Origin of the sequence: Butyrivibrio sp. FCS006 (assembly GCF_000424525.1) — a bacterium.
In the GTDB taxonomy this organism is placed as follows: domain Bacteria; phylum Bacillota; class Clostridia; order Lachnospirales; family Lachnospiraceae; genus Butyrivibrio.
Genome location: NZ_KE384204.1, coordinates 230,685 through 346,027, shown reverse-complemented (window position 1 = coordinate 346,027; position 115,343 = coordinate 230,685). Strand labels below are relative to the sequence as shown.

98 protein-coding genes (2 of these 98 cut by a window edge) are annotated in these 115,343 nt (G+C 43.3%); 6 read left to right on the top strand and 92 right to left on the bottom strand.

Translation table 11 applies throughout. From position 1 onward, the window contains the following. From G633_RS19425 to G633_RS0112800, 11 genes are all read right to left on the bottom strand, one after another. A protein-coding gene (locus tag G633_RS19425) for a DUF4422 domain-containing protein (protein ID WP_051200194.1) crosses the window boundary here: on the bottom strand, positions 1–1,011 show its 5' portion. 123 nt of this gene lie to the left of the window's left edge; only the first 1,011 of its 1,134 coding nucleotides appear in the window; the start codon lies at positions 1,009–1,011; its stop codon lies beyond the left edge, outside the window. Then, positions 995–2,380 (bottom strand): glycosyltransferase, encoded by a 1,386-nt coding sequence (locus G633_RS18390; protein WP_051200192.1) that lies wholly within the window; start codon positions 2,378–2,380, stop codon positions 995–997. The genes G633_RS19425 and G633_RS18390 overlap by 17 nt, the downstream gene beginning before the upstream one ends. A gap of 11 nt (positions 2,381–2,391) precedes the next feature. Beyond that, positions 2,392–3,747: a glycosyltransferase family 2 protein gene (locus G633_RS19420; protein ID WP_051200190.1), complete on the bottom strand. Its 1,356-nt coding sequence runs from the start codon at positions 3,745–3,747 to the stop codon at positions 2,392–2,394. After that, the gene (locus tag G633_RS0112835; protein ID WP_026520141.1) at positions 3,747–4,916 is read right to left on the bottom strand and encodes a radical SAM protein; all 1,170 of its coding nucleotides are present in this window, start codon (positions 4,914–4,916) and stop codon (positions 3,747–3,749) included. The genes G633_RS19420 and G633_RS0112835 overlap by 1 nt, the downstream gene beginning before the upstream one ends. Before the next feature lie 70 nt (positions 4,917–4,986). Continuing rightward, entirely contained in the window at positions 4,987–6,525 is a 1,539-nt protein-coding gene (locus G633_RS18380; protein WP_051200187.1) for a glycosyltransferase WbsX family protein, read from the bottom strand. 148 nt (positions 6,526–6,673) lie between these two features. Further along, positions 6,674–7,897, bottom strand: a complete 1,224-nt coding sequence (locus tag G633_RS19415) for a glycosyltransferase (RefSeq protein WP_026520140.1) — start codon at positions 7,895–7,897, stop codon at positions 6,674–6,676. Between the two features lie 29 nt (positions 7,898–7,926). Beyond that, a complete protein-coding gene (locus tag G633_RS0112820; RefSeq protein WP_207638113.1) occupies positions 7,927–8,946 on the bottom strand; it encodes a radical SAM protein in 1,020 nt (339 codons plus the stop codon). A 51-nt stretch (positions 8,947–8,997) separates the two neighbouring features. Continuing rightward, positions 8,998–9,993, bottom strand: coding sequence for a polysaccharide pyruvyl transferase family protein (locus G633_RS0112815; RefSeq protein ID WP_026520138.1), 996 nt, complete (start codon positions 9,991–9,993; stop codon positions 8,998–9,000). Between the two features lie 3 nt (positions 9,994–9,996). After that, positions 9,997–11,067 (bottom strand): hypothetical protein, encoded by a 1,071-nt coding sequence (locus G633_RS0112810; protein ID WP_026520137.1) that lies wholly within the window; start codon positions 11,065–11,067, stop codon positions 9,997–9,999. A gap of 79 nt (positions 11,068–11,146) precedes the next feature. Next, positions 11,147–12,142 carry a hypothetical protein gene (locus tag G633_RS0112805; RefSeq protein WP_026520136.1) on the bottom strand — a complete coding sequence of 332 codons (996 nt, stop codon included), beginning with the start codon at positions 12,140–12,142 and terminating at the stop codon, positions 11,147–11,149. A gap of 72 nt (positions 12,143–12,214) precedes the next feature. Beyond that, entirely contained in the window at positions 12,215–12,745 is a 531-nt protein-coding gene (locus G633_RS0112800; RefSeq protein ID WP_026520135.1) for a hypothetical protein, read from the bottom strand. Positions 12,746–13,407: 662 nt separating this feature from the next. Here G633_RS0112800 and G633_RS0112795 point away from each other — a divergent pair. Further along, on the top strand, positions 13,408–15,933 hold the full coding sequence (locus G633_RS0112795) for a LicD family protein (RefSeq protein ID WP_026520134.1): 2,526 nt from the start codon (positions 13,408–13,410) through the stop codon (positions 15,931–15,933). A 749-nt stretch (positions 15,934–16,682) separates the two neighbouring features. On the opposite strand, the gene G633_RS0112780 is transcribed toward G633_RS0112795, so the two are convergent. The 4 genes from G633_RS0112780 to G633_RS0112765 form a co-directional block, all read right to left on the bottom strand. Beyond that, positions 16,683–17,648, bottom strand: coding sequence for a LicD family protein (locus tag G633_RS0112780; RefSeq protein WP_026512627.1), 966 nt, complete (start codon positions 17,646–17,648; stop codon positions 16,683–16,685). A 74-nt stretch (positions 17,649–17,722) separates the two neighbouring features. Further along, on the bottom strand, positions 17,723–19,651 hold the full coding sequence (locus tag G633_RS0112775) for a LicD family protein (protein WP_022770324.1): 1,929 nt from the start codon (positions 19,649–19,651) through the stop codon (positions 17,723–17,725). Further along, positions 19,641–20,327, bottom strand: a complete 687-nt coding sequence (locus G633_RS18370; protein WP_051154965.1) for a ribulose-phosphate 3-epimerase — start codon at positions 20,325–20,327, stop codon at positions 19,641–19,643. The genes G633_RS0112775 and G633_RS18370 overlap by 11 nt, the downstream gene beginning before the upstream one ends. 47 nt (positions 20,328–20,374) lie before the next feature. Continuing rightward, complete coding sequence (locus G633_RS0112765; RefSeq protein ID WP_022770327.1) at positions 20,375–20,743, bottom strand: hypothetical protein; 369 nt, start codon at positions 20,741–20,743, stop codon at positions 20,375–20,377. A 183-nt stretch (positions 20,744–20,926) separates the two neighbouring features. On the opposite strand from G633_RS0112765, the gene G633_RS0112760 reads away from it, so the two are divergent. Both G633_RS0112760 and G633_RS0112755 read left to right on the top strand, forming a co-directional pair. Then, positions 20,927–21,805: a LicD family protein gene (locus G633_RS0112760; protein WP_207638112.1), complete on the top strand. Its 879-nt coding sequence runs from the start codon at positions 20,927–20,929 to the stop codon at positions 21,803–21,805. Beyond that, complete coding sequence (locus tag G633_RS0112755; RefSeq protein ID WP_022770330.1) at positions 21,806–22,810, top strand: hypothetical protein; 1,005 nt, start codon at positions 21,806–21,808, stop codon at positions 22,808–22,810. Here G633_RS0112755 and G633_RS19410 read toward each other — a convergent pair. The 16 genes from G633_RS19410 to G633_RS0112675 form a co-directional block, all read right to left on the bottom strand. Continuing rightward, positions 22,787–24,832, bottom strand: a complete 2,046-nt coding sequence (locus G633_RS19410; protein ID WP_022770331.1) for a DUF6492 family protein — start codon at positions 24,830–24,832, stop codon at positions 22,787–22,789. The two genes, G633_RS0112755 and G633_RS19410, sit on opposite strands and share 24 nt — an antisense overlap. Positions 24,833–24,997: 165 nt before the next feature. After that, positions 24,998–25,822, bottom strand: a complete 825-nt coding sequence (locus G633_RS0112745) for a flagellin N-terminal helical domain-containing protein (protein ID WP_022770332.1) — start codon at positions 25,820–25,822, stop codon at positions 24,998–25,000. 248 nt (positions 25,823–26,070) lie between these two features. Beyond that, entirely contained in the window at positions 26,071–26,901 is an 831-nt protein-coding gene (locus G633_RS0112740; protein WP_022770334.1) for a flagellin N-terminal helical domain-containing protein, read from the bottom strand. Positions 26,902–27,179: 278 nt separating this feature from the next. Then, a complete protein-coding gene (locus tag G633_RS0112735; protein WP_022770335.1) occupies positions 27,180–27,659 on the bottom strand; it encodes a hypothetical protein in 480 nt (159 codons plus the stop codon). A gap of 10 nt (positions 27,660–27,669) precedes the next feature. Continuing rightward, the gene (gene fliS / locus G633_RS0112730) at positions 27,670–28,074 is read right to left on the bottom strand and encodes a flagellar export chaperone FliS (RefSeq protein ID WP_022770336.1); all 405 of its coding nucleotides are present in this window, start codon (positions 28,072–28,074) and stop codon (positions 27,670–27,672) included. A gap of 43 nt (positions 28,075–28,117) precedes the next feature. After that, on the bottom strand, positions 28,118–29,650 hold the full coding sequence (fliD, locus tag G633_RS0112725) for a flagellar filament capping protein FliD (RefSeq protein ID WP_022770338.1): 1,533 nt from the start codon (positions 29,648–29,650) through the stop codon (positions 28,118–28,120). 61 nt (positions 29,651–29,711) lie between these two features. Continuing rightward, on the bottom strand, positions 29,712–30,182 hold the full coding sequence (locus G633_RS19785) for a flagellar protein FlaG (protein WP_022770339.1): 471 nt from the start codon (positions 30,180–30,182) through the stop codon (positions 29,712–29,714). A gap of 176 nt (positions 30,183–30,358) precedes the next feature. After that, positions 30,359–31,495 (bottom strand): CgeB family protein, encoded by a 1,137-nt coding sequence (locus tag G633_RS0112715; RefSeq protein ID WP_026520133.1) that lies wholly within the window; start codon positions 31,493–31,495, stop codon positions 30,359–30,361. A 47-nt stretch (positions 31,496–31,542) separates the two neighbouring features. Continuing rightward, entirely contained in the window at positions 31,543–31,758 is a 216-nt protein-coding gene (gene csrA / locus G633_RS0112710; protein ID WP_022770342.1) for a carbon storage regulator CsrA, read from the bottom strand. 18 nt (positions 31,759–31,776) lie between these two features. Then, on the bottom strand, positions 31,777–32,244 hold the full coding sequence (fliW, locus tag G633_RS0112705; protein ID WP_026520132.1) for a flagellar assembly protein FliW: 468 nt from the start codon (positions 32,242–32,244) through the stop codon (positions 31,777–31,779). 86 nt (positions 32,245–32,330) lie between these two features. Beyond that, a complete protein-coding gene (locus G633_RS19400; RefSeq protein ID WP_051200186.1) occupies positions 32,331–34,412 on the bottom strand; it encodes a flagellin N-terminal helical domain-containing protein in 2,082 nt (693 codons plus the stop codon). Positions 34,413–34,741: 329 nt separating this feature from the next. Continuing rightward, positions 34,742–36,598 carry a flagellar hook-associated protein FlgK gene (locus G633_RS0112695; protein WP_026520131.1) on the bottom strand — a complete coding sequence of 619 codons (1,857 nt, stop codon included), beginning with the start codon at positions 36,596–36,598 and terminating at the stop codon, positions 34,742–34,744. Between the two features lie 44 nt (positions 36,599–36,642). Further along, the gene (gene flgK, locus G633_RS0112690) at positions 36,643–38,292 is read right to left on the bottom strand and encodes a flagellar hook-associated protein FlgK (RefSeq protein WP_207638111.1); all 1,650 of its coding nucleotides are present in this window, start codon (positions 38,290–38,292) and stop codon (positions 36,643–36,645) included. 125 nt (positions 38,293–38,417) lie between these two features. Continuing rightward, positions 38,418–38,945 carry a flagellar protein FlgN gene (locus tag G633_RS0112685; RefSeq protein WP_242838871.1) on the bottom strand — a complete coding sequence of 176 codons (528 nt, stop codon included), beginning with the start codon at positions 38,943–38,945 and terminating at the stop codon, positions 38,418–38,420. 30 nt (positions 38,946–38,975) lie between these two features. Next, the gene (flgM, locus tag G633_RS0112680; RefSeq protein WP_022765804.1) at positions 38,976–39,254 is read right to left on the bottom strand and encodes a flagellar biosynthesis anti-sigma factor FlgM; all 279 of its coding nucleotides are present in this window, start codon (positions 39,252–39,254) and stop codon (positions 38,976–38,978) included. Between the two features lie 285 nt (positions 39,255–39,539). After that, positions 39,540–40,079, bottom strand: coding sequence for a CYTH domain-containing protein (locus tag G633_RS0112675; RefSeq protein ID WP_035771389.1), 540 nt, complete (start codon positions 40,077–40,079; stop codon positions 39,540–39,542). Positions 40,080–40,399: 320 nt separating this feature from the next. Here G633_RS0112675 and G633_RS0112670 point away from each other — a divergent pair, with 320 nt between their 5' ends. Next, complete coding sequence (locus tag G633_RS0112670; RefSeq protein WP_022770351.1) at positions 40,400–40,951, top strand: DJ-1 family glyoxalase III; 552 nt, start codon at positions 40,400–40,402, stop codon at positions 40,949–40,951. Between the two features lie 249 nt (positions 40,952–41,200). Beyond that, positions 41,201–41,665: an Hsp20/alpha crystallin family protein gene (locus G633_RS0112665; protein ID WP_022770353.1), complete on the top strand. Its 465-nt coding sequence runs from the start codon at positions 41,201–41,203 to the stop codon at positions 41,663–41,665. Positions 41,666–41,738: 73 nt separating this feature from the next. Here the strand turns inward: G633_RS0112665 and G633_RS0112660 are convergent, their stop codons facing one another. The 61 genes from G633_RS0112660 to G633_RS0112350 all read right to left on the bottom strand — a co-directional run bounded on the left by G633_RS0112660 (position 41,739) and on the right by G633_RS0112350 (position 114,383). Continuing rightward, positions 41,739–42,962: a 6-phosphofructokinase gene (locus G633_RS0112660; RefSeq protein WP_022770354.1), complete on the bottom strand. Its 1,224-nt coding sequence runs from the start codon at positions 42,960–42,962 to the stop codon at positions 41,739–41,741. Between the two features lie 227 nt (positions 42,963–43,189). Beyond that, positions 43,190–43,747: a rubrerythrin gene (gene rbr, locus G633_RS0112655; protein WP_022770355.1), complete on the bottom strand. Its 558-nt coding sequence runs from the start codon at positions 43,745–43,747 to the stop codon at positions 43,190–43,192. Between the two features lie 705 nt (positions 43,748–44,452). Beyond that, positions 44,453–44,710 carry a hypothetical protein gene (locus tag G633_RS18355; protein ID WP_035771383.1) on the bottom strand — a complete coding sequence of 86 codons (258 nt, stop codon included), beginning with the start codon at positions 44,708–44,710 and terminating at the stop codon, positions 44,453–44,455. 129 nt (positions 44,711–44,839) lie between these two features. Next, positions 44,840–45,928: a glycoside hydrolase family 88 protein gene (locus tag G633_RS0112640; protein WP_026520128.1), complete on the bottom strand. Its 1,089-nt coding sequence runs from the start codon at positions 45,926–45,928 to the stop codon at positions 44,840–44,842. Positions 45,929–45,937: 9 nt separating this feature from the next. Then, complete coding sequence (locus G633_RS0112635; protein WP_026520127.1) at positions 45,938–47,464, bottom strand: lipopolysaccharide biosynthesis protein; 1,527 nt, start codon at positions 47,462–47,464, stop codon at positions 45,938–45,940. Positions 47,465–47,469: 5 nt separating this feature from the next. After that, on the bottom strand, positions 47,470–48,399 hold the full coding sequence (locus G633_RS0112630; RefSeq protein ID WP_026520126.1) for an alpha-1,2-fucosyltransferase: 930 nt from the start codon (positions 48,397–48,399) through the stop codon (positions 47,470–47,472). Positions 48,400–48,420: 21 nt separating this feature from the next. Next, positions 48,421–49,608: a polysaccharide pyruvyl transferase family protein gene (locus G633_RS18350; RefSeq protein WP_035771381.1), complete on the bottom strand. Its 1,188-nt coding sequence runs from the start codon at positions 49,606–49,608 to the stop codon at positions 48,421–48,423. 1 nt (position 49,609) lies between these two features. Next, positions 49,610–50,605 carry a glycosyltransferase family 2 protein gene (locus tag G633_RS19395; RefSeq protein ID WP_051200184.1) on the bottom strand — a complete coding sequence of 332 codons (996 nt, stop codon included), beginning with the start codon at positions 50,603–50,605 and terminating at the stop codon, positions 49,610–49,612. An 18-nt stretch (positions 50,606–50,623) separates the two neighbouring features. Beyond that, positions 50,624–51,985 (bottom strand): DUF3329 domain-containing protein, encoded by a 1,362-nt coding sequence (locus tag G633_RS0112615; RefSeq protein WP_026520125.1) that lies wholly within the window; start codon positions 51,983–51,985, stop codon positions 50,624–50,626. Next, on the bottom strand, positions 51,969–53,153 hold the full coding sequence (locus G633_RS0112610; RefSeq protein ID WP_026520124.1) for a hypothetical protein: 1,185 nt from the start codon (positions 53,151–53,153) through the stop codon (positions 51,969–51,971). Before G633_RS0112610 ends, G633_RS0112615 begins: the two co-directional genes overlap by 17 nt. Before the next feature lie 13 nt (positions 53,154–53,166). Then, on the bottom strand, positions 53,167–54,120 hold the full coding sequence (locus G633_RS0112605) for a glycosyl transferase GT17 family protein (protein WP_026520123.1): 954 nt from the start codon (positions 54,118–54,120) through the stop codon (positions 53,167–53,169). Positions 54,121–54,122: 2 nt separating this feature from the next. Beyond that, on the bottom strand, positions 54,123–55,178 hold the full coding sequence (locus G633_RS19390) for a glycosyltransferase family 2 protein (RefSeq protein ID WP_051200183.1): 1,056 nt from the start codon (positions 55,176–55,178) through the stop codon (positions 54,123–54,125). Beyond that, positions 55,175–55,942, bottom strand: a complete 768-nt coding sequence (locus G633_RS18335) for a DUF5672 family protein (protein ID WP_242838870.1) — start codon at positions 55,940–55,942, stop codon at positions 55,175–55,177. Before G633_RS18335 ends, G633_RS19390 begins: the two co-directional genes overlap by 4 nt. Before the next feature lie 9 nt (positions 55,943–55,951). Continuing rightward, positions 55,952–56,995, bottom strand: a complete 1,044-nt coding sequence (locus G633_RS0112590; protein WP_026520122.1) for a glycosyl transferase — start codon at positions 56,993–56,995, stop codon at positions 55,952–55,954. After that, entirely contained in the window at positions 56,995–58,788 is a 1,794-nt protein-coding gene (locus G633_RS0112585; RefSeq protein ID WP_026520121.1) for an ABC transporter ATP-binding protein, read from the bottom strand. The genes G633_RS0112590 and G633_RS0112585 overlap by 1 nt, the downstream gene beginning before the upstream one ends. Further along, complete coding sequence (locus tag G633_RS20300; RefSeq protein ID WP_026520120.1) at positions 58,788–59,660, bottom strand: alpha-1,2-fucosyltransferase; 873 nt, start codon at positions 59,658–59,660, stop codon at positions 58,788–58,790. The genes G633_RS0112585 and G633_RS20300 overlap by 1 nt, the downstream gene beginning before the upstream one ends. A gap of 64 nt (positions 59,661–59,724) precedes the next feature. Continuing rightward, a complete protein-coding gene (locus tag G633_RS0112575; protein WP_026520119.1) occupies positions 59,725–60,816 on the bottom strand; it encodes a hypothetical protein in 1,092 nt (363 codons plus the stop codon). Between the two features lie 6 nt (positions 60,817–60,822). Then, positions 60,823–62,340, bottom strand: coding sequence for an MBOAT family O-acyltransferase (locus G633_RS0112570; protein WP_026520118.1), 1,518 nt, complete (start codon positions 62,338–62,340; stop codon positions 60,823–60,825). Further along, positions 62,337–64,202, bottom strand: coding sequence for an asparagine synthase (glutamine-hydrolyzing) (gene asnB, locus G633_RS0112565; protein ID WP_026520117.1), 1,866 nt, complete (start codon positions 64,200–64,202; stop codon positions 62,337–62,339). Before asnB (G633_RS0112565) ends, G633_RS0112570 begins: the two co-directional genes overlap by 4 nt. Positions 64,203–64,212: 10 nt before the next feature. Then, positions 64,213–66,015 carry an HAD-IIIC family phosphatase gene (locus G633_RS0112560; RefSeq protein WP_026520116.1) on the bottom strand — a complete coding sequence of 601 codons (1,803 nt, stop codon included), beginning with the start codon at positions 66,013–66,015 and terminating at the stop codon, positions 64,213–64,215. 25 nt (positions 66,016–66,040) lie between these two features. Further along, positions 66,041–67,255, bottom strand: coding sequence for a glycosyltransferase (locus G633_RS0112555; protein WP_022768134.1), 1,215 nt, complete (start codon positions 67,253–67,255; stop codon positions 66,041–66,043). A gap of 13 nt (positions 67,256–67,268) precedes the next feature. Further along, entirely contained in the window at positions 67,269–68,018 is a 750-nt protein-coding gene (locus tag G633_RS0112550; RefSeq protein WP_022768133.1) for an SDR family NAD(P)-dependent oxidoreductase, read from the bottom strand. Continuing rightward, the gene (locus tag G633_RS0112545; protein ID WP_022768132.1) at positions 68,011–68,451 is read right to left on the bottom strand and encodes a MaoC family dehydratase; all 441 of its coding nucleotides are present in this window, start codon (positions 68,449–68,451) and stop codon (positions 68,011–68,013) included. Before G633_RS0112545 ends, G633_RS0112550 begins: the two co-directional genes overlap by 8 nt. A 21-nt stretch (positions 68,452–68,472) precedes the next feature. Next, on the bottom strand, positions 68,473–68,712 hold the full coding sequence (locus G633_RS0112540; protein WP_022768131.1) for an acyl carrier protein: 240 nt from the start codon (positions 68,710–68,712) through the stop codon (positions 68,473–68,475). A gap of 18 nt (positions 68,713–68,730) precedes the next feature. Continuing rightward, positions 68,731–70,617 (bottom strand): asparagine synthase (glutamine-hydrolyzing), encoded by a 1,887-nt coding sequence (asnB, locus tag G633_RS0112535; protein ID WP_026520115.1) that lies wholly within the window; start codon positions 70,615–70,617, stop codon positions 68,731–68,733. Positions 70,618–70,640: 23 nt separating this feature from the next. Continuing rightward, positions 70,641–71,402: a hypothetical protein gene (locus G633_RS0112530; RefSeq protein WP_022768129.1), complete on the bottom strand. Its 762-nt coding sequence runs from the start codon at positions 71,400–71,402 to the stop codon at positions 70,641–70,643. A gap of 1 nt (position 71,403) precedes the next feature. After that, positions 71,404–72,516, bottom strand: coding sequence for a glycosyltransferase (locus G633_RS0112525; protein ID WP_022768128.1), 1,113 nt, complete (start codon positions 72,514–72,516; stop codon positions 71,404–71,406). 3 nt (positions 72,517–72,519) lie between these two features. Further along, on the bottom strand, positions 72,520–73,455 hold the full coding sequence (locus G633_RS0112520) for a methionyl-tRNA formyltransferase (protein ID WP_022768127.1): 936 nt from the start codon (positions 73,453–73,455) through the stop codon (positions 72,520–72,522). Further along, complete coding sequence (locus G633_RS0112515; RefSeq protein ID WP_026520114.1) at positions 73,455–74,654, bottom strand: glycosyltransferase; 1,200 nt, start codon at positions 74,652–74,654, stop codon at positions 73,455–73,457. Before G633_RS0112515 ends, G633_RS0112520 begins: the two co-directional genes overlap by 1 nt. Next, positions 74,654–76,102 carry a glycosyltransferase gene (locus tag G633_RS18330; RefSeq protein WP_051200181.1) on the bottom strand — a complete coding sequence of 483 codons (1,449 nt, stop codon included), beginning with the start codon at positions 76,100–76,102 and terminating at the stop codon, positions 74,654–74,656. The genes G633_RS0112515 and G633_RS18330 overlap by 1 nt, the downstream gene beginning before the upstream one ends. Before the next feature lie 40 nt (positions 76,103–76,142). Continuing rightward, the gene (locus tag G633_RS0112505) at positions 76,143–76,886 is read right to left on the bottom strand and encodes a DUF2334 domain-containing protein (RefSeq protein ID WP_026520113.1); all 744 of its coding nucleotides are present in this window, start codon (positions 76,884–76,886) and stop codon (positions 76,143–76,145) included. 191 nt (positions 76,887–77,077) lie between these two features. Continuing rightward, the gene (locus G633_RS0112500; protein ID WP_022768123.1) at positions 77,078–78,052 is read right to left on the bottom strand and encodes an SDR family oxidoreductase; all 975 of its coding nucleotides are present in this window, start codon (positions 78,050–78,052) and stop codon (positions 77,078–77,080) included. 16 nt (positions 78,053–78,068) lie between these two features. Further along, positions 78,069–79,385, bottom strand: coding sequence for a nucleotide sugar dehydrogenase (locus tag G633_RS0112495; RefSeq protein ID WP_022768122.1), 1,317 nt, complete (start codon positions 79,383–79,385; stop codon positions 78,069–78,071). A 25-nt stretch (positions 79,386–79,410) separates the two neighbouring features. Further along, positions 79,411–80,511 carry a glycosyltransferase family 4 protein gene (locus G633_RS0112490; protein ID WP_026520112.1) on the bottom strand — a complete coding sequence of 367 codons (1,101 nt, stop codon included), beginning with the start codon at positions 80,509–80,511 and terminating at the stop codon, positions 79,411–79,413. A gap of 24 nt (positions 80,512–80,535) precedes the next feature. Next, positions 80,536–81,519 (bottom strand): ATP-grasp domain-containing protein, encoded by a 984-nt coding sequence (locus G633_RS0112485; protein ID WP_026520111.1) that lies wholly within the window; start codon positions 81,517–81,519, stop codon positions 80,536–80,538. A gap of 15 nt (positions 81,520–81,534) precedes the next feature. After that, positions 81,535–82,191: a sugar transferase gene (locus G633_RS18325; RefSeq protein WP_035771377.1), complete on the bottom strand. Its 657-nt coding sequence runs from the start codon at positions 82,189–82,191 to the stop codon at positions 81,535–81,537. 721 nt (positions 82,192–82,912) lie between these two features. Beyond that, on the bottom strand, positions 82,913–84,184 hold the full coding sequence (locus G633_RS0112470; protein WP_026520110.1) for a DegT/DnrJ/EryC1/StrS family aminotransferase: 1,272 nt from the start codon (positions 84,182–84,184) through the stop codon (positions 82,913–82,915). Beyond that, positions 84,174–86,111 carry a polysaccharide biosynthesis protein gene (locus tag G633_RS18320; RefSeq protein ID WP_035771375.1) on the bottom strand — a complete coding sequence of 646 codons (1,938 nt, stop codon included), beginning with the start codon at positions 86,109–86,111 and terminating at the stop codon, positions 84,174–84,176. The genes G633_RS0112470 and G633_RS18320 overlap by 11 nt, the downstream gene beginning before the upstream one ends. Continuing rightward, the gene (locus G633_RS0112460; RefSeq protein ID WP_026520109.1) at positions 86,108–88,741 is read right to left on the bottom strand and encodes an O-antigen ligase family protein; all 2,634 of its coding nucleotides are present in this window, start codon (positions 88,739–88,741) and stop codon (positions 86,108–86,110) included. The genes G633_RS18320 and G633_RS0112460 overlap by 4 nt, the downstream gene beginning before the upstream one ends. Positions 88,742–88,813: 72 nt before the next feature. Further along, complete coding sequence (locus tag G633_RS0112455; protein WP_026520108.1) at positions 88,814–90,457, bottom strand: DUF6020 family protein; 1,644 nt, start codon at positions 90,455–90,457, stop codon at positions 88,814–88,816. Then, positions 90,444–91,391 (bottom strand): glycosyltransferase family 2 protein, encoded by a 948-nt coding sequence (locus tag G633_RS0112450; protein ID WP_026520107.1) that lies wholly within the window; start codon positions 91,389–91,391, stop codon positions 90,444–90,446. Before G633_RS0112450 ends, G633_RS0112455 begins: the two co-directional genes overlap by 14 nt. Positions 91,392–91,412: 21 nt before the next feature. Continuing rightward, the gene (locus tag G633_RS19385) at positions 91,413–91,952 is read right to left on the bottom strand and encodes a GNAT family N-acetyltransferase (RefSeq protein WP_022768112.1); all 540 of its coding nucleotides are present in this window, start codon (positions 91,950–91,952) and stop codon (positions 91,413–91,415) included. Between the two features lie 12 nt (positions 91,953–91,964). Next, complete coding sequence (locus G633_RS0112440; protein ID WP_026520106.1) at positions 91,965–93,713, bottom strand: hypothetical protein; 1,749 nt, start codon at positions 93,711–93,713, stop codon at positions 91,965–91,967. A 15-nt stretch (positions 93,714–93,728) separates the two neighbouring features. Beyond that, positions 93,729–94,865, bottom strand: coding sequence for a dTDP-4-amino-4,6-dideoxygalactose transaminase (gene rffA, locus G633_RS0112435; RefSeq protein ID WP_026520105.1), 1,137 nt, complete (start codon positions 94,863–94,865; stop codon positions 93,729–93,731). 3 nt (positions 94,866–94,868) lie between these two features. Further along, positions 94,869–95,372 carry a GtrA family protein gene (locus tag G633_RS0112430; RefSeq protein ID WP_022768109.1) on the bottom strand — a complete coding sequence of 168 codons (504 nt, stop codon included), beginning with the start codon at positions 95,370–95,372 and terminating at the stop codon, positions 94,869–94,871. An 11-nt stretch (positions 95,373–95,383) separates the two neighbouring features. Beyond that, complete coding sequence (locus tag G633_RS0112425) at positions 95,384–97,120, bottom strand: hypothetical protein (RefSeq protein WP_026520104.1); 1,737 nt, start codon at positions 97,118–97,120, stop codon at positions 95,384–95,386. Then, entirely contained in the window at positions 97,117–98,250 is a 1,134-nt protein-coding gene (locus G633_RS0112420) for an acyltransferase (RefSeq protein ID WP_026520103.1), read from the bottom strand. Before G633_RS0112420 ends, G633_RS0112425 begins: the two co-directional genes overlap by 4 nt. A gap of 15 nt (positions 98,251–98,265) precedes the next feature. Continuing rightward, positions 98,266–100,014, bottom strand: a complete 1,749-nt coding sequence (locus G633_RS0112415) for an ABC transporter ATP-binding protein (protein ID WP_022768106.1) — start codon at positions 100,012–100,014, stop codon at positions 98,266–98,268. A 6-nt stretch (positions 100,015–100,020) separates the two neighbouring features. Beyond that, positions 100,021–101,094: a glycosyltransferase family 2 protein gene (locus tag G633_RS0112410; protein ID WP_242838868.1), complete on the bottom strand. Its 1,074-nt coding sequence runs from the start codon at positions 101,092–101,094 to the stop codon at positions 100,021–100,023. Between the two features lie 92 nt (positions 101,095–101,186). Beyond that, a complete protein-coding gene (pseB, locus tag G633_RS0112405) occupies positions 101,187–102,197 on the bottom strand; it encodes a UDP-N-acetylglucosamine 4,6-dehydratase (inverting) (protein WP_022768104.1) in 1,011 nt (336 codons plus the stop codon). A gap of 96 nt (positions 102,198–102,293) precedes the next feature. Further along, entirely contained in the window at positions 102,294–103,865 is a 1,572-nt protein-coding gene (locus tag G633_RS0112400) for a hypothetical protein (RefSeq protein WP_026520101.1), read from the bottom strand. A 2-nt stretch (positions 103,866–103,867) separates the two neighbouring features. Further along, positions 103,868–104,875, bottom strand: a complete 1,008-nt coding sequence (locus tag G633_RS0112395) for a glycosyltransferase family 2 protein (protein ID WP_026520100.1) — start codon at positions 104,873–104,875, stop codon at positions 103,868–103,870. Further along, complete coding sequence (locus G633_RS0112390; protein ID WP_026520099.1) at positions 104,868–106,085, bottom strand: hypothetical protein; 1,218 nt, start codon at positions 106,083–106,085, stop codon at positions 104,868–104,870. The genes G633_RS0112395 and G633_RS0112390 overlap by 8 nt, the downstream gene beginning before the upstream one ends. An 8-nt stretch (positions 106,086–106,093) precedes the next feature. Next, a complete protein-coding gene (locus tag G633_RS0112385; RefSeq protein WP_026520098.1) occupies positions 106,094–107,284 on the bottom strand; it encodes a glycosyltransferase family 4 protein in 1,191 nt (396 codons plus the stop codon). 6 nt (positions 107,285–107,290) lie between these two features. Beyond that, on the bottom strand, positions 107,291–108,580 hold the full coding sequence (locus G633_RS0112380; RefSeq protein ID WP_026520097.1) for a glycosyltransferase family 4 protein: 1,290 nt from the start codon (positions 108,578–108,580) through the stop codon (positions 107,291–107,293). 16 nt (positions 108,581–108,596) lie between these two features. Next, positions 108,597–109,475 carry a glycosyltransferase gene (locus G633_RS0112375; protein ID WP_026520096.1) on the bottom strand — a complete coding sequence of 293 codons (879 nt, stop codon included), beginning with the start codon at positions 109,473–109,475 and terminating at the stop codon, positions 108,597–108,599. Then, complete coding sequence (locus tag G633_RS0112370; RefSeq protein WP_242838867.1) at positions 109,472–110,296, bottom strand: glycosyltransferase; 825 nt, start codon at positions 110,294–110,296, stop codon at positions 109,472–109,474. The genes G633_RS0112375 and G633_RS0112370 overlap by 4 nt, the downstream gene beginning before the upstream one ends. 11 nt (positions 110,297–110,307) lie before the next feature. Further along, entirely contained in the window at positions 110,308–111,714 is a 1,407-nt protein-coding gene (locus tag G633_RS0112365; RefSeq protein ID WP_026520094.1) for an exopolysaccharide biosynthesis polyprenyl glycosylphosphotransferase, read from the bottom strand. 16 nt (positions 111,715–111,730) lie between these two features. After that, complete coding sequence (locus tag G633_RS0112360) at positions 111,731–112,477, bottom strand: glycosyltransferase family 2 protein (protein ID WP_022768095.1); 747 nt, start codon at positions 112,475–112,477, stop codon at positions 111,731–111,733. Continuing rightward, on the bottom strand, positions 112,477–113,415 hold the full coding sequence (locus G633_RS0112355) for a glycosyltransferase family 2 protein (protein WP_026520093.1): 939 nt from the start codon (positions 113,413–113,415) through the stop codon (positions 112,477–112,479). The genes G633_RS0112360 and G633_RS0112355 overlap by 1 nt, the downstream gene beginning before the upstream one ends. A gap of 107 nt (positions 113,416–113,522) precedes the next feature. Then, entirely contained in the window at positions 113,523–114,383 is an 861-nt protein-coding gene (locus G633_RS0112350) for an AraC family transcriptional regulator (protein ID WP_026520092.1), read from the bottom strand. A 137-nt stretch (positions 114,384–114,520) separates the two neighbouring features. Between G633_RS0112350 and gmd the strand changes: the two genes are divergently transcribed. Beyond that, on the top strand, positions 114,521–115,343 hold the 5' portion of the coding sequence (gene gmd, locus G633_RS18310; RefSeq protein ID WP_051200179.1) for a GDP-mannose 4,6-dehydratase. It continues 269 nt past the right edge of the window; 823 of the gene's 1,092 nt are visible here — the first part of the coding sequence; its start codon is at positions 114,521–114,523; its stop codon lies beyond the right edge, outside the window.

Genomic DNA, 115,343 nt, shown 5'->3' with positions numbered 1-115,343 from the left:
AACTCCTATCCTCTTATTGCACGCAAACAGGATAGGAAACATCCAATCGCAAAAGCTCCTCAGGATGTCTTTCCGCATAATAAACATATTATAGGCATGGAAATATATCTGCTTTTCAACTGTGCTAAAACTGTCATCATACTCCGGACAACTTTGGTGTATTTCATCTCGCAAGATTTCCCAGTCTTTAGCTGAATGTGTTATGCCATATTGATTCCCTATGCCGGCAGTATTTATCACAGGTACGGTCACTATCACGTCTGTATTCAGTTCATGAAGTCTTCGGACAACATCTTCAGAAATATCAAATCGCCTTCTGTAATGACTGATTCCGATATAATCGCTATCACAGTGCTTCCAAATCCAGTAAAGCGCTGTGAGCTCACAATACTGCTGATTTTTTTCCGATATATTTTCCCCAGAAAAATCTGTTAAATCACATATTCTTTTATCCGTTAACGCCGCTCCTACATGTATCTCTTGCTCATAGGACCGAATAGGAAGACTATCACCTAATACCTTGTCAAATATGCTTTTTACAACATAGACTGTTACACTGCCACCGCAATCATCAGTACTTGTTATCCCCGGTAACATTTTAAACGGGATGTAGCATTTGTCCTGGTTATGCAGAAAAAAGAATGCTTTTATATCCATCCAGACATCCCCTGCAGCATTCAACATAATCAGTTTTTGAAACCCTCTTTTATTAAGAGTCTCTACCGCTACCGGCATGTGCGATTCATTTAGCGCCACTATAATCAACCTGTCTTTGTACTCATCAGCTTTGTCAAGAGCTATGACAGGCACATTCCCAATCATCTTGGGATTCCTATTTATATCATTAACTATAAACCTGCAAACCCTTTTGTTATATGGCTCTGATTCAAGGCATAGTTTTAGAGCCCTACCCATGACACCGGCACCATATATGATGATTTCATCCAGCGCACTTATCCTTGCGATAGTCTCATCATTTATGCAAATCCCGTTTTCATACAAAACGTCCATATTTCTTAATCTCTTCTGTATTCATCCTCACAATAAAATCAACGAGTCTATCCATAAAACATAGTTCAAACACTTTATAGCTACTTGCAAACCCTCTACACAGCTCTGCGTCTTTTTCATTTGTAATTACATTGGTCCACCCATCAACCCAGATTTTATCCATATGCTCAGGTGCTACGTAGAATACATGCTTGCAGGCATTAATTACAAGGTCATATTCATCATCTTTAATATCAACTGTATTTTTTACCGCAATGCCAAGAATTGACGCTTCTCCTTCTCCGGCAAGATCAATCTGATAGGAAGTTCCCTCTAATGATTCGTGATATCGTATCTCACTGATGATTCTCTTTGTATCGTCATAGTCTCCATTCACATAAACCAGTATTGTTTTCTTTCCGCTCAGTAGCTTGTATAGCCTTTCTCTGGACTTTTCTTTTTGCCTTATTCTTCCATCGACTGCACGACCGCTTACACCGTTTAACGCATCCAGAAAAGCATCAAACCTTGTCTTAGCAATATTACTCAAATCATTATAGGCACAGGCATAAATACCTTCATAAACTTCCCTAAGTATATTTTTGGCAAGAATCTCATCTCCCTCGCTTCCATTTGGAAGTGATGATGCATCTCTATTCAGGGCAAAAAACCTTGTCTTATTCCTGATAAGATAATAGTTGGGAAAAGTCGTTGGATTTGCTCCACCTCCACCTTTATGCCAAGCCACCGCTCTTGAATCAGCCGCAACCTTATACCCTGCTCTTTTGCATCTCATGCCCCACAAAATATCATCGTAATAAATGAAGTTCTCCTCAGGCATAAAACCAACCTTTTCAATAAGTTCCTTTCTTACAACAAGAGCACATGCCGGCACATAATCACATTCATTAATGTGTGGGAGTTCTTCAGGATCCTTCTCGTTCTCATAAGCAAGCTTAAATCTCATCTCATTAAAGTCAACAAAAGAGCCAAATTCCTGTATTACATCAGGCTTGTCCATTTTCAGAATCTTTGCTCCCATGATCCCAATATCAGAGTATTCTTCCATGTCATTATAAAAAGATTCTATGCAGTCCTCCCGAACTACCACATCATTATCAAGCAATACAATGTACTTGTATCCTGCATCATATGCGACTCTCATTCCAGTATTAAAGCCACCACTACCGCCAAGGTTTTTGTCATTACAGATAAGCGTAACCTCATCCCCATAAGTCTTTTGTATCTCATCTGCACTTCCATCATTGGAAGCATTATCCACTACATAAATATCAAAATTATCAATATTCTGACTTTTCAAAGATGCCACGCATTTTATAACATATTCTTTTTTGTTATAGTTACAGATAACAACAGCTATGTCTTTCATCTCAGCGCCTCCTAAAAAAGTTTGTTTTGACATCGTATAATTTTATCTGCCAAGTCCTGTATTCCAATGATGTTATATATGCCTTGCTTTCGGTAACTATCGATAACCGAAGAAGCATTCCTTAATGCAACAATTATCAAATCACTGTCTGGTACTCCGTCATCCGGATGCTTGACCTCCATTCCTTCTACACTTCCGTCATTGTTTCTGTCTATCACGGCTTTGATTTGTATCCCATGAAGCAGAAACTCCTGCACGAGAAGCCTGCCATATAATCCCGCCCCATATATACATACATTCTCTATACCGTTATCTGCCAGAGCCTTGCTGAAGCCCCCATTTTTTTTCATACATTCAGTAACATCGTTAAAAATTCGATAATCTCTGATAATATCCTGTTCTCTGGTATAATTTCGTTCAGATATCATCTTGCCCGCTAAACCGTGATAGATATCACTAAGAACCCTGATTTCTCTCTTATGCTCGAACCGGCTGTTTATTTCACTTATTTCAAGCAGTACCTTCATTGTTTCATCTGCAAGCCCTCTGTATATTGGTTCATAAAACTCATCATCAATTCTCTCTAGCAGGGTCTCTCTTAGCATCTCAAACCCCGAGTCATACGAAGCTGATAAGTTATCTCTTATACCTCTTAAAACATCAATAATAGTTTTATCAATTTCAGAAGAATTTTTGTATCCTACTCTGCATACATATATGGATACAGGAAAAAGCCTAAAGCTATCTACGCCCTTCAAAGCCTTAAGCAAAAACACCGGATCTTCATATCGCATATACGGCGGAAACATAATATTATTCTCTCTTATGAACCGTCTATTAAACACGAAATTAGTATATCCGTAGTCGCACTGCCACTCCGATACACATATTTTCTTTCCGTTTGCTGGGATGATTAGGTCTTCTGAAAAATCGACTATCTTCTCGTCTCTAATATCATGATTATCAAGAATCTTCCAATGAGCAAATCCGATCACGTCCTCTTCTGAATTTACACAAGATTCATATATTTTACTAATGGCATCTACTTCGTAATAATCATCGGCATCCAGGAAAGATATGTATTTCTTTGTCGCTACGGATATTCCAAGATTTCTTGCAGCCCATGCGCCTTCATGGTTTTTGGAAAGAAATCTTATGTTTTTGTACTTAGCTCCATATCTTTCTAATAATTCAGTAGTTCCATCTTCAGAGCCGTCATCAATGCAAATAATCTCTACGCTATCATCTGAGACTTGTTTTAATATACTCTCCAGGCATTCCGCGAGATATGCTTCAGCATTGTATGTCGGAATTATGATTGATAAACCATATTCAGTTGAAGTCTTAAAATCGTTTTTGCCTGTCATCACATATCTCTTTTTTGAATAGCTCTAGGTATTACCCTTTCAGCAGCCTCTGCTCCATAGCAATACTTGCACATATCCAGATATCCTTTTTTTGAATATCCCATCCCAAATTCCATCAAAGTTTTCTTATCTTCCTTGTTCTTAATGACACTTAAATCCAAATAATCGTCCTCCACATCAAATGCCATATTTTCACCTACCGCTCTTGCCTGTACACAGAAATAGTACTTATTACCTCTAACTTCACGGCATGGTGTTTTACATTTATCAAATACACTCTCCAAATTCTCTTCTTCGGATCTCACAAGCGAATCAAATCCATAATCCACCCATTTATCATCCTCATTGGACAGCTCATAGGATATATCATTTTTTTCAAGAATCCTGCAAAGCATTTTGTACCGCTCTCTCAAAGCGGGAAGAGTTTTAACATAATTTGAAATATGTATATGAACATCATATTTCTTGCATGCATCAAGAACTTCCTGCGTTGGAAGAATGGTTCCATTCGTTGTGATGGCAAATGTTATTATCTGGTTTCTATAATTATCACCAATATACGCTATGCTTTCAGCAATATGTTTATATAAAAACGGTTCTCCTCCAATAAGAACAAACTCAACAACAAAATCAAAGGCATTGAAATAGTTATCAGCGCTTTCTTTTACTACATCCAGGCTGAGGTCTTCATTGGCCATTGGAACATTCCAGCATCCATGGGCACATTTTTCGCACTTAAGCGTGCAACGTTCAGTTACTGATATCTGGCAAAGGTTATCATACACTCTGTTAATCGCATACGCAGCAAGTACTGGGTATATCTCCTGAAAGAATACATCGAATTCATAAATATAAAACTTATTGCTAAATCTATAATCTGACTCTAGTTGCAACCTCATCTCGCTCATATTGGCTGCTTCAGCGCACAAAACAATCCATCCGTTTTTCTTTGTAGTCAGAAATTGATCAACATCGTAAATAACGCCATCATCTGAAACGACTCTGTTGTCAATGAACCCCGAAAACACACCTGATTTCTCAAGGATATTGCGATAAAACTTACCCTTTTCTCCTGCACCAAACAGGTATATATCATGCGTGCCTTCCCATTTCTTAAGAAGATCGTCTCCTAATTCATCGTACTCATGTCCCCTTTTTTTCCACTTCAATTCTTCCTGCCACCTCCATCATTTTATATGTTCATTAAATCATTTGATCGTACCCTAAAATACCCTGACATCATAAAACAATATCCTTGGCACTAATAATACTGCCAGAAAACCCACCTTCAAGTAATCGGTCTTTTATCCCTTCATAGTCTGAAACTGCAGTAACTATTATTCCATCAACATTTTCCAATGCCTCACTATGGCTAACAATTCTAATTTCGTCATCCATTGCTTGTACTGTAGTATTCTCAATTATATACGCCGGTTTATATCCCGAATTCATCAGATTAGTACATAAAAGTTTGCCAAGCACTCCATAGCCATATATGGCAAAGTCTTTCCATCCACGAGATTCTATAAATATAGATAAACTTTCACCATTTGATATGTGCTCCATCCATTTAAATAAAATCTGAATATTTTTATTTGCACGCTGATAATTATCAAAGAGTTTTCGATATTCGTTATATGCGTCTTTCAATAATTTTGAGCCGTCAGCCTGAGTCGCTTTCTCTTTTTGGCTGTTTTGAAAAGCCTTCTTACTTTGTGAAAGTTCTTCAAGATACCTATATTTGTGCTTAGTGTCCGGCTCAAGATACATACCCTCTCCCCATTCATTCCAAGCATTTACAAACACAATATCGCTTCCATAAGAAGCACTCTTTTCCATAAGTCTATACATCATCTCCCCAAATATTTCAGGAGAGTTTTTTTCTAACACAACACCATTTTTTCCCTTTCTTGGAGTGCTATCAAATCCTGTTATGCCACAAAAGTATGGCATAATATCATATTCGCTTTGAACTCTCAGCAAATCATCACAAAACATCTCATAGTCATATCGTTTGGGAGCACTATTTCCATTAGCTTTATTTCCGCCTAGCCTTACCATCGTCCTAGCCGGTTGTCTGTATAATTGTCCGTCAATTATTCCTTTAAGATTGCTACGGCATTCTCCGCCAATCACATAAATATCCGGAAAGCCATTTTCTTTAGCCAGTTTCCTCCATAAACAGATCATGTCAGAAATACAATCAATGTCATCTACTCGATAAATGACAATAACAGGTTTTGCATCAATCTTTATATATCTATCATCACAAAAAAACTTCAAAAGATATGCAAAATGCTTCTCCCACTCAGCACTTCCTCCATAATCCTGAAGAAGAAGTACCCCGTTATCATCAAGTTTACTACCTTGTTCAAAGTTATCCGCCCAAGCATTTACCGTACCACTAATATTGCTCCATGACCTTGCCCATGTCTCATTTGCCCAGCAAAAACAGAAGGGCATATCAATGTCCTTCCACTTCAAAAGATTCTCCACCGGTTTTTCAAGAATTTGTCTACCATCCTTAAACCAATAGTGATAGATGCACATCCCATCAATGCCATACTCATGCATCAATTCTGCCTGCCACTGCATAGTATGTTTGTCCATCAGATCATAATAGTTTTCATCAAATGGTATTTTGGGTTGTTCATGGCCAGGAAACAAAGGACTAGCACCTTTTACCGCTACCCAATCCGTAAAGCCTTCCCCCCACCATTCGTCGTTTTCAGGTGTTCTATGGTATTGTGGCAGATACATTGCGATTGTTTTTATCATGCAACTTCCTTAGCTGTACATTAATCACTAGTGAATAATTAATCTATTTCAATCTGTACTTTACAGAAATACTAATTATTCGCATTTTATAACAATGACTAAAAACTATATTGGTACCTTTATCACACATAATCTAATTCATTAAATATCACTCATGACAATGCCATATATATATATCGTTCATATCAATTTCGCACTCTATCAGCCTTGGCAATACCTCATGTGCATTTTTTATAGCAACTATTACGCCACTTCCATTTGGAATAGATCCTTTATTCATCTCTATAACTTTTATTCCGTTTATTCTATCCCCATCTATATGTCCTGGAGAAACAATAAAACCCACAACAAGGCATCGCAAACCATGTAAATAATCCCATGCTTGCATTCCAAAATGCCCCGCACCATAGATATAAACATATTTATGCCGCGAGCAGAATAATTCTAATTCTTCTTTCTCTTTAAGCAGCGCTCTATCCAAATCATCATCTGTTTCAAGCCCATATTCACGCAACAATTTTCTTCTTTTTGCCTTATCAATTTCATTTTGTAGTTTAGACCTCATACTTGCATTAGTTTCTATGGTAAGCTGGTCGATTTCATATATAGCCATAGACAGTATTGTTTCATTAACAGCCTGATATAAAAGGGATTTAGAGTCTCCAACCTCCTCAAGGATTCTATTCATCCGTTCAAAGTAAAATAGTGAGTCGTCACTCAGATTACGCATCATACTATCTCTATTAATACAATAATGATACCCAGTAGTTGGGACCAGGAATGCTCTGTTATTATATGAAAAATATTTCCAATTTAGTTCCGTGTCTTCTCCATAAGGCGAAGCATACCACCAATTTGGAAGCTCTTCTAAGATACTCTTTCGGTATATTTTCCCGCATGCAGACCAATCATATCCTTTTCTATTGAACATATCCAATAACACATTCTGAACCCAGCCTCTTTCTGCTTTGAAATCAAATGCTTCCTTTATCTCATATCCATAATCGTAAACATATGAACCTATACATGTTGCAACATTTTCATCAGCGTTAATTGGTTCCATCAGCATCGAAAAAAAAGTATTATCTACCCAATCATCACCATCAACAAACGTAATCCACTGAGTAGTAATACTTTTTACCCCATTCATTCTAGAATTAATGAGTCCCTGGTTTGACTGATGTAATACAGATATATTGGAGAATCTAGAAGCATACTCATCGCATATTTGGGCTGAGTCATCTACAGATCCATCATCTACCAATACAATTTCAATTGGACGATATGTCTGATCTAACAAAGAATCAACAGTCCGTCTTAAATACTCTTGCTTGTTATATATTGGCACAATAATCCCAAGTGTATATTGCATAAGGGCATCCTCAATTATTCAAATATTATTTATTCGTCAAAAACATGCTCATAAATCTTCACACCTAAAAATCTCCTAACATCGCTCTTCAACCAATGTTTATTATCAGTTGTTGTCCTATCTCTAATTTCAGTTAGTGTTGGCGCTTCAAAATCAGGCAAAATTCCAATCGTAACATACGCATGGCAATTGAAACAGTACTCCAACGGGCATGAATCGCCCACCCTATCAAAATTCAAATCAGCGTTTTCATCATAGAAGTTTCCTTGTTTATCAGGGAACAAACATCTCCGCATTGCTCCAGAATCAAGATCAATAAAAAACGAATCTCTGCCAGCATTACAATTGGTCCCATGCATCATATAATACTTCATCTTTAAATCAAACATTTCGGACTTAAAAACACTCCAAACATCGATATACTCATCAATTGACAACGCCGTCAACAGCTTTCTACTATCCGCCTCATCTCTCCCTACTGTAAGCTGCGGAAGTGCCCCAAAAGATTTATAACTATAATCCATGATTTCCGGAATAAACTCCATTAACTCATCATGAGGCATAAGCTCAATCGTATAAGACGCATCACTATTATCAATAAGCCGAATATTATCTCGATATATTTTAAGCAAATTTCTTTTTTTAAGCTCCAAGTAATGAAAAGACATTTTAAAAATCAAGTGTCTAGAGTATTTACCTGCTCTTTTAATCAGGCGCTCAATTCTTTCTGTATATATACCATTCGTCACTATTATTAAATAATGCCCCTCTTTGAGTAGCTCTACGCACAGATCATCAAACTTGTCAGCCAACAGTGTTTCGCCACAAGCACACATACCTATAAGCGCACTTCCTCCTATCGCTTCTCTCCTCAGCTTGTAACGAACATACTGCACTGAGTGAGTTAACGGCGGAAATGCTCCCTCCCCAGTACTTTTGTTATTCAAATAGCAGTAAGAGCAATTTAGATTGCATCCATAAGCTGGTATATCTAATCCTATATATTTCCGCATTATGCTCTCAGCATACGGATCTACATCAATCAACATATTAGCATAACTGTTTTCCGCGTTTTTTATCTCCATCATTTCTCTCCATGATTACTCGATAATCTCTTTTATTCTACATGCCAACTCCGTAAATGCTTCCTGTGGTTTAATGTACACCCCAGCCATTTCTTTTTTCTCAATTGCCATATCTACATATTTTATAAAGCTATCATCATACGTGTCCTCTAACAGCACATATGTTGATACATAATTACCATTTTCATATACATACTTTAGCTTGTGCGTATAATTGTCTATCGCAACACAAGGCACATTGCTAATTGCAGAAATAATCATCCCGTGAAGCCGATCGGTGATTATGCAATCACACTCTTGAAAACTCTCTATAGTCGTTTGAAAGATTTCTCGTCCTTCAGCTTGTGAAATCCTACGATCTTTGAACAAATCACATTCGTAATATGTATATCCTCCTGCACGCAACTCCTCTTTTATTCTTGAATCATAATCAAATAGCTTTTCACGATCAGATCTCATACATAGCATTACGTTCCTGTTTTGCTCATGCTTTTCCCTAGCAAATGACATATATAAGGCCATGTCTATAAAAGCATCACTTGTTCCTCCAGCATTCGCGAAAATAGCATTAGAATGCTTTTCTCTAAAGAAAAGGTATAAATCTCTTTGCTTTGAAAACCATTCCACATCCTTTTTTAATGCAATATCAAATGTGTTATTTTTGTAGGTAAGTGTATTGGGAAACATTATTTTTGTATTATCAGCAAATACCTCAATTATGTTTTCATATAAATAGCTTTCTTCCCACAAGTCTCCAAAATAGCCGCCTCCATTCAAGAACACAATATCATCTTTGTAAACCTTCTCTATTATTTCTTCTTGATGTGCTAGCCATTGTGGAGTTGTTATTCCCACCACATTCAACTCTCCAAAATAATCTGATAGAAATTGCTGCTCTGCAAATCCAATCGCATAATCTCCAATATTTCCATGCTCAGGCAACATGAAAATATATGCATTTCTAGCACTATGCTGTTTTTTAATGTTTTTTAAATAGGATATGTCACTCATACCTCATTCAACCAAAAATCCCACAAAATCGCTAACTGTAGTAATTATGTTTTCTTGTGTAATTCTATTTCCAAATGGATTATATCCTTTAGGATAGGAATATGTTTCCACTTGTAATGTTCTAGTCAATAAATCAATTCGTATTTTTTCTTTATATTTTAACGGAAATAGTTCTAGAAAATTATTTTCCAAATAAACCATCTTAAAGTCACGCCAATCCCAGCGTTCATCGATTGCAGAATGCAATTCCAGTTCATTTAGAGAAATCTGAGATATATCATAATTATTTATATTATACATCAATATATTATCACGCCAACGTGGAACACAGATGAGAGTATCATTATTAACCCCCATCCATTCAATTACATTATGTGATGGTAATTGAATCTTATCAAGCTGAATATAGTTTTTTCCTTTAATATCCCATATAGACACACCTTCGTCTGTACTGATCCAGAGTTTGTTCCTATAAAAAGTAATAGCTCCGGTTATAGATTTAATACCATCTAATTTATGTATAGATATTGTCCGTAAGAAACTATCAAATAAGACAATGGTATTTGTACCATTTATTGCAAATGCAATACCACTGTCTGTTTTACACGAATAAAGGATTTCATAAACCTTACCTTGTTCTCCATCAGATAAATCATTCAAACTAATCTCTTCAATAATCGCATTCTTTTTAACTGATAACGCCAATATAGGCATATCTGTATATCTTGGAACCAACCAATAAACTTCATCATTAAAATTATATGCCCCAACAATAGTTGCATAGCCATGCTTTCTATCTCCTATGGCAATAGAAGAAAATTCATTCTTCTGCATATCATATAAGCTGATGCAATCCGAATGTTGGGGTAGAAAGTACAATGTGGTTCCTGCGCAAAAACTCTCATAATGCAACTCTTTTGGATTGTCACTTCCAACAGGAAATTCGCCCACAAACACTACTTCTTTCGACATTTTGTCTATTCTAAACAATGCATTATACTTATAATCCGAAACCCACAATTCCTTATCATTCACCCTTATTCCTGTATACCAAGTAAGGCTCCTATCGCACATAAGATTATCCTCTCAAAAATAGTGGGGGACTGCCGTAACAATCCCCCGCTAAAACTAGCAGCTCATATACCAATTATTTTTATTCCTTTGTATAGCTTGCTTTATATGTGGTTCCGTCATACGTAATCAGAATGTTATAAATACCTGCATCTGTTACTACTCCCTTCAACCACACATTGCCGCTGCCGGAAACAGCTATGTTTTCTTCATCAACATCTGTTCCATTAACCTTTACAGCAGAAATCTTGCTTGCATCTGCATTAACTCCAGATACGAGTCTAATAAGCAAATCATTTTCGCCGGAAGCTGCTACAGCAGAAACCTCTGTTCCCTCTGGCTCTTCAGCAGGATCTTCATACTTCCAGGTAACCTTAAGTGTAGGAGCAGTCAACCCCTCTGCTGATGCCTTACTTACAACACCGGACATCTGAATAGTTGCTGCGTTCCAAGTAATATCATCACCGGTTTTTGCCTTGTAAACATAATTACCGCTTTCAACTTCTGTCTGGAAGTTAGCATCCTTTCCTGCGATAGTTGTTTCAATTGTTACCTTTTCATCAGACTTTACTGCCTTGGTTGTATCATCCACTTTAAGAGCAAGATAAAGCTGAGGATCAGTTACAACATTGTCGCCTGAAAGAGCAGGAGCCTCATCAACAAGCGGGATATCATTAGTTGAAGCTTCTGTCTCAACTTCAACAATAAGCTTGACATCAGCGCTGCTCTGACTTACTGCCTTAAGTTCATTGCTCTTGTCATCATACTTGTTTGTGTCAGTTGTGAAATAAACTCCATTTGCCTTAGCATCATCTGTGAAATTTGAACCTGCAGCATATTTAGCAGCATTTGTTTCATTAACAAGACGCTCGGGATCCATAGTATAAGCAAAAGGCGTAGCACCCTCAACTATTGTAGGTAATGTAACACTTATTATGTGTTTATTTACATGACCTTCAGATGTACCTTCACCCTCTGTTCCACCACTAGTCACTGGTCCCTCTGCGAAAGCGGTAAGTGAGCTTCCAATTACCATAGTTGCTACAAGAAAAGCTGCTAAAATTCTTTTGTTTTGCATAACATATTCCTCCTTGATTATTGTTATGTTTATAATCACCACGCCATCCTGGCGTAGCCAGTTACCATATATTTAGTTTTCTACAACAATTGTAAATCCCACCCTAAGCGTACTTATACTATTCTGATTCTCATCAACAAGGTGATAAACCATAACGCAATCATACGTACCTGCATCTAGCGACTTGTCCAAAGAAATATCTTTCAACTCAGCGCCTCTGGGTATAATTGGGGATTCAAGAATAGTTTCCGTTTCGTCGTCAGCAAGAAACACATCGAAATAAACATCATTGGTGTTCCCTTCATTATTCCTTACGTACGCGTCATTCGAAACCGAATCACCGGAAGCAAAATGCCAAGTAGTACTCATTTCAGTAGTGTAATACCCGGGTTCTACGTATGGTGTACTGATCAATTCTTCTGCGACTTGCTCCGCATTACTCTGTGTAACAACCACATTTCGTTTCACTTCCTGCTTAGAGACCTTTCCTCTTACCAAAAGTAAAGCTACAACTACTATCAGCACAAGGATGATTGCAATACAAATTCCTATTACAATTTTTATCCTTCCATTGTTTGTGGGTATTGCATCCTCTTTTGCCACTTTAAACCTCCGTATTTAGCATCAATGATCAGCATTAAGGTGGAGGTTCTCTCACCTCCCTGGCAAGCCTCTTTTTAGATGACTTACATTCTTTTTTATTTCCACGTACTCTCTTGTACATTGGTATCACCCCTCATCCATATTAAGCAGCTCCACCAGTGTCTAAAAGATATATCGGTTACTCTTCCAGATTACTTTAGGTGTTTTGTGAGTTTTTTTTAGCAGCCATAAATAGCCTGATACTCTCAAACCAGTGGAGTTATTTTATCACCATATTCTAAAGAAACAATAAACAAACACTAAAAAAACACTATATTTTGCATGATTTTGAAGCGCTATTTCATTCCACAAAACCAACTTTGAAATTAATATACCTTCCCTATATTTCTCTACCGGTTCCGGACAGCAATGCGCCCTCTTTTTGCAAAAAACTCCCGGTATAAAGCATCTTAGTCAAATGCTCTATCCTGGGAGTCCATCTCTTCCATTTTATACCTTGCTCTTCCACTCCTCGTATATCTGATCCACGTCGTAGTCAGGCATATACTTCTCCGCGATGGCACAAATTTCTCTAACGAAATCTTCGTTATCCTCTTCTATTTCCATGTGTGGGGACGGCGTTAACATCGTCTTTGTGGTACTATATTAATGAGGTAAAAAGCATGAAGCACAGCATAGATTTCTTCAGAGACGAGATCAGATATGGTTTTTATGTACCCACCCAGGTCAAAATTGCTTGGGCGACTGCACTTGACGTTCTCAAGGTCATTGATGATATCTGCGTTCGGCACGGTATCACCTACTTTGCCGACTGGGGCACGATCCTTGGGGCGGTGCGGCACGGCGGCTTTGTGCCCTGGGATGACGACCTGGATATATGCATGCTTCGCGGAGACTATGACAGATTTCTTGCGGTGGCGGACGATGAGCTCCCGGATGGGTACTGCATACACAACTACGAAAGGCAGGAAGATCACTGGCTGTTCCTTGCAAGAGTCGTAAACCGCAGGAGAATTTCTTTTGACGAAGACGTCCTAAGGGACAACTACAATTTCCCCTGGCTCACAGGAGTTGATATATTCATCAAGGACTATCTGTATCCCGATCCCGCCGAGGAAAAGAAGCGGGACAACGAGGTTCTTCGGCTGATCGCAGTCGCAGACGGGATAACAGACAATTCCCTCAGTCCCTCCACCATCGAAACAGAACTTTCTTCTATTCAAAAGAAATATAACATCGCCCTCCCTTCTTCCAGAGACAAAAGGGCTGTTTCTGTTGCCCTCTATGCCCTTGCAGAGAAGCAGATGGGCAGGGTCAAACGGGATGAAGCAAAAGAGATCGGTCAGATCTTCCCTTTTATCCTAAGGGGCGGAAAGGGCGAAGCAAAAGAGCTGTATGAATCTTTTGTGCGCATTCCCTTCGAGGATACAACTATCCCCGTTCCGGCTAAGTACAACAGAGTGCTCTCAAGCCGCTACGGCAACTATAATGAGATAAGAAAGGTCTGGAGCGGACATACATATCCGGCCTTTGAGGCGCAGAAAGACCTCTTTGAAAAGAGTTCGAACGTAACTCTACCGCATTTTGCATATGATCCCGAGATGATGGAAAGACCGCAGCCTGACACATCCGGCAGCCTGAAGGCAATAGCCGGAGAGTGCCTTGATGGCCTTAAGTCCCTTTATGCAGATGCCTGTGCTCTTTTTAGTAATGTTTCACTTGATGAATTCACATCCAGGCTCGGCGAGCTTCAGCAGCTGGCGATGGATCTTGGTACCCTTATAGAGAACGTTAAGGGAGAAAATAATCCTCACACCGTGGCCATTGTTTCTGTACTTGAGACCTTCTGCGAGGATATCTACAATTGCAGTCAGTCAGCTTTTGAACTCTTGTCCTGCAACGAAGCCTCCGTTTTCAGCCATGAAGCATCTGCTCAACGTAAAAGCGAATCCACAACCTCTGAAGGCAGCATCTGTTCTCAGGATTCATCAGTACTGTTATCTCTTGACAGTACACTTGCCGCCCTTGAAAGCGCTCTTTTCGAGCACCTTTTTAACCGTAAGGAGATCCTCTTTCTCCCCATCGGACCAAAAGAATGGAACACCTTATCCGGAGTATACGACCGCATTTCCAATGATCCGGACATAGATCCCGTTGTTGTGCCCCTGCCTCTTTTCACCAGGGACTACTACGGACAGCCGACCATGTCCATGGACGAAATAAGAAAGAGTGCCAATATCGGCAATTACCCTAAGGGTCTTCCAATACAGAACTGGGAAACCTATGACCTTGCCCTTCACTGCCCGGATTCAATATACATTCAGTTTCCCTACGACGGTGAGAATCCATATCTTACTATCCCACGGAATTTCTTTGCCGACAGTCTCCGCTCGTATACCCCGCAGCTGGTATATATACCCATAGGTAAGACCTCTGAGTTTGGCGAAAAAGACATAACGGACCTGATCGTCCTAAGATACTATGTCACCGCTCCTGCCCTTATCTATGCCGACAGGATCGCAGTTCAGTCAGAGAACATCAAGACCCGCTACGTGACTGCACTCACCGCATTCGCAGACACGGACACAGAGCACATCTGGGAGGAGAAAATATACTCTGCCCCCGAGATTTTTGACGAATGCTCCGATATCTTCAGTGAAAACGCTAACTGGAAGAACACTATCACAGAAAAAAACACCACAGAAATGGCCGCTCGACAGATTACGACAACAGAAATTCCAACCAAAGAGATTACGACCGCAGGAATTACTACCACAGGAATCACTACCTCAAAAATATCTGCCTCAACAACTGCTTCAATTAAAAAGAATCTTCTCTACTGCATCAGTCTCTACGAATTTACCGAGCACGCGGATCACCTTTTGGGCAGCATAGAAGAAAGACTTGACGTGCTCTCATCGGCAAGCAGCAAAATAAATGCATCTCTTTGCTTCTATCCCGATAGCTTTGTCTGCAGTGACCCTCTACTGCATGACAGAATAGTCAGTCTCAAAGAATCCATTATCATAAGCGCAAAAGAAAGAGGAATTGAAACAATCCCTCTTCCCTCAGATGACGTTTATTCATTTGTCAGCTCTTTTGATGCCTACTACGGCAGCTCCAGCCCTCTTGTCCACATCTTTACCGGCCAGCACAAGCCGGTGATGATAGCCGACAACGGCATATGAATGGGCCGCGTTGACTCGTGCCAACATCGACACGCTTATCCCCCGCTCAGATAACGACACTTTTCCCAGCGAAAAAGGCTAGGCTTTTAACAACCGTACTTAACTGAACAGCTTAAACAGAAATTCCGGACGTGCGGCTTTCCCGCATCCGGCTCTTTACGAGACTAATTATTCGTATTACTGCGCATAGATACTTACGTATGTTCTAGGAAGAGCAACTTTATGATGTGAACTAATCATTGCCCAGAATTCGTTCCTATTGTAGCTCTTCTTTTGACTTCGTCTATTCAGCCAAAATAATAGACTTTTAAGGACTTCATATCTAAATGTCTTCAAACTTCGCAAGTTATCTGTAATCCCATAGTAATGGTACGGCTTTGTCTCCATCCATCTTGTTATGACATTCTCTCAAAAGCTCCACATTTATCATGTGGGATATGGATGTAAAGACCATGTTTGGATTCTGCGCGGATAAATCTGCTATTCTCGCCAATTTCGTTGTCATTTGTTTGTTCTTCTTTCTCTGTCTCTGAGTACAGTGAAGACTATCTCTGTGTATAGCAAATGTTTCCTCTTTGATATTGTCTCGCAGACCCAAGCTGTGAGGAACAGCTTGTTCTCGACTTCCCTCCAGCATTTATGTGTTCATGCCTTCATCGGTACTATTTGGGTCTCCGACTACCTGCAAACCATTCAACTCGCCATAAACAATTTTGGTGCATTGAAATGGCAATATTCCAGATTGCTTATTATTGTTTTGCATCCATTTTTCTTTTTACATCCTCAGGATCTACGATCAGTTTACCGTTTTCATCATACTCAAGATAAATCTCAGGAATATCCCATCCTCTTTTTATATGCTCCTCATAGAGTCTGATTCTCTGATACTTGTAGATGGGATATTCATGCTGTGAGGTATGTTTCCTGGGCATCTTATAATCTCCAAATATCCTGGTCAGCACCGTGTCGTAATCTCTGGGAATCGGTACGTCCATAACGCCTTCAAAGGGCATCCAGATTCTGTCTGTAAAATACCTGTCCTTAAAACCAACCATACCGTAATATATGACCTGCTCACGATTTTCAACATCCTCAGAGCCGCAGTCTTCGCATAATCCACAGGCCAGATCAAGGAGCCGCAGTATCTGAAGTTCCAGTGGCTCAGCATTGTTAAATGTGTAGGACAGCTCATTTTCCATTGTAGCCTTGATATTGCAGTATTCTGAATACTCCGCCTCGCCGATGCTCTTGCCATTTACGGCCCATTGCAGCATCAACAGCCTGTCAAGCAGCCTTATCAGTCTGTCCTGATATGCAAACTCTTCCAGGTCAGCCGGCACTCTGTCAAACACAAAAATGTCCACTCCAGTTGAATAGGGACATCCATGAAACCTTCCGAGAAATTCCGGAGTGGTATCAATTCTGGTTCCGTTGCAAATGTTGAAGCACATTTCCTTTGGCGCTATTGCTCCCGGCAAAAGAGACTTTGTCTTTAAATAAGGCGGAAGCTCTGCTGCCACGGCATCCATGAATCTCTCATAATCTGCTCTCAGCATTGCTATATCTATATCATCATCCCAGGGAATAAATCCCCTGTGTCTGACTGTTCCAAGTAGAGACCCGTAGCACATGATCCAGTTTATATCATGTTTTTTACAGATCTCACCTATCCATGAGAGAATCTCCATCTGAGCTCCCCACATTCTCTTCATCATGGCGGTCACATGAAACCCCAGCCGTATTTCATTTTTAAAGTATTCATCGGGAAAAGAGAGCATAAACAGCCTTTCTATATTTCAAGGTTCTGAATCATAACCGGTTTCTTGTTTATAACAAACTTCCTTGCTATCACTCCGGGATCGCCATAGAACGCATCGCACCTGCCAATGTAATTTTCAGTCAATCCACAAGAGTCATAAATACAGTTTTTCCAAACTGTACCTATTCCACTTACAATTTTTTTATACTTCTCCCACAGCGCATCATCCAGTTCTTTCAGACAATCTGTCAGAGCCTTCTGCGGCAGAACCACAGCCACCAGATTGTCAGCATTTTCAGCAAACAGATGAAGCGACCTTTTCATTTTCTCTATTGCCTTGTCTCCTCCAATGAGCAACATACTGATAGAAATATAATAAAGTACGACTTTCTTACCTCCAATATTTCCTACAAATTTATCCCACTCCTCAGAAGAAATCTCCACTGGTTTAGTTTTGTCAAAAATCCCAAAATCCTCCGGGAGTACTATCTTTTGATTCCAGTATTCTCTCGTTGGTTCACCCGTAAGCTCCACAAGTTTCTTAATATAAACCTGCTTCATCTTGTCCGAGCCCAACAGTATCCTGTCGGAATTGACTACAGCAGGCTGTTCAATAAGCACCGATATACTTTTTTCAGCTTTATCTCCTTCAACAGCCGGATCATCAGGATCAAAACAGGGAATGTATAGCAATTCATCAGTATATTGTTGAAGATTATGAGAGTAATAGAATTCCGGAACTGCCATCACTGTGCTGAAATCGTCATATGGAACCTGTATCACTATCATATCCGGATGTTCATTTGCAAAGTCATATTGTTCATGATCCTCGACGCTAACATGATTCGGGAAAAGGTCTTTTTCATCATGATCATCTAAATACTCGCCTTTGTAGTTCCTTTCATTGTAAGGAATAGGAAGTACATGAACCTCCACGTCAGGATCAGATGAAAAATGCTCCCAAAGTGGCTCCATACTACTCCACCACCTTGCTCTGCAGGGCAGAAAAACCACTTTTCTAATAGTTCTGTCTGCAGAAGGATTACTAGCCTTTAGAATATATCTGCTGACCGCCTTCAGCAGCGCCTGATTATTCATGCTATATCTATATGGCTGTCTTCCAAAATGCTCAAAAAGTATCTGTTCCTGTTCACCATATACAGGATAGTCATGAGCCCCACCGACCTTAACTACATTCCAGTAGTCACCATAGTCAGCTCTCAATTTCTCATCATATCTTGCCGGCACTCTTATATATGTATCTTCAAACGGAAGTTCTACAAAGGATTCGTATAGTTTGCGGCTATATATATGATTCCTATCAGTAATCCAAAAGCGCATAAGAGCTACTTTTTCAGCATCAGAAATAGGACATTCACTATAGATTTTTTCAAGACGTTTTAATGACTCCTGTTTATGGTCCTTGGTATATTCTGCAATGACTTTTTCAGCCCGTACTTTACGCTCGGCTTCCTTCTCAGGATCGTTGTACACCCCATCTAGCGGAAAAATATCTACTCCAGCAGTATATGGACACCCATAAAACTCATTCATATGTCCGTCAGAATAGTCAATAGCATGGCTATTCACAACTCTCCCAACAAGTTCTCTATATTCAGGTTGCTCATCAATGTTCATGATCACATAGCCTTCAGGAAGTTCCTTTTTAGCCACCTCGAAAAACCTGACATAATCACTTCTTAGCATGCATATATCAAGATCATCATCCCATGGTATATAGCCCCCATGTCTTACAGCGCCCATGAGAGTTCCATAATCTGCAAACCATTTAATCTCATGCCTGTCACATATTCCGGCAATCACAGACAGAACCTTCAACTGAGCCGCCCAATAGCGCTTCATCATGGTCGGAACAAAAAAGCCTTCTCTGACTTCATCTTCAAAGAAGGCCTCTGCAAAAGAAATATCCAAAATATCTACTCTTCCGTTATGATCCATATACCCAACTGTCCTGCTTTTTTTCGCCACTTAAGTAGCCAAAATCTATCTTCCTGATAGCCTTAATTATATCCTTGTAAGGAGTATTTTTTCCAAACAGAAGTGTTGTGCCAAGAACAAAGCCGTCGACTCCATGGGGAGCATACTTCTGTATGCGCTCAGCACTGCATGCGCCATCCCATATAAGCTTAAATCCCATTTTCTCCCTGAGTCTTATGAGCTGTTCAACCTTTTCTCCTACATAAGGCAGGAACATCTGACTAGCATTTCCAGGATTTACGGCCATAACCAGAACATGGTCTACGATCCTTAGCATCTCTCTTACTGTTTCAACGCTGGTTCCGGGATTGATAGCGATACCGGGATGCATCCCGGCATCTATGATTTTTTGAAGTGTTGCAGAAGGGTGATACTCAGCCTCCGGATGAATGTATACAGTATCTCCGGGACGCAGGTTATCCAAAAACATGTCAATATTATTTCTGGGATGTTCAATCATAAGGTGAACATCAAGCGGAAGGTCGGTTATCCTCGCAATGGCAGCCATGTCATACAAAGACATGGCAAAGTTGTGGACATAACGTCCATCCATTATATCTACGTGGAAAGAATCTATACCGGCATCCTCAAGATTATGTATCTCCCTCTCAAGGTTTCCAAAGTCTGCACACATCATCGATGCACATAAGGTAAACTCTTTATTCACAGCCTTTACCCCCGTCTTTATATTTCAATGTTTTGAAACATTACCGGCATTTTGGCATTTTGCGCTTCATAAGCAAGATCGGACGGATCTCCGTAATAAGCATCACAACCAAAAAGCACTTCCTTAGCAGACTGGTAAGTATCAGATTTGTCCAGATCGCCCCATCCTGCACCGGTAAACTCATCAACTATACTTCTGTATTCTTCTGTCACTCCTGATCTGTTGATCTTCAGGTACTCTTCAGTTCCAGACCAAGGATGCCACACAAGATGTACATCGGCAGATGATTCCTTAAACGTCTCAAGATTTCTCCTGAGTTTTTTAATGGCTTCATCTCCCCTCGAAAGAAATGGCAGTACATCAGTGTAATAAAAGATTTTTTTCATGACTTTTATTCTCCGGTGAATTGTCTGAATCTATAATAATATTGTATCACATAAATACGCTAAATCGTGATAAAATATATGTAATAATGCCGTTAAACCATCTTTTAAGGAGTCATGATGCTCTCTTTTCCAGACGAATTTTTCAAAGAAGAATGCAGAGGTGGCTTTTACATCTCCGAGATTATGAAAAAGAGTTGGGCTGTACAGCTCAACCTTCTAAACGAGATATTCGAAATTGCCGAAAGACACGGCATAAAAGCATGGCTCGACTATGGAACTCTCCTGGGAGCAGTCAGGCACCATGGTTATGTGCCCTGGGATGATGATATAGACATATCAGTCATGCGAAAAGACTATGCTCTTTTCATCAAATATCTAAAAGACGAACTTCCTCCCTATCGCTTTGTTGCAAGCTATTATACAGTGGACAATTACGACAAGCCCCATGCTGTTATATCAAACAGAGCAAACCTTGATCTAGGCAATGACCCTATAGAAACCAAAATCACCCAAGCTGAATATGATTTTCCTTGTACCAGCTGGGTTGACATCTTCCCTATGGATTATGTTCCTCACGATCCGAAACAATGGTCTCTCATGAAGGATCTGTATAATGCTGCATTTGGCCTTGCCACTGAAATGGATGCCTTTATAGCCGATGGTAGTTTTGAAAGTACTCTTTCCACTTTGGAAGAAGTTACTGGAACAAAAATAAAAAGAGACGACAAAATAAGGGGATCTCTGTGGATGTTAGCAGATAGGGTGGCGTCAATCACTCGTAAAAAAGAAGCTCAGAAACTTGCCTGGTATTATGATGGCGTTCATGCAGACGAAGCAAATATGCGCCCCGTATCAGCCTATGACAAGACTCTTTACATAAAATTTGAGACCATTACAGCGCCAATACCTGCCGGTTATGACGAAGTTTTAACTTCTATATACGGCAGCAATTACATGATTCCTGTTAGAGGAACTACAGCACACGATTATCCTCATTTCAAAAAGCAGGAAAGAGCCATTATTGCATGTGACAAAATAGCCCAGTTAGGAGATATCTTCTAAATGAAAAAAACTGTTTTTCTTCCCTGTCACCCAAATATGTGGGAGGGTTTTCAGACAATATGGGAAAAAGAAATAAATGATCCGGATAATCAGGTTGTAGTCATCCCTCTGCCCACATATCAGATAGGGCCAAATGAAAAACTCTACGATGCAGAATATATAACCACGGGATATCCTGAAAGCGTGAAGATATATGATGTAAATGATTATGACCTCGAAGCTGAGCATCCGGACACTATATATATTCAGAACATCTCAGATAATAACAATCCGGTATTTGCAGTCCACCCTCACTTTCATACTTCCAATCTGCGCAAATTTACAGACAATCTTATCTATATACCCTACAGCACCTTAAGCGACATGGACCAGGACACAACCTACCTAAAAAGAGTCTATAGCAAGATAATAACTCCCCCGGGTATTCACAATGCAGATAAGATTATCGTCAGCTCAGAATCAATAAAATCCATGTATCTTAATCTTATTAGTGATGGAGACATAGAAACTTACAAAAAATGGTATCCCAAAATCACCTGTGAAGATTACCCCAGGATAGCCATTTTAAAGAAGTATGACAAAAGCACAGTACCGTATCCAGCCAGCTGGAACAGACATCTTTTTGATTCTACGGGAAAGCGAAAAGAAGCAGTGCTCTTTACAACTTCTGTTTTCGGAGTACTCCAAAACAACAGGTCTCACTTTCGAGCTGCACAAAAAGTTTTTGAAGAATATGAGCAGAAGAAGGATACTGTTGCTTTTATCTGGCGTCCAAACAAGTACTTACCTGACATGATAATGAAATACCGACCTGAGCTTTTTGATGACTTCAGAGTTTTGCTGGAGTATTATATCACTCACGATATCGGTATTTTTGATGAAACTCTGACTCCAACTCCCGCTATAATACTATCCGACAGCTTCATTGGAGATGAATGCGTGGTAAAAGAGCTTTTCGAATCCACCGGAAAGCCTGTATATTCAAATGACGCCGATACTCTTTAAGGCCTCAATAACCTCAGGATATGCAAACTGTCCCAGGTGAACCTTATCAGGCGAAAGATACTTTTCATCTGTCTGCATATCTTCAGTGATCATATCAGAAAACAATGAAATAAAGCCTATACCATTTTCGCCACATCTGCGACAGAGTTCTTCGTTAAAATACTCTGTCGCTTTATTACGTTCAGCAGTAGTCCCTATTCTTGGATACTCTTCAGTTACAGGGCAGGTATCGTTTTGTGAAGCAATAGGTCCCCAGCACAATACTTCATGCCCGAGGTCACTCAGCCACAAAAGAAATTCCATATAGTTATCAAGGATTTCATCTATTATTGTCTTATAGTCTTTTCCCTGCCTCGCTGTCTGCTTAAAAACATGTGCACGCAGGTCAACCTCTCCAAGCACACACAGTATCTTTGCATCGGGAAGAATAAAGTTTTTAAGAGCCCAGTCCAGTTTCTCCCTGAAGCGATTCGAGGATCCATACTGATTGCTCTTATAGGCAAGACATGGTCCGAAATGCAGTGTAGTAATCGGATCATCAGATTTACGAGTACAGGTATTCACCTCATTCCCTATTGGTATAAACGATAGATTCTCATTCCCACTAAAGAAGTTGACATGAGAATCCCCTATTACAACCAGCGTATTATCTCGTATATGTCGTAAGAACGCATCGTCATAATTTGCCTTTTCTATAAACGATGCAGCCAAGTCATTGTCAGGAAGCATGTCCTCATAGGAAATCAGCGTATCGATGATATGTAATGCCTGTTCAGCATCTTTCTTTGCTTTTGCTCCCTCAAGTTCATTAGAAATCTGTCCCAGCTCTTCTTCCAGTCTGTCGAAATGCTCCTTGTCATATAACTGCCGAAGTCCATACAGTTCCACATAAACACAAGATATCAGATCATCTATAGGAAGATTCTCAATAAATCCCGGATTCTTTTGCAAAATATCTCTCAATTTCTTCATAAGTTCTCTATTCTTAACCGGCTCACTTTGACCTTCATCGGAATTGTTAAATTGTCCGCTAGACTCATTGGCATGATCTATAGACTCATCATCATCCCAGACCTCCTTGTAGCCATCCTTGAATTCCATCTGAGCCGCCTGTAGCATCTGCTTTGGTGTAAGCTTTTCCTGATAATATGGATTATCAAAGAGGTTTGCATTGTCCTCTCTCACTGAGTGCCCTTTTTCAAAAGAAATGGCATCAAAATCCTTTGAAAGCCACAAAAAGTCCCTATCCGAAATGGTGTCTATATTAAAAAATTCTCCTCCAAGCCTGAAGGAATGCCACTCCCTCAGAGCATATGCATCGCTATGCCTTTTTGCCACAAAGGTTCCATAAGTCTCAAACTCACTAAAAGAAGAACTCTGTATCTTATCTTCAGGAATTGCATTTAAGATCTTTTCCCAAAAATGAGCACCGGGAATTACAGCATTACTCTCAATTTCTTGAATAAGCTCCTTCATATATTCAACATTAAAGAGCATATGCTCGGATATAAAGGATCTTTCTATTGTTTTTGAAAGTCCCGGAAGTATAATTCCCAAGGTGTCAAAGTATTCCTCGTGAAACTCATGCTTAAGGTCAAAATAGGGTTTCGTGGTACCTTCCGTGAACATGTTTAATTTCCTACAGGGAATGGTGTCCCCATCCCATGTCATATAATATTCATCTTCACACAAAAAAGCATACTGCATCTTGAGAAACTGCTGGTAATACCAGCCTGTTATCCCTCTTGGAAGCTCTCTGCCATTGAGAATATGCTTCATCCTATCGGCAACAACTTTGTGAACACTGTCAAAAGGGATAATGCTATCCTCATCTATAAACCCTACTTTTCCTTTAATCTCCGGGTTTGCGTTTAGTATATCTCCTACTTCGACTTTTCCAACAAAGCAGATATCCCCATAGGTTATATTATCAATAATTCTTGGGTATAGTCCGATTAGTCTCTGACAATCAGCAGGAGTTATTACCACAAGTGTTTTAAAGTTGGTTTTAGAACTCTCCATTTACATTCTCCCTGTTTAGATCAATGTATTTCTATATGTTTTATTGTATCACCAATTAGTGTTATATTGTGTATTAGCACTGAAAAAGAGCCCCGGAAAACCGGAGCTCTTTTTGGTAGTCGCAATGATCTAAACAGACGTTCAAATACATTTAGCCTACAGTTATTAGCCAAGAAGAGACAGAACACCCTGATTTGACTGATTAGCCTGAGCCAGCATTGACTGTCCAGCCTGTGCAAGGATGTTGTTGTTAGAATACTTAACCATCTCTTTAGCCATATCTGTGTCACGGATCTGTGACTCAGCTGCCTGAGTATTCTCAGTTACGTTATCAAGGTTCTTGATTGTGTGCTCAAGTCTGTTCTGAATAGCACCAAGGTCTGATCTCTGCTTTGAAACACTCTGAAGAGCATTCTTAACAGCGTCCATTGCAGTACGAGCATTAGCGCCATCAGTGCCTGAAACGTCGACGTTACCAACACCGATGTTTGAAGCAGTCATCTTTGTGATGCTGATAGAAATCTGGTTTGTAGAACCAGTCTCTGTTCCAACCTGAAGCTTCTTGTCTGTAAAGGTTCCATCAAGAAGTGCCTGGTTGTTGAACTCTGTAGCAGAAGCTGTACGTGTGATCTCAGATGTAAGAGCCTTCATCTCAGACTGAATGTACTGACGGTCTGTTGACTGAAGAGTATCATTAGCAGCCTTTGTTGCCAGCTCGTTCATTCTCTGAAGCATATCATGTACTTCATTAAGAGCACCTTCAGCTGTCTGTACTGCAGAAATACCATCCTGAGCGTTTGCAGAAGCCTGTGTAAGACCTCTTACCTGACGTCTCATCTTTTCGGAAATTGCAAGACCTGCTGCATCATCTGCTGCTCTGTTGATCTTGTAGCCGGATGATAACTTCTCACTTGACTTAGCCTGAATACCAGTTGTGATACCAAGCTGTCTGTTTGCGTTCATTGCTGTGACGTTGTGTTGTACTACCATAATATAATTCCTCCTTGAATTTGTACGGCAGCATCCTTGCTGCTCGTGTGCTTTGTTTTGAAATTACCTTTGTGCTGGCCAAAGATAATCTCTGTTCTTTTTTACACTTTTATTATCGTCTATAAATGTAAAAACTTAATATGTAAAATTATAAACAAATTATAAACTTTTTAAGAATTCTAATTCTATGAAAAAGAGCTCCGGAAGTTTCCGGAGCCCTTTGAATAATTCTAAACCGGTTTACTGTTTTACTGAAGAAGTGAAAGTACACCCTGGTTGGTCTGATTGGCCTGTGCAAGCATTGACTGACCTGCCTGTGCAAGGATGTTGTTATTGGAGTACTTAACCATCTCTTTAGCCATATCTGTATCACGGATCTGAGATTCAGCTGCCTGAGTATTCTCAGTTACATTGTCGAGGTTCTTGATTGTATGCTCAAGTCTGTTCTGTACAGCACCAAGATCGGACCTCTGCTTTGAAACGCTTTGAAGCGCGTTCTTAACAGCATCCATTGCATTTCTGGCATTCACTCCACTTGACCCTGAGACATTGATCGCCGATCCGCTAATACCAATTGCCGAAGCAGACATCTTAACAATATTGATTGCTATCTGGTTAGTAGATCCTGACTCAGTTCCAACCTGAAGTTTCTTGTCCATGAAGGTTCCATCAAGAAGAGGCTGATTATTGAATTCCGTTGCAGCTGATGTACGGGAAATCTCAGATGCAAGAGCGTTCATCTCAGACTGGATATATTCACGATCTGTTGACTGTAAAGTATCATTAGCAGCTTTTGTTGCCAGCTCGTTCATTCTCTGGAGCATATCATGAACTTCATTGAGAGCTCCTTCTGCGATCTGCACTGCAGAAATACCATCCTGAGCATTCTCTGAAGCCTGTGTAAGACCTCTTACCTGACGTCTCATTTTTTCAGAAATCGCAAGACCTGCTGCATCATCTGCTGCTCTGTTGATCTTGTAACCTGATGATAACTTCTCACTTGACTTAGCCTGAACACCTGTTGTAATGCCAAGCTGTCTGTTTGCATTCATCGCTGTGACGTTGTGTTGTACTACCATATTTAATCCTCCATGAACGGGGCTCGCTTCCTTGCTGCCTTTCCATTTTTATTTGTGCAGTCCTACGCGGAGTCCCTTCCATGGCTGCTTTTGTTTTGTTTTACACTAAAGATATCGGCATGTTTTCCCCCTTCTTAACCCCTCATGAATGATTTTTTCATATTTTTTTGCAATATTGAAACTTTTTTATTTTTTTTGCATTTTACCCTAAAGTAAAAAGGACTTGTAGCCGATAAATAGGCTCAAGTCCTTTTGTGTGTTATTTAAATACAATTCAATCAATTCTTCTTGTCCATGAACTGAGGTGGGATATTCTTGAAGTTGTTCATAGTCTGATAGTAGTTGAATGCGGCAGATGATGAGTTTCTGCTCTGATTCATATTCTCTCTTGCTGTACTGAAATATTTCTCTGCCAGTCTTTTATTTCGATGCTCAGAGGCCTCTATTGATGCGCTCTTACCGGTAATCTCCTGGATAAGCTTTTGCATTCTTTTTATTTGGTCCGCATACTGCTCTTTATGCTCGCCGATTTCCTCTTTTACCCGATCAAAGAGACTTTGAAAACCATCATCCAGTGAATTAATCTCATCGATCAGTTTGCTCTTGGCATCCACTGTTGCATCGAAAGCTGCTTCATCCACCTTCCCGGAATCACTTAAAATATCTGCTTGTTTTGTATTCTGCTCTTCTATCCTGGTAAGTATCTCTACCTTCTTCTGAAGGCTCTCCTCTAGCATATCCAGACTGGCTGATATCATGTTATCCCCCTTATGCGTCCTTCACCATGATGTTATTAGCCTTCATTACCTGAACCCAATTGTCCCTGATAGCATGCATATGAGAGTTGACCTCGCCAACAATCTCTCTGTCTTTTGTAATGTTTGCTTCAACCAAACGTCTTGCTATGTAGGAATACATGTTCTCAAAATCCTGAGCAACGGGATATTTCATGTCCAGCGTATTTCGAAGGTAATCTATTATCTTCTCAGTCTTAATTATATTTGTGTGGGCTTTTTGAATATCTTTGTTTTCAATCGCAAAATCGGCGATATTCAAAAATTTGATAGCTCCGTCATAGAGCATCAATGTGAGTTCCGGCCCACTGGCAGCATTTACTTTATTGTTCTTGTACTGTGCATATGCAGCTCTCTGTTGTGCTGTAAGTACCGGCATATTCTCTACCTCTCATCATTTATTCTGGTATATTTAATGACTATCAGCCACCACCAAAGAAACTTGACAGTGATCCACTTGCAGAGTTTATCTTAGACAGGGCACTCTCCATAGAAGAAAACTGTTTGTAATATTTATCCTGAGCGGCTTCCAAGGCCTTCTGAGCGTCTGATATCTTTGTGTTATAAGCGCTATACTGAGAGGCCATAAGCTTATCTTCATAAATCGTAAATGAGCTACTGTACTGTGTACCTTTCATCAGATCACCCATTTTTGAATACAGTGATCTTGAAAGTTCTGTAAAGAAACTCTGTACCATCTCCGGGTCAGTTGAAATTGCACTTCTTAAGAGATCTGTATTGCCACTTGAAACACTATCATCCGCATCGCCATCGATATGGAGCAGGTCTCTTTCATTCTCTTCAGTACCGAAATAACTTCCCGTAGATATTCCAAAGCTTGCCAGTGATAATCTGCTGGCAGATCCATCCTTCATGGTGATATCAATTCCGGTTGTCATAACGCTTTTCATAGCATTTCGGATAGAAGAAATGGTCTCATCACCGCTAAGCAGTCCTGTTTTGATTTTGTTTTCCCACTCCTCGACTTCCTTATCAGACATTTCTTCTTTCTGTTCGTCGGTGAGCATACTGTATTTCTTAGCCGGGTCAGCATTATAAAGAGTAGCGAACTCTTTCATAAGATCATTATACTCTTTTATAAGCTTCTTTACATTATCATAAATACCGCTGGTATCCTGCTGAGTAGTAAGTGTTATTCCTGTCGCCTTTTCCTTTGCGGTAATTGTAAGGCCGTTGATTTCAAACACATTATTCTCTGATGTATATTCAACACCATTGAGTTTAATCTTAGCGCTTGATCCTGCAATGTAGTTAGAACTGTTCTCCTCAGAATCACCACTGAGAGTAAGGCCTAACTTCTGCATTGCATCTGTTGCGTCTTTAATATGGAATGCAGACTTTGCTCCTTCCTTCTGGGAAGCCACAAAAAATCTGCCATTCTTTTCATCATAGTTAAAATCAAGTTTTGTGCCACTTACTGATGAAGCACCTTTTAACTTATTTAGAATGCTGGAAATTGTATCTCCCTCAGCAATATCAACTGCAAGGATATCATTCTCATCATCACCGATCTGGAACTTGATCTGGTCACCGGGATTAATGCGAAGATCTGAAATTGATGTAGAAGCTTTGGCATTCTCTCCGTTAACCTTAACCTCATTTCCGGTAAGGTATGCAGACTTTGCAAGATCTGTTATATCGAGGGTCTGCGAAGAATTCATAGCAGATCCGGAAGTAACTATTGATACTGCATTTGAGTTGCTGGCCGATGTTGTCTTCTTGGTATACGCCGTTGAAAAACGCATATTTGACAACGCGCCGTTATAGAAGGAAACAACCTTCTTGTTGAGTTCTTTAAACTTATCCTGCTTCCAAGAGAGTTTTTTCTGATCTCCCTGAAAGTTCTGTAACTTGGTTTTCTTAGTACTGGTAAGAGCTGTTATGATACTCTCAGTATCCAGGCCCGAGTTCATTCCCGTAATTCGTATAGGCATAGTGTTTCTCCTTTCTCAATCCGTGAGCTTGTTACATGGAATTCCTTTTCCATACAAGGGGTTATCGCTTCTCGTCAACCATGATCCCGGCAATTTCCCAAACCTTGGCTATCATATCCAGAGTCTCTTCCGGAGGAAATTCCTTGATAACCTTCTTTGTCTCCTTGTCAACCATCTTGATGGTCACACGGTTTGTCTTATCATGGATTCCAAAAACAGCTTCAGCGTTGGACTTAACGTTCTTGGTCATCTCAGATATTGCCTTTCTGACCTTCTCGTTATCCTCCTGGATCTGTTCCTCAGTTTCAGCATACCTTTCTCTGGCCTGTGTATAAGCCTGAGTGCCACTCTGAGCGTCATGACCTGAATCCGCAGAATTATCGGCAGCTTCAACCTTAAGTTCAATTGTTGGCGCTGCTTCCTGATTTACAATCTCTGACTGCGACTGATTCTGTTCCTGTACCTGTGTCCTTACCTGTGGCTGTGTCTGCTGAATCAGCGGACTAAAGCCGTTAATTGCATCCATTCCCATAATCTTATACCTCCATGACCTCCATGTCTTAACCGGGTATCAACGTGTTCTATCGCAACATTTATGCACAAAAACAAAAGGTTTGTACACGATTTCTTATCCTTTATATCGGTAATGAAGATTATAACTTTATGTTTTCAGGTGTTAAAGATGAAGAATTAATAAAAATTTTAGAATTACAGGGTTAAAACTTCGGGAAGTAATTTGGTATAGGCAAACTTTTCGAATACTTTTTCCTGTCCGCTTTGTGCAATTTCTTTTCTCTCATCATCATGTTCAAGGTAATATGCTGCTTTCTCAATAAACTCTTCCGGCGAGCGGACAATAACAAGGTCTTTATCTTCTTCGAAGTACTCTGCTATTTCATCCTGATATGTTGTAATAAGGAACCCTCCCGATCCAAGCACGTCCATAACACGAAGAGGGATTCCTGATGGAATACATCTGAAAGTCATGTTGATGTTGATCTTGCTGTTATGAAAGATATAAGGCATCTGAGAGTTGTAATCCGCGAGGCCAAGGCAATTTACACCGGGGATAGGCTTGGCATCAGGCGTTGTATAAAGCGTTGTGTCAAAGCAATCTCCCAGAGCTTCAAGTATTTTACGTCGCTCGGTTACTGTTACTTTTTTCCTGATGATATCAAGGATTACGCGGTCATAATTAACGCTGTATTTGCCTGTATCCTCAAACCTGATGAAGCTCCTAAGCGTCTCCATCAGGGAGTCATCAATAACTCTGTTGTCAGAGATAATGTCTTTTCCATAGACCAGTTGTTGCGCTTTGATCACGTCTTCCAGATAACCCTTAAGTTCATCCGGAAATGATGCCTGATCAAAGAAATTGAATTCGTTATCATAAAGATTTCCAAGAAAAGTTACATCATGCATGTAAGACTCAGGCGTCGTCGTGAGGTCTAGGCTCCTCAGCCTCTCTTCATTCACCCCGAGAGGCGTATGATAAACATGCTTCGCGCCAAGAGTTTTCAGCTCTTCACAAAGTCTTTTATCAAAAATATGTATACGGTTTTCTTCATAAGAAATGGTATTTGAGTAAAGCGGATAATGCGGACAATCAAAGACCCATGACACATAGATACTATGATGATCATGACAGGCTTCTGACACTTCAGGGAAATAGTCAAAACTAAAAACGCAGTCGTAATCTCTTTTCCCTATATCGTCATAATCACGGAATGTCTCCACTTCATGCCCGAGTCTCTTCATGGCATCCCGGCAATCCTCGCCGTTAAATTCATCCCAGTCGTAGTAAAGTATCCGCATTGCATCTCCCACATACACATTTACTGCCAAAAAACGCCCTGCACAGGTTGTGCAGAGCGCTTGTAATCACACAAAAATCAAAGCAGGTTCTTCAGAGCCTCAAGTCCTGCTACATCTGTAGCTTCCTTGTTCTCATTCTGAATCTGGATATAAACTTCTTTTCTGTAGATTGGGATCTCCTTGGGCGCGGAAATGCCGAGCTTGATCTGGTCTCCCCTGATGTCCAGAACAGTGATCTCGATATTGTTATTTATGATGATCGCCTCGTTCTTTTTTCTTGATAATGCTAACATAGTTTGTCCCTCCGTGGTTTATGAATTAGCTTCTTTGTTCTTCTTGAGGATATCATAGATGGGGAACTTAACAGGATAGTTGTCGTTCTCTACGATAGCCTGTGTGCCCTTCATTTCCTTAACGTTGATGACAAACGGTCCCATAAGGTTTACGGTCATCTTGGTAAGGTCATGAGGAACAGTAACTGTTACAAGAACAAGAATATCATCATCACTAAGATCGCCAACATCCTCGATCTTGGTTCTGTCGATTTCAGGGCTATAGTCCGGGCATACTACAAGAGGATCCATTACAGGCATTGCAAAGCCGGGCTCCTCAATAGACTGAAGCCATTTGATGGTGTTTGTAGCGCCATTGTCGTCGCTCTCATCATGCATCAATGTGAATTTCTTTAAATCAGGAAAGCCGATTATACCGTTTGGGAAACTGATAATCTTGCTATCTTCAATCTCTACTTCGCCGAAAATTCTTGTTGTGAGTTTCATGTTGTAACCTCCATAGTCTTTAGTGACTTTGCTACACATTAATTATATACGCAATTTCGTACAATTGCCATATTAATTCAAACAATTTAAATGTAATTCATAAGACTTGTCTGGCTGATCTTACCTGTTGCCATCAGGCTCGCTTCATAAGTAACCTGTGCTGTAGTAAGCTTGGTTGCTGCCTCTGCGAGATCAACGTCCTCATTCTCAGACTGTAGAGTCTTAAATGTAGTTGTCTGATCCATAAGTCTCGTGCTTACCAGGTCAAGTCTCTTTGATCTGGTGCCGTTGTCTGTAACAGCGATGTTTGCTGTATCGAGAGCCTTCTGCATAGATGTGATCTTATGCTCGAATTCCTTCTGGAGATTCTCTCTCATGTAATCATAAGCCTTGGTTGCGGAGTCTATTTCATTCTGAATCTTATCCCTTTTATCTGCATCACTGGTCACAGAGAGCTTACTTTTTAGGGTCTTCAGTGTGGTATCAAGCTGTTTCAGCTCATTGAGCATATTCTTAAGATCGCTTACATCTCTTCTTACATCTGTTGTGAATACCGCATCAGCAGTGGTATTAACGACTACCGACTGAGCAAATCCTACATCATAAGCAATGTCATGTCCTGCTGTTCCCTTATTATAGAGAATAGATTTTCCGTTCTCATCGGTATAAGTGCAGGCAAAGAGGTTCTGTGGTCTGATGTCTCCGTTCTCCCACTCCTTCTTGTCATAAACAACATCGATGCTGTTGGCATTGATGATATCCGGAAGTGTAGCGAACTTATTTCTGAGCTCCTCATTAAGGAGAACCTCACCGGTTGCAGCGTTCAGATAAGCATAGGCACCCTTTTTCTGGGTGAAAAGAGTCTCATACGCCTCATCAATCTGCTCCTCTGTGCTGGTTGAGTAGATGATGCTGGCAGGACCGATCTCAAGGCTTGTCTCTAGGTAAGATGAATATACGCTTCCATTGGCTGTTATCTGAACAACCTCGTTGCTTGTTGTTCCGTCGCCGTTGTCTCTGCCGATGTCATTTCTAAGAGTAATTGTTCCGTCACTGTTTACTGTAGCGGAGTAGCCATTCTCGTCGAGCTTGATTGTGTAGCTCTGGTCAATTGCCGGAAGAAGCGGAACATTTAAGCTTACTCTTCCTGCTGTGGAAGTGTAGGTTATTGTCGTTACGTCTTTTGACTGAATCTCAGCGATTGCGGAATCAACAGTTGAAGTGCTTGGATTGAAGGTTCCGTCAGCCTTCAAGTTGATCATGTAAGTCTTTCCGGTGTCCTGATCGTATCCTTCAATATAATATGTTCCGTCATTCTTAAGGCTTGCGTTATATACGATATTGTCGCTCTCAATCTCATAAGTTGAGCCGTCTTTGTTGATCGGAATGGATGCGTAGTGAGTGATTCCTTCTTCGGTCTTGTAAGTCACGCTGATGGTGTCCATGGTGCTGGCAACTGTGCTTGTAGCCGGCTGCTGGAGCGCCTCCCTGAACTTAAGGGTTGCAGACTTACCATCGCCTTCAACGTAGTTAAGGTTATCATAAGAGAGTCTGAGTCTTCCGACATTTCTTTCAACTATCTCATGCTCTAAAGTAGCGGTAGTATCATCATTCAGGATTGTTGTTGAATTGAGGTTATGCTTGCCAACGATCCTGTTGGAATCTCCGATACTTCCTGCATTGAACTCATCATTAATATCTGTATAGGCTGCAGTTGTGGTCTTATCAAAGGTAAGAGGAGTATCTGTCCTGTAGCCTGTAAATACGTATCTTCCCGCATAATCAACGTTGCCGGTCGCATAATACTCTTTTGACAGAGCATCCATCTGTGTAACGATGGTGGAAAGATCGTCCAGAGTCAGATCCTTATTGGCGCCTTTGGTTGCCTGCTTTACGCAGTCTGTCAGAACGTTTGTAACCGTTGAAAGCGCATCTGCAGTTACCTGAAGCCAGCTCTCAGCGTCTTTTGCATTCTTCTCATAGTACTGGGAGAGCTGCGTCACGTTGCTTCTAAGGCGAAGTGCGCGAATAGCGATGACCGGATCGTCAGAGGGCCTCGTTATCTTCTTTCCCGTACTCATCATGGTGTTGAGCTGATCCTCAGACACCTTGTTGTTATTTATATTGTAAAGGGAATTGTTCTGCATGATTTTGTTAGTGATGCGCATAGTAATCCTCCAGGGTAAAAGACATTCCATTGTCCTGAAAAAGTGTGCATCCATGCAGAGTATATGATTTTCACTACGTATATCGACAGTTAAAGTCAATTACTTAAGGATTTGATGAAAAAAAATGAGCCTTGGTGGGCTGGGTGAGCCTAGGGGACGGAGTCAGGGGTCCAATTTCGGATGAGCCTAGGGGACGGAGTCAGGAGCTCATTTTCAGAAAATTCTGAAAATGAGCTCCTGACTCCGTCCCCTAGGCTCATCCGAAATTGGACCCCTGACTCCGTCCCCTAGGCTCACCCAGCCCACCAAGGCTCATTTAGCTTCTCAAATTAAACTCCGGTCTGGAGAATCAGTCTGTCATAGATCTCGGTCAGAGTAGAGATCATCTTGGATGAAAGTGTATATGCATTCTGGAATTTAACCAGGTTTGCAGCTTCCTCATCCTCATCAACACCGGTATCTGAAAGTCTCTGGTTGCTGATGGTGTTTTCCAGTGATGTGTATGTATCTTCAAGAGTCTGTGAGTTCGCCTTGTTAAGCGCTATGTCCGCAAGGACCTTTGTAAGGAACTCGCCTGAAGTTGCGCCTCTGAAGACCTTCTCGGTCTTGAACATGTCTTTTAACTTAGTGAGGTTTCCAAACTCGGACTCACCCTCGGTGATATCTGCCTTGGTAGCCAGTCTGTCGGAGTTCTCCAAAAGAACTGAGCTCACCGTAAAGTTACCGCCCCGGAGGTTGTAGTATCCCTTGTTCTCAGAAAGAGTTGTGAGCTGCTCGAAGCTATACTCAGCGCCTGTGCCGGTGTCCATGGATCCCGAAAGAGCAAACACGCCGTTGAGGGAATCTGATGTATAACCGGTGGTCATGATATTGTTGACCTCGCTTGAGAACTGTCTGATCCACTCGTTCATCTGAGCCATGTAGTAAGGAATTCCCTGGTAGCTGTTGGAGTAGCCGATGCTTACATTCTTACCGCCATCGGGAATACTGCTCAGTGTTGTGGAATCTATTTCAAATGTATAAGTAGAATCTCCGTCGTAATCCCAGCTGTCGTACTTATAAGTCTTGGCACCGATCTTGATGGTTCCGTCTGCAGGGATTGTGCACTTATTCATGTCTTTTAAGTAATCGCTGTCAACGTTTACCTTGACCAGCACACTTCCGTCAGGTCTCTGGATAACGCCGCCCTCAGGAGCCTTACCATGGAAGTAGTGCGCATTGTTTCCATCTCGCATTGCTAAAAGACCTTGAAGCTCTCCGCCGATCAGCTGTGAATCCAGCGCAAAATCCGAAAGCTCATTTACATTGTCGCCATCCTTATAATTGGCTGTGCCCCACTTGATATCAAAGAGGCCCTTCACATCGTTCTGGCCTGTTGCGCCGTCATCAGAGCGTGATACGCAGATCATCTGCCTGTATTCATAGGTATCAACCAGCTCGTAAGATCCGCCAACCCAGATCTGATATCTTGTTGCGCCTGTATCTCTGTCGGGCTGTGACTCATCGACGATGGGGCTCTCCTTAACCTCAACTGAGATTATCTTGGAAAGGTCATCGACCAGCATATCTCTTTTATCTCTGAGCTCGTTTGCCTTGCTGCCGGTCATCTCGATGATGTTGATCTGCTTATTTATAGAAGCAACCTCCTGAGCAATGGCACTTACTCTGTCAGCGCAGAGCTTGATCTCTGCATTGACGTCGGCCTGCTCGTTCTGAAGGCTGGTATAAACGTTGTTAAAGTACTCGGTGATACTCTTTAAACTGGACACATAAGCTGACTTAGTCTCGGTGGTTCCTGCTGCTGTTCTTACTGACTCAAGCGCTGCTTCCATCTTGTTGAAAAGAGTTGAGAAACCGGTGGAGCCATCGTCGTTTAAGTACTGCTCAATAAGGCCGTTGTAATAGTTCTTTTGCTGAACGTTACCAAGAAGTGTCTCGTTCTGTCTGAACTTATTGTCGTAGAAGCTGTCCCTGACTCTCTCGATGGCGATCGTGTCAACTCCGGCACCTGCGCATCCATATGTAGCAAAAACTCTCAGAGCATCAGTTGCTTCCTGTGAGACTTTCTGCCTGCTATAGCCGTCTGTATTGGCATTTGATATGTTGTTTGCTGTGGTGTTTAACGCTGCATTGGCTGCTCTAAGGCCTGAAGCTGCAATGTTAAGTCCAAAGAATTGAGATGTCATAGCCTATCTCCTTCGAAAAAAGTTGACGCCTTTAGTTAGCTCTTTTACGAACCAAGTGTAGTAACAAGGTGTTCAAGCATCTCGCTTACTACGTTGATATATCGGCTTGATGCGTTGTATGCATTCTGGAACATGATCATGAATTCCAGCTCTTCGTCGCTTGATACGCCAAGGATCTGCTCTCTTGCTGCCTCTACTGAAGAAACTGTCTGCTCTTGAGCTTCTTTGATGCTGTTGTAGACATCACCTGAGTTTGCTACCTGTGATACAAGGCTGTTGTAATAAGTAACGAAGCTGTTTCTGGTGGTCACGTTCGGATTCAGTGTGTACTGCTCCTTGGTGAAAGCCTCTTTTAACAGAGTAGTTGTAGTGTTGTCCTCGTTTCCATCTATGGTTCTGAATGTGAAAAGAGTGGGCTCCTGTATGAGCTTTGGATTGATCTGTGAGTTCTTTATTGTAAAGCCTGTAAGAACTGTTCCTGCCGGCATGTTCTTGTTGATGTCATAGGTGAGCTTGTCCTCTTCATTTGCACAGATGAAAAGTGTGAAGTCCTTGGCATCGCCCATGGACTTGTCGAGGAATGCGGGATTACTCTCGGCCTGCTCCATGATGTCGTTGATGGAAGTCATGATGTGGTGCACCATCTGGTCGAACTCAGCCTGAACGTTCATAATGACTGACTGTGCAATGTTGCTGTTGTAGAACTCCTGATCTTCCTGTATGTCATGGTAAGTTGCGTTGTGATCGCCTCTTGCAAGAAGGATTGATCTGAGCTTACCTATATCTGTATTGGTTACGGTTGAAATGTTCTGTGTCAGGTCGTAAACATGTGCTCCTTCGATAGAAACTACTGTCTTGGAGCCGTCCCTGTTGTCGACGGTCTTAGCTGCGTATTCCCAGTAAGGAGTTGCATATCCGACACTGCTCTCTAAGGTGGTGTCAATTGCCAGGTGGTTTACGTGATCGCTGGTTACAAATGTGGATCCTTCGAAAAGAACTGTCACATTCCCGAAAACGTCTTCATTATATTCAATCTTTCCGTACTCGGAGAGCTGATCTAAAAGAAGATTTCTCTCATCTCTAAGGTCGTTGGCACTCTCCTGCTTACCTGACTCTATATAAACGATCTCTTCGTTAAGTTCTCTGATCCTGTCGCCGTACTTGTTGATGGTGTCGCACATTCCCTTTACTGTGGAATCCATGTTTTCCTGATATGCAACAAGTCCGTCGTATACGCTTTTTGCTCTTGTTAAAAACTCATTCGCTCTTGTTATGAAAGAGGACTGCGTAACGGCTGAGCAAGGGTCTTTTGCCATCTCCTGAACTGAAACCCAGAGGTTGTTTAAAGAGTCTGCGAATTCCGATCCGTTCATCTCCTGAAGCTGGTCTTCTATCTCTTCAAGGGCCTTTAAGGAAACATCATAAAAAGCCGCCCTTCCTGTCTCTCTTCTAAATGAAAGATCAAGAAAGTCGCTTCTTACCTGTTTACAATTATTGTAATTTACGCCGGTACCAATCTGTTTCCAGGAAATCTGCTCATATTTTCTCTCGAGCGTCTGATATGCTCTTGTTCCCTGAGAAACCTGCTGTCTGGTGTACCCTTCAGTATCCACGTTCGACATGTTATGCGCTGTGGTGTTGAGCGCATTCTGTGAAGTTTGGAGTCCCGATGTACCTACATACAAGTTGGCCATGAGAGACATAATGTATAACCTCCGTGCCCTATTTTAGGCAAAATTTAAGACACTACCGCGAAAAACGGTATTCACCCGGGTGGATTATCTACATGCATCCGTCTCACTTTATGCGTAGTGAGACGTTACTGCTTTGCATCAAACCCGCCCGATGTGTAACCTAAACATTCGCCTGTAGTGTCTGCAGCTCTTGAGTAATTCGCCGTCTGTGGAGCCTGTTTCGCCGCCTGAATGATGTTCATTTCGAACTGAACCATTTCGAGGGAACTTTTGAGCAGTTCCTGGTTCTGTCCGTTTACACGTCTGACATGATCTGCAACCTGAGCGAGTCTGTCGCGTTGCATTGCCAGATTCTTCTGTTCCGTGGGCCTTTTTTCAAGTACCTGGATCAGATCGGTCAGTTTCAATGAATTAACATCCATGTTAAGTACATTTGCTATATCCGTCATGGCTTCTACTCTTTGTTTTTCGAGGCCCTGGATACTTCCTATTATGTACTGCTCCTCATCCGTGATTTCTGCAAGTGCCTCCAGATCACCTTTGATAATGACTGTGGTCTTTTGGCTAGATAATCCCAGTAATTTTTCGTATGCTGATCCCTCTTTGTCGAGGACATCAACAAGATTCTCCATAAGGCTTGCCACTGGAATCATCCTCCTGATATGAAATTGATGCGTGGGCTGTTATGCCAGCTCTTCGAACTTTGCCAGTAACTTATCAGCAAAAGCCTCTCCACTCACATCATAAGTACCATTTTTAATAGCAGCTTTGAGCGATGCAACCTTATCTTCCCTGATATCGGGGGCAGCGCTTACAGCCTGTTTTGCAACCTGGATATCTTTTCCAATCGAAGAAAATGATACAGTATCTCTGATATCATTGGTCTTCTTAGCTGCCTGTGGTTTACCTACTTTGCTGTTTGAGTAAATCTGCTGAACCTGACTGTATGCTTCTATTCGCATATCTTTTCCTCCTTCCCTGGAGTATTTTTTACATTTCTACTACATTTATCGGTAGAAGTTTCCATTACTTTAGTTCTTTTCCCAAAATATTTCCCCCGAAAATTTTAGGAAATTTCATGGTAAAAATACGCTCAGGGTCTTTATTAAAATGTTGTTAGTTTCCCATGTTTCCTTACATTTCGCGGGTTTTGGGTTTGCCTACCCGGTCGTTCCTTCAGTAATTATATCGGAGGGTATGGGAAAAACTTTAGAGTTTTTTAAGAAATTTTTGAAAAAAATATTTGGTCACTGCCTAAGGCTCATCTGGGCGTTGCTGTAACGCTTGTCACCAGTGACGTCCTGATCGAACCAGTCTGCAGGCTTGTAGGCGCTTGCTGCCTCTTCTGATGGGAACTCTACTTCCGCTATTATTGTGCCGTCGTATGGGGCGTCGAAGACGTCGAGTTCTATCTTCAGGGCGCTTTTATCGATTTGCAGGTCTTGGGCATCTGTTTCTGTGAACGCATCTGTATTAAGCGGAATCAGATATCTCTTTTTCCTGATCACATTGCCGTCGGCCTTGGTGAGCATGTGCTCGTAGGAGTCCTTGTCCAGGGGTAGGTTGTATTCTGTGGCACCGATTGGGGCTTCCTGCTGTGGTGATGAGTCTTGCTGCGCGTACATATCCCTGTTCTTGTAGGTCATGTAATATGTGTCATCTTCTCTGCGGACCCTTATGGCAGGTTTCACATTCAGGTACCCCTGCTCAATGACATGGAACGGGTACTTGTCCAGGTCCTTGGGGAGCTCTTTTACAGTGTACTTTCTTTCTATTTCTACGCCCATGTGGATTGTGGCCTCCTTCTTGGATGTATTCAATCCTCTACCTATTGTAATACGAAGGAGCTGTATTGAAAACGTAAATATGCGAAGGCATTACGGTAGGAAGAAAGATCCTGCCTCTATACAGTAAGGCTTTTTGTTTCCATGCAGTAGCATCACGCGAATCATAGCCCTATGTGCAACTGTAGGGAACAAATTATAGTCCTGCAACTCTTCTTGTGCTAGAATTGTTCTTGTGAATGCTATCGCAGGCAAGACATCCATGGCAGAATTACGAAACCAACAAGTTGAAAAATAAAGCAACATTGAGGGAGGAACACGATATGGCAAAGACAGCGATATTCTTAGCAGAAGGATTTGAAGAAATAGAAGCTCTGACCGTTGTTGACCTGCTTCGCAGAGCAGGAATCGAGATAACGACAGCCTCAATCACTGGAAGCAAGCAGGTAACCGGCTCTCACAACATAACTGTAGAGGCCGACGTTCTGCTTTCAGACATTAAATTTGATGAAACAGACATGATAATTCTTCCGGGCGGAATGCCGGGAACCAACAATCTGGATGCCTGCGAACCTCTGAAGACTCAGATCAAGGCCTTCGCCGATGCAGGCAAGAAACTTTCTGCAATCTGCGCAGCACCGAGAGTATTTGGCAAGATGGGTATCTTAAACGGCAAAAAGGCTACCTGCTATCCTGGAAATGAAGAATTCCTCCAAGGCGCTGATCCTCAGACTGACGAAGTTGTAAAAGACGGCAACTTCATCACCAGCCGCGGAATGGGAACTGCAATCCCCTTCGGACTTGCAATCATTGAAGAGTTCCAGGGCAAAGAAGCTGCCGATGACATGGCTAAAAAGATCATTTTCAGACAGTAAAAGGTGTAAATACGATCATCTCCGCAAAAAAATACATAGAAATATATTTGATAAAAATCCCGCAAGCCCAGTGTTTGCAGGATTTTTTGCAGTTTATAATTTCTTTAGAAAAAAACTTGTTGACAATTTGTTCTAGTTGTTCTATAACATACTTGTAACAAGAAATTAGCAGCCGCTACTTGAGAGTGCTAATAAAAAGGATTAAACACTACAACAGAACAAAATAAATATAGAAAAGGAGTGATAATTATGTTGATGCCTATGCTTTGGAGTAACAATGATATTTTTGATGAGATGGATAATTTCTTTAACGATGGATTCTTTGGCGGAAGTGGCCTGATGCCAAGAGAAGCTAAGCCTTTCGATTCCACATCAGGACCTATGAGAACAGACGTTATTGAAAAAGACAACTGCTACCAGCTTGAGGCTGAGCTTCCCGGATTCAACAAGGAAGACATCAAGATTGATCTCAAGAATGACACCTTGACCATCAGCGCTTCTCACAATGAGAACAAGGATGAGAAGGACGAGAACGGCAAGTACATCCGCCGCGAGAGAAGAAGCTCTTCATATCAGAGATCATTCCATGTAGAAGGCCTTAAGCCTGAGGATATCATCGCTCAGTACAGAAACGGTGTTCTTACCGTTAACCTTCCTAAAAAGGAAGCCATCCCTGAGAAGGAAGAAGCTATCCAGATTGAAGTTAAAGATTGATCGCAGTGACCTAAACATAAACATAAGAAAGGCTGTCATACTAAGAACTAGTGTGACAGCCTTTTTCATGTCATTAAAGGGAAATATGCTGTGGCAGACCACCTACAAACATCGGTGTCAGTTCTGCCTGAATAAGAGGATATGCGTAATCAATAAACTCCTGCTTCATCTGAGTGTGGTCCTCGCTGATCCATTCAAGCGGAACCTTTTTCTCGAGGTTTGCAATCTCTGAAATAGGATGAAGTTCTGTGGTGCACTGGTATGGTGCGTTGGAAATTCGCTTTAGTGCCACCATTTCGCCGGTACAGCCTTCGAAAGCGGCCTTCACAGCTGCTCCGCCTACCTGATATGCCTCGGTGATATCTGTTCTGCTGGTAAGGTGACCAGCGCATCTTTGAAGTGTGGACAACTCTATGCAGCGGGTCTTGGTATCAAGCTGCTTGGCAATAGTGTTTGCCAGGAATCGCGCTGTACCCGTCAGGCTCTTGTGTCCGAAAGCATCAACAGCATGAACGTCATCTGAAAGCTCACAAACATAGCGTCCGTCTTCAAGCTTAACACCTTCTGAAACTGCGATCACGATGCTGCTCTTTTTCTCCTGCATCTTTCTGACCTTTTCAACAAATCTCTCCACATTAAAGGGAACTTCGGGAAGGCAGATCATATCAACGCCCTCGCAGTCCCAGCCCTTGGCAAGTGCAGCAGCGGCTGTGAGCCATCCGGCATTTCTTCCCATTATTTCAACTACAGTCACATACTTAGTGCCGTAAACAGTAGCATCCCTGATGATCTCTTTCATCACAACTCCGATATACTTGGCCGCGGAACCATAGCCGGGAGTATGGTCGGTTACTGTAAGGTCGTTATCAATAGTTTTGGGAACGCCAATGAAGCGTATATCACTTCCCTTTCCTGCGCCGTAAGCAGCAAGTTTGTTGATGGTATCCATGCTGTCATTACCACCTATGTAAAAGAAATATCCAATATTCATGGAATCGAGCTTAGCGAAAATTTTCTCATAAAGCTCTTTTGCCCCATCATCATTAATATCGGGAAGCTTGTACCTGCAGCTGCCAAGATAACTTGATGGAGTGCGCTTCAAAAGCTCTATGTCTATCGGCTTTGTGAAGATCTCCACCAGGTCAACATATCTATCTTCCAGAAATCCCTGTATACCGTTGCACATGCCGTAAACATGCTCAGATCCGCGACTCTTTGCCGCCTCAAAAACCCCTGCAAGACTGGAATTGATGACTGACGTCGGTCCGCCGGACTGTCCGACTATTGTATTCTTCATTACCCGTCCCTCCATTTGATTGTTCACTTGATATATAGTTAATTGCTTTATAATAAAATGATAACGTTAAATATATTCTCATGTAAGAGCTTACATTTAAATAAAAATGGTGTTTTTTGAACTATTTGTGTTCTCATCCCAAAGCGGTCCGGATTTCAAAAAACATCAAAAAAGCTGCCACACCATATCGGTGCGACAGCTCTTTTCTATTATCTATTCATATCAAATTAGTAGTTCTGAGCCTTCTTCATGAAGTAAGCCTGAGGGTGATTGCATACAGGGCAAACCTCCGGAGCCTTAGGTCCAACTACGATATGTCCGCAGTTTGAGCACTCCCAGATTGTATCACCGTCAGCAGAGAATACGATTCCGTCCTCGATATTCTTAAGGAGCTTTCTGTATCTCTCCTCATGCTCTTTCTCAATAGCTGCTACCTGCTCGAAGAGATCAGCGATGTCATCAAATCCCTCTTCTCTTGCCTTCTTGGCAAATGAAGGATACATCTCTTTCCACTCGTAAGCCTCTCCGTCAGCTGCTGCATTGAGGTTATCAACTGTTGTACCAATGCCGGAAAGGATCTTGTACCAAAGCTTAGCATGCTCCTTCTCATTAGCTGCTGTAGCCTCGAAGATCTGTCCAATCTGTACATAGCCGTCCTTCTTAGCCTTTGAAGCAAAGTAAGTATACTTGTTGCGAGCCTCAGATTCCCCCGCAAAAGCTGCCATCAAATTCTTCTCAGTCTCAGTTCCCTTAAGTTCATTAGTTCTTGTCTCAAGATTAGCCATAAAATCCCCTTTCTATGCGAGAAACGCATTTACGTTGCCATAGAATCATTCTACCATATTCTCCCATGAAAAAGATATATCATAATTACTACTATGTATCATAATACTACTGTCCTCATCTTATTTTTTATTTGGGACAGTAGTGCAACTTGTTCCTTTTAGCGAAAGGCTACTGTCCTTATGACATTTCTCTTCTGAGACAGTTACTTTTCTGTGCTTTTCAGCCATTTCCCGCACTCTATCAGCAAAATATACAAACATTTTAACTGTCCCGTGGTCATTATTCTTGCAGGACAGTAGTCTATCCCAATATCTTTCCGTTTTTGCTACTGTCTGCAAAAAGATTTCTTCCAGAGACAGTAGTGTCTCACTGAAAAAACTTTATAGATAACTGTCCCATGTATAAAAGCAGTTTTAGACAGTAAATTTTTGATACCTTCCGCATAGTGATGTTAATTTTGAGTCAAAAAAGGTCCACGCGACTCATTGTATGCAATGAGTCAAACTGAAACGTCCCCAGTGTCTCATTTTGAGTCAAACTGAAACGTCCCCGGTGACTCACAATAAAAAAGAGACGTCTGCGAGTGAGGGATTTATCATTTATCAGGCGTCTCCGTAACGGTCTATTCTGTTGTTAGAAATATGCAAATCAAATGGTTACAAGCCAAGGCTCAGGCACCGGTCTTATCTGCTCAGGCACCGGCATTACCTTGCTCCGGCCCAGGTCAGTCCATAGAGCTGTTCCATGAGCTTTCTGAGCTCGTCCTTCATACGGTTGCAGGCTGAAGCCTCATCGACGAAGTTCAGGACTCCGATCTTCTCCTTCTGATCCTGGAAGTAAACTGCCCATCCGCTTTCTGTCTTATCAAGGCAGATTCTGTTCTTGTGTGATCCACCAATCTTGTAGAGCTTACTCGGTACAAGATGTTCCTCAAAATAAGCTTTCAATTCCTTAGTATTCATAGTGCTCCTCCAAAAACCTTTATCAATCAAGTAGTTATCGGCTAACTCACATGTAGTTTTGATTACTACATATAATGTACCACATTACTACTTTTTTGACAAGGCTTGGAAGCGCCCAAAATATCCCTTTTATTCCTCAACATTTCCCAAAGAAAGTGCTGCCAGAGCAGCACCCTGTCCCCAAGGATATGCACCGTAATTCTGATAGTGAACGCCAAAGTCATCGCAGGAACTCAAGGCATTCGTGACCTTTCCGCCATCAGCATTTGTCAAAAGAGCTTGTAGTGACGCCTCCACGTCAGCCCCCTCAGCCCCGGCGCCGTTCAACAGCCCATAAACTATCATTCCCGTAGCCGATGTATCCAGATGCCCGTCAACGGCCTGTACCTGCCATCCGTAGCCGCCCCCTGGTTTCTGATAGGTTAAAAGAACTTTCGACAGCTCCCTATACCATTGAACCAGTGTACTTCCCTGATTCTCCAGTCTGCTCTCGGACCCCTTTACATACTCGGAAAGTCCCATGATAAGCCATCCGGCAGCTCTACCCCAGGACAGGACCCCTCTCTTTTCGCAGATTGCTCCGTCGTCCAAGAGAGCATAGCCATGATACGGAAGTCCGCTCCGCTCGTCCATTCCGTGCTTTAAAAAGTTCTTAAGCTGGAGCCTTGCCAGCTTTCTTGCATCATCCACGCCAAAGGCCTTTGCGTAGGCTGAAAGGAACATTGATGTCTGTCCGATGCCGTCAGCAAAGACATTACAAGCGCTCCTGTCAGCGTTATAGACTATAGTCTCCTCACCATCTCTGGCAGCGCCAAGCAGGTACTTATAAATCCCGTCCGCAATGCTCCTGCACTCAGTTCTGAGCCTTCCTTCCTCAAGCTGCTCATAGAGCCTGATAAAAGCAACACCAGCAAGAGCATCATCTATATAAGAAATCTTCTTATCGTACTTTTCCTTCCAGAGCCTGATATGCCCCAGAAACGCCTCGTCAATCTTACCGACAAGTCCTTCTTCGCCATCCGGCACAGCTCTTTTTCTGGCTTCCGCAAGGCCCAGCAAAAGCATTCCTGCTGGCCAGAACATAGGATCCTTGGTGCGAACACTTCTTCCAAGAGCACTCTTTACCAGGTCTTTTGCCATCTGCCCAAGTGAAACCTCCATTATGGTCTCAAGCTCTGCTATAGCTTCATTTACGATCTGTTTTTCCCTCTCAGTCATTTATCTCCCTCATCTGCCAAGCTTCTCACGGACCTTGCCTGTGAGATACTTAAACTCCTCGCTTCTTCCGTACAGAACAAAGTAAAAGCCGTTGAACAAAACGGTGATGATGATCGCCATCAGTATAAATGTAAGGATATTCAGGTTTGCAAGAACATTAACGCTGATAAGCTGTGAAACCACCAGCACAAACACGAGGCTTGCCAGATACTTCGCAGTATCAACAAAGTAGCTTCCGGCCTTCATATCAAAGCACTCCCTGTAGATGATAATCGGCTTAGTGACATTTGCAATAAGTCCCGAAACTATGGTTCCAATGTAAATACCGGTAATTCCAAGAGGTGTCTGAACCAGCACAATCGAGATCACAAGGTTAACAACTCCCTGGATCAGCGCCAGATACTTATCAGGCTCAAAGACTCCGGCTGCAGTCTTGTAGTTACTAAGAACAATCCTGTCGCCCTTGAAATAATAGTCGATCAGGATGCAGTAAACAGCTGCCGACGTGAGGATCCAGTGATCTCCCAGCCATATCCTTATAAGCGGTGTTAAAAGAACCATGAATCCCACGCAGGAGAATCCATAAATCCAGGATGCGAAGAACCTGTAGACTTTAAACATGGAAAACTGCTTCTCCTTCGATTCAGTTGCAATGAGATTTCCAAAGCTTGAGATAACCGAATTGAAAATTATATTTACGAAATTCGAAACTGTGCTGATGACCATATTGTAGTTATCAACAACACCCGCCATAGCAACTTCCACAAATGTCGAAATGATAAGCGCATCGGTCTGAAGTCTGGCCACATCTCCCACCTTGTGGAAGACCAAAGCCTTAGTCTTCTTCCAGACCTCATCGCTCTCTTCCTTGGAGAGCTTCTCAACATTCTTCTCCTTAAGGAACGGATACATCTTATCCAAAAATTTTGAGACAAAGATCTTCTGAATCAGCTGAACTACAGCATCCGTAAGGAGATAGAGCAGGAAATTCTTAGTCACAATAACAACTATTATTTGAAGGAATACAACAATAACTTTTGTTATTGTAATGATATTGGTCTGAATGTAGTTCTTCTGCTCAGCATTTATGAGGCTGTATTTGTACGCCACAAAATAGCTGCTGACTGTATTAAACAGGAAGATCAGATAGTAGATTGTCAGTTCCCTGACTGATGTATTCTCAGGTGACCTAAGCTTAAAGTACTGAAGGAACGGAGTAAGTAAAAGTCCGACAGCAGCAACAACGCAGGCGATAATAAAGTACGCCTTGCGATAGAGCTGCATATATGACTTGATCTTCTCTTTCTCTCCTCTGGCAACAGGTCCGTAGAGGCTGAAATTCAGCGCTGTTCCGATTCCCAACTCCGCCATGTTAAGGAGTGACAGGATATTTCCGTAAGTTGAGTTGATTCCAAGAAGATCCTCATTTAAGTGCATGATAAAGACAGTTCGCAAAATAAACGACATCAGCGCCGTTGCGATCTGTCCCACATACCCGAAGGCGATATTTCTTGTTGCCGACTTAACTCTTCCCATAGAACTTAGATGATACTTCCTTTTTCGTCCATTAGTATCCAGCCCTTCCAGTAATCATGCATGATCTCCGGATTTACCGGCTGGTTGTTTCTCATTTTATAGGTGCGGATCACCGTCTTGTCAGGCCTCTTGTTGAGCCTTGCTCCCCAGAAGCTGAAGGTGGAATTCGCACAGATATTGCCCTTGCAGTGACTCATGAGCATCAGGTCTTGAACACTGTTCTTGCCGTTGTTCCAGTCAACGATTGTATATTTGCTCTCATCAGAGAACTTCTCGCGAGCGTACTCGTGGTCGCTGGTGAAAATGTAAAAATGTGTATCAGGCTCTTTTACCGTAAAATAGTCCATGGCGCCCTGATAATACTGTTCAGTGGCGATGTTACCCAAAATCTCAACGTTAGATGGATCCAGATAGTCTCCCCTTCTAATGTGAACACTGACAGAAGGCTCTCTCTCCATGCGCTCAGCTAGTGCCATGTTCCTTGCATGAAGATCTGGGTCCGGATGCTCAGGAAAGATGAACTTCTCCTGGAGCTTGTCCATGATGTCCCCGTAATATTTCTGGCAGGCAAAATAGCCCTTTATGTACTTATCCTCCAGCTCAAACACTTCCGGATGGTACATCTCTTTTTCGGAAAAGACCTTTGGATTGGCCTCGTCTCTAAGACCCAGCTTTTTGAGCACCTTACCTGCAATAGCTGCAAATGCGCCTTGCTTAAGAAGAGCATCCCTCTCAAAAGCGCTACACTCCTCATAGTCCGTGCCTCCAAATATCGGAAGCTCAAACTCCCTTGGCGCCAGCATATTCTTCTGAACTTCCGGCTCAAACCAGGACAAGTCCAGTTTTACATCTTTCCCCATTTCGCGAAGCTTGGTGTAAACAGCATACTGCTGCATCTGGTTTCCAAGCCCCCCGGCAATCTGAATTATCAGCATATTATCTCCCCAAAATATTTATTACTTATTTCCCATAATAAACTCATAAGAATGGATCAGCCCCTGCGGATCAGAGAGTTCCTGAACCGGTAAGACATATTTGTCATAAGTTCCAAACAGATCCGTGGCTATTCCCCTGCTCTTTACAGAATATCCTATTACAAGAGTAGGAACTCCTGTACTGTAGGCTGCAATAGTACTGTGAGTTCTCGCCCCAACGAAGAAACTGCACTTTGATATATAGCCCTTTAGAACTTCTGCCGGTGCATCCCCTATAATAACCACGCGCCCGGTGTCCTTGAACTCATTATACAGCTCTGTAAGCGGCTTTCTGTCATCGTTGTTGCTCCAGACAACATGCGGAACTAAGGCGATGTTGTTATCTGTATTTTCCAGAATATAACGGATGAAGTTCCTGTAACTCTCTCTAACAAGTTCCGGATCTCCGGCCCTGTCGAGAACCATGGGACTTAAGTTGATTCCCACAGTCTTTCCCGGAATAAAGCCCTCTAAAGCAGGAGGCTCAGCAGTTTCCATCTCAAAGGCCGGATCCTTACGCAATTCCAGCTTATCCGCTGAAAGTCCTGCGCCAAGCAGAGCATTATAAGATATCGACTCTCTGGCATAAATCCTGTCAAACCTTGTAAGATCCTTTAAAAGAGCTGCATTCTTAAGGGAATCAGGTTCAATAGAACATCCCCAAAGTATAGTCTCAAAGCCTCTTTTAATGAAATAGTCATGGGCCAGTATCAGATCAGGCACCATTTCAGGATAACAATAATTGTCTCCTCCGATGGAGATTGCCAGTGGCTTCTTGTTAACATAAGCCCCGGTATCACTGTATCTGCTACACTCTTTCACATAGTCCCTATAAGCATCCTTGAACCTGTAGCGCATGAAGGACTGCTTATCGCCTGTTATCTTGCGCCATCCATAGTAAAAGACATGAGCCAGAAAATCTCTGTCTATGTGACGCTCCGTGGTAAGCACGCAAAGCCCCTGCTTCTCTAAATCGCCCAGAACATATTTCCTGTCCTCATCCGCGTTATTGGATATGATCACCGGTGCCGGTACCTTCTCCACATCGCACCCCTGCTCAAGCCTCAATCTTTGTATCAGCTTGATGGTGCTGTCTGCAATAGCCTCACACCCATGATTTCCGCTTCCGGCATGCATATATAGAATTATTGGTCTGCTTAAATCTATCATATTATCCTTTTCCTTTGTGCCTGCCATAGAGTTTCAGATACAGTTCAGGACTTAAACGAAACAGCGCAGTCTTGATCTTGTGCCCTAATGGGAGTGCTGCAAACACCCCTTGTGTCTTAAGCGCATGCTCTATCTGTCCCTTGGCCTCATCAACTGCAAGCCTTGCCAGGTCGTTATCTCTTTTATCATCATCAAGAACCGCCACCTTGCCAATCACAAGAAAAGCTGTCAGAATCTGACTTACAGAAAGCGAAACAAACGCATCCCTGCTCATCTCATTCTTATAGGGCAGGAGTTTCTCCTCCGCCTCTCTCCAGGATATGATCTCGCCCAGATAGCTCTCCTTGAACTCCTGCTTCATAGCTCCGGTAGCATTCTCAGTGTAAATATAGTTCCCATCCTCAATGCACTTTATGGTATGTCTTTTCCCTTGAAAAATCGCAAAGTCCAAAAGGAACAGAAGATCCTCGCCGATTGCCAGGCCCTCCTTGAAGCGGATATGCCCTTCCTCAATGCTCTGTCTCTCAAAGAGCTTGCCCCAGACATGGGTGTTGCGATCAAGGACCGAGTTCTCGATGTACTGAAAGCCGCTGAGCTTGGTATTTCCGTTAAAAGACCTTGTCTCGTCCACAAGGCTCGTACCCTCATCCGCATACTTCATCAGAGTCTCAAGGTATCCTGCCTTGACCTCGTCGTCAGAGTCCACAAAAACCACAAACCTACCGCTTGCATGCTCAAGGCCTATGTTTCTGGCGTGTGACACCCCGTGGTTCCGCGTATGCATAACCTGCACCCGGCCATGTTCATCCTCTTTTGCAAGACGGTCGCATATTTCAGATGAGCCGTCAGTTGACCCATCATCCACCAGAATAACCTCGATCTCGCCCTCTTTAACAAACTTCTGATTTAAACAAGATAAGACACACCTATCCAGTGTGTCTTTAGCCTGATAGACAGGAATTATTATGCTGACCAATATCTCCCTGTTTTCTTCCATACTACTCCCAAAAACTATTTAATAAGCAGTCCAGGTATCCCTGTCAACGCCAATGATATACCAAAGGCCATAATGTTCTGCATAGCTTATATTAAGCCAGAAAAACTTATCCTCAGTAATATCCGAATCATAGGCCATTGAAAATCTGGTCTCCCATTCCGGACGCAGCATAGGTGCTTCTATAACCTTTTCTTCGCCCTTTGCCATTTCAGTAAGGTATGCATCTCTTTCGTCGAACTCTCTCTTAATTCTCGCAAGATTTGCACCTTCCTCAATGTATGTGAAGATCAAAAGAATTCCGAACACTGTTACAACTGACGTTGCAATGATCTGCACTAAATCTTCTTTGAAACCTTCATTTGCAATCCAACCAATACCCATAGCTATAGCGGTCATAAGGAACAGACCGGCACCATAATAGGTACGAAGCTGTGAATCCGGTACAGCAATAAGCGCATAACAGGTCGCCAGGAAAAGGAACCCAAACAGAGCCATCCCCGGTACTTTTTGCAGTAATGCACCCTTTCCTCCCCTGTAAAGAATAGCAATTGCAATAACGATAAATACCAGAACCAAAACCAGATAGTAGTTCTTTATATTCAGTGTGATCTTCAGGAATCTTGCCATAAGCGCCAAAAGACCGGTATGTGCTTCATCCGTGATCTCTGCTCTATTGAAGTTCCCCGGTGACATAATCAATAACATAAATCCGATAACTGCTCCGGCAAGCCCCGACGCCATCCAAGGCTTAACCTTCGAGAAGTTCTTGTTCTCTCTCCATCTTGCAAAGATCATGATAAGGATAAAGAGAATAACACCACCGGAAGTGTTTTCATTACACCACCCTGCAAAGAGGCCAAAGAAAAACATACCGATGACAGCCCCAATACTCTTTTTGTCCTCTGCAGCATATTTCCTGAACAGTGTGATAAATCCGAGCATGATGCATCCGGTAAACATATAGTTACATGCTCCGGTCTCCCAGAACACGCTGTTTGCTATGGTAGGGTCAAACAACCAAAGCAGTACTGCTATAGCAGCATAAATCCTGATATCATATTTTTTCCTGTGATCAACATTTAAATAAATGAGCACAGATATCAGAACAAACACTACAGCAGCTACTATATCAAATAATATCTTATTATCCGTATATAAAAAGATTCTCAGAATTATATGTGCGATGCTCCTGCCGGTATGCGCTATGTAATGCTCGTATTCCTGTGCGAACAAGTCAAAAAAACTGCCGGCCTGTGCCACCTTATCATAGTAGATCACATCATCGGACATATTAGGTGTCAGATACTGATAGATGAAAACCATTATGAAATTTGCAAAGACTGTCAGCTGAAACAGCCTCTTTCTAAGATTCTCTGACATCTGTTTCCCCTTTATTTTTAAAGTAATACCCCAGGTAAACGCCCGCGATCAGTAAAAAGAAATCACGTCCAATATATCTTGTTACAAAAGTAGCCTCAACTATAGTATACACGGACAGTGCAAATATGATTATCAACGCCCGGATATCTTGCTTTTTATAGCACACATAAATAACTGCCAGCAGAGCTATCACTAACAGCACCACCGGAATAATTCCATACCAGTAAAAGAGCCTTACCCACCCCATATCAAAGTAGGAGTCTGTGCCATGTGCTGAAAAAAGCTTCCAGCGAGAGAGCACTGCATCCCTGTTTGCAGCTTCATAATATATGGAACTCATTCTGTAATTAAAGCGGGTTTCAATCTTCCAGTAATCGCCCTCAAGATCCCAGAAATTATCCCCGCAATACATGGCTCCGGTCCATCCTGCTGCCAGAACTGCAGTTACAATACAGATCACCGGAGAAACGATCGTCTCCAGAATATAAAACACCTTAAACGCTGCCAACTTAGGAAACAGCCTGAATACTAATGCAAGCAGTATAGTTGCCGCCAGTATCACCGCGCTTGTCCTTGATTTGGTCAGGAAAGTTATTATGACAGAAGAAACAATCATAACCAGATATGGTAATATACCGGCTGTTTTTCCATATATCCATATCCACATCAATATAAGCACAAATACAGAGCTAAAAAGTGTATTGGGATGTCCGAATCCAAACACATATCTGGTTTCTTCGCCTTCGCCTCTGCCGTAATCAGCTATCTGTATCATCTCTCCCATAACTCCGGCACAAGCAAGTAGTGCTATCAGTGTAAATCCGACAACACACACATAAAATGTGTACTTCATTGCTTTTTTAAGATCAATATCTCTGGCTGCCATCAGGAATGTCACCACCCTGAGCATATCATTCTTACCGCACATGTAATAGCTCACAGCCGACACAGCCCAGATAGCTGCAATAAATATCCATTCCTTCTTATCATGCTTCATAAAGAGCACAGCAAGAAGTGTCAGAAGAAACGTCACCCTGAACACATAGCTCTCATAGGAAAAAGAGATCTCGCTCTTTTCCACGATCATGAGTAGCAGTTCTATGGTCAACGCAATATAAAACAGCGCATCTACTATTTTTTTTCTGTTTTCATCAGTAATGTACTTCATATACAACAATCCATCACTTAGCGAACATCCTCTTTATTTTGCGCAAAGCCTTTCTGCAAAGCCTTCCGACAGTCAGATCAAATTTATGATATAGCTTTTTAAAAGGTGAAATATATGGCATCACCAGATAATCGTATTCTGAGAGATGTTTCAAAAGATATTCGGGATAACTCTCATCCACTTCTACTCTCGTGAACGTAGCATCTCTTCCAAAGATATCCTGCCCCAGCACCAGTCTGTCGACAGTCTCCAGGATCACCTCCCTCTCGGAGTACTCCTGATGGGCTGCTGCCATGACTTTTACGCCAATCCTCTTTAAAGGATCAGTAACATGTTCTCCGCCCATATATCCAAAATGCCAGCCGCCGTCAGAAACTCTCACAGCATTTGGATCCGTTACACGGCACAGATCCCTAAGTCTTACTATACCCTCTTTGGGAATGTTATTTATTGAAGTGATTTTGGTCCCCAGCCATTTCCTGTCACTTTCCGGAATATCAGGAAACTCTCCCGTAACGGACAAAAGCTTACCTGATGATTCTTCCATGTTTAAGAATGCATAGAAGTTTCGCTGAGCAAGATGATAAACCTTAGTCTTATCAAACTCCTCAATTATGTTCTTAAGGACTTTGGGATTTGGAATCTCATCACAATCGCCAAATATGATCACATCATCCTCAGTTGCCCCTACTTCCTCAAGGCCGTTTATCAGATGATTTTTCTGAAAGTAATCCCTTTCATGAGTCTTGGCATTTTCAAGAGTGTCCGTTACCTTGATATATACTATCTTATCGAGATAATCTTTAAACTTTTCCCTGTTCTTTTCAAAGCAAAGCTCTTTCTCCTGCCCGGAAAAGGTTTCAACCGCCTCCTCAATGATAAATTTATCAACATAAGGAGACAGCACCCCAAGTCTTAGCCTTAAAATATCTATTTCGTTGAAAAATGGTATCAGATCATAAACCATATTTATCTGACCCTTTCCTTGATCCAGTTTTTTATGCCTGTCTTAACAGCTTCACCCAAAAGTGCCCTCGTGGGATTTGGTGATATCTCAAATTTTCTTACATACAATGATTCTTCAGGAGCCCAATCGGGAAGTTCATAGGAATAATACTTTTTATAAAACTCATCCTCCATGAGCTTACCGAGCTTATATTTCTTTTCGGAAAAAGACATCCCGGAATAAATAAGCTTTGTAACAGCAATGGTGCATGTCAGAGCTTTTCTGCGATTGATCTGATCTACCTGTTCTGTAAGGTGCCACTTTTCCACCATCTCATCAACTTTTCCCCAGGTGATCTTCTGATTATCCACATACACCTCGCTGTAAGTTGAAGAAAGGCTGGATGCATCTTCCCGATAATAATATAAAATCTCTCCGATATATACTGCCGCTGACGCCCTATCAAGATATTCAGCTGTCTGATACAGATCCTCTCCATAGTTGAGATACAGATCCGTGTTGCCCAGATACGCAATATCTCTTTTGATACACTTAGTCCACATTGCGTTTATGGAGTCATCCATGCACAGACTCTTTTTGAAAATATCAAGCTCACTGCCGCTGTATACTTTGTCGGCTTCAAAAACTCTCTTTGAAAGAGGCGTCGATGGTCTTCCCATCCCTGCAGCATCAAACAAGATAAACTCAGGCAGTTCACCGGCTTCTTCAAATTTTCTGATCTCACAAAAGAGTCTGGCCAAGGCCTTTTGATGAAGCCTGTCATCAGCATCCATGGCCAATATCCAGTCTCCCTTTGCAGCCTTTATGCCCACCTGACGGGCACTGTATAGACCAATCTTCCCTTTATGGATCACAGATACGTTCTCATACTTCTCAGCATACTCATCGCAAATAGAAGGGCTGCCATCTTTAGAGCCGTTCTCTACGAGAATCACCTCATAGGCATCCTCTTTTCCCATATTCTCTGCAAAAGACAGATCCTGTGAAATAGCCGAGTCAATACACTCATGCAGAAACTGCTCTCCATTACAGATTGGTATTACGATTGAAAAGATCATTGAATACCGTGCTCCTCTTTCCACTTTTTGCTTCTTCTCCAGAAAAGAAGCGGCCTGATAGCCATCTTAAGCCGCTTTTTGGGGCTGTAGAATTGTGGATAGTTCTCGTTTTCCCCCCACCACTTATGGAAAATGAAAGGTTCTATGCCTTTGTTCTCGGGAAGAGGGTGCTCTCTGCCAAAATAAAGCGCAAGCTCAAAGGGTGCCCACTTTAAGCCTTCAGCCTCCATAGCGTTTTTGGAATGGCAGCAGATGAAGATATCTTCATTGTAAAAACCATCGTCCACTCGCTCCCATTTAAGATTGTGCTTTGCAGGGAACTCCAAAAGGCGCTTACTTCGAATAGACACGCTGTTTCCTACCCTGCATATATTTCCCTTACTGTCTCTGTAGGCATAGTCATTTTTAGGTAGTGGCCAGGGTGATCCAATATAGTCATAATCAAGGAACTCATCCCTCCAAAGCTCCGGATGAATTACAAAGCCATCTGCATGAACCACCAGACAAAAATCGGTCTTTATGTGGTCCTTAAGCTCATATACCATCTTGTAGTTAAACTCATCAATGTTATCAAGCTTGCTTGTGTGACTGTATCTGATGCTCTTTGGCAAGAACCATGGCTTTTTATCCGTGATGAGTACAGCGTCGCCAAACTCGATATCACGCATGCTGTAGCACATAGCCCTGATGGTCTCATATATATTTACACTTGTCATAGCTACCAGGGTTACCCTTGGCAGCTTTAGTTTCTTTTCTTTGGACATATTTTCAACCTATACGTGGAATACTTTTATAAGTCCCGTACGTCTTTCAAGGCTCCTTATGATCTTCTTAAACATATAAGCACCATAGAGCCATCTAGCCCTGATTTCCTGACAGGTTTTCAAAAATCCCGAAGGCTTTTTGTTAAGCTTTCTGTAAGTTCCGGATTTTGCTTTATATTCCTCAAGCTCCTTCTTACACTCCTCCGGGGAAAAGACCTTTCCCTTTCTGTCCATGTAATGGAAACAGCTGTAAATATTCTGTTCCGAAGCCCAGTAGCCGTCTGATACATTATGACGGGCCCAGTACTTTGGGGCGATGGCATACTGAAGTTCATCGCTGGTAAAAGCGGGAAATACAGCAAAGGATGAGTTTGAAAGAAGGAGATATCTCGCATTCTTGATGGTTACGTAATCCTTGCCAATATCATTTCTAATGGCCTTAACCTCAGGAAGAATCTTGTGTGCTGCAGATACATCATCTGTAACAGCAAGGAATTCCATATCAGGCCTGATCTTGCGCATGTTCTTAATACCATTCACCCAGTACTTACGATCAAGCCAAAGCTCCGGTGAATTTGAATAATCGCCGCACCTTAAATGAATGATGCATAAATTGTCCTTGGTATATTCGTGAGAATCATACTCAGGCTTAACCTTAAGCCAGTCCTTAAGCTGATCCTTGTACTTTTCAAAATAGCTCTCTGCCTGGAGGTTTCCATACATAAGAGTATTGTCTTCTACTTCAAAGAACTTTGGGTCAACACCGCTGACATAAGTACCATGTGTCATATCATGCTTTGAATTGCCAAGATAAAGCCTGTTGTCATGATCCTCAAATATCTTGTACTTTGGCTTATCTTCCTCCGGGATCTCTTTTCCCATGTCCATGTCCATGAAATACATTCCGGTGTCTGAGTGCATATTGTTGGCAAGAGCCTTAGGGTTGCAAATCCCAAAGTCAACGCCCTTATCAAGAGCTGCTGCCCTTGCTGCAACATACCAGAACAGCTGGTTCCCCAGCCCAAAGCCATGTAAAAACTCGGTTCCTATCATCAGTGAATTACCGTTCTTCCCTCTAAACTTGTGGCAGTTATCTTCTCATCCTTAACCTCATAGATCACGTCGCACTTCTCGATGGTGTTAAGTCTGTGGGCAATGATGACCATGGTCTTTCTGCCCTGGAAGCTGTTGATGGCCTCCATAACTGCTGCCTCTGTCTCGTTATCAAGCGCACTTGTCGCCTCGTCAAATACCAAGATCTCAGGATCATGATAAAGAGCTCTTGCAATACCAATTCTCTGTCTCTGTCCGCCGGAGAGTCTTACGCCTCTGTCTCCGATCTTGGTGTCCAGTCCTTCAGGAAGGCCCTTTACGAAGTCGGCAAGCTGAGCCTCCTCCATAACCTCCCAGATCCTGTCATCATTTATCTGATCTTCATCGATACCAAAGGCGATGTTCTCTCTGATGGATTCATCCACAAGGTAGATAGACTGCGGAATGTATCCGATCTGTGCAAGCCAGGAATCGTAGTTACTAAAGATATTGCTTCCATCGCACAGGATCTCTCCCGACTGAACATGTAAAAGTCCAAGCAGGATATCCACGATGGTTGACTTTCCTGCTCCGGAAGGTCCCATGATTCCGACAGACTGACCCTTCTTGATGGTCATGTTTGCCTTATCAAAGATCTTCACATCAGAATCCGGATAGGAGAAAGTGATGTCTTTTAAGTCGATCTCTTTTTCTAAGTGAAGCTCAGGTCCTGCAATGGCAGCTCTTTCTGCTCTCATTGCCTTGTCTGCCTTCATGGACTCGGTGAGATTTTCATATACAAAATCCAGACTGAACTGGTTGTAAGCGATAGTTGTGATATGGGTATTTATTCTGTTGGCTGATGGCATTATCCTCATGGCAGCTACACCAAAAGCTGTAAGCTGAGGAAGAAGCTCTGTAGCATCTCCGCCTCCGAGAATATAGATAAGGACGTAGAGCATAACAACCGCCATAAACACTGTCTCTATCATGAGCCTCGGAACGCTGTTAAGAACGGTATATGTTCTGTCGATGTCTGCTCCGATCTTACCCTGCTCGTAATAGTTGCGGATAAAGAAGTCCTGTCTGTTTAAGACCTTGACGTCCTTAAGACCATATATGGCCTGAAGTCTCCACTTGGCAATCCTTGACTGAGTCTCCTGATTGCGTCTTCCAATTGTATTGAGCCTTGGCTTTAAGATCTTGGTGCTGATAAGTGTAAGTATCAAAAGCACGAAGATGATAAGAACCGTCATCTGCCAGTTTACAAACAGAAGGACAATACCAAGACACGTTGAAACCACAAGCTCTGTTGCAAGAGAAAGGAGTGAGAGCATCAGCGTAAAAGTCTTGGGAATATCTGAATCGGTAATCCTGAATACAGTCGGGATATCAGCTCCAAGGTAGTCCTCGTAGGGCCTGTTTAAGAACTCTCTCATGACCCTGCTTATCATGTCGTTTCTGGACCTGGAGATGAAGGTATTCTGTCTGTGGATAAGAAACAGAAGATATGAGTTCTTGATCACAAACAAAAGAATAAGAATTATCAGGAGTGCACAGGTTAGCTTTAAATCCGTGTCAAGTCCCACGGCATTCAAAACGCTCTGTAGCCACGGAATCTTGGCAATATTCCTGTGCAGCGCATCAGGGGAAAGAATTATTGAAACAACAGGCAGGATCATGGATACGCCCAGTGTTTCAAAAACACCCCCAATGAGTATAAGGACAGCCAGAATAACAAGCTGTCCCTTTTGTTTTCTATCAAATATGTAGTTGAGTTTGGTAAAAAGACTTACCTTTTTTGAATCGTTCATTATATAGCAACCTTTGTCATTCGCTCAGTATAGATGTCATCCATCTTCTTGTTGTTTATCCACTTGGATGGAGCGATGACTATCTTTTCCGGTGAATCATTGAGCCATGCTGACCACCAGCTAAAAGAGCTGTTGGCGATGATGTGATGCTTGCACCTGCTCATGAGCAGCATGTCCGCAACATCCGTAAACTCTCCCTCCTGAAGCTCTACAGTGATAAACTTGGGGCCTTTGAAGTGCTCCTTGCACCACTCCTTGTCATCGGTAAATATGAAGAATACAGCATTGGGATGTTCTTCCCTTATCTTGCTGATGGCGTTCTTGTAATACTTCTCGGAGCAGAGGTTGTGGATCTTGATGTGCTCAGCATCCATGTAGTCGGTTCTGCGGACATGGATACTTACTGACTCACAGCACTCTATCTGCTGAAGAGTTGACCAGCTGACTGAGTCGTGCATGATCTCCTGTGGACGCTTTCCGAAGGCTTCCTGTATCTGTTCAATAACCTCTGGAGATGTGAAGTATTTCTCAGACTGCCAGTATCCTACAAGATAAGCATTCTCTGTCTCCAATATCTTGGGATCAAAGATGCCTTCCATCTCATCGATCCTGAAGGTCTTACGACCTGTGAGCTTCCTTCTGATCCTGCTGAAGATATCCATCTTGGAATCGGTGAGGGCTATAACTTCATCTTTGGTTGCCCTGTCGTATTCGACACCAAAACGGTCAAGTACCGGAACTCTTAACTTATCGCCTACAAAGCCGGACTCGTCGTCGATCTTGACATCTCTTCCTCTATGTTTAAGTTCTTTGTATAAGGCGTATTGGAACATCTGATTTCCCAATCCGCCTTTCAGCTGAATGATTATCATAACTCCTCCACATAAAAATACGCATATCTCAAGCTATTATATCATGGATAATGAAGTGTCGCCATTACTCGGTTTCAAGCTCATAATAGATTCCATTCTCGATGTTGTATTTCACCTGTTCTTTGGCATCAATACAAAGGCTCTTCCACAGCTCATACGCTTTATCCCAGGAGCTGTACTTCTTATCCCCTCTGTGATCGGCAGTCAGAGCCGCGCCAGTATTTACATAATTTTCCTGTAGATAATTTTCAAACCAATCTGTTATCTTCTCGCCACCAACTATGTTCACATGGGTACCGTAGTCTCTGATGTCCTTCTCAAAATCAAGTCCCATCTCATCCACATAGCTGTTCATATCAAGGAAGTCATATCCCTTGCTGCTTATAAGCTCAGACATGTAATTGATCTTTTTCTGCTCATCTTCCGTCGCGGAGTAAGGTGTTACCACAAACAGTGCCTTCTGATCCTTTTCCTTCAGATAATCAAGAAGGTCCAAAAGATATTTCTCCTGCTCAGAAGGAATAGGCTCTTTTACCGTAACAGGAACCTGTGCAGGCTCATCAGCCGGTCCGACATCGGTCTCGATCACATGGCCTTTAAGGTCATCCGGATAACTGTAGAAAAGTGTCCTGAACTGTGACCACAGAAAGAGTGTTTTCCAGTTGGAGTGATACTTGAAAATGTCGAAGTAGTAATTGATCCGGTCACTCTTATCATCCACCATGGCATTTATCGTCTTTATTCTGTTTACGGAGTATTTCATGTTGTCGGTAACTTCTCTGGTATGGGCCATGTTCCCAAGAAGATCCTCGTCGTTTGCAGTCCACATCCTCATCTCAAAGATAACCAGATCAGGACTCTGTGTCTTTAGAGCTTCCTCCAAAAGATACTTAGACGCCACAGGACGCTGCATGTTGGACGAGAGCGGATACATGGTTATGCCAATATCCCCGTAAATCTTTGGGGTTATAAAGCAGGGCGCAACAGGGCTGGAGCCGATGACAAGAGCATCGATGGTGTCATTCTTTTCGGCATTAAATCCGACGAACCTGTCCTTGACATCTCCGTTAGTCCTGAGGATATAAGTAAGATGCACCACCATCCACAAAACCAGCACTATGAAAATTACCGATCTTAAAATCTGTTTTCTGGTCATACCAAATCAAAAATCCTTATAAATAAATTCTGCTGCGCTGTAACCCGGGCCATATTCAGCCAGAAGGATAACATAGAACAGCAAACCTATGAAGATAACCCACCTAAGGACAATACCCTTGGAGGCTATAAGTTCTCTTATATTTGAAGGTCCATCCTGTCCTTCCATCCTGTACTGAAGCGTTGACACCGTGATCAGAACAGCCAGAGAAACCAGCAGGATTCCCCACTCTATAAAATCAAGTCCAAGCCCCAGGATACTTCCGTTTACCAGCACCTGAGGGTTAAAGACTGTTACGCTCTCCTTGAGCATTCTAAGTGCATGCGGAACATTGTCTGACCTGAAGAACAGATCGCCTATGCACACCAGAAAGAACGTCCTTACCACCCTGAAGGCGTCAGCTGCCTTACTCTTAAGGTTCATATGCATCTTCTCGGCAAAGAGCCAGGTGAAGAATGGCAGCGTTATCTCGCCGATGACGATATAAGCCCAGTGAAGAAGACCTGAACCGATGACATATTTCATCTCGCCTCCGTGCCACATACCAACAGAGAACCAGAGAATAAACATGGCAACGTAGGTCGTATACTGCTTGCCCTTCTTTTTCCCAAGCTTACCCTTTAAGGTCTTGCCAAGGCTTGTGATCATCTTGCTCCTAAGGAGCGGGTAAAAGACATTGTCCTTCATCCACACTCCAAGAGTAGCGTGCCATCTTCTCCAATACTCGCTTATGTTCTTGGCAAAAAACGGTGTCCTGAAGTTCTCAGGAAGGACGATTCCAAAGGTCTCGGAAATACCTATAACGATGTCCATACATCCAGAAAAATTGGTGTAGAGCTGGAATGCAAAGCACACTGTACCAAGCCAGATATAAGCACCCTGATACTGGGTATCATTGTTATAGATAGTGTTTACGACCGTCGCAAGGCGCTCAGAAATAACAAGCTCTTTAAAGAATCCCCAGAGCATTCTCTGAATACCGAAAGTGATGTTTTTGTAATCCAAAGGGTGATGTTCAAAGAACTGATCCCCGGACTGCCTTGTCTGGAAAATAGGTCCGGAAATCATAACAGGAAAGTACATCCCGTAAAGTGCAGTCTTCAGAAAGCTCTTTTGCCCCTTACCGATACCATTGTAGACCTCGATAAAGTAGCCCAAAAGGATAAATGTGTAGAACGAAAGACCCAGAGGTGTCGCGATGCTGCCACTGTGAATGAACTTGGTGTACTTAAGTCCTATGAGAACGCCAAGAAGGCCAAGGAGCTCAGCTCCCAGCAACAGGCGCCTCTTTGTCACATCCTCTTCCTTAAGTCTTCCAAGGAGCTGTAAGAGCCCCCATGTCAAAAGAGATGAGAAAAGGGGGTAGAGAATAAGAACCCCATTTCCGCTAAGAAGGTAGTATGTGATGCTCGCAAGAAGGAGCACCACCCACTGCCCTTTTCCCTTGAAGATCAGGGGCACCAGATAATATATGATTAAAACCAGCGCAAAGAAGCACAGAAAATAAAACGATGTTACACTCATCTAAACTCTTCCTCGATCCAGAGCTGGAACATGAGAATGTACCATATCTGAATACGGTAGATTCCCCGCTCTGTAAAGTCGGTCCATATCTTTTCGACAACATCGGCATCAAGAATTCCCTGCCGCCTGATCTTGTCTTTACTTAAAAGTCCTTCCGCCCAGTCACGAAGCTGTGGTTCAAGGAGCCACTTGTCAATCGGAATAGAGAATCCTTTCTTTGGTCTCTCCATCATCTCTCTGGGCACATAACGGTATAATACATCTCTTAGTACCTTTTTGCCAACCTTATCGTCCCTGAGATAATTTATCGGAAGTGACCATGCAAATTCCACCACATCCCTGTCCAGCATCGGCACTCTTGTTTCCAGTGAAACAGCCATAGCAGTCCTGTCCACCTTGACCAGAATATCGTCAGGGTGGTACACAAGCATATCCATCAGCATTGTCTCATGATTGACTTCATTTAAGAAATCATTTGGAAGTTCGGTGTATTTATAGGGTAGGTTCCCCTTTGTCAGCGCTATCTTCTTAGTCAGAGGATCTGTCTCATGTTCCATCCTATGGATATCCGCAGGTCCCTTTGCTCCAAGGATTGTTCCTTTTATCCTGTAAATTTCCTTATTGGCCAAAGGACTGTGGAGAACAATGCTGCTTACGGGCTTTCTGATAAAATAGGGGATATTTTTCATCTTACCCCATATTCTTGATATTGACTCATAGGATGTATATCCGCAAAAGAGCTCATCCCCGCCGTCTCCTGAAAGAGAAACGGTAACTTTGTCTCTGGTCATACGGCTTACCAGATAAGTCGGAATCTGAGATGAATCCGCAAAAGGTTCGCCAAACATGAAAGAAAGCTTTGGAATAACTTCCTTCATGTCTTTTTCTGTGATGTATAGTTCTGTATGCTCGGTACCTAAATGCTTTGCAATTTCTTTTGCATAAACAGCCTCATTGAACGCAGGGTCATCCATGCCGATCGTAAAGGTTTTTACCTTCCCGGCATCCAGAGATTGCATCAAAGATACCACTGTTGCGCTGTCAATTCCGGCAGAAAGAAAAGCACCAACAGGAACATCTGCTACCATCTGCCCCTTTATTGCTTCTTTTAGGAGTCTTTCAAGTTCGTCTGCCGCTTCATTCTCAGTTCCCTTAAACGGATTATTCTGACCGCGCAGAGCAACATCCTTCATGGACCAGTAAGCCTGTGTCTCAGTTTTTAAAGTATTAACGTCAACAGTAAGGTAAGTTCCTGCCTCCAACTTATAAATGTCTTTGTATATAGAATACGGAGCAGGGATATAGCCTTCAGTGAAGTATATATCCAGTACATCAGTATTGATTCCGTTATCAAATCCATCTATCACTCTAAGGCATCCGATATCCGACGCAAAAGCGAAGGCATCACCTACCATTCCATAATACAGAGGTTTCTCTCCTACCCTGTCCCTGGCAAATGTCACTGTCTGCAACTCTTTGTCGTAAACAGCAAACGCAAACATTCCCTTACACATGGAAAGAGTATCGGATACTCCAAAATGTTCAATGGCCTCTAATAAAACTTCTGTATCAGAAGTTCCGCGAAATAATGCACTATCGAGTTTCTTTCTTATCTCGCCGGCATTATAGATCTCACCATTGTAGATAATGACCATTCTTCCACTGCGTGAAGTCATGGGCTGAGCCCCATTCTCAGAAAGGTCCACTATAGAAAGACGTCTGTGGCCGAAGGCTACTTTTACATCTTCGCTCACATAAACTCCGCCGCTGTCGGGACCTCTATGCAGCATACGCTCATTCATTTTCAGTATATTTTTGCGAGCATCTCCCTTAAATCCTATGAGACCGGCAATTCCACACATAAAACCCCTTTCAGGAAACGATGTTTATGACATGATTCTTTTCTTCGTAACCACTTCCTATATCAAGTTTAAAAACTGCGTTTCCTTCTTCATCTTCCGAGATCTTATCAAATCCCTGAAGGAGATAAAAATCTTTTACCATCTTATTTTTGGCTGTTGGATAATAATAGCCGTATATTGACTTAATTCCGCGATCCAGAGCTCTTTTTACCAGCTCGTCCATCATTGCAAATTCCATATCGCGCTTTAAAACCCTGCAGCTCATAAGCCACAGAACTATATGAAGTTCATCGCTGTTATCCCCGCGGATATTTCCAATCGCCAGAGATACGATTCCATTATCTCCGAACTTATCCTTAAGCCTGCCATAGAGAGTTAAGCTGTTACTATCTGCTGCCGTCTCCTCTATGTCTTCCTGTGTATATCTCTTGGTTGTCAGATTGAACTGATTGCTCTTATTGGTAAGCTGAACAATCCTTGGCATGTACAGCTTCTCAAAAGGCTTTATTTCAGCCTCCATCTCGAGAGATTTAAGATACTCGGAATAGTCTGCGTAGCTCTCCTCAAGCTCGAGTCTTTGCTTATTGGCCATATACATCTCGTTTCTCTTTTTGTCATCCTCAGAGATTACTGTGGCCTCAAAAAATCCCGAATGATCTATGTTTATAATATAGTTCTCCGGGCTATCCATTACCGGGGCACAAACTCCGGGAATCTGCGCCGTAACAATCTCCCTCTCTGCAGGATTGTCATCCACAAATACCAGCGACTCCGGAAGAAGTGTAAGATTCTTGGCAATGGTTTTAAAATTCTCATTCTTTGGTTCCCAGTTAGCCATAACCGAAACAAAGTCATCGGGCTTTAGTATTCCTTCAGGGTGATTAAGTCCTGCAAGAGCATTTTCTTTTTCATTCTTGGAATCTACTGCCAGAACAACTCCGATATCTTTTTGTAACTTAATATAATTCTGAAATTCAATATATGCCTGTCCCAGGTTGGTCTCATGTCCTATCTCGATGCCATCAACACCGTCATCGCCGATAACACCGCCCCAGAGAGTATTATCAAGGTCAAGTACCAGGCCCTTCTTATTTTTTCCGTAGATTGACTTTATTATATTTGCAACACTAAAGCTAAGGTACGGAATAGCAGGGATGCAAAGGGCATACTTGTACATATACCACGCCTGAGGCTCAGACCACTTATCAAGCCCGTAGCTGGCTGCAAGGTAATTGATATCATTTATAAAAAAGCTTCCCCCATCCTCTTCAGTTTTCCTGGCAAACTCATAGAACTTCTCATTGAGTCTGTTTATAAATGACAGCCTTCCGTGGATATCAACGGCATCTTTGTTACCAAGAAGTCTGAAAAAAGGCGCCTCGAAGTTATTTTGGATGATCGGGCAGTGATAAGTTTCTATCAGCTTTTTCCACATGGTCTCGAAGTGATCGTATTCCTTGGAAAGAATGGCATCTACCGTATCCTTGTCATCACCCATCACCGGGTAGCTCATTATGTTCCTGTTGCTGGTATGAATGAAAATAATGTCCGGCGCAAAATTCGCAAGCTTCTCATCGGGAAACATTGCATCCTGCCAGTACTGCCCATACTCTGACTCATAAAACTCCGGCTCTATTCCGTAGTTAAGAAGAAAGAGCTCTAAGACCTTTATGATATCATGAGTCGTAGATCCACCAAGTACCGCGATCTTCTTGTGGATTCTTTCTGACCCATCGGATAAAAGAGCTTTTTTAAGCCCCTTTGCCTTTTTCATTATGTAGCTGCTGTCAAACGGATATTCTAATTCTTTCATATGTCCGGTCCAATCTTAGTTAATATTATTTCATTTTTCTGTCGAGATAGTCCTTCCAGCTCTGATTTACAACATCGGGAGCTATCTTTCTCTGTATCTTAGACGCTGCTATACCCAGGTTCTCCGCAAGGACCTTGTTGTCCAAAAGCTTTCTCATAGCCTTTGCCATTTCCTTTGCATCATCAACCGGTACAAGCAGTCCGTTGACTCCATCCGTTATAAGGTCCGCCGGACCACCACATGGACAATCCGTCGAAATGCAAGCCATTCCAAGACTCATGGCTTCGATCAAAGAGTTTGGCATACCTTCCTGGTTAGATGCCAGAACATACATATATGCTTTCTCTATATGCTCGGCCACATGCTTAACCACACCGGCGAACTTCACTCTTGAAGCTATTCCAAGATTCTCTGCCTTTCTCTGGAGCTTTAGTCTGTCGGGACCATCTCCGTAAATTTCCAGAATATAGTCCTCATAATCGCCTGCTGTAGCTTCCTTGAAGGCTTCCATTACCATGGCCTGGTTCTTGTTGCTATCAAGTCTTCCCACCATGACTATTCTTTTTTCTCTATCCCCTACGTTTCTCTTTCGAATAAATGAGGGATTAACAGAGTTGGGAAGTATAGTGCACTTACCTCTCAAAAAAACAGGGAACCAATTCATAGCTGCCGTGGTCTGTACCACTATTCCCTCTGCCTTTCCAAAGGTCGACAGCATGCCGGCTTTTAAGGCCAGAGTATCATATTCCATATTGGGATCGGCTCTTACGGATACAACCACCTTGTAGCCCTCTTTAGTTGCAGTTGAAAGAGCCATGATATTATTCTTACCGATAAAGCTGAGGATAAGGTCGGGATTTATCTCTTTCCATATCTCCTCAAGCTTTTTGTGACGCATTTTCAGGTTATATGCTCTGCCCTTTTGCTCACTTTTTAAAAGAGCCGAAAAGACTCTGTCAATTCCGCCCTTTTCACCACCATGAGGATCAACCCACACAGGATTCTCATCAGGGTCAGCTACCAGTTCTGCCTCGTCGGCACCTGCCGGTACACATTTCCAGGCAGCGTGCTTTACCTCATACTCATCGGCAGCAAGATAGGTAGTTACCAAAGTCACCTTGTAGCCCTGCTCAAAAAAGTAGTCCGCAAGATTTGTCATTACTCTCTCTGCGCCGCCCTTTTGCAGGGATCCTATATACATGGCTATATGCTTTTTATTGTTGTTCTCTTTTTCTGACACGTCTCTCCTAAAGTTAAATGATCACGCTTCCATTGCTCACGTTGAGGTTTGCACCATTTATATAATTGCTGTCCTCGGATAACAAAAATGCAATGGCAGGAACTATCTCGGATGGAGTTGCATGCCTGCTTTCAGGGCTGTTACCTGCAGCCATCTCGATGATCCTGGGATCAATATCGCTCAAAAATTTGGTCTCTATCATGGAAGGTGAAACGGCATTGATGCATACCATCTTCCCCTCATAATCAGCAGCAAGCTGCTTAATAACACCCAGCAGCATGGACTTTACCATTGTATATTCCAGCATTGATTTCGGAGGCTTTCCGTTTACTACGGATGAAAGAACTGCCACAACCTTGCAGTGGTCTTTCTTCTTAGCCATTCCCGGCAGAAAAGCCTTCAGAACATCTATAAAGGAGTACACCTGGATCTGTACGTTTCTGTCCATTCTTTCTCTGTCAAATTCCTTCAGCTTTGTAAACATCATCTTTGCTGCAGGAAGATGAACTATGTGGGTGGGCGTGATCTCTTTTTCCTTAAGAGCATCTATCAACCCCTCTGTTCCTTCTTTTGACGAGAGGTCAGCCTGAATAAGCTCTGCCCTGTTTCCTCCGGTAAAAGAGATTTCTTTTAACCTGTCGCAATTTGAATGGTAATGAAGGCAAAACAGGCTGTCATTATATTCAGCATTCAGTTTTTGGATAAGGGCGATTCCCAGATCTGATGACGCGCCCAATATGAGAAAAACTTTGTTGTTATTCATCTATACACCCGGCCAGTATTGTGCCTTTTCCTACCTTCTTGCCATCCTGGTTGACTATCTGAGCTGCAATCTCCATGGTTTTTGTCGCATCGTGCTTTACTTTTACAAATCCTGAAACAGTAAGGGTATCACCTATAAATACAGGGAATCTGAACTTTGATTCAACACTGTTTAAAATACAGTACTTACCCGGAAGGTAGACGCCGGCAAGCGTAGAATAGAAGGACGACGTCAGCATCCCATAAACAACTCTGTCGCCAAAGCCCTTTTCTCTCGCATAGGAAGCGTCATTGTGCAGAGGATTGATATCCCCTGTGATCTCGAGAAACTTTCTCATCATATCCTCAGTTACAGTCACTGTAAACTCGGCCTTTGTAAAGTTCTCTTTGTCCTCTTCCTTTGAAATTATGTCCTCATATCTGTATTCGTTCATGAGTCCCACCGACAATACGAATTAAAGCTTACCCATGATGAGGTCAGCCATCTCACCGACGTTCTTAAGAGCTACGATCTCACCCATGGTGAACTTAACACCGAACTCTTCTTCCATGGCATTTACAAGGTTGATGTGCTCAAGTGAATCCCAATCCTCGATGTCATCGGCTGTTGTCTCATCTGTTACTGTTATATCTTCATCGTCGAAGACGTCTCTGAAAACCTCGTTCATCTTCTCAAATACTTCTTCTCTTGTCATTTAATACTCCTTTCAAAATCAGACCATGTAGTAATTATACCACTGCTGGAATATGAAGAACGACCAGGCAATCTTGCTGTAGTTGGCTCCTGTAGCCGGGCCTCCGTCACCCTTCACAATGTAATCATTTATAAACTTAGAAACATATTCCACATCAAATATACCCTGCTGCTTTAAGAAGGACGTGCTGCTGTAGTCAATAAGCGCTTCCTTTAAAGGTCCGCGGAGCCATGCGTCCATCGGAACTCCAAAGCCGGTCTTTGGTCTCTCCAAAAGGTCTCTGGGTATATAATCGTAAGCAATGTCTTTTAGGATATGCTTCTTGTCACCGTTATAGTATTTAAACTTATGAGGTATCCTGAAAGAATACTCCATAACATCCGTATCCATGATAGGGCATCTGTTCTCAAGAGAATATCTCATGGAAGCCCTGTCCATCTTGACCAGAATATCCTCAGGCAGATAGGTGTCCATATCAAGGAGCATACGCCTTGCCTGGAAATTGGATACACCATAGCTCGTCTCTATCGGGTAGAGGATAGGATATTCCTCGTTATCGCTAAGATTTACAAAGGCGTGGGATGCATCAAGATAGCCCTTTGACACAAGCTGTGTCTTGGTCTCGGGATTTCTGTTATTTGCAACCACCCTTACCCTAAAGGGCATCTTATCAAGAAGCTTGCCGCTTCCCACAGGAATCTGTCCTATAGCGTGGACCATAGCACCCGGGAAGTCCAGTTTCTGAGCCTGCCCTACGTTGTCATAGACATTATATCCGCAAAAGAACTCGTCACCGCCATCACCTGACAAGGCAACCGTAACATCCTTCTTGGCCAGCTTACTTACCAGCATTGAAGGAATCTGCGAGTTGTCAGCAAAGGGTTCGTCGTAGTACTGAGGAATAGTGCTGACCAGATCGAACATCTCTTTTTCGCTGATATAGAGTTCTGTGTGGTCGCATCCAAGGTAAGCTGCAATCTCCTTGGCATACTCGGCCTCGTTGTAGCTTGGCACATTAAAGCCGATGCAGAAGGTCTTAACAGGCTCCTTTGAAAACTCCTGGGCCATGGCTGTAACGAGAGATGAATCGTATCCACCTGATAAAAAAGTTCCAAGAGGAACATCAGCTATCATTCTTGAAACAACAGCCTTTTTAAGTCTGTCCTTAAGGCCCTGCTTGGCCTCCTCATAATTGGTAACCGGGTTCTGTGCCATCTCATGATAGACTTTTTTAACATCCCAGTATTTCCACTTCTTGATCTCGCCGTTATTAAACTTAAGCACGCTGCCGGGCTCAAGCTTATACACATCCTCGAAGATTGTGTCAGGAGCAACTATATACTGCTGGAAAAGAAATCTCGGAAGAAGCTCTTTTCTTACTCTGCCGCTGAACTCAGGGCATTTCATTATAGGCTTAAGCTCTGACCCAAAGACGATATTCCCACCATCAATCCAGTAGAAAAGGGGCTTTTTACCAATCCTGTCCCTTACGAGAAATACGTCTCCGCTCTCTCTGTCAAAGAGTGCAATGGCGAACATTCCATGGATGTGATCCACCATGTCTATTCCCCATTTGAGATAAGCTGCTATGATAGCTTCTGTGTCACAAGTTGACTTGAAATTGTAATCGGAAAGCTCCTCTTTTAGTTCAAGGAAGTTATAGATCTCTCCGTTAAAGGCCACTGATACTCTGCCATCTGCTGAGTGCATGGGCTGATGACCAAGAGGCGAAAGGTCAAGGATAGCAAGTCTTCTCTGAGCAAAGCCCACAGTATAGCCATCTTCTGCCTCAAACAGTTCAACACCGCTGTCATCCGGTCCTCTGTGATACATGGTATCATTCATTACTCGGAGCTGGTCCTTGGTTATTTTCTTTTTAGATACGTATCCACAGATTCCGCACATCTAAAGTTTCTCCAGTTCTGTCCTTAAATCTCAATGGGGAGCTTCTCAAACTCGTCCCTGAGTGGTCCGAAGTCTTTACACTCGTTGTCGATCGAATCAATCAGTTCAACATATTTCTCATTAACAAGAGTCTTGTAGTTATTAAGGTTATCATATCCTTTCTTGGTCCATGCGAAAGGATGTGTGAGGATCTGGATCTTATCGTGTTTCTTTATCGTCTCCTCGTCGGGATAGCCGTATCTCCAGATGTGGTTTGCATCTGACATGTACTTGATATCAAGCTTGGACTCGGGAGTCGCCTTGGGATCAAATACAAAGAAGTCATCCTGATAAGCATTTAAAATACCGTTTAACTTGATATTCTCAGCAAGAACGCTGGGGGACGGTCTGTGGATTGAGAAAGAGTTGATCTCAAATCCCAGCATATTGCTGAGCATATCGATCTCCTGTCTGATCCTGTCCCTTACAAGTCTCATATCGGTCATTCCGTTAAGTGCAAAGTGAAGTCCGATGTTCTGACCTCTCTCATGCATATCTGTCAGAATATCCCTGTTCTTTCTTGAAAGAATATTGTAGGAGTTGTTGGTCCACTGGAAGAAGAAGGTGGATCTGAAGTCCATGCTCTCCTCAACCTTGGAAAGGGCATATGCTCTTTCTACGGAATACTCAACGTCGTGACGCATGATGATGAACTCGTCTTTATTCAGCGCCTCTTCATAGGTTGCGTAGCGTCCGCTCTCCTTGATAACTCTTATGATCTCTCTGTAATCATCAAATGAAAACATCTTATCTCTCCTTAAAGTTCTCTATTACCTTATCCAGATAGTCTCTCCACTGAACAAATATCGCCTCTGCGTTGGTTATCTCTTCAATCTTGGCAGCTTCTTTTCCAAGCCTTGCAGCCAGTTCCTTGTCCTCAATCAGTCTGTTAAGGCCATTGACCAAAGCGTCCTTATCCTTGATTGGAATAAGAAGACCATTCTCGCCGTCCTTCATTACTGTCGCAGGTCCTCCACATGGACAATCTGTTGCAATTATGGGCATTCCCATTGCCATGGCCTCCAAAAGAGAATTAGGAAGACCTTCCCAGTCTGAAGTGAAGGCATATACTTCGCCCTTTGGTATCTCTTTTTCCAAAGAATCAGATCCGCCCATGAGAAGGATGTAATCCTCTGCGTGGTTGTCTGCAATTATCTTATCAAGGATCTCCTTGGTTCCGTCGAAGGAATCAGGGCCATAGATCTTAAGAACATAATCGGGATGCTTTTTGTGAACCTCCACAAAGGCTTCGCACAAAAGGGGCTGATTTTTGAAGTCCACGAGTCTTGCGTGGTGGACCACCGATTTTTCTTTTTCCTGTGGATGCTCTACCCCAAAGTACTTGGGATTTACAGGGTTTAAGATTATGGTTGAATTGTCCTGAAGGTAGGGCTTAAAGAAAGCCTTCTGTCCGGTAGTCTGGAAGACGCAGCCGGCAGCCTTTGGGAACAGCCATTTGATCTGTACCTTGTCAGAGAACGCATCGTAGTGGCCGACAGGATCTGTCCTGACGGATATTACAACAGGAATGTTGCTGTTTCCTGCTGCCATAAGAGCCCTGTAGTTGGCCCTTTGAGCGAAAGCCACAAGAACATCAGGCTTATACTCTTTGACAAATTCCTTAAGGTACTTGATCCTGAGGAAAAACTTCGTTATTCGGTTTTTCTTTTCATCGCCTTCACGTAGTCCCACGTGGACTCTTGTAACTCTCTCGTCAAGATGAAACTCATCTTCGTCGTACCACTCAGTGGCTACGTAGACCTTGATCCCTTCCTTGGCGAACTGGTTTGCCAGGTTTGATACAACTCTCTCTGCACCACCCTGTACAAGGCAATTTAAGTGAAACGCTATACTCTTCATAGTTTATCTAAGTACCATTCCTTTGGTAATTTCAAATCCGGCCTCGAACTTATCGATAAGCAGAGACCCGTCAACTGTCCTTACCACAAGCTTTCCATCAAAAATATCCACGACTTCTCCCGGAGCAAAGCCTGAGAAATCGATCATCTCATCAAAGGGATGAGCCTGCCACACGGTTACTTTGTGGGCATCATCCTCTGTATCTGCATAGCAGAAGGCACCGGGGAAAGGAGCTGCAACTCCGCGAATCAGGTTGTAGATATTTCTTGTCCTGTCCTTAAAGTCGATCTTTCCATCTGCCGCTGTACGTTTATTGTACCATGAATCAAAGTCTTTTGAATCAGTGTGAATTGTTACCTCGCCCTTCTCAAGATATGTGGTGAGAAGTTTTCTGATGAGGTTCTTGGAGCAGATCATGTTCTTGTACTGAGCAGTCCTGATGTCGTCGTGCTCATTTATCTGGAACATCTCTGTGGCAAAGACGTTGGGGCTGTCTGCCTTCTCATCGTACTTAAAGAGATTTAAGTTAAATCTTGTATCTCCCAGAATCATTGACCAGTTAAGAGGAGATCTGCCTCTTCCAAAGGGGAGATATCCGCAGTTGCCGTGAAATCCAAAGATTCCGGCTTCAAACTTATCCAAAACTTCCTTTGGAATGAGCCTCTGCCATCCCATAACAACACCGATACCGAAGGTGTTCTCCTCCATGAATTTCCTGGTGTTATCATCATTAAGGAAGTAGCTGTCCGCCTCAAATACAGGGATTCCGAACTTCTCTGTGAGGAAGGTCAGTCCCTTAAAGCCCGAAACCTGATTGTGCTCAAGGACCTTAGGGGCAATGGTGATAACAAGATCAACCTTGCAGATGTCCTTCTGAATGAACTCAATGATATTCTCCGATGTGTCTTTTACTCCAAAAACAACAACTTTATAATGCATCACTCATACCTCTTAAATATCTCATGAATACTGTCTTTATACTTATCCGGAGCAAATACTGACGCTCTCTCAAAGGCCTTGTTTGAGTACTTCTTAAGAAGCTCCTCATCATCAAGGATCTTCTCCATCTCCTGTGCAAGGAGTCTCTCGCCCTCAGTGATGTACTCTGGGTCGAAGTTCTCCTCCTGGTCCATATCCGGAACAAGGATTCCGAATTCGCCTCGGATAGGCTCCTTTATACTGCTGCCATCGGGGATTTCCTCGATAAGCTTGTTGTACTCAGCATCAGAGAGAAGTATCTCTCTTGGTCCGGTCTTACAGTCAGCTGAGATCACGGGCTTTTTAAGGGCCATGGCCTCCAAGACTGCGTTGGGAAAGCCCTCATGGTTGGAGCTGCAGACATATACGTCAGAAGCTGCAACATATGGGAACGGGTTCTTCTTAAGGCCGGCAAAGCATACCTTGTCCTTGATTCCCAGGGCCTTAGCCATATCTTTATACTTATCCCAGTTACCTGCTCCCATGACCACAAGACGGGCTTCAGGATGCTTGAACTGCACTAGGGAAAAGGCCTTGACCAGATGCCAGATTCCCTTGATATAGTCATTTCGTGCCGAGCAGGAAAAGACCTTTATGTCATCTCCAAGGAACGGATAATCCTCAGGAGTCTCCCCTGCCTTATTCTGTATGTCCAGAATGTCCAGCGGATTGTAAATGTAGGTGCTCCTGTCGTACTTAAAGTCTCTTTTTAGCTGTCTTACAATCTCTTTTGAACAGGACAGTACCTGATCTGACTTTCTGCAAAAGAGCTTTACCTCTCCTGTATTTTCCATGTCAGTCTGGCAGCGAAGTCCAGTAAGGACCTTCTCTCCTGCTCTTGAGAGAGTGTTTACGTAGTTAGCCGAAGATCCGAAGCTGTAGGAGATATCGATATGCTTCTCCTTCTTGACCTTGCGGGCTTTACGCACTCTTTTAAATACATTTATAACCTTGTTCACAAGGCCTTTCTGCGAAGGAACATCAATGTCTATGACTTCGAGTCCCGTTATATCAAAGTTAATATCCTTGGAGCTGAAAATGAGAATGCATACATTGTAGTATTCCTGCATGAGTCTTGCGGTCTTTATGCAGACTCTCTCAAATCCGCCCTGATGGAGCATAGGCACCATCAGCATCAGGTTTTTCTTTTTCTGATCCATTAAAAATGACCTCTTTCGTAGAAATATCCCATCATCTTTGCCTGAGTCTTGACATCAAACCCGGCGTCTTTTAGTCTTCCCAAAATATACTCCGAGCTGTTTGCCCTGTCACCCACAGAATAAAGTCCTGTGCGGTGGTGAGTGCTCTTTGGGCTCTTGTCCGGAACATTTACCGTCTCAAACCCGGTTCCTGCATCCAGTGCATCGATATCGGGCATTTCATCCGTCTCAAATACGCTCTCTCTTCTCTCTCCTGCAATTGCAGTAAAGGTCTGGTTGAGCTTGATTTCCTCCTCAAGAGGATCTGTGTGGTAATCCTCCCTAAGAAGAAGGTCGTCTAAAATCTTCCTCGCCCAATCCCTTGGCTCTGAAGTTATGCTTCTCATGGAAACCAGCTCTGTCACATTAACTTCAGGCGTTACGGAGTCAGAAACAAGGCACTGAAGTCCTGCTGCCTGGGCCTCGATAACACTTCCGGGAAGTCCCTCGTATCTTGAAGGGAAGCAGAAATAGTCCATTGCCTGATAGTAGTCGCTGGCGTTGGACTTATTGCCTGCAAAGATGCAGCGGTCCGAAATGTGGAGCTTATCCGCAAGCTTTTGCATATCTTCCATAAGCGGGCCCTTACCCAGCATCAGGAGCCTTATTCGCATTCCGTGAAGTATGCTATACTGGTTAAGATCGTCGTTATCAAGGATTCTGCAGAGCTGCGCAAAAACATTTAAGAGGAACTCATGGTTCTTGGCATAGCGGAAGCTTCCGACATGACCAATGACCAGCGCGTTGGAGACGCCAAGCTCTGCTCTTATCTTATCCCTTATCTCGGGCTTATATGCAAAGTGTTTAAGATCGATGGCGTTGGGGATAATCCTCACAGCGCCGGCCTTAACAAGATCCTCGCCAAAGACTGATATTCCGGCTTCCTTGGAGCAGGCAAAGTTATAGTCTGTAATGCCTTCCTTCTGCAGAGGCCTTCTCAGAACCCTGGTGGCCATTCCCTTAATACCCGCATCAACGCCTGCGCTTCTTGCATGGGCGATGCAGATGGGGATTCCGGATTTCTTGGCTATTGGAAGGTAAATGGCAGCAGTACTTGTCATGTGGCCCTGGACCACCTTCCACTCGTGCTTGTGGCTCTCAAAGAACCTCTTTATGGCAGCCTTGTACTGAGCCATATTGGTCCCTGTAAACTTCGGAAGGCAGAAAATCCTGCCTCCGAGCTTATATACGCTATTATCAAAATAGTCCGGCTCGCGAACTGCCATCAGTTCATCTGAAGTCGGACTCTTTTTTCCTGTTTTTTCAGGCGAATAATGGACAAGAAAATCAAACTGGATCTTATCTCTGTCCATGTTTCTGTACAAATCAATTATTCGGCATTCCGCGCCGCCAACTCCAAGGCCCCCAAGCACATGGAGTATACGTATCTGACCGTATCCATTTTCCATAGAAATTTGGTCCCCCGCCTTATTTCTCTTATCTTTCTAATCAGCCTTTCAGCTTGCGGAGCTGAACTGCCAGATATTTAGCCTTTGCAATAGCATACTGTTTTGCCTGGCCAAATGTATTTCTATCCTGTACTTCTTCATTAAAGAACTCAGAGTAGGAAACAGCCTTACCTGACTCCAACAGTTCTTTTAACTTATCAAAATCCTTGTCATCCATGGTGTTTGCATGGTAAACGAAGGTTACAATACCGTCCCTGGTATCTGCAAGAGAATCGCTTCTCTTTATTGCAATCGGGTAAAAGACAAAGTCGTAAGCCCTGTAAGGCTCCGTTCCAAAGCCGTCTGTGATGCGATTAAAGCCGTTCTTTTTAAGGGCTGTAAGAGTATTTTTGTCAAAAGAGTGGGACGGCGCCATGAAGATATCGGTCTCAATCCCGTTCTCCCTGAATATCCTTCTGGCCTTTCTTATCATCTCATCCTGCTTATCAAAAGGAAGGCCTGCGAACTCAGACTTGCCACCTATAGGAAAAAGCCCCGGATCCTTGGTGGTGTATCGATGCTTATATCCGTGCATGGCTACAACCCAGCCTCTGTCCCTGAGATTTTTGATGTAATCCCAGAAGTCGTCTCTAGCCGGGTTAAGTGAGAGCTTTTCATCTTTGTTCCTTGGCACAACTCCGATAAGGGGTGTTATGTGATGCGCGTCCAAAAGGTCTTTAACCCTCTTGAACTTGCTCCAGTCCATATCCGGAGTTATGTCGTCCATTCTGATAGTTATTCGCATAAAATACCATACTGTGTCACATTGATGATGATATACGGATTGCTCCACTTCATTCTCGCAATCCTACAAGTATTCGGAAATCGAATCACTCATTCCTCGTGATTCTTTTTTCCTCATCCTTGTTCGGTCTTCAAGGTCATGTAAATTATCATGCAAGCATGAAATTTCCACGACTTTGAATCCCTATATCATCATAAGTTCTTCTTATACCAATCAATAGCAAGCTCGATACCTGCCTTGAAATCGTATGATGGATCGTATCCGAGATTGGTTCTTGCCTTGGTGATATCTGCGTTTGAATCCCTGATATCTCCTGCTCTGGGTGGTCCGAAGATAGGCTCAACATCCATGCCCAGTGCATCTGTTAAGTGGTGATAAACATCTATAAGGAACTCTCTTCCGCCTGCACCGATATTATAAGCTTCTCCGGCTGCATCAGATGAAGCAAGGCACGCACGAAGATTTCCTTCGATTACGTTATCGACATATGTAAAGTCTCTTGACTGCTTACCGTCTCCGTTTATGGTTGGAGTCTCACCGTTCATGAGCTGGCGAAGGAACTTAGGGATAACTGCTGCATAAGCGCCATTGGGATCCTGTCTTCTTCCGAATACGTTGAAATATCTAAGGCCGTAGGTATCAAGGCCATAGAGCTTCTTGTAAAGCTTGCCGTACTCCTCATCTGTCTTCTTGGTAAGAGCGTAAGGTGAAAGTACGTTTCCCTCCTGTCCCTCTTTCTTGGGAAGAGTTGTTGAATCACCGTAAACAGAGGAGCTTGAAGCATATACGAACTTCTTGACACCGTTCTGTCTTGAAGCTTCCATCATGTTAAGGGTTCCTCTGATGTTGATCTCCTCGTATAAAAGAGGCATCTCAATACTCCTTGGAACGCTTCCCCAGGCAGCCTCGTTAAGTACGAAGTCTACTCCCTTGGTTGCTTCCATGCAGGAATCAAGGTCTCTGATATCCTTCTCAAGGAAAGTAAACTTAGGGTTCTCCATGAAAGGCTGGATGTTCTCGATGTGACCTGTTGAGAGGTTATCCATACATCTTACTGTGTAGCCCATGTCAAGAAGGGCCTCACAAATATTTGATCCGATAAAGCCCGCTCCGCCTGTTACCAGGAATACGGAATCTGCGGGGAATTTAAGTTCTCTAAATCCCATTATTTATTACTCCTTATTACAGTCTCCAGTAGTCGAATTCCGGAGCTTTATAATCATTCATGTCATAGATGCCCTTGATATCAAGGAATACTTTTGTCTTATGTGCTGCATTGAAGAACTTCGCAATGTCTGCTGCCTTGTAATCCTTGAAGTCCTCGTGAGCAACAGCTACGATCACTGCATCCATGTCTTTTACTGCGGAAAGGTCATCAAAGGTAATGCCATAGAGTCTCTTAGCCTCAGCTGAATCAGCCTGAGGATCAACAACCATAGGCTTTATTCCGTACTCGCCAAGCTCGTTGTAGATATCGATAACCTTGGTGTTACGTGTATCAGGGCAGTTTTCCTTGAAGGTAAAGCCCAGGATTGCTACTTTTGCATTCTTAACTGAAATGTCGTTGGCGATAAGGCGCTTAACCAGTGACTCTGCAATGTACTTGCCCATATCGTCGTTGATACGTCTTCCTGAAAGGATGATCTGTGAGTGATATCCAAGCTCCTCAGCCTTGTAGGTAAGGTAGTAAGGATCTACACCGATGCAGTGTCCACCAACAAGTCCGGGGAAGAAGTGAAGGAAATTCCACTTGGTTCCTGCTGCCTCCAAAACGCTCTTTGTATCGATTCCCATTCTATGGAAGATCATGGAGAGCTCGTTCATGAAAGCGATGTTGATATCACGCTGTGAATTCTCGATAACCTTGGCAGCCTCAGCAACCTTGATGGACTGAGCCTTGTAAACACCTGCAAGAGCAACCAGGCTGTAAACCTTAGCTACTGTATCAAGTGTCTCCTCATCCATACCGGATACGATCTTGGTGATGGTATCAAGTCTGTGAACCTTGTCACCGGGGTTGATACGCTCAGGTGAATAACCAACCTTGAAATCTACGCCGCACTTAAGGCCTGACTCCTGCTCAAGAATAGGAACACAGATGTCCTCTGTTACACCGGGATATACAGTTGACTCATATACTACGATGGATCCCTTTGTAAGGTACTTACCAAGGGTATGGCTTGCTCCCTCAACAGGTGTAAGGTCAGGTGTGTGATCGTCATTAACAGGTGTAGGAACTGCTACTACGTGGAACTTGCATTCGCGGAGCTTCTCAGGATCAGCAGTGAACTCAACTGTTGTCTCCTTGATAGCATCATCTCCGACCTCTCTTGTGGGGTCGATTCCCTTCTTGTAGAGCTCAACCTTCTCAGCGTTGAAATCATATCCTACAACCTTGATCTTCTTGGCATAGGCTACTGCGATAGGCATACCTACGTATCCAAGTCCTACAAGTGACAGTTTCTCTTCTCCTGAAAGGAGCTTCTCATATAAATCCATTGTATTTCCTCCAAAAATCAAATCATTACTTAACGATTCTTTTTATCTCTTCAATATACGTCAATATTATACTACGCCTGTCAAACTTCTGCTCGACGTACCTTCTTGCCGCCTCACCCATGGCTCTGCGTCTGTCTATATCAAGCCCCGTAAAGCGCTCGAGGGCTGAAATCAGTGACTTTGCATCTCTTGGTTTGCACAAAAATCCCGATCTATCAGTATCAACGATTTCTCTGCATCCACTAATGTCTGAAGCAATAACAGGTCTTCCCGTTGCTGCTGCCTCCATAAGGACGTTACTCATTCCCTCATGGTAGGATGGATGAACTATCGCATCAGCTTCCTTCATGTATGGATGAATGTCTTTCTGATAAGGGATGACCTTCAGGATTCCTTCCTTTTCAGCCTCATCCGCTATAGGTCTGAAGTCATCCTCGCAGTAACCAACCGCTGCAAAAGACACTTTCCCGCCGTACTTATCATGAAGGGTCCTTGCTGCTTCTATGTACTCTTTTGAACCCTTCTCCGTCATGAGACGCCCGATATAAAGAAATCTCGTAACATCATCTTCATGTCCCGGAATGGGCTCCTGTTTGTGCTTTTCAAGATTTACTCCGGATCCGTTTACAGTAACATGCTTCTTCGCCATTATTCCGTGGCTTTCGAATATCTTTCTGTTCTCTTCATTCTGGAAAAAGAGAGCGTTGCACTTCTTTAGGGATACCTTGTACATGGTGACTATGAGTTTAAGGAGAATTCCTCCTCGCTCAAAGGTGGTCCCAAGTCCCGTGATAGTTGATATATAGGGGACTTTTTGTCTTCCGCACACGTATCCGCCGTAGATATTGGGCTTTATTGTGTAGGTCAAAACCACGTCCGGTTTTTCCTTTTTTACAAGACTCTTATAAGCGCGCAAAAGAGCCATATCCTGAATTGGATTGACTCCGCGTCTGTTGATGTCAGTGTGTACTACCCTGCATCCCTCGTCCTTTAGTTCTTTTACCTTAAGTTCATCCGGAAGACTTATGACTATCTCATAGCCTTCCTCCATGAGCCCCGTAAGGAGCTCATTTCGAAAGTCATATAGTCCGCTGGATGAATTTGCTAAAATCAGTGCCTTTGGCATTTAGCTTCTATCTCCGCCATCTGTTTATTTTGCAAGCCTATCCTCAGGCTCTACCATCAGTTCGTTGTACTTCATCATGAAGACGCCATCCCTGTAATCACCTATGTTTACAAGGTTCTCCTTGCCTTCAAGATTATTAATGATCTGTCTTGGGAAGTTGACTCCACACTCGTATGCGTGTGGATATCCTCCGCCAAACCTTGGGTTCACCTCTGACAGATACCAGGTGTCATTATCTTCATCGTAGAACAGGTCGATATCTATCATTCCACGATATCCCACTGCCTCCACGAAATTAGCCAGTTTCATAAAGAGTGTGTCACACTTGCAGGACACAGACTTATCTGTCTCGCCGGCTCTCATCTTGATCTTCTTTTTGAGGAATATTGAAGTGCACATGCCGGTTATCATGTCGATGTAAACATCTGCGCCATACTCCTGGCCCTTCATGTATTCCTGGATCATAAGGCCGTCATAATCATGGAAAAGAGCTGTCAGCATCTCTTTTGACCTTACTTCGTTAATATTAAGCGATGCGCTTCCCTTTTGGGGTTTAACAAAGATAGGATAGTCAATTTCACCGTCTGCCCTTGATGCTTCGAAGGAATCGATTGATGCAAAGCATCTTGCTGTAGGGATTCCCAGCTTCTGGAGCATGTCGTACATCCTGAACTTATCAAGGCTGGTCTCGCACAGCTCGTAGGAGGATACGATAGGTGTGGTGCCAATCTCCAGGAATTTATCTGCATTCTTGGCAAGAAGAGAGAGCTCAGGATCAATCAGACTTAATACTCCCTTTATCTCTTCCTTTTTGCAGATTTTAAGGACCTCGTCTATGTAGGCGGGATCATCAATTCTAGGAACGATGTAGGCCTTGTCTGCATCATAAATAGCCGGACCCAAGTTGGAGCAGTCGGTTGCAATGACTCTGCCTGCCATCTCACGCTTAAAATACTGAACAACCTTATTTCTTGTTCCTGCACTAAGAATTAAAATGTTTGTTCCCATATTTGGCCTCCTTGATCATTTTTCCAGCTTGCCTGTCTTTTCAAGCCTCTCTTTTCTTATCTGGGCAAAGTTTCCTTCCGTTGCGTTTGTATCCTCAGCCACCTGCTCAGAGTGTCCAAACACTGTTTTAAAGGTCATGGCAATAACCTTCAGATCCATTAAGAAGCTCAGGTTCTCAACATAAGTAGCATCCAGTTCAAACCTGGTGTCCCAATCCACGGTATTTCTTCCGCTGGCCTGGGCAAGTCCCGTAAGCCCCGGCCTTACTGTGTGGCGGAGCTTCTCCCTCTCGGTGTAATAGGGAAGATACTCCACAAGAAGCGGCCTCGGACCTATAAAGCTCATGTCCCCTTTTAGTATGCAAAACAGCTCCGGCAGCTCATCAAGACTGGTCTTTCTAAGGAGCTTACCAAACTTTGTCAGCCTGTCCTTGTCGGGAAGGAGCTTTCCGTTCTCATCCCTCGCGTCAGTCATGGTCCTAAACTTGTACATGTTAAAGATCTTTTCATCCTTGCCGGGACGGGGCTGTTTAAACAGGACCGGGCTTCCGAGCTTAACCCTTACAAGAATTGCAAGGATTATATAGAGCCAGCTGAATAGTACCAGGATTATTGCTGAGATCAGTATATCTAAGAGTCTTTTTATAAAAACAGAATAAATAGTCTTTTTCATAATGGATTAATCTGCCAGTTTCAAATATCAGTCACTCAGAACTTATTTTATCATAAATGTATTCTTCAAGATACTGATTGGTGCCGAGACCTGCCATGTTTTTTATATTACATAGCCCGCGCTGATGGATTATATATCTCTGTGGATGTATATCAATGGCCTTTCGCGGCATATCCTCGCCCAAAGAGAGGGCTTCGGTATTCCACGGTGCCATTGACATACATCCGCAGAGATAATTCGGTCTGTAAGCGGGCTATGTAATTGTGGCATCGGCTCCTTTTCGTTAAACCTTACGGTATATTTTAAGTTTTTCTTCTGGGACAGTAAGGCTCCATGCACCTATTCAATCATCTAGCTACTAGCTACTGTCCTTGTACAATTTTTATTACAAGACAGCAACGCGTTTCATACATGTCATTGCCAGCTACTGTCTCTACACATTTTTAGTTTCAAGACAGTAACACTTTACCAGTCATTACCTTGATAGCAACTGTCCCTGCTTGATTTTTGATCCAGGACAGTTGCCCCCCACCAATCATCGACCTGATAGCTACTGTCCTTGCATAATTTTTGTCTCAAGACAGTAGCACTTGCCAAATCACCAAGATGATGCTAACTGTCCCCTTTGATTTTTTGCTTCAGGACAGTAGTCCTCCGCGCAGCGCCCGAAACTAAAGCCCTGGCAAAAAGCCAGGGCTAATGTTATCGATTTATAAAGCAATTAAATAAAACACCTCTTAACAATCTCTATTATGACATCCTGCTGTTCGGGAGTCATCTTGTTGTCACTTGGAAGGCAAAGGCCTCTCTCAAAGATATCCATTCCCACATCAAGGACTGTACCCTCGTCGATATAGGCATTACTTCTTGCTCTTCCGCTGCCCTGTCTTGTGACAAAGCCGTTCATGCGGTAAATGGGCTGCATATGCATTGGCTTCCAGATGGGTCTTCCCTCTGCATTGTACTTGGCTATGGTCTCAAGGATCTCTGTAGGGCAGCTCTTTCCGGACTCTGTCACATAGAGAACATCCTTCTCCCCCCTTACCTGTTTGCACATAGCATCTCTGTCTATAAGCATGCAGGAGAGCCAGAAATTAGGCTCTGAAACTGATGCATCAAAAGGATTCATAACTACTGGAAGATCCTTAAAGCCTTCCTTATATCTCTCGTAAATAGCCTTCTTCTGAGCAATGTGCTCCTCAAGGTGTGGAATCTGCCCTCTGATAAGTCCTGCTATAAGGTTACTCATTCTGTAGTTGTAGCCAAGCTCCTCATGCTGGTACCAGGGAGCATCCTCCCTTGACTGAGTTGACCACTTTCTTATCTTGTGGGCATCCTCTTCGCTCTCTGTAAGAAGCATTCCTCCTGCAGAGCCGGTGATAATCTTGTTTCCGTTAAAAGAGATAACGCCTACATCACCAAAGACTCCTGTCTGCTTACCCTTATAGGTTGCACCGAAAGACTCGGCAGCATCCTCTACGATAAGGGCTCCGTGAGCATCACAGATCTTCCTTATCTCATCCACCTTGCCGGGAGTTCCGTAGAGGTGGGCAATTACTACCATCTTTACATCGGGATAGATCTCAAAAGCCTTCTCAAGAGCCAAAGGATCCATGTTCCAGGTGTCGTACTCAGTGTCGATAAACACTGCTTCTCCGCCTTCATAAGCAACAGGGTTTACCGTTGCGTCGAAGGTCATATCGGAGCAAAAGACCTTTTTGCCTTCCAGCACTCCGTGGCCAACCTTTGGCTGTCCGTAGAGCTTCTCACCGGCAAGTCTTATTGCCAGGTGAAGTGCTGCTGTTCCTGTAGCAAGACCTACTGCGCACTTGCAGCCAATCTTCTCTGCGATCATCTCCTCAACTGCATTGATGTTGGCGCCTACGGTAGAGAGCCAGTTGGTATCATAGGCTTCCTGAATGTATTTGATCTCATCTCCGTGAGTTGTGGGTGATGAGAGGTAAAGCTTTTTTTCAAAGGGTTTAAGTTCCATTGATCTCCTCCGTGGTCTTTTGAAGGGCCTCTTTTCTCTCTCTTGTCATTGTGTATCTGTGTACGTCGGGATGATAGGTCTCAACAATCTCTTTTACGATGTCTCGTATCTCAGGCGACTCATCTTTGGCAGCCTGGTTGAGCTTCTCAAGCTGTGAGAAGAACCTCATCTCGTCCATCTCGATGGGCTTACCGATGTGGATCATCTTGTTGGCTGTGTCCTGAAGTCCCTCTTCGTCCATGAGCATCTCCTCGTAGAGCTTCTCACCGGGACGAAGGCCTGTAAACTCAATCCTGATGTCCTCGCCAACCTTGTAACCTGAGAGCTTGATGAGATTCTCAGCAAGGTCAAGGATCTTGACGGGCTCACCCATATCAAGGACAAAAATCTCTCCGCCCTTGGCAAAAGCGCCGGCCTGAAGCACCAGTGAAACTGCTTCGGATATGGTCATGAAGTATCTGATGATGTTAGGGTCTGTTACGGTAACAGGGCCTCCGGCTGCAATCTGCTTCTTAAAGAGCGGAATAACCGAGCCGTTTGAGCCAAGTACGTTACCGAATCTCACTGCAACGAACTCTGTATCATAATGCTTGTTAAAGGTCTGAACGATCATCTCACAGATTCTCTTAGAAGCTCCCATGATATTTGTGGGATTAACTGCTTTATCTGTAGAGATCATTACAAACTTCTTGCAACCGTTGCTGGCTGCAGCCATAGCTGTTTTCCAGGTTCCGAAGACGTTGTTCTTGATGGCTTCATTCGGGCTGTCCTCCATAAGAGGAACGTGCTTGTGTGCAGCTGCGTGATATACGATGTCGGGTTTATATTTCTCAAAGATCTTGTTGATCCTTAAGGTGTTTCGAACTGATGCGATAAGGACCACAAGATTCATATCGGGATACTTGTACTTAAGTTCCTGCTGGATCTCGTAGGCATTGTTCTCGTAAATATCTACGATGATAAGGGTCTTCGGGTTATGGTCTGCTATCTGTCTGCAGAGCTCGGAGCCGATGGATCCGCCGCCTCCTGTTACCAGTACGACCTTGCCCTTAACGTAGCCCGCGATGGAATCTATATCTACGGAGATAGGATCTCTTCCGAGAAGGTCCTCTACCTCTACATCACGAAGACGTGATACGTTAACCTCTCCGTTTACAAGCTGATACATTCCAGGAAGGGATCTCAGCTTACAGTTGGTATTCTTACAGATATCCAGAATCTTTTTTAGCTCTGCCCTTGAAACTGAAGGGATCGCAACGATGATCTCATCGATGTCGTATAGATCTGCACACTCCTCGATCTTCTCTCTTCCGCCTACCACGCGGATTCCCTGGATGTATTTGCCCCACTTGTTGGAGTCATCATCGATGATACATTTGATGGACATGGTGGAGTAATTGCTGGTAAGGATGTCCTTGATGATTATGTTTGCAGCTTCTCCTGCGCCGATTATCATCACTGCCTTGGAGTTATTGCGGTTCTCAGCCATGTGCTTTCTGCTTCGAAGGAACCTGTAAGAAAAACGGCTCGCGAAGATAATGGTGATGAGAAGGAAGGTGTAAAGGAAATAGCAGCTCTGTGGAACCGGCTGTTTATCGGACTTAAAGAACTGAAGTCCGATGGCATTTATAACGCCGGAGAGCGTACAAGCCATTACAAGGTTCTGCATCTCCCTCTCGCCTGCATAAGCCCAAAGGCTGTCATACATCTTAAACAGGTAGAAAATTGCCAGTGTGATAATAATGTTGATAGGCAGAAATCTGGTCACGGGAGTAAGGAAATGCTCCGGTATCGCAGAGAACTTAAACTCATATCTCATAAGGAGAGATACATAGCTGGCCATTATCACGCTGAGTATATCGTAGATGATAAGCCCTATTCTTCTATAAAGTTTTGCATAGTTAAATGGTTCTTTTTTCTTGTTCATATCTCTTTTGCCTTAAAAGTAAGCGGTGTAAGTGCGATGATAAAGGCCACCGTCATTGGATTGCAGTACTGGAATACCCACTCTGAAACACCTGCGACTGCAAATCCGATGATAACTGCACAGGTGATCAGCGACAAAGGCTCTGTTTTCCTGTTCTTACTAAAATATCTGATGCTTGAAGCAATGGCCACGATCATGGTAAACAGGAAAAGAATTCCTACCGGGATACCATGGTCATAAGCCACCTGAATGTATGTGTTGTGAGCATGAACAGCGATCTCGCCGTTTGAAAGGGTTGCACCCATCTCCTCATGTCCCCACATATTGAGCTGCTGAAGGTAAGACTTTGCTATGGAGATACGTCCGTTTGAGATCACATCTAGGATGTTGTCTGTATCAACATATCCTTCAAGCTCATCAAGGAGCATTATTATCTCAGCTCTTGTCATCATACTTGATGCAAGAAGTGCATCTGTCTCAGGTGGATCGATCATACCGGATTCCTGATTTTCAGTTTTATCCGGACTCTCGTCGTAAGGCCTTCCATAGTAGTCATAGAGAGGCTCTCCCCTGCCGTTGTCCTCGTAATTATGAGGATCCATGGGGAATTCGTACTCTCCCACGTCCACTCCAAGGATCTTACTCTCAAAGAGATTTGCAAATCTCTCAACACACATAAAGTTAGTGCTGTCCCAATCCGCGCCGCCTCTTATGAATTCATCCGCATCATCAATGGGGTAAAAGACAGGGTCGGCAGCGATAGTCGGAAGGATCCTCTGCAGTGTAAACGCAGCCGGGAAAGCCAGTATTACTGACAGAATAAGTATTCCCAGTATCCTGAAGAGCTGCTTCTTGTAGTAAGAAATAACCACGCAGATCACAAGGATAACGCTCACAGCTATCGCAAGGTACGCAGTCCTTGAAACAGTGAATATAGCATAGGACATGATAAAGCCAAAAAGCACAATCTCTTTCCAGGCAATAACTGCAATCTCTTTAAGCTTTGCATTATTTGGAAGTGAGATGATCTTGACGATCAGCATTACCGTAGCAGTAGCACCCATGAAAGTGAGATACTCAGCAGTTACGGTAACCGTGTGGAATATGAATGCAAACCTTCCACTGACATATCCGGGGAAGTATCTGTGAAGATAGCTAAATGCCAGTGAAATGGCAAAGTTCATCATAAATCCACCGGATAGTATCTTATAGAAATCTCCTCTCTTATCCCAGATGGCAAATCTCACAAAGAGGAAAAATGCGAAGACAGCCAGGTATATCGGCCACATCCTTGTATTATTCAGGATTGCCATTAAGATAAGGAGCACTCCCAGAACTATTCCAAAGAATGTAGGGACGACAACTTGTCTTTTACTGTGTTCTGCACCGTACCTGATCTCTCTTGCCTTAAGAATGATCAGTCTTATAAGGTTCAGCACCAGTACTCCGCCGAGGATCACGATAATGATGCCATACTTCAGGACGGCATTGTGAAGGTCGTATTCCTTCTCATCAGGAGCAAGCTTGTGCAGATTGTAGTAGTGCACACCAAATATAGAGGAGCCCAGAACCCACACAAAGTTGTAAAGGTTAAAGAACTCCTTAAGGGAGAAGGTAAACAGGAGCATGATTATAAGCCAGATGCTCATCCTTCTCTCGGAAATGTAGTGGTATATATCATACAGATCATTCATGTAGCCCGATGCATACCAAAGGGCCATGGCCATGGAGAACATGATAAGAACATACTGAAGTCTGTGCTCGTTCTTAAGGCTCTGCCAGAAGGAAATGCCCTCTTCGTGAATGATGACCTTATGGTTTATGGCATAGAATACTATCGCTGCGGCAATGATAAGACCTATCTCGTAAAAGACAATGTCGATAGCCCTGCTGTCAAAGATCTTCAGAGGGAACACCATTATCATAAGCGCTCCGAAAATAATGGCTGCCACAGGGTTTGCCGAGTAGGCCAGCACCTTCTCAACTGTAAGAAGGCTGTCCTTCTCAGGATTCTTTTTGTAATAGAAATCTGAGCCAAAATAAATGGCTGCAGCAAGTAGTGCAATTCCAAGTATTATTCCGAGGGAAACTCCCTTTGAGAGCGGCAGTCTGTAGTTGTACTTAGCTGCCAAATGAAGGCCTTCAACCTTTGCATACTCCCAGGTCAGATCTCCCACATAAGCAGAATCAGCAGGAATATCCTCAAGTGCCACATAAAACTTTGATCTGCAGTCTGCAAGTCTTATCGAATACTCTTTTCCCACTTCCACATTCATTTCCATGGGAATCCTTACATATCCGGGGATTGTGAACTCAGCTGTATCAGTGTAGTTTGCCAGCAGTACTGCCCCGTTCTCATCGCACAGATATGAAGTTATGTATCTTCCCTTATCGACATTAGTAACATATACGTCTACTGAGCTCAGCCTGTTATACCGGGCTATGAAACTCTGATAGAACTTGTTGTTCTCAAAGTTAATTCCCTGTGATTCAGAGACGATGGTTCCGCCGCCTGAAGTCTCAAGAGTCTGGGTAAAGACCCTTATAGGGAAGATTAGTAGTATTCCGATTAATGCAAAAATAAGCGTAACAATCTTTATTGCTCTGCTTTTACTGATTACTTTTCTCATATCAAAACCTTTTCCGGCGCAAAATTGTGCATCATAGTATGATATCACACAAAGAGGGCTTAATCAAACGGCTTACTGCGCCTCTTTAACGGCCTTTGCAGTCACCAAAAGAAGTGGCATGCAAAGCCACAGGTACAGGACGTACCTGATAAGATATGTAGGCCCAAGGAGCACTGTACAGAAAGTGAGTATCATGGGCATAAACGGCAATATATTTCCAAATTTCTTTTTATAGAGCCTGTAAGCAAACACGAACATGTAGATAAAAACATATAGTCCGGGACCAAAGAATAAGTGAAGCACCGGCGCATCCTGCTGGAATGAGCCGATGGACAGATATCTGTAGAGCTTATCAATTGCAGGGATAAGGCTCTTTCTCTCTCCCGGAGGCTCAACCTCGTAGCCAAAGTAGGAGCTGTCCTCGTAGGTGAAGGAGTAGACCGTGTTGCCCTTGTAAACGTTTATTATTGCCGGCGGATACCAGTAGCCGTAGGATGTAAGAAGCCACGCATTGACGTAGGCCATAGGATGCTTAACAAGCTGTTCTTTCCAGGCCTTCCAGAAGCCTGCGCTGTTCTGTTCATAGAGCTCGTTGTTAAAGTCAACCTTTACAAGGTCTGATACTCTGGGCGTGTATTTATCCAGGTTACTCTTTGGTATGTAGCTCTCTATCAGCTCTTTTTCCTGAGCAGTGAGACTATCGCCTTCATAAGCGTAGACTCTTGCCAGCTGCATGATTGGCACTGTGAGCATCTCCTGGTGATGAGTTCCTTCAGTGTGGCATACTGCGGACAAAAGGCCCGATAATGCCAGATAAAGCACCACCGGCGCTACAAGCATACCGATGAGCATGGGCTTTAAGCTCTTTCTGAAATAGATAAGAGCAAATGGAATAAATACCAGATATGCATAAAAGCCGTTGTGCCTGAACATGGGCATAAGTACTGCCGTAAGGACAAAAACTGCTATCTTCTTTTTGTCAGATAAGAAAACCTCAGGGCTTGCCACCAGCTGAACCAGAAATACTGTCAGCAGAAGGAGCAGCGCCGAAAACAGGCCGTCTTTACAGGAGCAGAGCGTGTACATGACTATTGTCGGGAACAGTCCATAGTACAAAACCCAGAGAATTCTTGATCTCTTTCCAATTCCGCGCTTCTGAAGGTAAGTGACCACATAGGCAAAGATAGCTGTTATCACCAGCATCTGCAGGAATATGTAGGCAAAGATTCCCACATTCCAGGAGCCTGATATCTTGTGGAACAGAGCGATAATTCCGCCCAGCAACAGGACATGGAGCAGCGGATGATGGGTGGTAAAAGACCTTGTAAGCACCTCGTTAAGTTCATCCTGAGCATCATAAACAAAAAATCCCGGAAACTCTGCCAGCATGACTGGAATGCTAAGAGCTATCATTGACAGGTAATTGATAAGGAAGTCTCTTCTTGATACCTCTGCATCACCTGTGCCCTTGGGAAGGGTGATAAAGCCAAAGAGCTTGCCACCGTTAAGGGCGCTGTCGTAGTTTCTCCACACGTACCTGGTATCAATGGTGAAGATCATGATGAACATCAGTAGGATCGACAGGGCATTTTTGTCACTTAAATTTATGGCATCTGCGCTTTCAAGCTGATATCCGAATATTAAAAAAACACTTGCTAAAACGCCAAACAAGCCTGACATAAGCCAGGCCATTTTTGCATCCTTATCTGGTTTCATCGCGGGTAGTCTCCCTGATAACGAACTGCGGATTCTTATTCTGTGATATATAGAGTCTGCCGAGGTACTCTCCGATCATTCCCAGCATCAGCATGATAGCTCCGCCCATGAAAACTACTGCACTCATAAGAGCCGAGAATCCAATCTGTACATCCGGCAGGACAAACTTCTTGATAATAGTGTAAATTCCGTAGATAAAGCCCAGTATTGCAAATATAGCACCTGTCACGGTAGCAATCCTGAGGGGCTTTATGCTGAAGGCAGTAAAGCCGTTGATCCAAAGGGCAAAGAGCTTACCAAGGGTATATCCGCTCTGGCCGACTTCCCTTCTTCTGTGGGTGACATCTACGTTTACGATATTTCTTGTGGTACGAAGGACAAGGCCTATTACGTAAGGGTATGAGCTCTCGTACTTGACCATCTCATTGACAACAAAGCGCTTTACGGCAAAGTAACTGGACACATAAAGGTCTTTTGGCTTACCAAGCATGACAGAGGCCATCCACTCATTCATGGCTGTACCGAAGTTCCTGAAGAGATTGTGCTGCTTGTGGCTGTACCTTGCGTAGGCAACATCTGCGCCGCCTTCAAGGGCTGCAATAAGCTTATCCACTTCGTCTGCAGGAGTCTGTCCGTCGTCGTCAAGGCAGACTACGTAGTCGCCGGTAGCAGCATTAAGAGCCGCCATGATGGCTGCATGCTGACCGAAGTTCTTGGCAAGGTTTATGCCGAGTATATTTTTCTGCTCACTTTTATCTGCAAGCTCACGGATCTTGCCCCAGGTGTTATCCGGTGAACCGTCGTTTACCAGGATGATCTCATAGGAATAAGAGGCCATCTTTTTCATGGTCTCTTCAATTTCCCTGATAACTCCTTCAAGGGTCTGTTCTGATCTGTAGCATGGAATGCAAAAACTGATTAGTTTCTTGGACATTGATTTTGCTTCCTCTCCCATCTATAAACTCTTTTCCATTATTATCATATCATCTTTTTGACCATCACTGCACAGAACCTTGGGAACATCCGCGGTTTTTACAAAACCTGCATGAGTATAGCTCTTTATTGCAGCGATGTTGGAGGCAAAGGCACGAAGTACTGCCTTTTTAAGTCCCAGCGTCTCCTTTGCATATTCAAGGGCCAGTACTGCTGCCTCTTTGGCGTAGCCCTTTCCGAGTGCATCCTCTTCACCGATGTAGATTCCGTACTCAGCCTCGCCTTTGGTTTTATCAATTCCGTGGAAATGAACAACACCGACGGGTCTTGGAATCCTTCTGTCCTGCCTGTTTTCACAGATGATGAATTGAACTGCCTTTCCGGTATCTATATTCTTTTCTTTCCAGGCCTTTTGGCCATCTATGGTAAAATCCTCGCGATATACGTGGTTCATACGGACTCTTGTCTTGTTTCGCCACTCCACGATCATGGGGATATCATCTTCGTCCGACAGGCGAAGGCTCACCAGATTTCCCTTTTTTACAAATTCATATTCTTTCATGCATATCTCCAATCAGTTTGCGGATGTGACCTTGTAGACATAGAACACATCTGCCACTGTATCTATCTTTTGAAGCTCTGTATTTACTCCCTTATCCAGGTAGTAGTCAGAAAGCCACTCGATTCCCGAGGACTCTTTGGTCACCACATAAACGCCATCGCTCAAAATGGCATCATGCATGGAAGCAAAGCCATAGGCACTCAACTTGTCGTAGTAAAGAGGACTCTTAGATGCCCAGCCTCCCATGAGGTCGTGATTGGCAAGGCGATTATCTACGCGGTCAAACATCTTTTCAGAGAAGGTTCTCTCACCTTCATCAGTGGCTTTGACCGAGGTGTAGACATCACAGAAGTAGAATGAGTCCCTGTTCTGTGCAAAGTAGTCATAGAGCGCATCATAGTGAGCTCTCATCACATCCCTCTCTGCCATCTCGTCCTTAATGACTCCAAACTGGTTTGGAATGAAGATAAGAGACGCCAGTGAAACTGCCACAAGAGGAACATAAGCATATCGCTTGCTATTTTTGCTTTCCAAAAGGATCATGCCAAGAAGAACAAATATCTCCATCAGGTAGAGCGGATGAGTAATCCTGATTGGGTCTCTTCCCCTCATTATGATGTAAAGCCACAGCGTAGTTCTGCAGGCAAAGAGCAGAAGCACCGAGAATATTCCGCAAAGCTTTTTTGATCTGTCCGGAGCAAGGCAATAAATAACAAATGCTGTTAAATAAAGCACCAATGCTATTATATTCCAAGGCGCATCCGTCATGGGATACTCATAGCTCTTTTGATAGGTTATATGTCTTAATCTGTACAAATAAGAGACTGTGCTGGCCTTAAGGTTTTCCATAAAGGGTGTCTCATCTGTCTTTTGCCCGGAGGCATATTCTGCCACAGCCCACAGAGTATCTGCATTTATCTCATCATCTATACCGTAGTTATAGTTCACAAGTAGCTGCTGTTCAGCTTCCGACAGACCAATACTGTCAAAGAACTCCTTGTTCTCTGCATAATCCGGTATGTACTGGAAGTCGTAAAGCTCTGTCCTTGCATCAAAGAGGTTATTAAACTCCTTCCACTCAGATGAAGAATAGCCTATCTTGTGGAGCACCATGGATACTGCTATACCGGCAATTATGAAAACCAGGAGTTTAAGATATTTCCAAAACAGGTCCTTTTGCATAAGCCACCTGGCAAATATTGCCACGCCTACGATAGGAAGGGTCAAAAGAAGCATCTCAGACCTTATAAGATATGCAAGTGTTATAAGAACTACCGCCAGTACGTGATCTCTTTTCCCATCTCCCTCATGCGTCATGATGAGGAAGGCTGCAGTTGCGGACATAAAGCCCACGGTAAAGGTGTACTGGACAAAAACAAAGTGAGAGCCTATGGTACCCAGCATAAACAGGAACACACAAAGAGCGGTTATAACCTTGGAAATCCTGTCTTCAAAAGCTGAAAAAGCACGCTCTGCCACAATATACACGCACAAAAACTGAAGTGCACATAAAAAGATGCCATACACATCAAGGCCCTTAAATACCCTGTAGATAAGGGCAATAAAGGCGCTGATGGGATACAGCATCTGAATGTTGTGTCCGGCGGGAGTCCCGGTATAGGCTCCCGACAATATATCTTTCATGAGCACATCATCATTAAGGTCAAAGTAAAAGTCCCCAAAACAAGAAACAATCACGAAAACCCCCAGCGTTAATAATGCAGGTACTATGAAGTTCATACCCTGATGTGCTTTTTTCATACAAAGAGCTCCGTCTTACGTAAATTTGTAGTACTCCTTAACCCTTGTAACTACCTCGTCCAGATCCTCGTCGGTCAGCTTGTAGTACATAGGAAGACGCAGAAGTCTCTCACTCTCCTTGGTAGTGTACTTATCTTCTCCCCTGAATTCGCTGTAGATAAGTCCTGCCTTGGCTGAGTGGAGCGGAACATAGTGAGAAGCAGGAAGGATATCGTTAGCCATGAGATAATCGATAAGGCCCTTTCTCTCCTCGAAGTCCTTACATTTAATGTAGAACATGTGGGCATTGTGAACGCACTCTTTTGGCACATAAGGCAGTTCAATAAGGCCCTTCTCCTCAAGAGGCTTAAGCGCCTCGTAGTATCTGTTGTAGTGATTTAATCTGTCAGCATTGATCTCATCTGCCATCTGAAGCTGAGCATAGAGGTAAGCAGCGTTCATATCACTTGGAAGATAGGATGAACCGGGCATGATCCAGCTGTACTTATCAACCTTGCCAAGCTTATAAAGGGTTCTGTTGGTTCCCTTTTCTCTGATGATGATGGCGTTATCAACATAAGTCTCATCGCGAAGAAGAAGCGCTCCGCCCTCGCCCATGCTGTAGTTCTTGGTCTCGTGGAAACTGTAGTTACCAAAATCTCCGATGGCGCCAAGAGCCTTGCCCTTGTAGGTTGCCATAACGCCCTGGGCAGCATCTTCGATGACAAAGAGATTGTGCCTTTTAGCGATATCCATGATGGTGTCCATCTCGCAGCCTACTCCTGCGTAGTGCACAGGAACGATAGCTCTTGTCTTTGAAGTAATTGCCTGCTCGATTTTTGTTTCATCAATGTTCATGGTGTCAGGTCTGATGTCGACGAAAATAACCTTGGCACCCCTTAAAACAAAGGCATTGGCAGTTGAAACAAAGGTGTAGGAAGGCATGATAACTTCATCGCCTTCTTTGATATCCGCCAGGATCGCAGCCATCTCAGTGGCGTGAGTGCAAGATGTTGTTAAAAGAGCTTTTGTAACTCCCGTCTTTTTCTCGATCCACTCATTATCTTTTGCTGTGTACGGACCATCTCCGCAGATCTTCTGGTTCTCTACACACTCTTTTATGTAATCAAACTCTTTTCCCGTATAAGGGGGAACATTAAAGTTAATGCGCATGATTTAATCCTCTTTTTTCTTAAATACGATAAGCTTACTGATGATGTAATTAAGTACTATTACAATAAACGTCGCTCCAAGCTTTACAGGCATCTCAGGGAACTTCAGAAGTGATACAAAAATAAAGATCAGGCCATCTTCAACAACAAGTGTAAAGAGTCTTCCTGCAGTGAAGGATCCTGCCTGCTTGAGGAAATCCTTTTTGTTATCAACTTTTCCGTCAAACACCCATGTTCTGTTTGTAAAAAACTGAAAAGCAACGCAAATAACCCAGTCGATAGTGTTATTTACGATTGGATTGAGGTGCATTACGCCCTCACCCATAAACCAGAACAGGAATATGCTCAGAAAGAATGTAAGTCCTCCGAAGAACAGATACAGAAGTCCTTCCTTATATTTCTTGTAAAAAGGTTCTAATATATTCAGAACCGGCAGTGACATGATCTTGTCAAAGATATCCTTCTTCTCTGCTACCTGTGTTTCAATTGTTTCATGTGTCTCAGTCATTTCATAAACTCCTATTTACTGCTAAAAACCATAAATCTATCATTCTCAAAGACCTTATTATAATCGTGATTAGCAATATAGTCCATCAAAATGTCATATTTCTCATCTATGTTGGCATACTCAGCGAGGTCTTTTCCCATGATCACAGAAGGTGCACCCCCGGAAGTGCTAAGCTCCATAAGCTGCTCATCAAACTTGGATGTCGAATAGCTGTCAAGATCCGGCCATACGGTGTCGATTGCAGGCTCCATATCAAGAATGTATGAAAGTCCCGGAACTCCACCAAATAAGAGGACTTTGTCCTGCAAAAGACCCTCATCCTTAAGCGCAGCATAAAGCTCATCCAAAGTAGCTGCATTCTCTTTAGTTGTCTTCATCCCCGAAACCTTAGGAATGCTGCAGTATGCATCTCTCTTACTTCCATCCACAGCATCCATAAAAGCAAAGCTGAAATGGAAAATGATACCCTGAACAATGAGCACGGTGATGACCATTGATATCATGGCCTGCCATGCGAAATGGTACTGAGCCTGTCCTACTCTCTGCATCAGCCGTCTCATGAGCCAGAGTGCTACCGGCGCAACTATAAAGAGGTTATTGATAACAGGGAAGGTGTAGTTGTTGCTTCCAAGGGGCGTTATGAGAATTATCATAAGCGCTGCAAAAGCAAGGGTCTGCTGCTGTTTGCTTCCGTTTAAAACTCCCGTGCTTCCTACGATGCACAGGATAAGCGCGATGATAACAAACATCATGGCTGCCTGGAAGACACAGTCATAATAGTGGTAATTCCTTGTAAATACTCCTCTTGAGAAATAGAACTTAACGACTATGAAAAGCCCTGCGATGTACAGGATCTTTTTTACCATAACATACTTGTCCGGAAGGAGCATGAACATGATGATCCCGGCAGCTATGCAGGGAAGCATGATAAACATGTCCGTAGCGGTACTGAAATATGCACTTATGATGGAACTTATCATTCCGCCTGCTGTATAGTCAGAGGCCTTCTCTGTCATTCCAAAAAGGCTTCCTATCATCTCAAAGTAAGCACCGGGACCATAAAGACCTACAATTCCGATAAAGGGAATCAAAAGGCCTGCGATATATCCTGCGATACAGATAAGGGTCTTTTTCAAAGTCTCCGAAAATTTGCCGTGAGTTATAAATGCGTAGAACCATAAAACCAGTATCATTGCAGCTTCTACCACATTTGGAAAGCGAGCCATAACGCTCATCCCAAAGCATACGCCTGCAAAGACAAGAAAGAGGTTCTGTCTTTTCCACTCGAAGATTCCCACCAGCAAAAGAAGTGTTCCCAGCGTAAAGAACAGATAGGTCAGATAGTTGTACATGATGACTCTTGGGCACCAGCACAGGCTCTCTGCAATGAACTCACCGATGAAGATCATCCAGCCCGGCATCCACTTCTGCAGAAAGTAATAGGGCAAAAGAGCTATCAGACTTATCACAAAGCTGCAATATACGCTCATTCCCAGCATGGTTCCTGCAAAGGGAAGGTTCATAAACAGCCTTCCTGCCACGTTACTGAGGAACGTTGACAGAGCCCACATGGGATCTATATTTCCAAGAAACTCATAGTTTGAAAGGCCGTAGGTGGTGTCCGTTATATCCAGCCCCAAATTAAGGCCAATAAGCGGATATAAGAGAAGGATCACGGGAAATACGTACTTTTCCAGCGGAGCCTGGTACTTTTTTAAATTAAGGAAATAGCTTCTAAAGTTTCTCAATCTAGTTCCTCGTCCAGCTTTCTTACCTGCTTAAACAGCCAGGTGTCATGAAGGACTCTTCCCACATAGTCAAAGATCATCTTTCTGATCCAGTCCACAAAAATACCTGCTAAAAATACAATGAGTATCGACCTTACAGCGTGCCAGGCAAACAGAGGAACACTATAGGTCGGAACGCTTCCCATAAGGCTTTCCATCCACTCAACCCATCTGTCTCTGATCTCCACATGCATGTGAAGAAGGTATACACCAAAGGTGAGGGGGCCAAGGAATCTTACCACATCGGCAGCTTTGTTCTCTCTCATCTTAAAGAACCTGAAGAAGGAGAACAGTCCAAGCGAACCTGTTAAAGTGAAGAAAAAATTGAAGTTAAAGGGTACTTCCTGAAAATGAGCAACTCCGCCCCAGTTATAGTTTATGTAATAAAGAGAGATACTCATGGTGGCTATGACCGCACATGATATCAGAAACACGAGGGCACTGTTTCTTGCGTTGTAGAAAAGAACAACATCGTACTTGCGGATATATGCCGCTATGAGATAGAGGCATATAAACCATCCGTAGTCATATCCGAACTTATCCGTTGGGAAAAGAACCGGAACCACACTTTTTATAAAGCAGAACCAGGTAAGGAGAAGAAAGATCACTGCCCTCATCTGTTTTCTTGAAAGTTTCTCAACAGCTGCATTCATAACAGGTGCCAGGATGTACATGATCACATAGGCTGTCACAAACCAATAATGCTCTGAAGAAATCGGGAATATGTATTCCACGATTTTGTACATGGAGTCATATCTTACTCCGGAAGATGCTCCGACAGCCTGCATCACAAGGGATATTATCAGTGTGTAGAAGTACACCTGACAGATCAAAGTGATGATGCGGCTGAGTTTCACCTTGCCCTTTGAGAGAAAATATCCGCTTATCAGCACATAAACATTAAGACCTGTTATTACAAAGGCCTCCATAATATTGGCAAATATATTGACGGCTGTCGCAGGAAGTCCCAGCTGAAGCAGCGCATTCGTGTGCGTGTTGTAATGCAGAGTAATTATCATGAACATTGCAATCACTCTTAGAAGTTCAAAGCTGGGATTTCTCTTTTTACCCAAAGAATTAGTACCTTCCATAACTCCTCCAAAGCTTTACTTAAGTGTAGCCTTACCCTCTCCAATACTGTAGATCATGTCGCACTTCTCAATGGTCTGAAGCCTGTGAGCGATAATGACCAGGGTCTTTCTTCCGTGAAGTCTGTTGATGGAATCCATGATGGCTGCCTCGGTGTCATTATCCAGGGCAGATGTGGCTTCATCAAGAACCAGAACCTCAGGATCTTCAAAAAGAGCTCTTGCAATACCGATCCTCTGGCGCTGTCCACCTGAAAGACGAATACCCCTTTCGCCTATCTGTGTGTCGAGCCCCTCAGGAAGCTCTTTTACAAACTCATCAAGAGCTGCTTCCTTAAGTGCCTGCCAGACCTTATTATCATCTATTTCATCATCGGGAACGCCAAATGCCACGTTCTTTCTGATAGTTGAATCCGTCATGAAGATTGTCTGAGGGATGTAACCTATATTCTTAAGCCATCCCTGATAGTTGGTGTTTACATCCACGCCGTCAGCCAGGATCCTGCCGTTCTCGGGCTCAAGGAGTCCCAAAAGCACGTCAACGATTGTTGTCTTACCTGCTCCGGATGTTCCTACGATACCGACAGACTTACCAACAGGAATCTCCATGGTAGCCTTATCGAGGATGAGCTTGTCCGTTCCGGGATACTTATAGGTAATATCCTCCATCCTGATGGTCTTTGTCACAGGGAGCTTGGTAACTGCAGTCTTAACGCGGTAGTCATCGCTGTTGTAGGAGATTGACTCATCGTGGATCTCCATCTGGAGATTGTCGCTTACATTGTCAAGGAAAGGCTCAAAATACGCGATGGATGTCAGGTAGTTGTTGATCCTGTTGGCGCTGGGCAAGAGACGCGCTGCAGCTGCTGCAAGGACTGTGAGCTGAGGAAGGAGCGTCGTGATGCTGGTTCCTGAGAGCATAACTACAAGCATGTATCCGACCATTCCTGCGATGGCGATGGTCTCGATAAGGAGTCTTGGTGTTGAGTTGTAGAGATTGTACTTCTGAACGGCATTTACATAGCCTGCTCCGCAGTCAGCGTAGCCATTGATGAAGTAGTTCTCTTTATTTGCAACCTTAATCTCTTTTATACCTGTTACGGACTCGTAGATCCACTTGTAAAGTCCGCTGTAGTAATCCTGGTTATCCTGACCTGCCTTGACCATTACAGGCTTGATAAAGTACTTGATGACAAGGAGCACGATTACAAGAAGAGTTGCTATTGTCAGTGTCATCCTGGCATCCTGACTAAGAAGGATAGCTACCAGGCAGACAAATACTATGATCTCACTGATAAGCTGAAGGCAGCTAAGGATCAGTGCGTAGAGATTGTTTACGTCTGATGTGATATTCCTCTGGATTACCGTTGTATCAGCGTTCAGATAATACTCATAAGGACGCTGCATGAAATTGATCATCATGCGCCTTGATGTTGCGAACTGATTGGTATATACAAACCGAAGCTGAACAACATTCATGAAATATAAGAACACGTTCTTGATGACAAAGACAAGAATCAGCGCCACCATGATAAGAGCCGCCAGCTGGGTTGTACTGCTAAGGTTAAAGAGATTGTAGACGCCTGATAATATCTTGCTTTCTTCCACCTTCTGGGGATCGATGACAACTTGCATAACTGGTGCTATCATTGCGATACCCAGTGATTCCAGGACGCCACCAATGAGCATGAGAATTACTATGCCCACCATCTGTCTCTTTTGCTTCTTATCAAGAAGCACTTTTAATTTGCTGATAATCTTACGCATTAAGCTTTAATTCCTTCCTGACAGACTGCTCCTTAGATCTCTGTAGAACCACAACAGCCTGTAGTATATATAAAAGAATAAATGGGACTTCATCTGAAATCCTATGAGTTTCCTCTCCTCAGGATGTATCTTCTCCAAATAATAACGATTGTTCTGGAAATTTGGGAAGGTCTCTTTCATCTCTTTTCCAAGAGCTTTGCAAAAATTATAACATCCTTTAATTTTGTATCTTTTTGGCATGGCTGAGAACAATGTGTTGACATAAAATAACACAGTGTACTGAAATTCTATCTCCGGAAGATAGTCTTCATAATAGCCATTTCCCTTTGCCTCGGACACTATCATCCTGCCGGCCACCATTCGGTCCTCGAGGTTCTTTTTTGAAATGCTGTGGACCGTTGATGAGTCATGCTGATAGTAAAAGTAAAGAGGCTCCTGGAGGTATTCAAAGTGTTTGGCTCTCGTCATCCAGGTGTTGCTGACCGCATTGTCTTCGTAGAAAATGTCTTCAGGGAAGATATCCACTTTATCCTTGGTCCCGGGCACATAGTCTCCCAGGATAAGTTCCCTTTTATATACCTTGACCACAAGACTTCCGGTCTCGATAAGGAGCTTCCGGTATCTCTCTTTGTCCATGACTCCGGTCTGTTCAAAGTTATTGTTGTGGACGATCTCGCCAACCTTGAAGCTGTGTTCATGGGTCAGGTTGTAGTCACAGCCGACCATATCGGCTCCGGTCTCTTCGGCCTTGCCAATCAGTCTCTCGTAGTAGTCGGGAACAACCCAGTCATCGGCGTCTATAAAGCCGATCCACTCGCCCTTTGCCCCGGCAAGTCCTATATTCTTGGCTCCGCCCTGATGACGGTTCCTGTCGGAGGCGATGGCGATAAATCTGTCAGGGTATCTGTCCTGATAAGACCTTAGTATCTCCAGAGAGTTATCCGTTGAGCAGTCATCTACAGCGATAATCTCAAAGCTCCCGGGCGCAAGGGTCTGATTTACAAGACTGTCCAGGCAGTACTCCAGCTTCCCATCCGCCGCCATATTATAAACCGGTACGACAATACTTAGTTTGATCATATTCTCCCCGTAATCTTGCCTCTCAAACAACAAAGGAAGCATCGGCCACTTAAAGACCAGGTGCTTCCGATTAGTCTGAATTTCTGTATTTATCAGTGATCTACTGCTTCACTGAGTCTGTTTCTGATATCCTCTACACTCATCCACTCAGTGTTGTTTCCTGAGCTGTAGTAGAATCCGTCGGGAACTCTCTTTCCGCCGGGTGCAGGAACGATCTCGTGAGAGAAGGAAACCTGAGGATATACGATGAAGTGCTTATCATACTCGTAAGTATTGGGAGCATCTTCCTTGGTAACCATTACTTCATCAAGCTTCTCACCGGGTCTTATGCCGACTTCCTTGGTTCCGATGCCCGGGCACATAGCCTCAGCCAGGTCTTTGATGTTGAATGAAGGGATCTTGCTGATGAAGGTCTCTCCGCCCTTAGCCTCTGCAAGAGCCTTAAGAACCAGCTCAACGCCTTCGGGAAGGCTGATCCAGAATCTTGTCATACGATAATCGGTGATAGGAAGCTCTTTTTCCCCTTTCTCAATAAGGCTCTTGAAGAAAGGAATGATGGAGCCACGGCTTCCGGCAACATTTCCGTAGCGGACGATCGAGAAGTTGATGTCCTTGGAACCTGCGTAAGCGTTAGCTGCGATAAAGAGCTTATCTGAAACCATCTTGGTTGCACCGTAGAGGTTAACAGGATCAACTGCCTTATCTGTTGAAAGAGCCACAACTCTCTTAACGCCTGTCTTAAGTGCTGCGTTTATCACGTTCTGAGCACCGTTAATGTTGGTCTTGATAGCCTCATCAGGGTTGTACTCGCAGGCAGGAACCTGTTTGAGCGCAGCAGCATGAACGATGTAATCAACATTCTCGCAAGCTCTCTCAAGTCTTGCCTCATCTCTTACGTCTCCGATAAAGAAACGCATCTTGTCAGCGTTGTCCTTGTATATCTTCTCATTGGACATAGTGAACTGCTTGAACTCGTCCCTTGAATAGATTATGAGCTTCTTGGGATTGTAATGCTCAAGAACATACTGAGTAAAGCAGTGTCCGAAAGAACCTGTTCCACCGGTAACCAGGATCGTCTTATCATCAATAATTGATCTTTCCATTTTAACTCTCCATAAATAATGTTTTTATCTCATGACATTCATAGTCACTTTATATCATATACTAATGAGACGCAAAGGTCAAAAGAGCTGTTCTCATCACTTAACTTCATAGGTAGTCCACATATCTTCAGTAAAGACACTGCTCATGGCACTAAGCTTCTTGCAACTGTCAAACAGATTCTCGAAAGCTTCTTCCTGAAGCTCGTCGTCGGCCGCATAAAGGACGATCTTGTCTGCACCGATAACTGCCGGATCTGTGATCTTATCAAGGTTCTCCTCATCCATGTAAAAGACCTTTGGATACTCTAAAAGCTCATCCGTAAGCCTCCAGACATTCTGAGGCGTCTTGGGATTGAACATTACCACCGCAACTTCATCTGCGTTCTCTGAAGCATACGCCATCTTTTCCGTATCCTCAGGATATAAGAACAGCACACTCTTATCACTAAAATGCCCCTTTAGTAAAAGAGCTATCAGAATTGCTCCCATTGCATAGATGAGTGCTTTGTTGCCCATATCACTCAGGACGTAGTAAACATCCATAAAGATCAGCAATATCAGAAGAGAATAGATTGGCATCTCATATCTGTTTGAAGCGCTTCCCACAAGGAGTGCCGTCTTAGACGTCAAAAGGAAATACCCAAGTGATGCAAGCGTAAGTATTATGATCTCAGGCCTTGGAGATGTCTTTCCTTCCTTCTTTACCCTCTTTTTGGACGTTATCTTAAGGAGAAGTCCCATAAAGATGATAAGTACAATTATCAGAAGTCCTCCGGCAAACACAAAGTCATTAAACAGTCCAGTAAAGAAAGAAAGCCTCATCCAGGTATTCGCCAGGTCAAAGAGGCTTCCCGAAGCATCTCCTCCGCGATATCCTCCAAACATATGCCTTGGAGCTGACGGATATGTAAGGACTGCAAGAGCGAGGCTGACAGCACAGCCGACAACATATATAAGGCCCACTTTTATGTCTTTTTTGAAAAAGACAATCCAGACGGTGGTAAGAAATCCGATTCCCACAAAGAAAAAGATGTAGAAGTACTGGATCAAAAAGCCGATGTAGGAAGTGATCATTATCGGAAGAAGGCTCTTGAGCACAAAGTCCTTAATCTCCAGAGCGTTGTTGTCAAAGTCCTGTATGAGCTTTATATGAAACAGCGCACAAGCGATCAGCGCTGCCCCGAGCCAGGCATACATTCTGATCAGCATATTGCAGGATACAGTCTGAGGATTGAGCCCCCAGAACAATAGCACCGCCACTTCTACAGGAAGCGGAATCTTAAGTCTTTCCATCAGCAGGATGAGCAGCACAAATGCCACCACAAAGGCCAGCAGGTTTGTGATAAGCCCCGTCCACTTGGTAAACTGTCCCGGAACAAAGCTGCAGAGCGTGTGGAACAGAAAATAATAAAATGGCGGATGCACATCCCAGGACTGAACCAGCTTAACCATTCCGTAGTTAAAGCCCTCTCCCGGCTTAACAGCAAACTCATCCAGCACAGATTGCCTCTCCTGCCACTCCCTGTCAGGCTGAAACAGCCCTATGCTTCTGTTACTGGAGTAGTATGTATAATATTCATCCTCGTGAAATCCCGCCTTCTGTGTTCCGTAGAAAATGCTCAGAGCCAGCGAGATAATTAATATCAAGCCAAATATATATTTTTTCATTATCAAAGTCCCCGAATCCGAGCATGAAGAGTCCTTACGCCTTTAGGCGCAGCGGTAAGGAGCGTTAAATACGCCTTCTGTTTAGCGGTAAGATACTTGTTTGTGAGCATCCTTCCAAAGCCGTATCTTAGATCCGACACAACTTTTTTGTAAAAAGAATTATCTGCCGTCATCTTGGAGATTGGAATATGAAGCAGATAGTCGAGCCTTTGCACAAATCCAAACCTGTAGGCAACAGGTACAAGCTCGGGGTTACTCTTTTTGACCAAATCAAGGGCCACGTCGGCGTTTCTTACGATATCCGTAAATACCGGCGGGAAATAGTCCTTATCCTGAGCCTTTTTCCTTGAGTTAGAGCCGGTTCTGTAAAAGACATGGTAGGTAGCCTCGGGAAGAAGAACGAGCTTATTAACCTTCTGAAGCATATGGATCATCAGGTAGAAATCTTCGTTGAGCTCCCCTTCCGGAAATCTCATATCCTCGGTAAATAGTTCTCTCTTTGTGAGCTTGGTGCAAAAAGACGCATCTCCTGTGTGCATAAGAAGAGTCCGAAGGTGCTCAGCGGGAGTGATCTCTTTTTCCTTATCAAATCTCTCAAGGACATCCGGGAGCTTATCACCGCTTTCTGATATCTCGTCTCTGGCGATCTGTATCATGTCCGCTCCGGTTCGCATGGCAGCTTCCATCATGGAGCTGTACATGATTCCGGAAATATAGTCATCACTGTCAACAAAACCAAGGTAATCCCCTGTCGCAGCATCTATCCCGACATTCCTTGCGCTGCTGGATCCGCCGTTTTTCTTATGGATAACCTGGACATTACTGTATTTATCCGCAAGTTCATCGGCCTTTTTGGCTGTTCCATCCGTTGAACCGTCATCCACCACGATTATCTGTAGAAGGTCTTTTGGATAGTCCTGAGCAGCAACCGAGTCCACGCACTTCTCTAAAAGGTCCTCTATGTTATAGGCAGGTATGATAACCGATATGCTTTTGCTAAAATCAGGCATCTGCCACCTCCGGTGTTTTCATCTGTTTATAAAGGTCATAGCCCACAAGCAATATTATGACCAGACTCATAAGTGCCATAAGCCACATGTCCTCTACAGTCGTCCCAAACAGGAACTTTGAGTAAGTTACTATCGATACAAACTGCATCATTACAAGAGCTGCAAGCCTTTTATAGTTTGTAACCGCATATGAGACAGCTATAACTTCCGGCAGATATCCGTACCTCTCATGCATGACAGGAAGAGTGAAAAGAGCTATCAGCGCTGTAAATATAGCAAGTGTTATCATAAAGAGCCCATCCACCCTGAACTTCCTGTTTCTGACGTAATATGCAATAAAGCCAAGTATGGCTATGGCTGCTACTGTTGCTGAAGCTATTATTAGTTTTCTGGTTTCAAGGTTTAGTCCCGGATTTACCACCATGAATATGCTTGGGTAGTTCATGGTGAGCATACTGTAGGTGGAAACCTGCTTTCCATAAATGGAAAGAAGTTCAGCAAAACTTCTTCCTGCAATCATAGCAGGTATCATAGTGATAAAAAGGACCACCGGGAACCAGAAAATATATCGTGCTTTAATTTTACCTTTAAGCCACATTATTATCAGGAAAGGAACAATAAATATCACCTGCTGTTTAAACGTATATCCAAGGGCCAGATATATAAATACCCTGTTATTGTTACCCTTAAGCGCATGAAGAAGGGATAATAACACAAAGGCTGTATAGATTGAATCGCACTGTGCCCAAGCCGAGCTGTTTAAAACAACCGTCGGAAGGATCATTACTCCGCCAAAAGCCATGACTGATTTCTGTACATTACCCTCAGTAACGCAGTAGGCAATCCTAAATATGGTCATGGCGCAGATAACATCAAATATAACAGATACAGTCTTTATCAGATGGAGGTCTTTCCCTGCGATATAATGGAGCAGAACGATAACGTACTGATACATGCAGCCGTAGTTGATGGTGCTTGCATCGCTCTCAAAGGGCGTTATCCCAAGATATCCGATGCCTCCGGCCCTATGGCACTCCTCCATCCAGTGGGAGAGAAAGTGATAGTAATCCCCCGATTCAAAATCAAACAAGGGGAGTCTTATGGCTATTCCAAGCCCTAACATAAACACCAGGAAGAACAGATCAACAATCCTTAACCTGATGTCCTTTAGTCTTATTTCGCTGTCCAAAACATCATCTAAAACGTTCATTTAGGCACTCACTCCAAGTGGTTTTTCTCCTTGAGAGTCCTGGAGAACCCGGGAGGTGTAAGGACCGCTGCCGGACTCATGGGACCGTTATCTGTAGCAACCGGCGTCTTTCCACTCTCAAGCTCTCTGCAGAACCTAATCAGCTCTGCTGCTGCATTCTTTGCATTCCACTTGTTATTTATTGTTTCCATGGCAGCTGTGCCCATGGGTTTTATCATGTCAGGGTGATCAAGAAGGAATCTTACCTTATGCTCAAAATCCTCATAACTGCCATCTTTATAGATAAGGCCGTTCTTGCCATCTTCTATAAGAAACGGAACTGCACCGGCTTCATTTGACGCCACAACAGCGCATCCGCTCTGCATCGCTTCGTTAACAACTGCTCCCCAGCCCTCGAGATAATTGCTGGTGAAAAGAAATATATCCGCCCCTCTCATGTAAGAGAGAACTTCCTCAGGGGTTTTCCCTCCGGTGAGATTAACTTTTGTTTCAAGTCCCAGCTCTTTTACCATATCTGTGAGCCTGCCCTTGAGGGGACCATCGCCCACAATATCCATGGTAAAATCAAAGCCTGCAGCCTTTAGAGCCGCTGCGACCTTAACCGCGAACTCAGGGTGTTTGAGGTCAATAAGCCTTCCGGCCCAGCACAGGCGCTTTTTATAACCGCCTCTTTGAGCCACTGCCTCACTACCTGCTGCGTCAGGGAAATATCCCCATTTCAGCATCTTGCCGGGAAAGCTTTTGATCAGACTAAAGTCTGATGCCACATAAGCTCCGGTGCATAGGAGATAGACCGGTTTATTCCTGAACTTAAAGTGTTCGTTGTACTTTTTCATAAGACCGCGGGGACTTATGAATTTCCACTGACCCTCTCTGTAAATTCTCTCGCTGACACGGAAGGAGAGCTTACCGGAGGAGAGCCTTTTTTGCTCTACATCCCAGATGCGGTCCTCAGTCCAGCCAAAGAGAACAACGTCGGAGTTAAGGATAAGGTCTTTTGCCCGCTCCTCTTCCTCGTAGTAGCGCACCACGAAGGGAAAGGCTTTGTCATCGAATCCCCACCCCATATTAAGGCGCTTCTCCTCCATGGGGATGGTCTGGATAAAGAAAAACTCCACATCATCGCCTATCTCGCTCATAGCGTTACAGAAAGGCAGCTGGTGGTGATTTATGTAGTTGGAAACAAATGTTATCCTCAATTCGTCTTACCCTTGCCTGTCATCTATATCCTTGTATATCTCAATGAGTCTTTTAAAGTTAGTATCAGCGTTGTGGGTGATCCTTGCATGAGCAGCTGCATTATCTCCGTAAACTGCCGCAATAACAGGCTCATCCCATATCTGAAGGATTGCTCTTGCTATATCATCAACATTGCCTTTTTCAAATAACACGCCATCCTTATTCTCGGAAACCATGTCGGGGATTCCGCCAATTCTCGAAGCTGCAATCGGCACACCAAGGAGCATGGCCTCTCCCAGCGAATTGGGCGAATTCTCAATAACCGATGGGCAGACAAAGATACTGCACTTAAGGAAGCGCTCCTTCATCTCCTGGTCAGTCAGCATTCCAACCATGGTGACTTTCTTTTTAAGATGGCCCTTGGAAATAAGGCTCTTTATATACTTGCCGTATGCACTGGCTCTCATAAAGTACGGGTATTTGCTCTCGCCTTTGCCGATGATGTTGTTGCCGGCCACATAGAGGTGAGCATCCGGATACTTCTCTAATATCTTAGGCATTGCGTTTAATACAAAATGGAAGCCCTTAAGAGGGTAATCTCCCTGAGACAGGAAGATAGTGTGTGGCTCTGCCTTCTTTTCACTCCACTTGCCCATGTAAAAGCAAGGTCTCATGGTCTCGTTCATGTGATAATATCTTGCTTCTGGATTGATCTTCTCAATCTCGCTCTTATCAAAAGAGGTTCTTCCGGTGATGTTGCCTGCCAACATGATGGCTTCTCTCTCATGCTCTCCGCGGATCTTATACTTCTCCTGCTGCTGCATGATGGAATCATCTTTAAGCCTGTCCCTTAAAGTCACGGTTCTCTGAACCTCTTCGGGAATGTCAGCCATGTACTCCCTTGCGATCACACTGCAGACACCCTGGATTCCCAAAAGAACTCTGCCCGGATTACCGAAGGCTCTTATCATTGCCAGAGTGTGCGGAAATTCAGTACCGAAGATGTGGACCACATCCGGCTTAAAGTCATCCAATATAACATGGAATCTGTTCTCAACTGTTCCATCATAGATCTCGGGATGGTTTAAGTCCTCCCTGAAACCATAATAAGTAATGCCGTCTATCTCCTCGCTGGATGAGGCAATACTGCCTTCAGCGGGAAAACATACGGCCAGAGTGATCTTTTCGTCGTCCTTTTTCTGCTCCTTTATTCTGTTAAGGCATCCTGTAAGCCATCCCTCTCTCACCGAATACGGCAGATCATGAGCTATGGCATAGGCAGGAAGCATGATGTTACAAAGCCAGAGTACTCTCAAATCTATTACCCCTTATTTATCTCCTTTTGCCTCTAAGCGCATAAATGATGTTCTTGACGGCATTGTAAGGACCTGAAGTTAACTTGTTTGAAGCAATCGCTGTACGCAGAGATGAAAGCGTTATTATTCTCAAAAGGTCATACTTCTTTATCTTGGACGCAGGAAGATACATAGCTATGATCTCCTTGCGCTCTTTCTCTGATATCTTGAGGTTCTGGGCAGAATAGCCTCCGCCCTCATAGTCAGTGATAATGACCGGCATATACACGGTTTCTGCCTTCTCTCTGTAGAAGCACCGGAGGAACTGCTCATAGTCAGCCCTTACCTTGTACTTAAGGTCAAAGGGATTTCTGCAGATAAGGCGCTCATCGTAAAAGCAGGCCTGATGCGACGGAACATTCCGATAGCACCCGTAGTCGTCCATCTTGGGATTTGAAGCGACTTTGCTGCCTGCGGAGCAGTCAAAGATATCTCCGTAATATATAACCGGAAGTGTAGTGCCTTCCCTGAGATTCCTCTCAACGATATGCCTGTGCACATCTCTGAGTACGTTTTCATTTCTGAACAGATCTCCGCAATTTAAGAAGAACACGTATGATGGGCTCTCTCCAACCTTAAGCTCCCCATCAAGGGATGCGCAGGCTATATTCATTGCATGATATATACCGTTGTCACAGCTCTCCATCAGTGTGATCTTGCCCGGATTCTCATCCCCTGCCTTGCTGACAGGATATGCTGCCTTTAACTTCTCAAGTGATCCGTCGGTGGACATTCCGTCTTTTACAAGTATCCTATAGTCCGTAAAGGTCTGTCTGTTTACGCTCTCTACAGTCTTAAGGAGCTTGTCTCCCGCGTTATACGAAACGACAATTATTGTAAAAAATGGCTTCTTCATAGCTTTCTCCCATGCCTGACTCCGCTGCACAAAAGCTTGTAGCAGTGCATTAGTCCCAATTCTTTGCACATTTCATTTCTGTTTTTAAAAAGAAATCTAAATCCAAATATCATTGCCATCTTTCCGTAAAGGAAGTGGTATAGTACTCCTCTGTCGAAGAAGAATTTCTCATCCTTATAGCCCTTAAACCAGGTGGATTCGCCCTTGCGCTCTTTGCCTATTGCTACAGGAGTCCTGTAGATTGCAAGTCCGGCCTTCAGAGCGTCATGTAAAAAGAGAGAATCCTCTCCGTTCATGAAAGGTGCTCCGCCTCCAAACAAAAGCGAGTACCTGACACCTGTGTCCATAAGTTTCTGCCTTCTTGCACATATGGCATAAGCCGGATATCTTCCGTAGTTGCGCCAATTTACTCTGGCAAAATCCGTGTTCCAGTAGGTTTCCCTGCCCTCCTGGGCCTTGACGTTAAACAATAAAATGTCAACCTCAGGATGCTTATCAAACTCTGCTATTACCTTCTGTACATACCCATCGTCATAGACAATGTCGTCATCACCGAACTGTATAAGCTCGTGGCTAGCATTCTCCAGGGCTGTATTTCTTGAAAGGCCTACGCCTTTTTCGGCCCTGCAGATGATCAAGGCCTCGTAATCCTTAAACTCCTGTATGTAATCCTTGTTTTTGCCCAGCGTATCAGCGTTCTGATTATCGCCGATAAGCTGGTTTACTATAACAGCGTCACAGTCCAGATTCATGTTTCCGATCAGCTCTTCCGGATCCTTGTTAACGGCAGATATTAAAATTTGCAGTCTCTCATTAGCCATATCTGACTCCATCATGAGTTCTTCTGTGCTGTGGTCTGATTTTCCTCTACACCCTCTGTGCTGTCGGGGGTGAACAGTATCTTTACGGTGAGCAGCATAAGCTTAATATCCAGCCAGATCGAATAGTTTTCGATATATGTAAGGTCAAGCTTTAATTTGTCATAAGGTGTGGTGTTGTACTTGCCATAAACCTGCGCATATCCTGCAAGTCCTGCCTTAACCTTCATTCTGAAGGCAAACTCGGGCATCTCTTCAAGATACTGTTTAATGATCTCGGGGCGCTCAGGTCTTGGTCCGATAAAGGACATATCGCCGGCGAGGATGTTAAAGAGCTGAGGAAGCTCATCAATCCTGCAGGAACGGATAAATTTACCAACAGGTGTTATTCTTGAATCGTTCTTGGAAGCAAGTCTTGCAACGCCGTCTTTCTCAGCGTCAACCCTCATGCTCCTGAACTTCATGATCTTGAATTCCTTCATGCCCTTTGTGCAGCGGATCTGCTTGTAGAGAACAGGGCCTTTATCATAACACTTGATAACAATAGCTGTTATCAGCATGATGGGTGATGTCAGAATGATAAGCAGGAGTGATATGAGTATGTCAAAGAGTCTCTTTACAGCTCTCTGCTCAATCTTGATGGAGTACTCTCTAAGAAGAAGCACAGGCGTATCAAAAAGGTGGAGCTGAGATGACCCTTTTAAAAGAACATCAGTTATCTTAGGCATTACATATACCCTGATATCTCTTCCGTAGCAGTATTTAACAAGTCCGTTTCTGAACTGACTTGGTACATCCCAGATGATAACTCCGTCGTATTTACCCAGGCACTCTTTATATACCGCATCGATTCCCTCGGAGATATTGATCTTCTTGGCGATGTGATACTTATCTTTTCTTGTATTGAATTTGGTTTCGATATCGTCTACGGGATATTCTCCGCTGACAAGAAGAAGTTCTCTCGGCGGGAATATGCGCATATAGATAGCATTTGTTATGTATGCCCATACAAAAGCGATCAGCAGCTGGATAAGGAAGATCACAAAGATTGGTGGAACCTGAACCAGCCAGTTGTTCAAAAGTGAAATCTGGAAATATGAGATGAAGTTGACCATGAACAGTGCAAAGATCTGTGAAAAGAACACGTCCATTGGCCTTAAGTAGCCGATTTTCAGTCCGCCGTAGGTGTTCGAGAAAAAGAGCAGCAGAATGAAATAGATGGCAAGAATAAGAAGATGTCCACGGAAATAGAGCTTTAGTCCGTTACCAAGCGCATATCCGTCCACACTGATACGAGGTCTTGAAACCTCGGGATAGTATACTTTAAACCAGAACCATGCATATACAGCTGTCTGCATACACAGTCCAATAAATCCCAACAGCAAAACAAGGATTCTCTTTTTTGATTCTCTTTGTTTCATACTCTTCCCACGGCAGTTAAACCCTTCTAAGGGTTGCTCTTACTGCCCATCCTCCAAAATAAAATAATGACTTTGCCACAGAAAGTCCTGCGATGTTTCTGTACAGGAACCATATCCTTCTTATGGCTTCCAGCTTATTAGAAGACAATGACTTGGCCGGTCTTCTGTAAATAGCCAGATTCTCATCAAGACCGTATGCCTCGTACCCACTCTTTAAGATCCTCCACCATGTGGCAGTATCTTCACTGGGAACATTAGGCATATGGATTATTTCCATATCTATCTTCTCAGTATCAAACATCACTGTGGTGGTGAAGATTATTGTCCTTGAAAGTGCCTGTTTGTACTTAAGAACCGGCGGCACATGAACAATCTTACCTGTAGGGTTTGCCTTCTCATCGCCAAACTCATAGGCGTGAAAACAGAAGGCTGCGCCAGTCTTCTCCATGTATGCCACCTGCTTTTCAAGCTTATCCGGCATCCATACGTCATCCGCATCAAGAAAGGCGATGTATCTTCCGGAAGAAGCATCAATGCCGGTGTTTCTGGCTTCAGCTGCCCCCTGATTCACATTCTTTTTGATGAGACGGATTCTTTTACCCTGTTTCTTAATGTAATTCTCGATGATCTCGGCGCTGTTATCTCTGGATGCATCGTCCACCAGGATAAGCTCCCAGTCCTTGTAGGTTTGTCTGCAGACCATCTCCATGGTCTTCTCTATGTAATTTGCTGCGTTATAGACCGGAACGACAATGCTGACCATCACAGCTCCTCTTTAACTATGTATAAGGGACGGTTCTTAACTTCTAAGTAGGTCTTGGACAAATATTGTCCTACGATTCCCACGCAAAAGAGCTGAACACCGCTTACAAACAAAATGATGCAGACCATGGAAGCCCAACCAACAGTATTATTGGGATCTCCAACTGTCCACTGTCTTACCATGACAATAATAATGAACAGAAATGCCACTATACAGAAGAAGACACCCAGGAAAGAAGCCATTGCAAGGGGTGCTGTTGAAAACGCCATAATTCCGTCGAGCGCATAGGCAAAGAGCTTCCAGAAGGACCACTTGGTCTCTCCCTTCTTTCTCTCAATATTCTCAAACTCAAGCCATTTATTCTTAAAACCAACCCAGCCAAATATTCCCTTTGAGAATCTGTTATACTCTCCCATTGAAAGTATGGCGTTTACAAAGTCTCTGGTCATGAGCCTGTAATCTCTTGCTCCGTCGACTATCTCGGCCTTGGTCATCTTATTGATGATCTTGTAGAACTGCCTTGCAAAGAAGGATCTGATGGGAGGCTCGCCTTTTCTGTTTACTCTTCTGGTTGCAACAGAATCATAGCCCTCTTCGGTAATGGCCTTTAACATCTCCGGAAGAAGAGCCGGTGGATCCTGAAGATCACAGTCCATGATGACAACGTAGTCACCCTTTGATGCATTAAGTCCCGCATACATTGCAGATTCTTTTCCAAAGTTTCTTGAAAAGCTTACCAGATGAACCCTTTTATCTTTTTCATTAAGCTCTTTTACTCTGGATACAGTCTCATCCTTGGAGCCGTCATCAACAAAGATGAGTTCAAAATCAACATCGTGAGACTTAAAGAAAGCCTCATTCTTCATAAACTCATCATAGAAATCGAAAATATTCTCCTGTTCGTTAAAACAGGGAACAATAGCACTAAGCAGTTTCATAGCGTTACACTTTCTGATCTTATTTTGTCAGGTGCGCACAGTATCGCAATCCTAATCCTTATTCTACACTTATTGCGTCTTTCTTTCAATGTTACCCTGGTAGGCGCTCACTTCCAGCTCATGCGGTATTCGAGGGGACTGACCCCCTCTATCTGCTTGAACATGCGGGAGAAGTAGTAGAGGGGTGTGATTCCACAGCCGGCGCCAATCTCCTCCACGGTCTTGTCCGTAAAGCGCAGCATCTGCTTGGCATGGGTGATGCGGACAACAAGCAGGTAGTTAATGATTGAAGTTCCAACCTGTTCCTTGAAACTCCTTGAGAGGGTGTACTTACTCATCAGGAAGTTATCTGCAAGCATATCAAGCGTTATCTTTTCCTGATAGTGGGTGTCCAGATATTCCTTAAGGGCACTTACCGTCTTACTGCTTCCGCTCTGCTGGGTTATCTCGGGATTCCAGCTGAAGGTCATAAGGAAGGTCACAAGCCCCGATAAGTATTCGTTGATCTTAATGTCCCTGATGTAGTCGGAGGACCTTGACACGGAGTTTAGCTCATCCCACAAATGCATGAACCTTGAAGGGTCATCAGGCCTAAATACCGGCTGACCACCTCTTTCTATGTACTTAAGATATATGGGCAGGAGATTTTCACCGTTAAAGTGGATCCACTCGATAGACCACAGGTCATTGGAAGTCCTGTGGGAATAGAGGTTCTGACAGTTGATAAAGACACAATCCCCACAGGATACCGCGTACTCTTTTCCCTCATAGTCGATAAACCCACTGCCACTCTTCACATAAATAAAAAGAAAAGAGGACAGATTCTGCCTCTTGCTGGTGTGGGGCTTCTGAGCTGTCAGCCTGCCAATTTCCTGCAAATACAGGAGATTGTTCTTGGCAAATTCAGAGGGGGTGTACAAAAGCCTGTCCGAGGATACGTATTCACCTTGAAATAATTGATTCTTCATATTTCCCATTATAAAATCGGCAGCAAGATAATGCAAATCAAAGTCAAGAAAGTGAATTTAAAAAGTGATAACATATAAATATAATGATAGGGAAAAGTACAAATCTAAATGTTTTTTTGTTAAGAAAGGATTACTATATGGCAAAGAAAGCTTTGATAACCGGTATAACCGGTCAGGACGGATCTTACCTCGCAGAGTTCCTTCTCGAGAAGGGCTATGATGTTCACGGTATCATCAGAAGATCTTCTGTGGACTACAGAGAAAGAATTGCTCACCTTGAAGGAAAGCCCAACTTCCACCTTCACTACGGCGATATGGGCGATTCCATGAGCATCCTCGGCGTAGTATCAAAGGTTCGCCCGGATGAAATATACAATCTTGCAGCTCAGTCACACGTTCAGGTATCCTTCGATTCACCTGAGTTTACAGCTGATGTTGACGCAACAGGTGTTCTCCGAGTTCTTGAGGCAGTTCGTCTCTGCGGACTTACCGAAACCTGCAGAATTTACCAGGCATCAACTTCTGAGCTCTACGGTAAGGTTGAGGAAGTTCCTCAGAATGAAAAGACACCTTTCCACCCTTACAGCCCTTACGCTGTAGCTAAGCTCTACGGTTACTGGATTGTAAAAGAGTACAGAGAAGCTTACAACATGTTCTGCTGCTCAGGAATCCTCTTCAACCACGAGTCTGAGCGCCGCGGAGAGACCTTCGTTACACGTAAGATCACTCTTGCAGCTTCAAGAATTGCTCAGGGCAAGCAGGATAAGCTCTACCTCGGAAACCTCTCCAGCCTTCGTGACTGGGGTTATGCAAAAGACTATGTTGAGTGCATGTGGCTGATCCTTCAGAACGACAAGCCCGAGGACTTCGTTATTGCAACCGGTGTGCAGCACTCAGTTCGTGAGTTCGCTCAGCTGGCTTTCCACTATGCAGGCATCGAGCTTGAGTTTAAGGGAGAAG

What these genes read in the sequence shown, in the direction of transcription:
- G633_RS18390 (WP_051200192.1), bottom strand. Translation starts at nt 2,380, where the DNA reads ATGAAAGACATAGCTGTTGTTATCTGTAACTATAACAAAAAAGAATAT.
- G633_RS19420 (WP_051200190.1), bottom strand. Translation starts at nt 3,747, where the DNA reads ATGACAGGCAAAAACGATTTTAAGACTTCAACTGAATATGGTTTATCA.
- G633_RS18380 (WP_051200187.1), bottom strand. Translation starts at nt 6,525, where the DNA reads ATGATAAAAACAATCGCAATGTATCTGCCACAATACCATAGAACACCT.
- G633_RS19415 (WP_026520140.1), bottom strand. Translation starts at nt 7,897, where the DNA reads ATGCAATATACACTTGGGATTATTGTGCCAATATATAACAAGCAAGAG.
- G633_RS0112820 (WP_207638113.1), bottom strand. Translation starts at nt 8,946, where the DNA reads ATGTTGATTGATGTAGATCCGTATGCTGAGAGCATAATGCGGAAATAT.
- G633_RS0112815 (WP_026520138.1), bottom strand. Translation starts at nt 9,993, where the DNA reads ATGAGTGACATATCCTATTTAAAAAACATTAAAAAACAGCATAGTGCT.
- G633_RS0112810 (WP_026520137.1), bottom strand. Translation starts at nt 11,067, where the DNA reads ATGTGCGATAGGAGCCTTACTTGGTATACAGGAATAAGGGTGAATGAT.
- G633_RS0112805 (WP_026520136.1), bottom strand. Translation starts at nt 12,142, where the DNA reads ATGCAAAACAAAAGAATTTTAGCAGCTTTTCTTGTAGCAACTATGGTA.
- G633_RS0112795 (WP_026520134.1), top strand. Translation starts at nt 13,408, where the DNA reads ATGAAGCACAGCATAGATTTCTTCAGAGACGAGATCAGATATGGTTTT.
- G633_RS0112780 (WP_026512627.1), bottom strand. Translation starts at nt 17,648, where the DNA reads ATGATGAAGAGAATGTGGGGAGCTCAGATGGAGATTCTCTCATGGATA.
- G633_RS0112775 (WP_022770324.1), bottom strand. Translation starts at nt 19,651, where the DNA reads ATGGATCATAACGGAAGAGTAGATATTTTGGATATTTCTTTTGCAGAG.
- G633_RS18370 (WP_051154965.1), bottom strand. Translation starts at nt 20,327, where the DNA reads ATGATGTGTGCAGACTTTGGAAACCTTGAGAGGGAGATACATAATCTT.
- G633_RS0112765 (WP_022770327.1), bottom strand. Translation starts at nt 20,743, where the DNA reads ATGAAAAAAATCTTTTATTACACTGATGTACTGCCATTTCTTTCGAGG.
- G633_RS0112760 (WP_207638112.1), top strand. Translation starts at nt 20,927, where the DNA reads ATGAAAAAGAGTTGGGCTGTACAGCTCAACCTTCTAAACGAGATATTC.
- G633_RS0112755 (WP_022770330.1), top strand. Translation starts at nt 21,806, where the DNA reads ATGAAAAAAACTGTTTTTCTTCCCTGTCACCCAAATATGTGGGAGGGT.
- G633_RS19410 (WP_022770331.1), bottom strand. Translation starts at nt 24,832, where the DNA reads ATGGAGAGTTCTAAAACCAACTTTAAAACACTTGTGGTAATAACTCCT.
- G633_RS0112745 (WP_022770332.1), bottom strand. Translation starts at nt 25,822, where the DNA reads ATGGTAGTACAACACAACGTCACAGCAATGAACGCAAACAGACAGCTT.
- G633_RS0112740 (WP_022770334.1), bottom strand. Translation starts at nt 26,901, where the DNA reads ATGGTAGTACAACACAACGTCACAGCGATGAATGCAAACAGACAGCTT.
- G633_RS0112735 (WP_022770335.1), bottom strand. Translation starts at nt 27,659, where the DNA reads ATGATATCAGCCAGTCTGGATATGCTAGAGGAGAGCCTTCAGAAGAAG.
- fliS (WP_022770336.1), bottom strand. Translation starts at nt 28,074, where the DNA reads ATGCCGGTACTTACAGCACAACAGAGAGCTGCATATGCACAGTACAAG.
- fliD (WP_022770338.1), bottom strand. Translation starts at nt 29,650, where the DNA reads ATGCCTATACGAATTACGGGAATGAACTCGGGCCTGGATACTGAGAGT.
- G633_RS19785 (WP_022770339.1), bottom strand. Translation starts at nt 30,182, where the DNA reads ATGGGAATGGATGCAATTAACGGCTTTAGTCCGCTGATTCAGCAGACA.
- csrA (WP_022770342.1), bottom strand. Translation starts at nt 31,758, where the DNA reads ATGTTAGCATTATCAAGAAAAAAGAACGAGGCGATCATCATAAATAAC.
- fliW (WP_026520132.1), bottom strand. Translation starts at nt 32,244, where the DNA reads ATGAAACTCACAACAAGAATTTTCGGCGAAGTAGAGATTGAAGATAGC.
- G633_RS19400 (WP_051200186.1), bottom strand. Translation starts at nt 34,412, where the DNA reads ATGCGCATCACTAACAAAATCATGCAGAACAATTCCCTTTACAATATA.
- G633_RS0112695 (WP_026520131.1), bottom strand. Translation starts at nt 36,598, where the DNA reads ATGACATCTCAATTCTTTGGACTTAACATTGCAGCTTCAGGCCTTAGA.
- flgK (WP_207638111.1), bottom strand. Translation starts at nt 38,292, where the DNA reads ATGGCCAACTTGTATGTAGGTACATCGGGACTCCAAACTTCACAGAAT.
- G633_RS0112685 (WP_242838871.1), bottom strand. Translation starts at nt 38,945, where the DNA reads ATGATTCCAGTGGCAAGCCTTATGGAGAATCTTGTTGATGTCCTCGAC.
- flgM (WP_022765804.1), bottom strand. Translation starts at nt 39,254, where the DNA reads ATGCGAATAGAAGCATACAGTCAGGTTCAGCAGATTTACTCAAACAGC.
- G633_RS0112675 (WP_035771389.1), bottom strand. Translation starts at nt 40,079, where the DNA reads ATGGGCGTAGAAATAGAAAGAAAGTACACTGTAAAAGAGCTCCCCAAG.
- G633_RS0112670 (WP_022770351.1), top strand. Translation starts at nt 40,400, where the DNA reads ATGGCAAAGACAGCGATATTCTTAGCAGAAGGATTTGAAGAAATAGAA.
- G633_RS0112665 (WP_022770353.1), top strand. Translation starts at nt 41,201, where the DNA reads ATGTTGATGCCTATGCTTTGGAGTAACAATGATATTTTTGATGAGATG.
- G633_RS0112660 (WP_022770354.1), bottom strand. Translation starts at nt 42,962, where the DNA reads ATGAAGAATACAATAGTCGGACAGTCCGGCGGACCGACGTCAGTCATC.
- rbr (WP_022770355.1), bottom strand. Translation starts at nt 43,747, where the DNA reads ATGGCTAATCTTGAGACAAGAACTAATGAACTTAAGGGAACTGAGACT.
- G633_RS18355 (WP_035771383.1), bottom strand. Translation starts at nt 44,710, where the DNA reads ATGAATACTAAGGAATTGAAAGCTTATTTTGAGGAACATCTTGTACCG.
- G633_RS0112640 (WP_026520128.1), bottom strand. Translation starts at nt 45,928, where the DNA reads ATGACTGAGAGGGAAAAACAGATCGTAAATGAAGCTATAGCAGAGCTT.
- G633_RS0112635 (WP_026520127.1), bottom strand. Translation starts at nt 47,464, where the DNA reads ATGGGAAGAGTTAAGTCGGCAACAAGAAATATCGCCTTCGGGTATGTG.
- G633_RS0112630 (WP_026520126.1), bottom strand. Translation starts at nt 48,399, where the DNA reads ATGCTGATAATTCAGATTGCCGGGGGGCTTGGAAACCAGATGCAGCAG.
- G633_RS18350 (WP_035771381.1), bottom strand. Translation starts at nt 49,608, where the DNA reads ATGATAGATTTAAGCAGACCAATAATTCTATATATGCATGCCGGAAGC.
- G633_RS19395 (WP_051200184.1), bottom strand. Translation starts at nt 50,605, where the DNA reads ATGGAAGAAAACAGGGAGATATTGGTCAGCATAATAATTCCTGTCTAT.
- G633_RS0112615 (WP_026520125.1), bottom strand. Translation starts at nt 51,985, where the DNA reads ATGTCAGAGAATCTTAGAAAGAGGCTGTTTCAGCTGACAGTCTTTGCA.
- G633_RS0112610 (WP_026520124.1), bottom strand. Translation starts at nt 53,153, where the DNA reads ATGAAGTACATTACTGATGAAAACAGAAAAAAAATAGTAGATGCGCTG.
- G633_RS0112605 (WP_026520123.1), bottom strand. Translation starts at nt 54,120, where the DNA reads ATGGTTTATGATCTGATACCATTTTTCAACGAAATAGATATTTTAAGG.
- G633_RS19390 (WP_051200183.1), bottom strand. Translation starts at nt 55,178, where the DNA reads ATGATCTTTTCAATCGTAATACCAATCTGTAATGGAGAGCAGTTTCTG.
- G633_RS18335 (WP_242838870.1), bottom strand. Translation starts at nt 55,942, where the DNA reads ATGTCCAAAGAAAAGAAACTAAAGCTGCCAAGGGTAACCCTGGTAGCT.
- G633_RS0112590 (WP_026520122.1), bottom strand. Translation starts at nt 56,995, where the DNA reads ATGATAGGAACCGAGTTTTTACATGGCTTTGGGCTGGGGAACCAGCTG.
- G633_RS0112585 (WP_026520121.1), bottom strand. Translation starts at nt 58,788, where the DNA reads ATGAACGATTCAAAAAAGGTAAGTCTTTTTACCAAACTCAACTACATA.
- G633_RS20300 (WP_026520120.1), bottom strand. Translation starts at nt 59,660, where the DNA reads ATGATAATCATTCAGCTGAAAGGCGGATTGGGAAATCAGATGTTCCAA.
- G633_RS0112575 (WP_026520119.1), bottom strand. Translation starts at nt 60,816, where the DNA reads ATGACCAGAAAACAGATTTTAAGATCGGTAATTTTCATAGTGCTGGTT.
- G633_RS0112570 (WP_026520118.1), bottom strand. Translation starts at nt 62,340, where the DNA reads ATGAGTGTAACATCGTTTTATTTTCTGTGCTTCTTTGCGCTGGTTTTA.
- asnB (WP_026520117.1), bottom strand. Translation starts at nt 64,202, where the DNA reads ATGTGTGGAATTGCCGGTCTCATAGGATTTAAGGGAGATGCTCGCAAA.
- G633_RS0112560 (WP_026520116.1), bottom strand. Translation starts at nt 66,015, where the DNA reads ATGAAAGAATTAGAATATCCGTTTGACAGCAGCTACATAATGAAAAAG.
- G633_RS0112550 (WP_022768133.1), bottom strand. Translation starts at nt 68,018, where the DNA reads ATGAATAACAACAAAGTTTTTCTCATATTGGGCGCGTCATCAGATCTG.
- G633_RS0112545 (WP_022768132.1), bottom strand. Translation starts at nt 68,451, where the DNA reads ATGAACGAATACAGATATGAGGACATAATTTCAAAGGAAGAGGACAAA.
- G633_RS0112540 (WP_022768131.1), bottom strand. Translation starts at nt 68,712, where the DNA reads ATGACAAGAGAAGAAGTATTTGAGAAGATGAACGAGGTTTTCAGAGAC.
- asnB (WP_026520115.1), bottom strand. Translation starts at nt 70,617, where the DNA reads ATGTGCGGAATCTGTGGATACGTATCTAAAAAGAAAATAACCAAGGAC.
- G633_RS0112530 (WP_022768129.1), bottom strand. Translation starts at nt 71,402, where the DNA reads ATGTTTTCATTTGATGATTACAGAGAGATCATAAGAGTTATCAAGGAG.
- G633_RS0112525 (WP_022768128.1), bottom strand. Translation starts at nt 72,516, where the DNA reads ATGAAGAGTATAGCGTTTCACTTAAATTGCCTTGTACAGGGTGGTGCA.
- G633_RS0112520 (WP_022768127.1), bottom strand. Translation starts at nt 73,455, where the DNA reads ATGCATTATAAAGTTGTTGTTTTTGGAGTAAAAGACACATCGGAGAAT.
- G633_RS0112515 (WP_026520114.1), bottom strand. Translation starts at nt 74,654, where the DNA reads ATGGATCAGAAAAAGAAAAACCTGATGCTGATGGTGCCTATGCTCCAT.
- G633_RS18330 (WP_051200181.1), bottom strand. Translation starts at nt 76,102, where the DNA reads ATGGAAAATGGATACGGTCAGATACGTATACTCCATGTGCTTGGGGGC.
- G633_RS0112505 (WP_026520113.1), bottom strand. Translation starts at nt 76,886, where the DNA reads ATGCGAATAACTATCAGAATGGACGACATAACTCCGGATATGGACTGG.
- G633_RS0112500 (WP_022768123.1), bottom strand. Translation starts at nt 78,052, where the DNA reads ATGGGATTTAGAGAACTTAAATTCCCCGCAGATTCCGTATTCCTGGTA.
- G633_RS0112495 (WP_022768122.1), bottom strand. Translation starts at nt 79,385, where the DNA reads ATGGATTTATATGAGAAGCTCCTTTCAGGAGAAGAGAAACTGTCACTT.
- G633_RS0112490 (WP_026520112.1), bottom strand. Translation starts at nt 80,511, where the DNA reads ATGCCAAAGGCACTGATTTTAGCAAATTCATCCAGCGGACTATATGAC.
- G633_RS0112485 (WP_026520111.1), bottom strand. Translation starts at nt 81,519, where the DNA reads ATGGGAACAAACATTTTAATTCTTAGTGCAGGAACAAGAAATAAGGTT.
- G633_RS18325 (WP_035771377.1), bottom strand. Translation starts at nt 82,191, where the DNA reads ATGAAAAAGACTATTTATTCTGTTTTTATAAAAAGACTCTTAGATATA.
- G633_RS0112470 (WP_026520110.1), bottom strand. Translation starts at nt 84,184, where the DNA reads ATGGAACTTAAACCCTTTGAAAAAAAGCTTTACCTCTCATCACCCACA.
- G633_RS18320 (WP_035771375.1), bottom strand. Translation starts at nt 86,111, where the DNA reads ATGAACAAGAAAAAAGAACCATTTAACTATGCAAAACTTTATAGAAGA.
- G633_RS0112460 (WP_026520109.1), bottom strand. Translation starts at nt 88,741, where the DNA reads ATGAGAAAAGTAATCAGTAAAAGCAGAGCAATAAAGATTGTTACGCTT.
- G633_RS0112455 (WP_026520108.1), bottom strand. Translation starts at nt 90,457, where the DNA reads ATGAAACCAGATAAGGATGCAAAAATGGCCTGGCTTATGTCAGGCTTG.
- G633_RS0112450 (WP_026520107.1), bottom strand. Translation starts at nt 91,391, where the DNA reads ATGTCCAAGAAACTAATCAGTTTTTGCATTCCATGCTACAGATCAGAA.
- G633_RS19385 (WP_022768112.1), bottom strand. Translation starts at nt 91,952, where the DNA reads ATGAAAGAATATGAATTTGTAAAAAAGGGAAATCTGGTGAGCCTTCGC.
- G633_RS0112440 (WP_026520106.1), bottom strand. Translation starts at nt 93,713, where the DNA reads ATGAAAAAAGCACATCAGGGTATGAACTTCATAGTACCTGCATTATTA.
- rffA (WP_026520105.1), bottom strand. Translation starts at nt 94,865, where the DNA reads ATGCGCATTAACTTTAATGTTCCCCCTTATACGGGAAAAGAGTTTGAT.
- G633_RS0112430 (WP_022768109.1), bottom strand. Translation starts at nt 95,372, where the DNA reads ATGACTGAGACACATGAAACAATTGAAACACAGGTAGCAGAGAAGAAG.
- G633_RS0112420 (WP_026520103.1), bottom strand. Translation starts at nt 98,250, where the DNA reads ATGGAAGGTACTAATTCTTTGGGTAAAAAGAGAAATCCCAGCTTTGAA.
- G633_RS0112415 (WP_022768106.1), bottom strand. Translation starts at nt 100,014, where the DNA reads ATGCGTAAGATTATCAGCAAATTAAAAGTGCTTCTTGATAAGAAGCAA.
- G633_RS0112410 (WP_242838868.1), bottom strand. Translation starts at nt 101,094, where the DNA reads ATGATCAAACTAAGTATTGTCGTACCGGTTTATAATATGGCGGCGGAT.
- pseB (WP_022768104.1), bottom strand. Translation starts at nt 102,197, where the DNA reads ATGGAAAGATCAATTATTGATGATAAGACGATCCTGGTTACCGGTGGA.
- G633_RS0112400 (WP_026520101.1), bottom strand. Translation starts at nt 103,865, where the DNA reads ATGAAAAAATATATATTTGGCTTGATATTAATTATCTCGCTGGCTCTG.
- G633_RS0112395 (WP_026520100.1), bottom strand. Translation starts at nt 104,875, where the DNA reads ATGCCTGATTTTAGCAAAAGCATATCGGTTATCATACCTGCCTATAAC.
- G633_RS0112390 (WP_026520099.1), bottom strand. Translation starts at nt 106,085, where the DNA reads ATGAACGTTTTAGATGATGTTTTGGACAGCGAAATAAGACTAAAGGAC.
- G633_RS0112375 (WP_026520096.1), bottom strand. Translation starts at nt 109,475, where the DNA reads ATGAAGAAGCCATTTTTTACAATAATTGTCGTTTCGTATAACGCGGGA.
- G633_RS0112370 (WP_242838867.1), bottom strand. Translation starts at nt 110,296, where the DNA reads ATGGCTAATGAGAGACTGCAAATTTTAATATCTGCCGTTAACAAGGAT.
- G633_RS0112365 (WP_026520094.1), bottom strand. Translation starts at nt 111,714, where the DNA reads ATGAAACAAAGAGAATCAAAAAAGAGAATCCTTGTTTTGCTGTTGGGA.
- G633_RS0112360 (WP_022768095.1), bottom strand. Translation starts at nt 112,477, where the DNA reads ATGGTCAGCATTGTCGTTCCGGTCTATAACGCAGCAAATTACATAGAG.
- G633_RS0112355 (WP_026520093.1), bottom strand. Translation starts at nt 113,415, where the DNA reads ATGAAACTGCTTAGTGCTATTGTTCCCTGTTTTAACGAACAGGAGAAT.
- G633_RS0112350 (WP_026520092.1), bottom strand. Translation starts at nt 114,383, where the DNA reads ATGAAGAATCAATTATTTCAAGGTGAATACGTATCCTCGGACAGGCTT.